98 protein-coding genes, 1 tRNA gene and 10 pseudogenes (1 of these 109 running past the window's edge) are annotated in these 115,343 nt (G+C 68.2%); 35 read left to right on the plus strand and 74 right to left on the minus strand.

What is annotated here, in order from left to right; genetic code table 11:
- Positions 1 to 52: 52 nt before the first annotated feature.
- The 4 genes from PS467_RS09215 to PS467_RS09225 form a co-directional block, all read right to left on the minus strand.
- Positions 53 to 1,279, minus strand: a complete 1,227-nt coding sequence (locus PS467_RS09215; RefSeq protein ID WP_311034851.1) for a tyrosine-type recombinase/integrase — start codon at positions 1,277 to 1,279, stop codon at positions 53 to 55.
- A gap of 110 nt (positions 1,280 to 1,389) precedes the next feature.
- Entirely contained in the window at positions 1,390 to 1,806 is a 417-nt protein-coding gene (locus tag PS467_RS42065; protein WP_432280557.1) for a helix-turn-helix domain-containing protein, read from the minus strand.
- A 111-nt stretch (positions 1,807 to 1,917) separates the two neighbouring features.
- Positions 1,918 to 2,880: a TRM11 family SAM-dependent methyltransferase gene (locus PS467_RS09220; RefSeq protein ID WP_311034852.1), complete on the minus strand. Its 963-nt coding sequence runs from the start codon at positions 2,878 to 2,880 to the stop codon at positions 1,918 to 1,920.
- 16 nt (positions 2,881 to 2,896) lie between these two features.
- Complete coding sequence (locus PS467_RS09225) at positions 2,897 to 3,358, minus strand: hypothetical protein (RefSeq protein WP_311034853.1); 462 nt, start codon at positions 3,356 to 3,358, stop codon at positions 2,897 to 2,899.
- A 668-nt stretch (positions 3,359 to 4,026) separates the two neighbouring features.
- On the opposite strand from PS467_RS09225, the gene PS467_RS09230 reads away from it, so the two are divergent.
- The 11 genes from PS467_RS09230 (at position 4,027) to PS467_RS09280 (ending at position 17,727) form a co-directional block, all read left to right on the plus strand.
- The gene (locus tag PS467_RS09230; RefSeq protein ID WP_311034854.1) at positions 4,027 to 4,785 is read left to right on the plus strand and encodes a hypothetical protein; all 759 of its coding nucleotides are present in this window, start codon (positions 4,027 to 4,029) and stop codon (positions 4,783 to 4,785) included.
- A 326-nt stretch (positions 4,786 to 5,111) separates the two neighbouring features.
- Positions 5,112 to 5,489 (plus strand): pilin, encoded by a 378-nt coding sequence (locus PS467_RS09235; protein ID WP_311034855.1) that lies wholly within the window; start codon positions 5,112 to 5,114, stop codon positions 5,487 to 5,489.
- Positions 5,490 to 5,830: 341 nt separating this feature from the next.
- On the plus strand, positions 5,831 to 7,390 hold the full coding sequence (locus PS467_RS09240; RefSeq protein ID WP_498076480.1) for a TrbL/VirB6 family protein: 1,560 nt from the start codon (positions 5,831 to 5,833) through the stop codon (positions 7,388 to 7,390).
- Between the two features lie 6 nt (positions 7,391 to 7,396).
- Positions 7,397 to 8,341: a PrgI family protein gene (locus PS467_RS09245; RefSeq protein ID WP_311034857.1), complete on the plus strand. Its 945-nt coding sequence runs from the start codon at positions 7,397 to 7,399 to the stop codon at positions 8,339 to 8,341.
- Between the two features lie 8 nt (positions 8,342 to 8,349).
- Positions 8,350 to 10,191 (plus strand): VirB4 family type IV secretion system protein, encoded by a 1,842-nt coding sequence (locus tag PS467_RS09250; protein WP_311034858.1) that lies wholly within the window; start codon positions 8,350 to 8,352, stop codon positions 10,189 to 10,191.
- Entirely contained in the window at positions 10,179 to 12,587 is a 2,409-nt protein-coding gene (locus PS467_RS09255; protein WP_311034859.1) for a DUF8128 domain-containing protein, read from the plus strand. Before PS467_RS09250 ends, PS467_RS09255 begins: the two co-directional genes overlap by 13 nt.
- A gap of 56 nt (positions 12,588 to 12,643) precedes the next feature.
- Positions 12,644 to 13,654, plus strand: coding sequence for a replication-relaxation family protein (locus PS467_RS09260; protein ID WP_311034860.1), 1,011 nt, complete (start codon positions 12,644 to 12,646; stop codon positions 13,652 to 13,654).
- Positions 13,654 to 14,607: a C40 family peptidase gene (locus PS467_RS09265; RefSeq protein WP_311034861.1), complete on the plus strand. Its 954-nt coding sequence runs from the start codon at positions 13,654 to 13,656 to the stop codon at positions 14,605 to 14,607. The genes PS467_RS09260 and PS467_RS09265 overlap by 1 nt, the downstream gene beginning before the upstream one ends.
- Complete coding sequence (locus tag PS467_RS09270) at positions 14,604 to 15,593, plus strand: hypothetical protein (RefSeq protein ID WP_311034862.1); 990 nt, start codon at positions 14,604 to 14,606, stop codon at positions 15,591 to 15,593. The genes PS467_RS09265 and PS467_RS09270 overlap by 4 nt, the downstream gene beginning before the upstream one ends.
- Positions 15,594 to 15,719: 126 nt before the next feature.
- Positions 15,720 to 16,568, plus strand: a complete 849-nt coding sequence (locus tag PS467_RS09275) for a MarR family transcriptional regulator (RefSeq protein ID WP_311034863.1) — start codon at positions 15,720 to 15,722, stop codon at positions 16,566 to 16,568.
- 308 nt (positions 16,569 to 16,876) lie between these two features.
- Positions 16,877 to 17,727 (plus strand): IS5 family transposase gene (locus tag PS467_RS09280; RefSeq protein WP_432280558.1). Its coding sequence is split into 2 segments (ribosomal slippage): positions 16,877 to 17,266 and positions 17,269 to 17,727, totalling 849 coding nucleotides; the frame shifts between segments, so codons are not numbered across the junction.
- Here PS467_RS09280 and PS467_RS09285 read toward each other — a convergent pair.
- The 27 genes and pseudogenes from PS467_RS09285 to PS467_RS42070 form a co-directional block, all read right to left on the minus strand.
- A complete protein-coding gene (locus tag PS467_RS09285; RefSeq protein WP_311039797.1) occupies positions 17,717 to 18,253 on the minus strand; it encodes a GNAT family N-acetyltransferase in 537 nt (178 codons plus the stop codon). The genes PS467_RS09280 and PS467_RS09285 overlap by 11 nt on opposite strands.
- Before the next feature lie 68 nt (positions 18,254 to 18,321).
- Positions 18,322 to 18,831, minus strand: a pseudogene (locus PS467_RS09290) (sugar nucleotide-binding protein); the annotation flags it as partial.
- 167 nt (positions 18,832 to 18,998) lie between these two features.
- Positions 18,999 to 19,136: a hypothetical protein gene (locus PS467_RS09295; RefSeq protein WP_311034864.1), complete on the minus strand. Its 138-nt coding sequence runs from the start codon at positions 19,134 to 19,136 to the stop codon at positions 18,999 to 19,001.
- 220 nt (positions 19,137 to 19,356) lie between these two features.
- Positions 19,357 to 19,941 (minus strand): DUF6262 family protein, encoded by a 585-nt coding sequence (locus PS467_RS09300; RefSeq protein WP_311034865.1) that lies wholly within the window; start codon positions 19,939 to 19,941, stop codon positions 19,357 to 19,359.
- Positions 19,931 to 22,438, minus strand: coding sequence for a tyrosine-type recombinase/integrase (locus PS467_RS09305; RefSeq protein ID WP_311034866.1), 2,508 nt, complete (start codon positions 22,436 to 22,438; stop codon positions 19,931 to 19,933). The genes PS467_RS09300 and PS467_RS09305 overlap by 11 nt, the downstream gene beginning before the upstream one ends.
- Positions 22,435 to 23,580 (minus strand): tyrosine-type recombinase/integrase, encoded by a 1,146-nt coding sequence (locus tag PS467_RS09310; protein WP_311034867.1) that lies wholly within the window; start codon positions 23,578 to 23,580, stop codon positions 22,435 to 22,437. The genes PS467_RS09305 and PS467_RS09310 overlap by 4 nt, the downstream gene beginning before the upstream one ends.
- A gap of 117 nt (positions 23,581 to 23,697) precedes the next feature.
- Positions 23,698 to 24,021: pseudogene (locus tag PS467_RS09315) on the minus strand (sugar nucleotide-binding protein); the annotation flags it as partial.
- Between the two features lie 247 nt (positions 24,022 to 24,268).
- Positions 24,269 to 24,766 carry a hypothetical protein gene (locus PS467_RS09320; protein WP_311034868.1) on the minus strand — a complete coding sequence of 166 codons (498 nt, stop codon included), beginning with the start codon at positions 24,764 to 24,766 and terminating at the stop codon, positions 24,269 to 24,271.
- A 156-nt stretch (positions 24,767 to 24,922) separates the two neighbouring features.
- Positions 24,923 to 25,354: a hypothetical protein gene (locus PS467_RS09325; RefSeq protein ID WP_311034869.1), complete on the minus strand. Its 432-nt coding sequence runs from the start codon at positions 25,352 to 25,354 to the stop codon at positions 24,923 to 24,925.
- A gap of 30 nt (positions 25,355 to 25,384) precedes the next feature.
- Complete coding sequence (locus PS467_RS09330) at positions 25,385 to 25,861, minus strand: hypothetical protein (protein WP_311034870.1); 477 nt, start codon at positions 25,859 to 25,861, stop codon at positions 25,385 to 25,387.
- A 188-nt stretch (positions 25,862 to 26,049) separates the two neighbouring features.
- Positions 26,050 to 26,766: a DUF317 domain-containing protein gene (locus PS467_RS09335; protein ID WP_311034871.1), complete on the minus strand. Its 717-nt coding sequence runs from the start codon at positions 26,764 to 26,766 to the stop codon at positions 26,050 to 26,052.
- A gap of 90 nt (positions 26,767 to 26,856) precedes the next feature.
- Positions 26,857 to 27,567, minus strand: coding sequence for an SPDY domain-containing protein (locus tag PS467_RS09340; protein WP_311034872.1), 711 nt, complete (start codon positions 27,565 to 27,567; stop codon positions 26,857 to 26,859).
- A gap of 547 nt (positions 27,568 to 28,114) precedes the next feature.
- Positions 28,115 to 29,923 (minus strand): VWA domain-containing protein, encoded by a 1,809-nt coding sequence (locus tag PS467_RS09345; protein ID WP_311034873.1) that lies wholly within the window; start codon positions 29,921 to 29,923, stop codon positions 28,115 to 28,117.
- 86 nt (positions 29,924 to 30,009) lie between these two features.
- A complete protein-coding gene (locus PS467_RS09350; protein ID WP_311039798.1) occupies positions 30,010 to 31,074 on the minus strand; it encodes an AAA family ATPase in 1,065 nt (354 codons plus the stop codon).
- Positions 31,075 to 31,526: 452 nt separating this feature from the next.
- Positions 31,527 to 31,697 (minus strand): hypothetical protein, encoded by a 171-nt coding sequence (locus PS467_RS09355; RefSeq protein ID WP_311034874.1) that lies wholly within the window; start codon positions 31,695 to 31,697, stop codon positions 31,527 to 31,529.
- Between the two features lie 309 nt (positions 31,698 to 32,006).
- Positions 32,007 to 34,718, minus strand: a complete 2,712-nt coding sequence (locus PS467_RS09360; protein WP_311034875.1) for an AfsR/SARP family transcriptional regulator — start codon at positions 34,716 to 34,718, stop codon at positions 32,007 to 32,009.
- A 35-nt stretch (positions 34,719 to 34,753) separates the two neighbouring features.
- Positions 34,754 to 35,203: a pilus assembly protein TadG-related protein gene (locus PS467_RS09365; RefSeq protein ID WP_311034876.1), complete on the minus strand. Its 450-nt coding sequence runs from the start codon at positions 35,201 to 35,203 to the stop codon at positions 34,754 to 34,756.
- A complete protein-coding gene (locus tag PS467_RS09370) occupies positions 35,200 to 35,634 on the minus strand; it encodes a TadE/TadG family type IV pilus assembly protein (RefSeq protein ID WP_311034877.1) in 435 nt (144 codons plus the stop codon). Before PS467_RS09370 ends, PS467_RS09365 begins: the two co-directional genes overlap by 4 nt.
- Positions 35,631 to 36,038, minus strand: a complete 408-nt coding sequence (locus tag PS467_RS09375) for a TadE family protein (RefSeq protein WP_311039799.1) — start codon at positions 36,036 to 36,038, stop codon at positions 35,631 to 35,633. Before PS467_RS09375 ends, PS467_RS09370 begins: the two co-directional genes overlap by 4 nt.
- A gap of 12 nt (positions 36,039 to 36,050) precedes the next feature.
- Complete coding sequence (locus PS467_RS09380) at positions 36,051 to 36,248, minus strand: hypothetical protein (RefSeq protein ID WP_311034878.1); 198 nt, start codon at positions 36,246 to 36,248, stop codon at positions 36,051 to 36,053.
- A gap of 50 nt (positions 36,249 to 36,298) precedes the next feature.
- Positions 36,299 to 37,198: a type II secretion system F family protein gene (locus PS467_RS09385; RefSeq protein WP_311034879.1), complete on the minus strand. Its 900-nt coding sequence runs from the start codon at positions 37,196 to 37,198 to the stop codon at positions 36,299 to 36,301.
- Complete coding sequence (locus PS467_RS09390; protein WP_311034880.1) at positions 37,195 to 38,106, minus strand: type II secretion system F family protein; 912 nt, start codon at positions 38,104 to 38,106, stop codon at positions 37,195 to 37,197. Before PS467_RS09390 ends, PS467_RS09385 begins: the two co-directional genes overlap by 4 nt.
- Entirely contained in the window at positions 38,103 to 39,449 is a 1,347-nt protein-coding gene (locus PS467_RS09395; RefSeq protein ID WP_311034881.1) for a TadA family conjugal transfer-associated ATPase, read from the minus strand. The genes PS467_RS09390 and PS467_RS09395 overlap by 4 nt, the downstream gene beginning before the upstream one ends.
- Complete coding sequence (locus PS467_RS09400) at positions 39,446 to 40,291, minus strand: MinD/ParA family ATP-binding protein (protein WP_311034882.1); 846 nt, start codon at positions 40,289 to 40,291, stop codon at positions 39,446 to 39,448. The genes PS467_RS09395 and PS467_RS09400 overlap by 4 nt, the downstream gene beginning before the upstream one ends.
- Positions 40,288 to 40,845: an SAF domain-containing protein gene (locus PS467_RS09405; protein ID WP_311034883.1), complete on the minus strand. Its 558-nt coding sequence runs from the start codon at positions 40,843 to 40,845 to the stop codon at positions 40,288 to 40,290. Before PS467_RS09405 ends, PS467_RS09400 begins: the two co-directional genes overlap by 4 nt.
- A 1,060-nt stretch (positions 40,846 to 41,905) precedes the next feature.
- A complete protein-coding gene (locus PS467_RS09410; protein WP_311034884.1) occupies positions 41,906 to 42,277 on the minus strand; it encodes a hypothetical protein in 372 nt (123 codons plus the stop codon).
- Between the two features lie 484 nt (positions 42,278 to 42,761).
- Complete coding sequence (locus PS467_RS42070) at positions 42,762 to 43,208, minus strand: ATP-binding protein (protein WP_432280727.1); 447 nt, start codon at positions 43,206 to 43,208, stop codon at positions 42,762 to 42,764.
- Between the two features lie 830 nt (positions 43,209 to 44,038).
- On the opposite strand from PS467_RS42070, the gene PS467_RS09415 reads away from it, so the two are divergent.
- The gene (locus tag PS467_RS09415) at positions 44,039 to 44,524 is read left to right on the plus strand and encodes a transposase (RefSeq protein WP_311034885.1); all 486 of its coding nucleotides are present in this window, start codon (positions 44,039 to 44,041) and stop codon (positions 44,522 to 44,524) included.
- A pseudogene (locus tag PS467_RS42075) lies at positions 44,521 to 44,619 on the plus strand (IS5/IS1182 family transposase); the annotation flags it as partial. The gene PS467_RS09415 and the pseudogene PS467_RS42075, both read left to right, overlap by 4 nt.
- Before the next feature lie 63 nt (positions 44,620 to 44,682).
- Here the strand turns inward: PS467_RS42075 and PS467_RS09420 are convergent.
- The 4 genes and pseudogenes from PS467_RS09420 to PS467_RS09430 all read right to left on the minus strand — a co-directional run.
- A pseudogene (locus PS467_RS09420) lies at positions 44,683 to 45,400 on the minus strand (methyltransferase domain-containing protein); the annotation flags it as partial.
- 91 nt (positions 45,401 to 45,491) lie between these two features.
- A pseudogene (locus PS467_RS42080) lies at positions 45,492 to 45,896 on the minus strand (GNAT family N-acetyltransferase); the annotation flags it as partial.
- A 116-nt stretch (positions 45,897 to 46,012) separates the two neighbouring features.
- A pseudogene (locus PS467_RS09425) lies at positions 46,013 to 46,577 on the minus strand (transposase); the annotation flags it as partial.
- Between the two features lie 287 nt (positions 46,578 to 46,864).
- A complete protein-coding gene (locus PS467_RS09430) occupies positions 46,865 to 47,722 on the minus strand; it encodes a hypothetical protein (protein ID WP_311034886.1) in 858 nt (285 codons plus the stop codon).
- Positions 47,723 to 48,257: 535 nt separating this feature from the next.
- Here PS467_RS09430 and PS467_RS09435 point away from each other — a divergent pair.
- The 5 genes and pseudogenes from PS467_RS09435 (at position 48,258) to PS467_RS42085 (ending at position 51,281) form a co-directional block, all read left to right on the plus strand.
- Positions 48,258 to 49,076: pseudogene (locus tag PS467_RS09435) on the plus strand (IS5 family transposase).
- A gap of 91 nt (positions 49,077 to 49,167) precedes the next feature.
- Positions 49,168 to 49,671, plus strand: coding sequence for a hypothetical protein (locus PS467_RS09440; protein ID WP_311034887.1), 504 nt, complete (start codon positions 49,168 to 49,170; stop codon positions 49,669 to 49,671).
- Between the two features lie 120 nt (positions 49,672 to 49,791).
- Positions 49,792 to 50,286, plus strand: coding sequence for a hypothetical protein (locus tag PS467_RS09445; RefSeq protein WP_311034888.1), 495 nt, complete (start codon positions 49,792 to 49,794; stop codon positions 50,284 to 50,286).
- 61 nt (positions 50,287 to 50,347) lie between these two features.
- Complete coding sequence (locus PS467_RS09450) at positions 50,348 to 50,923, plus strand: hypothetical protein (protein ID WP_311034889.1); 576 nt, start codon at positions 50,348 to 50,350, stop codon at positions 50,921 to 50,923.
- Positions 50,814 to 51,281, plus strand: coding sequence for a helix-turn-helix domain-containing protein (locus PS467_RS42085; protein WP_432280728.1), 468 nt, complete (start codon positions 50,814 to 50,816; stop codon positions 51,279 to 51,281). Before PS467_RS09450 ends, PS467_RS42085 begins: the two co-directional genes overlap by 110 nt.
- A 22-nt stretch (positions 51,282 to 51,303) precedes the next feature.
- On the opposite strand, the gene PS467_RS09455 is transcribed toward PS467_RS42085, so the two are convergent.
- The 3 genes and pseudogenes from PS467_RS09455 to PS467_RS09465 all read right to left on the minus strand — a co-directional run.
- Complete coding sequence (locus tag PS467_RS09455) at positions 51,304 to 51,837, minus strand: hypothetical protein (protein WP_311034890.1); 534 nt, start codon at positions 51,835 to 51,837, stop codon at positions 51,304 to 51,306.
- Between the two features lie 645 nt (positions 51,838 to 52,482).
- Positions 52,483 to 52,962 (minus strand): GNAT family N-acetyltransferase, encoded by a 480-nt coding sequence (locus tag PS467_RS09460; RefSeq protein ID WP_311039800.1) that lies wholly within the window; start codon positions 52,960 to 52,962, stop codon positions 52,483 to 52,485.
- 12 nt (positions 52,963 to 52,974) lie between these two features.
- Positions 52,975 to 54,099: pseudogene (locus tag PS467_RS09465) on the minus strand (IS256 family transposase); the annotation flags it as partial.
- Positions 54,100 to 54,764: 665 nt separating this feature from the next.
- On the opposite strand from PS467_RS09465, the gene PS467_RS09475 reads away from it, so the two are divergent.
- The 3 genes and pseudogenes from PS467_RS09475 to PS467_RS09485 form a co-directional block, all read left to right on the plus strand.
- Positions 54,765 to 55,133 carry an IS3 family transposase gene (locus tag PS467_RS09475; RefSeq protein WP_311039801.1) on the plus strand — a complete coding sequence of 123 codons (369 nt, stop codon included), beginning with the start codon at positions 54,765 to 54,767 and terminating at the stop codon, positions 55,131 to 55,133.
- Positions 55,021 to 55,533: an integrase core domain-containing protein gene (locus tag PS467_RS09480; protein WP_311034891.1), complete on the plus strand. Its 513-nt coding sequence runs from the start codon at positions 55,021 to 55,023 to the stop codon at positions 55,531 to 55,533. Before PS467_RS09475 ends, PS467_RS09480 begins: the two co-directional genes overlap by 113 nt.
- Before the next feature lie 27 nt (positions 55,534 to 55,560).
- Positions 55,561 to 55,988 (plus strand): annotated as a pseudogene (locus tag PS467_RS09485) (IS30 family transposase); the annotation flags it as partial.
- A gap of 73 nt (positions 55,989 to 56,061) precedes the next feature.
- Here PS467_RS09485 and ltrA (PS467_RS09490) read toward each other — a convergent pair.
- The 3 genes from ltrA (PS467_RS09490) to PS467_RS09500 form a co-directional block, all read right to left on the minus strand.
- Positions 56,062 to 57,834, minus strand: a complete 1,773-nt coding sequence (gene ltrA / locus PS467_RS09490) for a group II intron reverse transcriptase/maturase (RefSeq protein ID WP_432280559.1) — start codon at positions 57,832 to 57,834, stop codon at positions 56,062 to 56,064.
- 683 nt (positions 57,835 to 58,517) lie between these two features.
- Positions 58,518 to 59,326 (minus strand): IS5 family transposase gene (locus PS467_RS09495; RefSeq protein WP_311034892.1). Its coding sequence is split into 2 segments (ribosomal slippage): positions 58,518 to 58,987 and positions 58,987 to 59,326, totalling 810 coding nucleotides; the frame shifts between segments, so codons are not numbered across the junction.
- Positions 59,327 to 59,411: 85 nt separating this feature from the next.
- The gene (locus tag PS467_RS09500; protein ID WP_311034893.1) at positions 59,412 to 59,759 is read right to left on the minus strand and encodes a hypothetical protein; all 348 of its coding nucleotides are present in this window, start codon (positions 59,757 to 59,759) and stop codon (positions 59,412 to 59,414) included.
- A gap of 858 nt (positions 59,760 to 60,617) precedes the next feature.
- Here PS467_RS09500 and ltrA (PS467_RS09505) point away from each other — a divergent pair.
- Positions 60,618 to 62,390 carry a group II intron reverse transcriptase/maturase gene (ltrA, locus tag PS467_RS09505; protein WP_432280559.1) on the plus strand — a complete coding sequence of 591 codons (1,773 nt, stop codon included), beginning with the start codon at positions 60,618 to 60,620 and terminating at the stop codon, positions 62,388 to 62,390.
- A gap of 415 nt (positions 62,391 to 62,805) precedes the next feature.
- Positions 62,806 to 64,944, plus strand: coding sequence for an ATP-binding protein (locus PS467_RS09510; protein WP_311034894.1), 2,139 nt, complete (start codon positions 62,806 to 62,808; stop codon positions 64,942 to 64,944).
- A gap of 418 nt (positions 64,945 to 65,362) precedes the next feature.
- Here PS467_RS09510 and PS467_RS09515 read toward each other — a convergent pair whose 3' ends face one another.
- Positions 65,363 to 66,616 (minus strand): hypothetical protein, encoded by a 1,254-nt coding sequence (locus PS467_RS09515; RefSeq protein WP_311034895.1) that lies wholly within the window; start codon positions 66,614 to 66,616, stop codon positions 65,363 to 65,365.
- Between the two features lie 282 nt (positions 66,617 to 66,898).
- On the opposite strand from PS467_RS09515, the gene PS467_RS09520 reads away from it, so the two are divergent.
- From PS467_RS09520 to PS467_RS42090, 4 genes and pseudogenes are all read left to right on the plus strand, one after another.
- Entirely contained in the window at positions 66,899 to 70,027 is a 3,129-nt protein-coding gene (locus PS467_RS09520; protein ID WP_311034896.1) for an AfsR/SARP family transcriptional regulator, read from the plus strand.
- Positions 70,028 to 71,106: 1,079 nt separating this feature from the next.
- Positions 71,107 to 71,268 (plus strand): cysteine hydrolase family protein, encoded by a 162-nt coding sequence (locus tag PS467_RS41925; protein WP_349256462.1) that lies wholly within the window; start codon positions 71,107 to 71,109, stop codon positions 71,266 to 71,268.
- A 120-nt stretch (positions 71,269 to 71,388) separates the two neighbouring features.
- A complete protein-coding gene (locus tag PS467_RS09530; RefSeq protein ID WP_311034898.1) occupies positions 71,389 to 72,018 on the plus strand; it encodes an L-threonylcarbamoyladenylate synthase in 630 nt (209 codons plus the stop codon).
- A gap of 410 nt (positions 72,019 to 72,428) precedes the next feature.
- A pseudogene (locus PS467_RS42090) lies at positions 72,429 to 72,608 on the plus strand (DUF6192 family protein); the annotation flags it as partial.
- 49 nt (positions 72,609 to 72,657) lie between these two features.
- On the opposite strand, the gene PS467_RS09540 reads toward PS467_RS42090, so the two are convergent.
- The 8 genes from PS467_RS09540 to PS467_RS09575 all read right to left on the minus strand — a co-directional run bounded on the left by PS467_RS09540 (position 72,658) and on the right by PS467_RS09575 (position 78,061).
- Positions 72,658 to 73,032 carry a hypothetical protein gene (locus PS467_RS09540; protein WP_311034899.1) on the minus strand — a complete coding sequence of 125 codons (375 nt, stop codon included), beginning with the start codon at positions 73,030 to 73,032 and terminating at the stop codon, positions 72,658 to 72,660.
- A gap of 201 nt (positions 73,033 to 73,233) precedes the next feature.
- Entirely contained in the window at positions 73,234 to 73,794 is a 561-nt protein-coding gene (locus PS467_RS09545; RefSeq protein ID WP_311034900.1) for a hypothetical protein, read from the minus strand.
- Between the two features lie 145 nt (positions 73,795 to 73,939).
- A complete protein-coding gene (locus PS467_RS09550) occupies positions 73,940 to 74,266 on the minus strand; it encodes a hypothetical protein (protein WP_311034901.1) in 327 nt (108 codons plus the stop codon).
- On the minus strand, positions 74,263 to 75,189 hold the full coding sequence (locus PS467_RS09555) for a Scr1 family TA system antitoxin-like transcriptional regulator (protein ID WP_311034902.1): 927 nt from the start codon (positions 75,187 to 75,189) through the stop codon (positions 74,263 to 74,265). The genes PS467_RS09550 and PS467_RS09555 overlap by 4 nt, the downstream gene beginning before the upstream one ends.
- Positions 75,186 to 75,962: a helix-turn-helix domain-containing protein gene (locus PS467_RS09560; RefSeq protein ID WP_311034903.1), complete on the minus strand. Its 777-nt coding sequence runs from the start codon at positions 75,960 to 75,962 to the stop codon at positions 75,186 to 75,188. The genes PS467_RS09555 and PS467_RS09560 overlap by 4 nt, the downstream gene beginning before the upstream one ends.
- Before the next feature lie 89 nt (positions 75,963 to 76,051).
- Complete coding sequence (locus tag PS467_RS09565; RefSeq protein WP_311034904.1) at positions 76,052 to 76,480, minus strand: ATP-binding protein; 429 nt, start codon at positions 76,478 to 76,480, stop codon at positions 76,052 to 76,054.
- Entirely contained in the window at positions 76,477 to 76,647 is a 171-nt protein-coding gene (locus PS467_RS09570) for a hypothetical protein (RefSeq protein ID WP_311034905.1), read from the minus strand. Before PS467_RS09570 ends, PS467_RS09565 begins: the two co-directional genes overlap by 4 nt.
- Positions 76,648 to 76,825: 178 nt before the next feature.
- Positions 76,826 to 78,061, minus strand: a complete 1,236-nt coding sequence (locus PS467_RS09575) for a helix-turn-helix domain-containing protein (protein WP_311034906.1) — start codon at positions 78,059 to 78,061, stop codon at positions 76,826 to 76,828.
- Between the two features lie 161 nt (positions 78,062 to 78,222).
- On the opposite strand from PS467_RS09575, the gene PS467_RS09580 reads away from it, so the two are divergent.
- Together PS467_RS09580 and PS467_RS09585 are read left to right on the plus strand one after the other, a co-directional pair.
- Positions 78,223 to 78,453 (plus strand): hypothetical protein, encoded by a 231-nt coding sequence (locus PS467_RS09580; protein ID WP_311034907.1) that lies wholly within the window; start codon positions 78,223 to 78,225, stop codon positions 78,451 to 78,453.
- Positions 78,454 to 78,502: 49 nt separating this feature from the next.
- Positions 78,503 to 78,688, plus strand: coding sequence for a hypothetical protein (locus PS467_RS09585; protein WP_311034908.1), 186 nt, complete (start codon positions 78,503 to 78,505; stop codon positions 78,686 to 78,688).
- A gap of 112 nt (positions 78,689 to 78,800) precedes the next feature.
- On the opposite strand, the gene PS467_RS09590 is transcribed toward PS467_RS09585, so the two are convergent.
- The 8 genes from PS467_RS09590 to PS467_RS09625 all read right to left on the minus strand — a co-directional run bounded on the left by PS467_RS09590 (position 78,801) and on the right by PS467_RS09625 (position 87,676).
- Positions 78,801 to 79,391, minus strand: a complete 591-nt coding sequence (locus PS467_RS09590) for an integrase core domain-containing protein (protein WP_311034909.1) — start codon at positions 79,389 to 79,391, stop codon at positions 78,801 to 78,803.
- The gene (locus PS467_RS09595) at positions 79,391 to 79,741 is read right to left on the minus strand and encodes a hypothetical protein (RefSeq protein ID WP_311034910.1); all 351 of its coding nucleotides are present in this window, start codon (positions 79,739 to 79,741) and stop codon (positions 79,391 to 79,393) included. Before PS467_RS09595 ends, PS467_RS09590 begins: the two co-directional genes overlap by 1 nt.
- Positions 79,742 to 79,745: 4 nt before the next feature.
- On the minus strand, positions 79,746 to 81,638 hold the full coding sequence (locus PS467_RS09600; protein WP_311034911.1) for an ATP-binding protein: 1,893 nt from the start codon (positions 81,636 to 81,638) through the stop codon (positions 79,746 to 79,748).
- Positions 81,639 to 83,424: 1,786 nt separating this feature from the next.
- Entirely contained in the window at positions 83,425 to 83,991 is a 567-nt protein-coding gene (locus PS467_RS09605) for an integrase core domain-containing protein (protein ID WP_311034912.1), read from the minus strand.
- A 26-nt stretch (positions 83,992 to 84,017) separates the two neighbouring features.
- Positions 84,018 to 84,317 (minus strand): hypothetical protein, encoded by a 300-nt coding sequence (locus tag PS467_RS09610; protein ID WP_311034913.1) that lies wholly within the window; start codon positions 84,315 to 84,317, stop codon positions 84,018 to 84,020.
- A gap of 158 nt (positions 84,318 to 84,475) precedes the next feature.
- Complete coding sequence (locus tag PS467_RS09615) at positions 84,476 to 85,003, minus strand: DUF4231 domain-containing protein (protein WP_311034914.1); 528 nt, start codon at positions 85,001 to 85,003, stop codon at positions 84,476 to 84,478.
- A gap of 1,358 nt (positions 85,004 to 86,361) precedes the next feature.
- Positions 86,362 to 86,438: transfer RNA gene (locus PS467_RS09620), tRNA-Pro, on the minus strand.
- Between the two features lie 296 nt (positions 86,439 to 86,734).
- Positions 86,735 to 87,676 (minus strand): alpha/beta hydrolase, encoded by a 942-nt coding sequence (locus PS467_RS09625; RefSeq protein ID WP_311034915.1) that lies wholly within the window; start codon positions 87,674 to 87,676, stop codon positions 86,735 to 86,737.
- A gap of 200 nt (positions 87,677 to 87,876) precedes the next feature.
- On the opposite strand from PS467_RS09625, the gene PS467_RS09630 reads away from it, so the two are divergent.
- Complete coding sequence (locus tag PS467_RS09630) at positions 87,877 to 91,284, plus strand: amidohydrolase family protein (RefSeq protein WP_311034916.1); 3,408 nt, start codon at positions 87,877 to 87,879, stop codon at positions 91,282 to 91,284.
- Between the two features lie 59 nt (positions 91,285 to 91,343).
- Here PS467_RS09630 and PS467_RS09635 read toward each other — a convergent pair whose 3' ends face one another.
- The 3 genes from PS467_RS09635 to PS467_RS09645 all read right to left on the minus strand — a co-directional run bounded on the left by PS467_RS09635 (position 91,344) and on the right by PS467_RS09645 (position 95,958).
- Positions 91,344 to 92,081 (minus strand): helical backbone metal receptor, encoded by a 738-nt coding sequence (locus PS467_RS09635; protein WP_311034917.1) that lies wholly within the window; start codon positions 92,079 to 92,081, stop codon positions 91,344 to 91,346.
- Between the two features lie 117 nt (positions 92,082 to 92,198).
- Complete coding sequence (locus PS467_RS09640; RefSeq protein WP_311034918.1) at positions 92,199 to 94,817, minus strand: ABC transporter permease/substrate binding protein; 2,619 nt, start codon at positions 94,815 to 94,817, stop codon at positions 92,199 to 92,201.
- Positions 94,810 to 95,958 carry a quaternary amine ABC transporter ATP-binding protein gene (locus PS467_RS09645; RefSeq protein WP_311034919.1) on the minus strand — a complete coding sequence of 383 codons (1,149 nt, stop codon included), beginning with the start codon at positions 95,956 to 95,958 and terminating at the stop codon, positions 94,810 to 94,812. Before PS467_RS09645 ends, PS467_RS09640 begins: the two co-directional genes overlap by 8 nt.
- Positions 95,959 to 96,191: 233 nt before the next feature.
- Between PS467_RS09645 and PS467_RS09650 the strand changes: the two genes are divergently transcribed.
- The 4 genes from PS467_RS09650 to PS467_RS09665 all read left to right on the plus strand — a co-directional run bounded on the left by PS467_RS09650 (position 96,192) and on the right by PS467_RS09665 (position 101,226).
- Entirely contained in the window at positions 96,192 to 97,103 is a 912-nt protein-coding gene (locus tag PS467_RS09650) for a 5'-3' exonuclease (RefSeq protein WP_432280729.1), read from the plus strand.
- Between the two features lie 47 nt (positions 97,104 to 97,150).
- Positions 97,151 to 98,038: a siderophore-interacting protein gene (locus PS467_RS09655; RefSeq protein WP_311034921.1), complete on the plus strand. Its 888-nt coding sequence runs from the start codon at positions 97,151 to 97,153 to the stop codon at positions 98,036 to 98,038.
- Positions 98,039 to 98,508: 470 nt separating this feature from the next.
- Positions 98,509 to 99,300, plus strand: coding sequence for a choice-of-anchor Z repeating domain-containing protein (locus tag PS467_RS09660; protein WP_311034922.1), 792 nt, complete (start codon positions 98,509 to 98,511; stop codon positions 99,298 to 99,300).
- Between the two features lie 156 nt (positions 99,301 to 99,456).
- Positions 99,457 to 101,226, plus strand: coding sequence for a beta strand repeat-containing protein (locus PS467_RS09665; RefSeq protein ID WP_311034923.1), 1,770 nt, complete (start codon positions 99,457 to 99,459; stop codon positions 101,224 to 101,226).
- 49 nt (positions 101,227 to 101,275) lie between these two features.
- Here the strand turns inward: PS467_RS09665 and PS467_RS09670 are convergent, their stop codons facing one another.
- The 11 genes from PS467_RS09670 to PS467_RS09720 form a co-directional block, all read right to left on the minus strand.
- A complete protein-coding gene (locus PS467_RS09670; protein ID WP_311034924.1) occupies positions 101,276 to 104,098 on the minus strand; it encodes a DEAD/DEAH box helicase in 2,823 nt (940 codons plus the stop codon).
- A gap of 112 nt (positions 104,099 to 104,210) precedes the next feature.
- Positions 104,211 to 105,173: a twin-arginine translocase subunit TatC gene (gene tatC / locus PS467_RS09675; protein WP_311034925.1), complete on the minus strand. Its 963-nt coding sequence runs from the start codon at positions 105,171 to 105,173 to the stop codon at positions 104,211 to 104,213.
- 61 nt (positions 105,174 to 105,234) lie between these two features.
- On the minus strand, positions 105,235 to 105,522 hold the full coding sequence (gene tatA, locus PS467_RS09680) for a Sec-independent protein translocase subunit TatA (RefSeq protein ID WP_268971032.1): 288 nt from the start codon (positions 105,520 to 105,522) through the stop codon (positions 105,235 to 105,237).
- 273 nt (positions 105,523 to 105,795) lie between these two features.
- The gene (locus tag PS467_RS09685; RefSeq protein ID WP_311034926.1) at positions 105,796 to 105,999 is read right to left on the minus strand and encodes a hypothetical protein; all 204 of its coding nucleotides are present in this window, start codon (positions 105,997 to 105,999) and stop codon (positions 105,796 to 105,798) included.
- 10 nt (positions 106,000 to 106,009) lie between these two features.
- Positions 106,010 to 106,252, minus strand: coding sequence for a hypothetical protein (locus PS467_RS09690; RefSeq protein WP_268971034.1), 243 nt, complete (start codon positions 106,250 to 106,252; stop codon positions 106,010 to 106,012).
- Positions 106,253 to 106,265: 13 nt separating this feature from the next.
- Positions 106,266 to 107,225 carry a helix-turn-helix transcriptional regulator gene (locus PS467_RS09695; RefSeq protein WP_268971035.1) on the minus strand — a complete coding sequence of 320 codons (960 nt, stop codon included), beginning with the start codon at positions 107,223 to 107,225 and terminating at the stop codon, positions 106,266 to 106,268.
- A gap of 20 nt (positions 107,226 to 107,245) precedes the next feature.
- Positions 107,246 to 108,211, minus strand: coding sequence for a helix-turn-helix transcriptional regulator (locus tag PS467_RS09700; RefSeq protein WP_268971036.1), 966 nt, complete (start codon positions 108,209 to 108,211; stop codon positions 107,246 to 107,248).
- A gap of 114 nt (positions 108,212 to 108,325) precedes the next feature.
- Positions 108,326 to 108,700: an FKBP-type peptidyl-prolyl cis-trans isomerase gene (locus tag PS467_RS09705; RefSeq protein WP_268971037.1), complete on the minus strand. Its 375-nt coding sequence runs from the start codon at positions 108,698 to 108,700 to the stop codon at positions 108,326 to 108,328.
- A 39-nt stretch (positions 108,701 to 108,739) separates the two neighbouring features.
- Positions 108,740 to 109,735 carry an FKBP-type peptidyl-prolyl cis-trans isomerase gene (locus PS467_RS09710; RefSeq protein ID WP_311034927.1) on the minus strand — a complete coding sequence of 332 codons (996 nt, stop codon included), beginning with the start codon at positions 109,733 to 109,735 and terminating at the stop codon, positions 108,740 to 108,742.
- 113 nt (positions 109,736 to 109,848) lie between these two features.
- Positions 109,849 to 111,210 carry a Pup--protein ligase gene (gene pafA, locus PS467_RS09715; RefSeq protein WP_311034928.1) on the minus strand — a complete coding sequence of 454 codons (1,362 nt, stop codon included), beginning with the start codon at positions 111,208 to 111,210 and terminating at the stop codon, positions 109,849 to 109,851.
- A gap of 9 nt (positions 111,211 to 111,219) precedes the next feature.
- On the minus strand, positions 111,220 to 112,503 hold the full coding sequence (locus PS467_RS09720; protein WP_311034929.1) for an MFS transporter: 1,284 nt from the start codon (positions 112,501 to 112,503) through the stop codon (positions 111,220 to 111,222).
- Positions 112,504 to 112,857: 354 nt separating this feature from the next.
- Here PS467_RS09720 and PS467_RS09725 point away from each other — a divergent pair, with 354 nt between their 5' ends.
- The gene (locus PS467_RS09725) at positions 112,858 to 113,838 is read left to right on the plus strand and encodes a LacI family DNA-binding transcriptional regulator (protein WP_311034930.1); all 981 of its coding nucleotides are present in this window, start codon (positions 112,858 to 112,860) and stop codon (positions 113,836 to 113,838) included.
- Positions 113,839 to 114,180: 342 nt separating this feature from the next.
- Here PS467_RS09725 and prcA read toward each other — a convergent pair whose 3' ends face one another.
- Together prcA and prcB are read right to left on the minus strand one after the other, a co-directional pair.
- On the minus strand, positions 114,181 to 114,951 hold the full coding sequence (prcA, locus tag PS467_RS09730) for a proteasome subunit alpha (RefSeq protein ID WP_311034931.1): 771 nt from the start codon (positions 114,949 to 114,951) through the stop codon (positions 114,181 to 114,183).
- Between the two features lie 53 nt (positions 114,952 to 115,004).
- Positions 115,005 to 115,343, minus strand: the final stretch of a protein-coding gene (prcB, locus tag PS467_RS09735; protein ID WP_311034932.1) for a proteasome subunit beta. It continues 507 nt past the right edge of the window; 339 of the gene's 846 nt are visible here — the last part of the coding sequence; the start codon falls outside the window, past its right edge; the stop codon is at positions 115,005 to 115,007.

Consider the following 115,343-nt stretch of genomic DNA (forward strand, 5'->3'; position numbering starts at 1 on the left):
GGTGTAGCGCGCGGGAGGGGCTGTGCCGGATGTGAGTTACGGCCGCACGTGGTCAGGACGTAATGGACGGCGGTTCTTGAGGGCCAAGGTTGCGGTGATAGCGTTCCAGGGCACGGTGCCAGCGGGTCTCGAGACCGGCGATGAGCCGGGCGTCGATGCTCGCGGTGACGTGGGAGTAGATGTCGTCGATCTTGCCTTCCATGATGTGGCCGAGTCTGCGTGCCTGGGCGGCTTGAGGAACACCGTCTTCGATCAGCCAGGTTTTGTGGGAGTGTCGCAGGCCATGGAATGTCAGTCCCTGCTGGACGGGGTCCCATGTCTCGCCGCGATAGCGTCCGCCGCATACCGCTGGGGCCCAGAGGCGGCGTTGGAAGCCGGAACGGCGGAGGTGTTTGCCGCGCAGTGTGGTGAAAACGAAGGGCCGGGTGGAGGCGGCGAGGTCTGTGGCGAGAAGTTGGGTGAGGAAGGGTGGGAGGGTGATGGTACGGACGCTGGCGTGGGTCTTGGGGTGACCGAGGGTGAGGTGGCCGTTGACTTCGTGAAGAGCGCCAGCATCGGCGGTGATGTGGATGCGACCGTGTGTGAAGTCGAGGTTGTCGCGGTGGAGGCCGGCGAGTTCCCCCCAGCGCATGCCGGTGTAGGCGGCGGTGATCACCAGTAGGCACTGATTGCGGGAGGCCAAGCGGAGGATGCGGTGGGCGATGGTGAGGACTTGGTATTCGTCGGCCCAGGTGGCTTCGCGGCGTGGTTCGATGCGTCCTCGTCCTCGGCGTCGCGGGCGTACGGGATTGGTGGCCAGAAGTTGGTTGTCGACGGCGTCGGCCATGACCATGGCAAAGAGTTTCCTCAAGCCGGTGATGGTGGCGGTGGCATAGGTGGCGCGTAGTCGGTTGAGCCAGACCTGGACGTCGGCGGGGGTGATCTGGTCGATGGGGGTGGTCCCCCAGCGGGGCAGGATGTGGCGGGTGAGAAGGCTGCGATAGTACGCCTCGGTGTTGTCGCCGACGTCCAGGGTCTGCCACCAGATCTCGGCCCATTCAGCGACCGTCACGGTGTGTGGTGCGGTGGGGTTGGTAGGGGTGGGCGCGGTAGGCCGTGGGGTCGGGGATGTGGGGTGATGCGTCTGCTCGGTGGGTTCGGGCGTGGCGGCGTTTAGCTGGTCAGCATGCGCGCGGGCGTCTGGTTCGGTCTCGAAGCTGCCGGGAATGCTTCCGGCCCTGCCGTCGGGCTTCCAGTACCGTACACGCCACTTGTTACCGCGTCGTTCGACCCATGCCACGGGTTGGCTCCTTGATGTCTGAGGGCGAAGACGACCGGGTGGGTCGCCAGGGCGTCCATGGACGCTCGCTGGAGTGGCAGAGGGGAACCCCCCTGCCGGGTGGTTGTCGGTCAGGTGTGACCATGGTGGTCAGGGCGTCGGGAGCCGCTGCGAACGATGGCGTTCAGGTCCTCTGTAGAGAACCGGAGGTGCCGTCCGACCCTTGTGCAGGGAATGCGGCCGGCGGCTGACTTCTTGCGGAGCCACGACGCCGGTACCTGGAGCAGGGCGGCTGCTTGTTCGGGGGTGTGCAGGAGCCGGTGCGTGGCCTGCTGTGCCTCCTGGGCGACCGGCTCAGCAGGCGGGGTCGGCTGGTCATTGTCTGCTCTTTGCAGGCGTGTGCTGCCAACGCCTGGAGATGCAGTTGACCTTCCTTGAGGGCGGGGAGAGTCGTCAGCGGTTTGGGCCGGCGGGGTGCTACGTGTGCGATCGGCGCACAAGGGCGGTCGGGCTTGCCCAGAGGTGAGGGAACCGAGTGTCTTCTTCAATACGGATCTCTCAGTGCGCGAATTCGTGTTCGTCCGGGTGACAGTCGTCTACGCGGCAATCGCCACTGGTGAGAGTGGCGCCGCTGTGGGACCTGGGGGGGCAGGAGCAGGTCACCTCCTTCTCCGATCGTCTGCTCGGCGAGCACGGCAGCCGCCGGTCGACCGGGGCGGGTGTTGCCCGCGGCTGCTGCAGCGCGGAGGCCGGGACGTCGCGGGGTGGCCGGCGAGGTCCTGTGTGTGTCGGGTGAAGACGAGTACGTCCTCGTGCTGGACCAGGTGGAGGGGGATTCCGGCGCGGCGGGCGTCTCGGACGTTCTTCATTTGGAAGAAGGAGGGGCGGGCGATGAGTCGGCTGTCGCGGATGCCGGCGAGGAGTGCGACGCAGCGTTCGGCGGGGGTGAGTCCGGCGGCCTGGCCGGCGGCGAGGACGGCGGAGGGCAGGTCGATGAGTTCGCCGCGGGTTCGCCAGGGTCGGGTGGTGACGACGGCGGTGCCTCCGGGGCGGAGCATGGTGCGGCATTGGGTGAGGATCTGGGTGAAGGCGTCGAGCAGCTTGTCGGTGGAGACGTGGGCGAGGTTGTGCGGGTCGCGGCTGTAGCGGTAGTGCTGCTTGACGACGCCGCGCTGTCCGGTTTCGCGGGTGGAGCGGACTTGGCCGTGGACGGAGGGCCCGTAGGGGGGTGAGGTGATTACCAGGGCGGCTGTGCCGTGCCGCTCGGGTGGGATGTGGGTGAGGAGATGTCGGGCGTCGGTGCAGGTGACCGTTGCGTGACCGGTGACGCCTTGGCGGGTGGCGAGGGCGAGGTTGGCGCGGGCCAGTTTCGCCCACTTGGACTCGTATTCGGTGCCGATGGCGTGTCGGCCGAGGTGTACGGCTTCTACGAGGGTGGTGCCGATGCCGCACATCGGGTCCAGGACAAGGTCGCCGGGCTGGGTGTAGGTGCGGATGGCGTGGGCGGCGATCGCGGGGAGCATCTTGGCCGGGTGGGCGGCGGAGCCGGTGGTGTAGCGGTTGCCGCGCTGGGCGGGGGCGGAGGTGGGTGCGGTGTTCCACACCGATTTACTGACGGACATGGCGGACTCCTCTTTGTTATGCGCTGGTGATCGCGGACAGGACGATCAGGTCGGAGTGGATGAGCCCGGGCGGGGCGCCTTCGGGCGGTGTGGACGTGATCCGGTCGCCAGCGAGGTGACCGTGGACGATGACGATGTGCTGCAAGTAGCGGAAGCCGGCGGTACGCGCTGTGGCGATGAGGGAGCCGAGGGGTTCGGTGAGGCGTCCGGCGTCGCGGCGTTGGCGGGTGGCGAGCAGGAGGAGTCCGTCACTGGGCAGGAGTCGGTGAGCGCGGTGGAAGAAGCCGGGCCAACCGTTCTCCATCGCCGCAGGCGTGGTGTTATCGGTGGCGAGCAGTGCGCTGCCGTCTGCGGGGAGGGTGTCCGGGTGCAGTTCAGCCAGCAGGACCGGTGCCCTCCTGGCCGCGTTCGGGGTGTCGGGGTAGGTGACGCAGCGAGTGCGGGCGTCCATGCCCGGTTCGGTGTCACGGATGTGCATCTTGATCAGTGGTGAGGGTCGGTGGCCTGGGCGGCGCGTGAACTCGACGCGGATCTTTTCGATCGCCCAGGCGGGAAGCACGTCTCCCGGGGCGGGGGCGTTCTCGGGGCCGCCTGGGGTGGGGAGCCAGATGGTCGTCGGCAACGGGCCGGACGTGTGCCGCGCGTTGGAGCTGTTTCGGCGGTGCTGGGGGTTGGTCATCGGCTGGTGGAGCCCGGGGAAGGGGTCCAGCCGTCTGGTGCTGACGTGATCAATAGGGATCCCGGATGTGGGTCTTTGCCATCCCCTTCAGCCCTGTTCGATCGACCGTGTGCCCGTGCCGTCTGCCGATGGCGGCGCCGCATGGCTGTTGGCGCTCTCTCCTGAAATCGCAGGTCATACGGGGCGGGCCAGTCGCGAGCCATGCGCGAGCCACCAGGGAGCCGCACTGGTCAGGGGCGCTGAAAGGGCCCGCAGGCTTCTTCAAGATTTTTTTCGTTCGATTCACGGGCGCGGGATCCGGGCGCCGGTGCAGCTCATGGCGGCCGCGCCAGAGCAGGGCCATCGCACAGGGCGGGCCAGGAGGCTGTTCGCTGCCCGGCGGCGGCCCGCGGGTGGGACGGCGGTGGCGCGGTGGGGTGAGAGGGCTGACGGCGGAAGTTGTCCGAACCGCTCATGGGAGTCGTGTCATGCACCACCGCGCCCCTCACCGCCCGCACACCTTCGCCGCCTCGCCGCTGGAGGAGCTGGAGCAGTCCTTTCTCGCACTCGCCCGAGCCTCCGCGCCGCTGACCTTGCCCGCCGGCCTGGTCTGCGACGACCCTGCGGAAGGAAACTGGCCCATCGACCGGATCCGTACCCGGCTGGCCCACCCCAGCACCCGGCCCGAACTGCGAGCGCGCACATGGTGCGAGGTCGCGCGCCGCGCCCACGCGCTCGGCGAGCCGTGGACCACGGTGGCCGTGGCCATGACCATTCCGGTGCTGCGCCGGATGCTGGCCCGCCTCTCCCGCCCCGCCCACCTGGAGCGACAGGAGGTCGAGCAGGAAGCCCTCGCCGCCGTGACCGTTGCCCTCGCGGGAGTGCATGCGGCGGATCCGGGGCTGGACCGGGAGCTGTTCGGTGCGGCGGATCGCGCCGTGCACCGGCTCATCTATGCGGCCCGCCGCCGTTGTGAGCGCGAGGCCGGTGAGCCGATGGCCCACCTCGGCCGCCTGCACGCCACCACCGGCATGGAGGGAGACGAGCACGAGGTGCTCCTGCGCGCGGTGCGGGCCCGAGTGGTGGACCTGGCCGAGGCGCAGCTGATCGCCCGTACCCGGCTTCATGGCGAGCCGATGCAGCAGCTCGCGTGCGAGCGTGGGGTGAGCATGCGTCAGCTCTACCGTCACCGAGGCGCCGCAGAGCAGCGCCTGGTCCATCACCTGCGTCGGCATCGCGCCCAGTAGCAGGGGCAAGGGAGGGGCTTTCGGTCCCGGGCTGTCAAAATCCCGGCCCCCGATTCTCTATCAGGAGTGAAAAGGGGGGGCGGCTTCTCCCCCAGGTCGGGAGAAGCCGCCCGGCCTGGAAAGGGCCCGCGCATTGCGGCGTTCTCATGCTTCGGGCCCTGTGCTGGTGGGGGTGGGCACGCCGTCTCGTGCTGACACCCCGAGTCTGTCCGGTTGCTGTGTGCAGGAGGCAGCCCGGGCGAAGAGTTCCGGCTCACCTCCACCAGCCTCCTGTGTCCGCTTCTTGTCTGCCTGGCTGCTCTCGTGCCTGATGGAGGTGCCCTGCCATGCTCTGCCGCTTCCGTCGGCCACACCTCGCCAAGCGTCGGCCTGTGCGCTGTGGGGGCCGGCTGGTGTTCGTCGCCGCTGTGGCCGCTGCTGTGCTGCTGGCGGATCCGCCCGTGGTGTGGGCGGTGGCCACGATCCCGGAGGTCATCTCGAACCTGCGGGCCTGGATCGTCGGTCTGCTCGCGGGACTGGCCACGCTGTTCCTCACTTTCGGCAGCGTGCGCTATCTGACGGCCGGTGGTGACCCGGGGGAGATCGAGGCGGCCAAGCGTGCGCTGAAGAGCGCTGCCATCGGCTACGGGCTGGCGATTCTCGCCCCGGTCTTCGTGGTCGTGCTGCAGCACATCGTGGGCCTCGACGACGGCGGCGGGCAATGACCCGCATCCGCCGCCTCGCGGCGGTTCTTCTCCTGACCCCCGCTGTCCTCTTTATGGGTGGTGGTCCGCTCGTCGCCCAGGCTGCGCAGGCCATGCCCCTGCCCGCGCCAGTCCTTCAGGCGCCCGCCGCGCCTGCTGATCCGAAGCCGCGGCCTGAGCCTGGCCCGGGAGCAAGTCCGCCCGAACCGGGGGCCACGCCCGGGGCGAGCCCGGCGCCCGGCCGCCCGGCCGACAGGAACCCGCGTACGCCAGCTCGGGAGCCGACTCCCGGACCGACGCCTCCGGCCTGCGAGGTCACCGGTGGTGACTGCTCACCGGCCGGCTGGGGTCTGGACGGCCTGTTGGACATCCCGGGGATGATCGTGAACGCGATCACCTCGTTCCTGGGGCTGATCGTCGAGCAGATCATGAAACCGCTGCGGGAGCTGCTCGCCGACACCCTTCTCGCCACACCCAATGTCACCAAGCACGCCGACCTCAAACGCCTGTGGACGGGGGCGATGGGCATCACGGTCGGCATCTACGTGCTGTTCGTAACCGCGGGCGGGGTCACGGTGATGGGGTATGAGACGGTCCAGACCCGGTACGCGCTCAAGCAGATCGCCCCACGCCTCCTCGTCGGGATGATCGCCTCCGCGACGTCTTTGACCGTGACGGGGAAGATTATCGCTCTCGGCAACGCCCTCTCGCACGCGATCATGGGCATCGGCATGGCCGATGCCGGACAGGGCCTGGTGGAGCGCGCCCTCCCTTTCTCTCTTTTCGGCGCCCCGGGGCTGAAGATCTATCTGCTGATCGTCTCGATCGTCATGATCGCGCTGATCCTGGCGGTCCTGATCGGCTTCTTCGTACGGGTTGCCGTCATGGCTCTGCTCGCTGTCTCCGGCCCGCTGGCCCTGGCATGCCACGCCCACCCGCTCACCGAGCCGATGGCCCGGCTGTGGTGGCGCGCCTTGGCCGGCTGCCTGGTGATCCAGGTGGCGCAGTCGATGACGTTCATCGTCGCGCTGAAGCTGTTCTTTGCCCCCGGGGCGACCGCGCTAGGGATTCCGTACGCGGACAAGCTGGGCACGATGCTGGCCGGTCTTGCGCTGTTCTGGGTGCTGTTCAAGATCCCGGGCTGGACGATGCAGGTCGTCTTCCGCGCCACGCCCATTCACAACCCTCACGCCCCCACGGCGGTGCGGATGTTGCGCCATTTGGCCATGTACCGGCTCGTGGACCGCTACCTGCCCGGCATGCCCTTGCTCCGCGGTGGGCGCGGGGGTGGCCGTCCCGGCGGCGGAGGCGGACTGCCTGGCCGCGGAGGCATCCGGCCTCCGAGGCCCGGGCCGGGGCCGGGGGGCGGCTGGTTCCGGACGCTGCCTGGCCGTGGACCGACTCCAGGCTCTGCCAGCGGCTCGGGGACCAGCGCAGCTACCGCCGGTGCAACCGCGCCGCGTGGCCGCCTCTTCACCCCCGTGGCGTCAGGCGGCGCCGGATCGGCGCACGCTCCGGCGGCGATGTGCCTGGCCCAGGGGTCGCCGCCTGGCCGTCCACGAGCCGGCGCGGTTCCTGCCGTATCACGCAATCCGAGTCCGAAAGGTCCGCGCACGGTAATGCACCCCTCCCAGGCACGCCGCAAGCAGCAGCTGAAGCTGCCCGTGGCCGCGCAGCGTGTCCCCGGCCGCCCGTCACGCCCCGTCCAGACCTGGCTGCCCATCCGAGCCGAACGCATCCCTCGGGCCCAGGCCACGCCTCGCAGTCTTCCCTCTCTTTCTTCAGTACGACCGCCGGTGGGTCAGGTTGGCCCGCGGATGCGTTCGCGCCAGCTGGCGCTGCCGGTTCCCGCCGAGCGGGTGCGGTTGCGGCCCGCCCGTCCAGCGCAGCTCCGGCTGCCTCTCGAACCGCCTCGGAGGTGAGTGCGCATGTCCGATGTGAAAGACGAAGGGGCTGCTGCTACCCGTATCCCCGCCGATATTGCCCGGCCCGACCGCGTCCTGGGCCCGCTCACCGCGCGGCAGGCCGCGATCCTGGCCGCCGCCGGGCTGGTGCTGTACGGCGGGTACTGGATTATGCGCCCGGTCATGGCGCCGCTGGCGTATCTGGTCATGACCGTGCCCGTGGCTGGGGTCGTCACCGCGATCGCGCTGGGCTCGCGGGAAGGCATCGGCCTGGACCGGTTCCTGTTCGCCGCCTGCGCCCACGCCCGTGCCCCTAAGCGGCGCGTGCACGCCCCGGAAGGCGTACCGGCGCTGCCCGGCCTCGTGAGTCCGCGCCTGGCTCATGCGGCCGGACCCATGCCGGCAGCTATGCGGATGCCGTACGACGCTGTCAGTCCTATGGGTGTTCTGGGCCTGCGCGGGTGGGGGCAGGCAGCGCTGGCGATGTGCTCAACCGTCAACTTCGATCTGCGCAGCGGCTCCGAGCAGCAGGGTCTGGTCGCGGCGTTCGCTCGCTGGCTCAACTCGTTGACCGGCCCCACCCAGGTCCTGGTCCGCTGCCACCGCACCGACCTTGCGCCCCTGGCCGACCGGCTCCACCACCACGCGCCTGCCCTGCCGCACCCCGCCCTCGAACGTGCGGCCCGGGCTCACGCCGACTACCTTGCCGAACTCGCGGCGGCAGGGGATCTGCTGACGCGCCAGATCGTCCTTGTCGCCCGCGAGCATCCAACGCGGCATCAGTCCCGGCGCACGGCGGGCGGCGGCCGGGCCATCCAGCGCGTCCAGGAAGCGGCCCGCGCGCTCGCCCCTGCCGAGGTCAGCGTCTTCCCGCTCGACGCCGAGGAGACGACGGCTCTGATCACCGCCGCGTGCACTGCCGATTCCCCCTCCACGCCTGGTACCGAAGCTGAAGGAGACGACGCGTGATCCGACGGTTGACGGCCCGCCGCAAAGGGGCCGACACACTCACTTCGGCGAAGGAGCTGCTGGAACCGGTCGGCCCGGAGGCGGTCGAGGTCCACGCGCGCACCCTGGCGGTCGGCGGACATCTGGCCTCCTCGCTGGTGGTGACCGGTTATCCCGCGGAAGTCGCGCCCGGCTGGCTGGCGCCCCTGCTGAACTTCCCCGGGCATCTCGACATCGCGCTGCACATCGACCCGGTCCCCAATCCTGTGGCCGCTGCCAGGCTGAAGAAGCAACGCGCCCGGCTTGAGTCCGGTCGGCGCGGCGGACTCGACAAAGGGCATCTGGACGACCCGGAGGTCGAGGCCGCCGCAGCGGATGCGGCCGAGCTCGCCTATCGGATCGCCCGCGGCGAAGGAAAGCTCTTCCGCGTCGGCCTGTACATGACCGTCCATGCCGCGGATGAGGACACGCTCGCCGAGCAGGTCGCAGCCGTTCGGGCGGTCGCGGAGTCGCTGCTGATGACAGTCGCGCCAACGACCTACCGGGCGCTGCCCGGCTGGCTGGCCACCCTGCCGCTCGGCATCGACACCTTGAAGGTCCGCCGCACCTTCGATACTGCGGCGCTCGCCGCGTGCTTCCCCTTCACCAGTCCCGACCTGCCCATCCAGGGTCGGCAGGCAGAGGCTGGTTCGCGAGTGCTGTACGGGCTGAACGCCGTCTCCGGTGCACCGGTGCTCTGGGATCGCTTCGGGTGCGACAACTACAACTCGATCACGCTGGCCCGTTCCGGAGCCGGCAAGTCCTACCTGGCCAAGCTGGAACTGCTGCGGCTGCTGTTCACTGGTGTGACCGCCTCCGTCATCGATCCGGAGAACGAGTACGTTCGCCTGGCGGACACTGTCGGCGGACAGGTCATCGCGCTCGGCGCCGACGAGGGGCGCCTGAACCCCTTCGACCTCCCGTCCCACGCTGAGACCGGGGGCCGGGAGGATGTGCTGACCCGGCGGGTGCTGTTCCTGCACTCCTTCCTCGCTGTGCTCTTGGGCAGCCCACTGGACGGGCCGGACAAAGCCGTCCTGGACCGGGCCATCCTGCGTACGTACCACCAGGCGGGAATCACCGCCGACCCGCGCACGTGGACGCGTACCCCGCCCGTGCTCGCCGACCTGGCCGCCGTGCTCGCCGAAGATGGGTGCCCGGCAGGTGTGGAGTTGGCGGAGCGGCTCGCGCCCTACGTCACCGGGTCGCATACCTCCGTGTTCAACGGCCCAAGCACCGCAAGCACCGCAGGCCACCTGGTGGTCTTCGCGCTGCGGCAGCTGCCGGAAGAGGTCAAAGCCCCCGCGATGCTGCTCGCGCTGGACGCGGTCTGGCGGCCGGTCACCGCCCCTGGCCGGCAGGGCAAACATCTGGTGGTGGTCGACGAGGCGTGGCTGCTGATGCGTGATGCGGCAGGCGCGCGCTTTTTGTTCCGGATGGCCAAGGCAGCACGCAAGTACTGGACCGGGCTCGCCGTGGTCACCCAGGATGCCGACGACGTTCTCGCCTCGCCGCTGGGCCGGGCGGTGGTCGCCAATGCGGCGACGCAGATTCTGCTCCGGCAGGCCCCGCAGGCCATCGACACGATCAGCGAGTCCTTCCGGCTCTCTCACGGCGAGCGGGAGTTCCTGCTGTCCGCCGCGCGGGGCGAGGCGCTGCTGCTGGCCGGGGAGAGGCACAAGGTCGCGCTGGTGTCCGTGGCCGCACCCGGCGAGCACGAGATCATCACCACTGACCCGGGAGAACTGGCAGCTCAGCGGATGGCCGAGGACACCGATTCCGATGCCCCATGCATCGATGCAGCTCTCGGCGATGAGGAGTGGGATTTGTGACGGGGAACGCGCTCCTGTCCGCCGCCGAACCGTACGGCCCTGTAGTCGACTTCCTCACCGATCCCACCGGCTTCTGGGCCGCCACCGGTCACGGCGTGCTCGGCTGGATGGCTCCGTACACGCCGGTGCTCGCCCCGGTGACCACGGCGGTGGCTGTCTGCGCCGCTGCTGCACGAAGCGGTGTGCGGCGCAAGCGTCAGCGGTGTTTCAGCGAGGGCGCGCGCTGCGTGGAGATCCTGGCTCCACCGCAGGTCGCGGCCAAAGGCGGCGAAGTGCTCTGGGCACAGCTCGCGGGCCTGATGCGGCCATGGTGGCGCCGCCTTGTGAGTGGGCAGCCGCATCTGGGCTTTGAATACGTCTGGACGCACGCGGGGCTTTCCATCCGGCTGTGGGTGCCGGGCACGGTACCGGTGGGGTTGGTACGACGGGCGGTCGAGGCGGCCTGGCCCGGAGCCCACAGCCGCGTGCTGGAACCACCAGGGCTCATCCCGCCCGGTCATCAGGTCAGCGCGGGCCGACTGCGGCCGGCGCGCCCGGAGGTGCTGCCGCTGCGCACCGAACACGCCGCCGATCCGCTCCGGGCTCTGCTGCAGGCGGCAACCGGGATGGGCGAGGGCGAGACCGCGTGTGTGCAGATCCTGGTCCGGCCGGCCACGGGAGCAGTGGTGCGGCGGGCGCGCCGGGCGGCGCGGCGGCTGAAGGCCGGGCAATCCGCCCGGCGGCTTCCCGCACTCTCAGCCCTCTTGCTGCACCGACCGCAACCCACCAGCACCGGCCGGCAGGATGTCGAGTACAGCGTGGCGGTGCGCCAGTCCGCAGCCAAGCTCGCCGGCCCCCAGTGGCAGACGACGATCACCTACGCTGCCACCTGCACTGGCGAGGAAGACCGCGCACGGGACCTGGTGCGCGGCCGCGCCCACGCGCTCGCCTCGGCGTTCGGCCTGTACGCGGAACGCAACTGGCTCGCCCGCGCCCGCCTGCCCAAGCCACATCGGCTACTGGAGGGGCGGCTCTTCCCCACGCATGCCGCGCTCCTGTCCGTCCCTGAGCTCGCGGCCCTGGCTCATCTCCCCGTTGACGCGGACGCCCCGGGTCTGCGGCGGGCCGGTGCCCGTTCCGTTCTGCCGCCGCCCACCGTGCCCCAGCCCGCGCCCGGGCAAGGGGTCAAGCCGCTCGGCCGCTCGGACACCGGTGCCCGGCGCCCGGTGGGGCTCGCGGTCCCCGACGCCCGCCACCACGTGCACCTCATGGGCGCCACCGGCTCCGGGAAGTCCACGCTCGTCGCTCACCTCGTCCTTGATGACGTGCGCAACCACCGGGGTGCGATCGTCATCGATCCCAAGGGAGATCTGGTCACTGACCTCCTCGCCCGGCTCCCTGACACCTGCGCCGACCGCCTGGTCCTGATCGACCCCGATGATGTGCACGCCCCGCCGTGCCTGAATGTTCTGGACGGTGCGGACATCGACGTCGTGGTCGACAACATCACCGGCATCTTCCGCCGCATCTTCACCGCCTTCTGGGGACCGAGGACCGATGACGTGATGCGCGCCGCCTGCCTCACCCTCCTCAAACACCGCACCCTCAGCGGCCAGCTGGTCACCCTCGCCGACGTCCCCCGCCTGCTCGGCGAGCCCGCCTTCCGCCTGCGCCTGATCCCCACCATCAAAGACCCGGTGCTGCGCGGCTTCTGGGCCTGGTACGAATCGATGTCCGAGCCCTCCCGCGCCGCGGTGGTCGGCCCGGTGATGAACAAACTGCGCGCTTTCCTGCTGCGCGACTTCGCCCGCCGCACCATCTCCGCCGGCCCCTCCACCTTCGATCTCGCCCAGGTCCTCGATGGCGGCATCCTGCTCGCCCGTCTCCCCAAAGGCGCCCTCGGCGAAGAGACCGCGCGGCTGCTCGGCTCATTCATCGTCGCCGGAACCTGGCAGGCCGCCTCTGCCCGCGCCCGCACCCCTGAATACCAGCGCATCGACGCCGCCCTCTACGTCGACGAAGCCCACAACTTCCTCACCCTCCCCTACCCGCTGGAAGACATGCTCGCCGAGGCCCGCGGCTACCGACTGTCCATGACGCTCGCCCACCAGCACCTGGCCCAGCTACCACGCGACCTGCGGGAAGGCATCTCCGCCAACGCCCGCAACAAGATCTTCTTCAACGCCTCCCCGGAAGACGCGAGCGCCTTGGAACGCCACACCCTCCCCACCCTCACCGCACACGATCTCGCCCACCTCGGCCCCTACCAGGCCGCAGCCCACCTGCTGACCAGCGGAGCCGAATCCGCAGCCTTCACCCTGACCACCCGGCCGCTGCCGCCACCCGTCCCCGGCCGCGCCGCCGACCTACGCGCAGCAGCAGCCCGTACCGGACCCCGAACGGCCACACGCCCCTGACAACGTTTCACGCCCTCCCATCCCGTCTGTCCTGAACGCCTTGGTGGTGAACTGTCATGCCCGCTCTGCCTCGCCCCGCCTCCGGCCCCGGCTCCCGCTACACCGCACGCGCCGCTACCACCCGCCCCCGCCCCACCCCACCAGCACGTCGCCACACCGACATCGTCGCGCTCACCCACCGGCTCACCGAACGCGACCTGTGGCTGACCGCCATGGTCCACGAACACCGCGTCCTGACCGCGCCCCAGATCACCCGCCTGGCCTTCACCGGTCCGCGCTCCGCCCAGCGCCGCCTGCGCGCCCTCCACCAGTACGCCGTCCTGGACTCCTTCCGCCCTCTGGTCCATACCGGCTCCGCCCCCGAGCACTACACCCTCGGCCCCCTCGGCGCCACGCTTCTCGCCGCCCACACCGGATGCGAACTCCCAGCCCTGGGCTGGCGCCCCTCCACCACCGGCCGCATCGCCTACTCCCCTTCCCTGGGCCACGACGTCGGCGTCAACGAACTCCTCACCCTCCTCACCGCCTACGCCCGCCACTCCCCCGGCCGAGGTCTGACCCTGTGGCTGTCGGAACGCTCCTGTGCCCGCCGCTGGGACGACATGATCCGCCCAGACGCCTACGCCCACTGGCAAGACCCATCCAGCGCGACCGAGGACCCCTGCCTGCTGCCGTTCTTCCTCGAATACGACACCGGCACCCAGTCCCTGTCCCGGGTGGAGGCCAAACTCGCCGGATACGCCGCCTTCACCACCTCCACCGGCACCCGCCCCGCCCTGCTCATCCACACCCGCACCGCCTCCCGCGACCGCGCCATCCGCCACCGCCTCACCCAACCCGCCCGCGACCTGAACCTCCACGTCGCCACCTCCTCCCTGGACTTCACCACCACGACGCCCTGGGGCCCCTGGTGGACCCCGCTCGAACCCGCAGCCCGCCGCACCACACTGACCGCCCTCGCCGCCCACTGGACCGACCTGACCCCAGCCGCCGGACTCGACCCCACCGACGCCGACACGGCCCTGACCCTCCCCGTCCCCCCACTGCCGCCCGCAACACCGGTCTGATGAGCATGCTCCTCAAGGCCACCACGGGTATCGGCTGCACGATCGTGGCACTACCGCTCCTGGCCACCGTCCTGGTAGCCGCGCTGCTCGACTCGGTCGTCCCTGGCTCCGGCACCTTCACAGCCACCCCGGGCAAGAACGCTCTGGCCGACGTTCCGCCGGCCATGCTGGACCTCTACCAGCGGGCCGCCCCTGAATGCCCGGGCCTGTCCTGGACCATCCTTGCCGCGATCGGCAAGGCCGAGACCGACCACGGCCGCCACCCCACCATGAAATCCCCGGCAGGGGCGGTCGGGCCCATGCAATTCCTGCCATCCACCTTCCGGGCCTACGCCCACCCCGTACCCCCGGGCGGGAAGAGGCCGCCCACCCCATGGGACCCGGTCGACGCCGTATTCGCCGCAGCACGGCTGCTCTGCGCACACGGCGCCAGACACAGCCAGAACCTCAAACGCGCGATCTACGCCTACAACCACTCCCACGCCTACGTCGCCAGCATCCTGCGGATCGCACGACGCTATGCCGCCGCCTCACCAGCAACCAGCCGCGAACCCGCCACCGGCTCCGCGCGCGCAACAGCCGCGGTCGCCTTCGCACGCCGCCAGATCGGCACACCGTATGTGTGGGGCGGCGACGGCCCCTCCGAGGGCGGCTTCGACTGCTCCGGCCTGACCAAAGCCGCCTACGCCAGCATCGGGATCACCCTCCCGCGCGTGGCACAAGACCAGTACGACGCCGGACCCCGCCTGGCCGCCCCAGAGCGTCTCCTTCCCGGAGATCTGCTGTTTTTCGGCACCAGTCCCCAGGCCATCACCCACGTCGGAATCTACGCAGGCCACCACCGCATGATCGACGCTCCCCGCCCCGGAGCCGTGGTCCGCGAGGCCCGAGTCCGGCTGACCGGTGCCGCATATCAGGGCGCGGCCCGCCCGCATCTGCGCGGTGCCCGGTGAGCCAACAGCCCACCCAGGCCGAAGTCGATACCCTGCTGCGCGCCCTCGTCCGCATCCTGGCCGGCGTCGCCGTCCTCGCGCTCGTCTTCACCGCCGTCAACGTCACTCTCTTCGCCACCGACCACCACATCCCCTGGCCCATCGCCCTCCTTCTGGACCCGATGGTCGCCCTCACCCTCACCACCGTCCTGTACGCCGACGCCCGCCTCGCCGCCTGGGGTATCCCACCACCACGCTGGTCAACCGCCCTACGCTGGTCCGCCGGGCTCGCCGCAACCGTCATGAACACCTGGACCTCACTGTGGCCCGACGAACACATCGGCTGGCCCCGCCGCGCAGACCCCGCCGGAGTGCTGCTGCACTCCGTACCCCCACTGCTCCTCATCGGCCTGACCGAAACCGTCGCCGCCTACCGCCGTTGCACCACCCACCTGCACCCGCACACCGCCACCGCACCCCGGCAGGTGCATCCGCACCCCACCCCCGCGCCCCTCCGGGAGCAGCACTGGAACGCTCCGGGAGCACCCGCACCCGCCAGGCAGCCGCACCCCACCCCGCACCCGCGCCCGCGCCCCATCCCAAACCCGGACCCGGACCCGGGCGCGCTCCCGGAACTGCAGCCGCACCCGCACCCGACGGGCGATGGCCCGCAGGAAACGCCCGCGCGCCCCGACCGGCCGCACCCTGCCGCCAACGCGCCCGCACCCCGGTCCGGCACGGATAGCCGCGCAGACGCGGAGCTGTACGCGCAAGCCCTCGCCCTGGATGCCGCCGCACGGCAGAGCACCGGGCAGCCGGTCAGCATCCGGCAGCTCCGCCACCACCTGCACCTGGGCCAACGACGCGCCCGGGAACTACGCACCCGGCTCGATACCCACCGCGCCCCAGGAGCACCCGCATCCCACACCGCACCCGGCACCATGCCCGGGACTGCACCTCACCAGCCGACCGCAGATCCACCCGTGGGAGTGAGCGGCGCGGCTTGACTTGTCGACCGCTGCAGAGCGTCCATGGTGGTCGCCCGCGGATCTACCGCGTAGGCCACGCGCCGCGAGCACCCCGGCCGGGGCTCTCTCCAAAACCACCAACCACCCACGGCGGGAGACCCCATCATGTCAACCACCCCCAACCGCCCTCGCCCGGCAGCCACAGACCGTTCCCACCCTCAACAGCTCACCGGCGCTGCGGCCGCCGTATGGGCCGCGCTCAACGCCCAGCCCGGCGCCACTAGCGCCGACCTCGCCCAAGCTGCCGGAGCCGGCCGCTCCACCACGACCAAAGCCCTGCGTCTCCTGGAACAGATGGGCCTCGCCCGCTCCGAGACCAGCGCCGCCGAAGGCCGCGGGCGTCCTGTCAATTACTGGTACGCGGCTCCCGCGCCGGGCAACGACGCCAGCCCCTCAGCGGACACTCCGCAGGAGCCGTCGGCCGATACCACGGCGGACCCCGAGCCTGCAACACCGCACGCCGACGATGACCTCGCCCACGCGGCACAGCCGCCCACGAGCGGGGACGACGCGCCGGGCCACGGCCAGGCCCACGCCGATGAACCCGACACTGACGCTCAGCAGATGGGGCACAAGGCTCAGCCCGATGCCCCCGGGGAGGCGGACCGGGAGATGGGGGCCGACGGCTCGCCGACTCCGACGCCCGCTCCTACGCCCCCGGTGGGGGGAACCATGCCCCTCGGAGCATCGGAAGCCATCCAGTCGGCCCCCTTGTCCGGCGGAGCCAAGGTCCGTCTCGCTCCCGGCGCCCTGCGCCAGATGGTCATCGACCACCTGACCGGGCATCCCAACGAGGCGTTCACGGCCACGCGTATCAGCCGGGTGATCGAAAAGAGCTCCGGCGCGATCGCCAACGCCCTGGCCACCCTGGCCAGGCAAGGCATCGCCGAACAGGTCACCGAACGTCCCCGCACCTACCGCCTCGCCACCGAGCCCGTCAGCAGCGACGCATAGACGCGCCGACGGCTCATCAAGGGCCGGGGGCCGTCCGCAATCAGCAGGGCGGCACCCGGCCCTCGTTCTGGGTCTGCCGGTCGTCCCCGTCGCCGGTCACCCCTGCCGGGTAAGGGGTGGCTCGCCACTGGCTCCCTGGTGGCGAGCCGGTGGCTCGGTTGGCTGGCTTCATTCACGAGTGGTGGTTCTGACCCAAGTTTTGTGGTGGTGCGGGATCAAGTGCCTGATCTGCAAAAAGCGAGCCGCCGGGCTGTAGGCGTTAGGTCGTGTATCGAAAGTGGATCTTGAGCCGTCAATGATCATGGTTCATGGGTCGGGGAGATCTCACGGACGAGCAGTGGGCGGTGCTGGAGCCGCTGTTGCCAAAGGGGGCCAGGGAGGGGCGGCCGCCTGTCTGGCCTCGGCGGCAGCTGATCGACGGCATACGGTTCAGGGTCCGGACCGGCGTTCCGTGGCGGGATGTACCTGTCGAGTACGGGCCGTGGGGCCGGATCTACGACCTGTTCCGCCGATGGCAGCGGAACGGCACCTGGCACCGGATCCTCACCCACCTCCAGTCCCTAGCCGACGCGAAAGGCACGATCGTCTGGGACCTGAGCGTGGACTCCACCGTCTGCCGCGCCCACCAGCACGCGGCCGGAACCCGCAAGCAGGGCGACCTACAGAAGGAACCACCGGGTGGCCTCTTCGCTGAGCCCGTGATCACGGGCTGGGAAGGTCGCGCGGCGGGTTCACCACCAAGCTCCACCTGGCCGTCGAGCAAGGAGTGGTGACAGCAGGACAGCGTGGAGACTCGCCGCAGTTCGAGCCCGTGCTGGCAAAGGTTCGCGTGCCTCGCATCGGGCCGGGCCGGCCACGCATCCGCCCCGACCGCGTGCGGGCGGATAAGGCGTACGCCTCCCGCAAGAACCGCGCCTACCTGCGCCGCCGAGGCATCCGCTGCACCATTCCCGACAAGGCCGACCAGGCCCGCAACCGGCAGAAGCTCGGCTCCCGCGGCGGCCGACCACCACACTTCGACCCAGACGACTACCGCGAGCGCCACGCGGTCGAGTGCGGGATCAACCGCCTCAAGAGACACCGCGCCGTCGCCACGCGCTACGACAAGCTGGCGGTTCGCTATGAGGCGACAGTCCTCGTTGCCGCCATCAACGAGTAGTTGTGACGTATTGGTCCGACGACAGCTCGAACACCCGAACCCGACGACCACAGCTGGGATCGACGGCCTCACCGACCGGATGCATCCCCAGTTTCGTCATGATTCGTTCAGAGGCGCCGTTGTCCAGCTGGACAATGCTAACAATCCGGCCCAGTCCACAGTCCTCGAACCCGAATCGCACTGCAGCCACAGCGGCCTCCGTAGCCAGGCCCTGCCCCCAGTAGGCACGCCCCAGCCGCCAGCCAACCTCAACCGCAGGCAGGAGCTCCGGCATGAACTCGGGGACCGAAAGACCGGTGAACCCGGCCAGTTCGCCAGTCGAGCGAATCTCCACGGCGAACAGGCCGAAGCCCTGCCTGCCCCACTCGCGCTCCGCTGCCTCGATGCCGCGGCGAGTCTGCTGTACGTCACGGACACTGCCGTCACCGATCCACCGCATCACCTCGGGATCTGCATTGACAGCAGCCATGGGCACAACGTCATCCGCGCGCCAACGACGCAGGACTAATCGGGGAGTCTCAAGCATGACCATCCGAGCATTCTGGCTGACAGAGGAACCCCGAGCCCTCCTAACTGGGACTTCCGATACACGGCCTAAGCCGCCGGGGTAAGGAACTCGTGGCCGCCGCGCAGCGTGGTACGTAGTTTGCGCTGGGTCGCGCGGCTGTCGAGGCGCACGTCGAGGGCCCCGGGAAGCGCGCTATCTGCCCGTAGACCCGTGGGCAGTCGGGAGTCGTCGAGTCCGTCGCGCCTGGCGATGAGGATGCCGAGCTCGTGACGGCTCAGGGCCTCGTTTCCACCGAGATGGTGGATGCCGCTCGCATCTCCCGACGCGAGTTCCATGAGTGCTGCGGCCAGGTCGGCCACATGCACCGGGCAGCGGATGTCGTCTGTGAACAGGACGCCGGCGCGGGTCCCGGCGGCAAGTTCGTGCACCGCACGTTCGTGTACGGACTTCCCGTCGCCAATGATCAGCGAGGTACGGGCCACTACGGCGTTCGGATGTACGAGAAGAACCCCTGTCTCCGCTGCGGCCTTCGCTGCCCCGTACGGGGTGACGGGATCAGGCAGGCAGGACTCGTCGTAGTGGACATGGGCGCCGGTTATCTGGGGTTCGCGGGGTATTGTTGCAGGTCAAGCTCATGTGGCTGTGTGAGGGACGTTAGGCACGGTTCTGTCGTCTGGCCAGCGGCAAGTTGTGCCGCCAGCCGAGTTCACGACCGGGAGCGACCCTGCCGACGCCGTTGCGCCCGGCAGGGCCAACCTCCTCGTCAGGCGCCGATCAGGTGCTTGATTGTCAGATCGATCACCAACGCTGTCACCAGCGCAATGAACTGTCCGACAGGACCAAGCACGCGGCAGGGCTCTTGGTCGGCCTGGTGCCGATCGTCAGCATTCGAGCTGGGCATTCCCTCCGCCTCCTTCCTTCTTCCGTCTGTCATCGGGTATTCGTGGCAGCGGAACGTCCCACAACGGAGTCATGGATTTCGGGAGTATTCAGGCGTCGGTAGGGGGAAGCCGCAGGTCATCGTCATCTGGGAAGGCCGCCTTGGGGGCAGTTCCGCGGTCCCCAGCGGCCCCAGCTCTTGGCGAATTCGTCGATGGCCAGCACGCAGTGAAGCCGACACCTTAGGCGAGGTTCTCGTTGCGGATCATGCGGCGGAGGCTGGTGCGGGCTGCGGCGAGGTCGTCCTCGAGCTCGGTGACTCGTTGCCGGAGCTGTGTGTTCTCCGTGGTCGCCTGTCGTTCCGCCGTGGAGAGTCGCAGGTTCTCCTCGGTGAGCTCGTTGATGCGGTCGACCAGGTCGTGGTTGCCGAGCTGTTCGACCTGCTGCCCGAGATGAATGCGGGCTTGTTGCCGCAGCTGGCCGTTCTCGGTTCGGAGATGTTTGATCTCCTGTCGGGCGAGAAGCAGGTCGGTCTGCTCGCTGGCGGTGGAGACCTTCCGCCCGCTTTGCTGGTCCTGGTGGCCTTGGGCGGCCTGGCGGGCCCGTGCCTGGTCGATGCGTTCGCGCAGGCCAGGGGCATAGACGAGCCAGCTGGAGACGTCCGCTTCGCGGGCGACCGCGGCGAAGGTGATGCGCCGGTTGTCGCGGAGCATGTCCTGGACGGCCTTGAGGACGCGTCCGCGTTTGTCGGCACTGTCCCGTTGACGTGCGGCTTTGAGGATCTCTGCGGGTGTCCTGGAGGGCTTCTCGGACGTCTCAGCAGGCATCCGAGGCGTCCTTGCGGATCACGGTCAGCGGCAGCAGCTTGTGGTCCCGGGTCGCGCGGACCTTCCGCAGGACCGCGCTGGCCTCCTCGATCTCCTCGCGCTCGTCCGTGGGGAGCTTGCTGAGCCGGTTGCGCATGGTGTCGGCGACTGTCGTGAAGGCGGTGATCTGGTCGGTGAGGTTGCGGACGACGAAGTCGTCGGCGTCCATGGCCTTGGCGGTCTCGCGGTCGGCCCGCAGGTCGTTGACGTGCTCCTCGATCGCGGGCAGGTAGGACGGGTCGGGGCGATAGAAGCCGCAGCCGGCGCACTGGAAGCGGATCGCGCAGGCTTTGCCGCCGGCCTTGACGTTGCTGGGCTCGCGGCAGTTGCCGAACGGGACGGCGACCGATTGCGCTTCGTAGTCGGTGGTGCTGGTGAACGGTGCTGGCCGTCCGGAACGGTCGATGGTGTGCTGCCGCATGGTCGTGATCGCTTCTCGTTTCCGCTTCAGGGACACCTGGTAGTACGACATCGTGGTGACGATCGACCGGTGGTCCATGAGCTCTTTGAGCACGTCAACGGGGACACCGGCGTCGGCGTAACGCTGGGCATAGGCGTGCCGGAACGCGTAGAGGAAGATCAGCGAGCGGTCGAACGGCAGCCTGTTGCCGTGCTCGTCCAGTTCGTCGCTCAGCAGCACCGGGATGGCTGCGACCCAGTCCCGCATCGCGTTGGCCAGGTTGGACCCCATGTGCGCGATCCCGCTGCGGCCGGTGATCGACGGGAACAGGTACTTCTGGCTGCGGGAGGCAACCTCCAGCTCCCGTCGACGGGCCTGCCAGGTCCTGATCACCGCGGCGGTTTCGCGGGTGATCGGCAGCTTGCGGCCGAAGCGGCGCTTCTTGACGTTGTCCCAGATCAGGGTGTCTTCGTCCCCGCGGGTCTCCAGGCACTTCAGCCGCAGGCTGGCGACCTCGACGGGACGGCGACCGGTATCACGCAGGACCAAGTAGGCCGTCTGCATCATCAGCTCGACGTCGGCCGGCTCCATCTCGCCGTAGGGGAAGCCGGCTCCCATCAGGGCGAGGTGGGCATCGAGCTGGGCGATGACGGGCTCAGGGACGGCCCGGCCGGCAGCGTCCTCGCTCGTCTCCTCGGGCGGCAGGACCAGTGTCTTGTCCCGGTCGAAGCTGCCGGGCATGCCGGTCAGCATGTCCGTCTTGCGGCCGAAGTCGACGATCTCCATGAAGTAGCCGAACGACTGCTGGCGATGGTTCCGGCTGGCGAGTTCGTCATCGGTGGTGCGTCGGATGCGGCTCATCGCGGTGAAGACCGCCTGCATGTCGGCGAACCGCAGCTTCGTGTAGTCCTGGCCCCCGCCGGGCCGGGCATGCAGTGCATCGGAAGCGACGACGCAAGCAGCGAACACCTGCTTGAACTTGCCGCTGTCCAAGCTAACCGTGGTGGCCCATGTCTTGATCACTTCCCGGAGCCACGGCTGTCGGATGGCGGAAGCGTCGACCTGTCCCGGGCGGCTGCGGCGCCCGCCCAGCGCCGGGGACCGCAGATTCATCCAGCCCAGATCCCAGGTGTCGGCATCGGTGGGCGTCAGGCCGCGGAACGACAGGGAGGCTCGGCGCAGACTTCGGACGGTCTCGCGGATCAAGGCCGCGAGGTTGTGGTGCTGGTAGATCCCTTCGATGAAGGACGCGACATCCACCGTCAGCAGGCTCGGGACGCCCTCCAGCCGACGGGTCAGATGGCGGGTGGCCATCGGCTCGATGATGCCGCCGCGGGCATCCCGTTGCTGCAGTGCGTAGAGAAGCTCCCAGCGGACAGGCTCCTCCAGGTCCCGCAGGGTGAACTGGTGGGTGAGCAGACGGGTGGCCGCTTGCCGGGCCCATTGCTCGGGGTCACGGGTCGCACCCGCCCTCTTGTCACGGTCCCACCGCTGGACGTGCGTGCCGCAGAGTCCCGCGACCACTCGCTGGTTGAAGCAGCCCCGGACAATGCAGGTCGGCCTTGCTTCCAGCGGCTCCGCAGTGGTGACAGCCAGCCATTCCTCGACTGTGGTTTCTGGATCCGGGCGCCGGCGCCAACGCGAGTAGTGGGTGCGGCAAATCTTGCCGCTGTAGGCCGGCCGTTCGCATCTGCCGGAGGGCCCTTCCAGAGCGCATGGCTCGCGCTCGGATCCCCATTTCGTGCGGATCCGTCGGGGCCGCTGGTAGGTGGCGACGAACTCTTCCCGGCTCAGCGGGCTGATCCTGTGAGCATCCAGGCAGTGCCGGCAGAGCAGGTTGCGGGAGGGCATCACGGTCCAGCACGAGGTAGTGGCGCACTTCGAGGCCGAGGTGCGCGGGTTGTCCACGTCGCCGTCGAAGAACCATGCCTGCTGGGACCACTCGCCCGGCCGCCAGAGAGGATCGACCTGCTCCTGCAGCCAGCTCGTCCAGGCCGCCAGGTCGAGGGGAACGACGTCGGAGTGCGGCTCCGCTGTGATCGGGGCGGGACTGGTCACGAGCGCCTCCCTGCTGCCACCAGCTCGACTGCCGCCCGCTTGTCCGCGTCACTGGCGTGCAGGTAGGGCGTCAGCGAGGACCGGGAGACGTGCCCCATCAGGTCCTGGACCACGTCCTCGTCGACGCCAGCGCGGACCCAGGCCGTGGCCGCCCCGTGCCGCAGCATGTGCGGACGTGCGGTGAGCTGGGTCTTCTTCGCCAGCCGGTCGAAGAGCTCCTTCGCCGTGCCGTAGCGCATCGGTCGCCCGAGCGGGGCGTGGAAGAGGTTCACGAAGACCATGTCACAGCCGGCCGCTTCGGGGACCTCGTCCCGTTCGAGCTGGTAGTCCGCATAGAGCCCGGCGAGGTCCTCGGTGACCGGGATGACCCTGGCGAAGCGGGACTTGGCCAAGGCTCCGTTGGCGTTGCTCGCCCGCCGCCGGACGTGAATGTGCGGGCCTTCGACCCGGCAGCCGAGCATCCGTGAGTCGCTGAGCAGGTGCATGTCCTGACGGCGTAGTCCCAGGGCCTCGCTGATCCGCTCTCCCGTGCAGCCCAGCAGGGCGATCAGGAACCGGTCGCGGGCCCGCGTGGCGACCTGGAACAGCTGGTCAGCCTCCTCCGGGGGCAGATACTCCACGGCCTCTTCGGACGGCTCCGGCAGCTTGAGGATCTTCGTCCTCACTGTGCGGAACTGGCCGTCCTCGCCCGCATCCTTGCCCGGCGGAAGCCAGCTCAGGTACTTCGTTTCCGACAGCCGGCCAACAAGCTCCGCGTCCACCCACTCGTTGCGCGAGCAGAACCGCAAGAACTCGCAGACCCCGGTCATCACCGCGTTCGCGGACTTCTCCATCCGGAAGCGCGGCGGGGACGATAGCCGCGGGCTGCGTGGCGGTAGCGGCTCGTCCACCAGCCAGCGCAGGAACCGGGCCAGGTCGAGCAGTGTGATCGACTTCCAGTCGAGGCCGCGTTCGGAGCACCAGGTCAGCAGCAGTGCGGAACGGATGCCGTACGCCTTCTCGGTGTTGAACGACCGACCCATGTCCCGCAACGAAGCCAGGAACAGGCAGGACTCATGGTGAAGCCGGTACGACTCATCGACCACGACCCACAGCGGGCGCCCATCGACCGGGGACTCGGCGCATGCAGCACGGAACTTCATGACACCGATGACTGACCGTCAAGACGTGGCTCACAACCAGCAGATATCTCACAGTCACACGGACTGATGAGCCCATGTGCCTCACACAACAAGGGCCAGATCAGGACCGCAGATAACGCCGGAGAACACGGCGTCGCTGGAGACATGGATCAGACGGCTGCCGGACTTCGCCGCCGCCATCGCCAGACGGACAGGCCCCTCGGCTGTGACTGCCCAGTCCGCCCCGCCGCTTGAAACGTTGACGACGACACGAGGGTTGACCTCGGTCATGACCGCTTCCACACTTCCAGGATCCCGCAGGTCGAGGGCGTGCCACGGGACCTCTCGAGTGCTCCCAGGCCTGGTCGCGTAGGTCGCGGCCGTCGTGTGCCCGGCCACTGTCGCTTGCCGGACCAGTTCGGCACCTAAGAATCCGGAACCACCAACGATCAGAACTGTCACGACCCGACACCCTAGACCGGCCGTGCCGAGAGGACGCACCACAAAAGTTGAGCCAGAGCCGCGTCAAATGAACAAAGCCCGTTGGCTACACCGGAACTTTGGGCGTTCGTGACGGGGTAGCGACGGTCAGGGTGAGGGACAAGCGAAGCACCACAGCGTCCTGCGAACAGTACGACGTCGCAGCGCAATGGCCTTGCCCGCGACCGGTGTCCGGTCGCGGGCAAGGCCATTGGGCTTGCTGACTAGGCTACCGGCGTCCGCCGCATCCGGCGTGTCCGCAGCCGCCGCAGGATCCGCCGTTGTTGCATGCGCAGGGGCACGGCGCCACTCGTCTGGGGCGCGGTGTGCCCTCTGCTGTGCGTTGGCGGGGCATGGAAGGCGTGGCGGGGGTGGGGGTGGTGGGGCGGTCGGGGTTGGTGCGGTAGGCGGCGGTCTCCAGCAGGCGCAGCCGGGCGAGGTGGGGGCGTTGGTCGAGGCGGGTGAGGTAGTGCGGGAGGGCGGGGTCGGTCAGGCCGGCGGTGTGCCATCCGGCGGCTGTGATGATGTGTGAGGCGGCTTCGGCTTCGAGCCACGCCGCGTGGTGGGGTGAGACGTGGCAGGCGTGTTGGTTGCAGATCTTTTCTGTTGCGGTGTGCAGGATGTCGGCGAACGGGGCTGGAGTGCTGGTGCGCTGGAGCAGGTGGTGGCTGCGGGTGAGGATCTGGTGGACGAGGGGGCGGTGGTCCTGTAGGCCGGGGGTCGACATCAGGGTTTTGCCTTTCGCGGAATTCTGGGGTTGCCGGGCGCTTTCGCGGGGCGCGCCGGGTGAGGGCCATGGGGGTGGCGGGGCCATGGGCAGGCGTGGGGGCCAATGTCGTGTGCCGTCGGGGCGGAGGGCGCCGGGTGGGGCCGTGAGGGGTGTTTAGACGGCCAGGAGGGCGGTCTGGTAGGCGTCGAGGACCAGGTCGAGTTGGTGCATCTGCTGCGCGTAGCGGGCTGCGTGGAGTTCGGTGGCGCGGCTGGAGTAGAGGACGGCTGTTGCGTCGGCGTGGGGCGGGCCTTGGTGGGTCAGGGCGTCGTTGAGGTGATCGCGGGCGCTGGTGGCGTAGCGGCGGAGTGTGGTGTGGATGTGGTCGGCTTCGCGGGCGGTGTCGCTCAGGAGCTGGGCAAGTGTTCCCAAGGCGGTGTGGGTGGCCTGGCGGTTGCGGCGCAGGGCGATGTAGCCGTCGTCGCCGAGGGTGGTGAGCAAGGTGGCTTCGCCGGGCCCTGCGAGGTTGGAGGGCGGTGGGCTGGTGTGAGGGGCGGAGGTTTTCGTGTTGCCGCGAAGGCGGCTGGTGGGGTTGTTCATCGCCACGCGGGGGCCTTTCGGTGGTGCGGGGTGGGGTTATGGGGTCGGGCCGTAGGGACAGGTGGGGGTGTGGGCGTCGTCGTCGGCGAAGGTGTCGGGGTAGGTGGGCGGGATAGCGCCTCCGTCGACAGGCGCGGGGCCGGTGGTCAGGAAGGTGCCGAGGTCGGCGAGGTGGCGGATGTCGGCCAGGGGCACCTGGGCCTTGCAGATCAAACAGGGGCCGAGGAGTTCGAAGGGGTCGTCTTCGTGGAGGGGGTGGCGGGCGAGGAATTCGTAGCGGGTGCCGGTGGCCGGGCAGGTGGCGGTGGCCAGGAGGGGTTCGCCGGGGGTGGTGCGGCGCCGCAGCCAGTCCGGGGTGACGGTGATGTGGTGCGGGCTGAGGCTGAGTGTGCTGGCCAGGCGTACGGCGGTGCGGGCGAGGTCGGCACCCCGGTACGGGCCGAACTCGCTGGTAGCGGCGCTGTGCTGAATGAATACGGCGGCGGCCTGAGCGGCTTCGGCGATGGACGTCATGACCTGTGCCTGCGGGTGTCCAGGTGCGTCTGGGGCTGGTTGTGCTGCATCGCGATGTGCTCCTTGTCTGCGGTGGTAGGGGCCCGGTACCGGTGCCGTCCCTGGGGTTGTGAGGCGGCACGGCACCGGCCGGGGAGTAGTACGGCGCCGTCGGGGGCGTGAGTGCGGGCGTTGGGGCCCTTGGGCGGTCAGGCGGGGTGGGGGATGGTGAGTGCGCCGGTGTCGGGGGCGGGTGGGGTGCGGCGTGGGACGGGGGTGGGGTCGGTGATGGCCCGGCAGAGGGCGGCGATCAGGTGGGTGGGGGTGTGGGGGCAGGCGAGGGCGAGCCACAGCGCGGTGGCGTCGGTTGCGCGGCGGGCAGCGCACAGCCAGTTCGCCGCGCCTCGGTGGCTTGTGTCCGGGAAGCGTGGGGTGACGACGACTGCCTGCTGGTGGGGCCCGTACCAGGCGGTTTCGCCGTTCCCGGGTCGGCGTGTCCATCCGGCTGCCGCCAGCGGGGCCGTCGCGGGTTCGGGTGAGGTGGCTGGCTGGAGGTAATGCGGGCCGGTGCCCGGGGCGGGGGTGTTGTCGGCGAGGGCGGCGGCAAAGGCGGCGATGAACTCGGGCGGGGTGTCCCGGCAGAACCACGCCGTCCAGGCCGTGCGTCCACCGTGCACCTGGCTGGCGGTGAACTCCCAGGTCATCAGCGGTTGCCCTGGGTGCCGTGGGTCGGCGTCTTCGGCGAGGTGGCGCGCCTGGCGCAGGCCGCCGGGGTCTGTGTAGTCGGTGTGGTCGGGTGTGTGTTCGGTATGCCATCCGGCGGCTTGCAGGACGTGAGCGGCGGCGGTGGTGGCGTCGGGGTCTGGGCCCGCGAGGTAGCGGGGCACGATCAGATACGGCTGCCTGCTTCGGGGGTGGTGTGTCACGGTTGGCTCCGCGTGTTCGGGGTTTGGCCGGGTGGGTGGGGTGCTGCCCCGGCCCGGGGTGTGCGGGGCGGCACCCTGTCTGCGGGGCGCTCAGCCGCGGTCGAGCAGGCGGTGGGTCTGGGGCGGGAGGGTGTGCTCGGTGTGCCACAGCAGCTGCGGGTATGCCAGGGCTGTGGCGAAGGCGGTGACTAGATGGGCCGGGGTGTCGGTGTGGAATTCGGCCCACCACAGCGCCTCGCCGCCGTCGCTGGTCCGGACTTCGACCTGCCATGCCTCCTCGCGGGCCTGGTCCCGGGCGGGGCCCGGGCGCGGCGGGGTGTGGGTGACCTCGGCGAGTAGATCCGGTGCCAGGGCACGGGCCCCGAATTCGCTGATGCTGTGCTGCCATCCGGCTTCGGTCAGGGGGCGCCAGACGGTGTCCGGGGGGCCGCTGTAGCGGAGGAAGGGCGGGCGGTCACCGCCCGTTTCGACGTCGGTGGCCAGCGCGGTGGTGAGGGCGGCGATGATCTCGGATGGGGTGCAATCGCTCATCGCCGCCCGCCACAGGGCCGGGGCGTCGCGGTGGGGGCGGGCCTCGATGTGCCACAGGCCGATGGGTTCGACCAGCTCGCAGTATTTCGGAATGAACCCGATGTGCAGGCGGCCCTGGTCGCCGAAGGCGTGGTAATTGCCCCACTCGTCCGTCCGCTTGTGCCACTTAGGGCCGGTCAGCGGGGCGAAGACGGCGTCGGCGCACCCGTCGCTGGCGGCCAGATAGCGGGGGTGTACCGGAATACGGGCACCGGGGGTGGGGTGAGTCATGATGCGGGCTCCTTCCTGTAGGAATAGAGAATTCGGGTGTGGTTCTTTGACACAGCACTGGCGCGGGCCGTGGCCGTGGCGGGCGCAGTCTGGGTGAACGCCTCGTGTGCCGCGTCTCGACGGGGTAGGTGTGTGCCCGGGGGTGCCGGATCGGCGGGCCGGAATTCGACTGCAAGTTGCACTTCGTTTTAGACAAAGGCGCCCTACGGTCGGATTCAATGGAGTGATTCGGCAATTGGCTTCCCGGGTTTTCTGGGGAATGCGACCACCATAGCTCGACCTATGGAACTAGCAAGTCCGAAATGGGGGCTCTGAATTGCTGGAATTCCGGGGGTTTCGCGACGGGAATGAAGGCTTATGGGTGGGCGTGCGACGCAATGCGTCGAGCATCGCCTGGTGTACGACGCTTCCCCCGGTCGATGGGAACCGGCTGTGCGTGTTTCGGGTATGCGACCGAATCGTGGTTCCCGGGCCCCGGCCCGGTGCTGGGCCGGGGCGGCGGTGTGGGTGGGTTGCCTTGTGGCGCGTTGGCGTCGGCTGGTTGAGGTTATCGGGCGGTGGTGAGGGCTGCGGTTGCGGCTTTGGCGATCGCGGCAGTTGCGTGGGCCGGGTCGGTCAGCTCCAGCAGGGTGGTGCCGGGCAGTGGGCGGGGATCGGGGGCGAACGCGAGCCACAGCACCCCGCACCCGGCCTTGTTCAGGGCGTTGACGCGCGCGCTGGCCTGGGCGGCTTCGGTACGTGCGTAGTAGCCATCGGAGGCGATCACCAGCAGGCGGCCCGCACCCGGTTGTGTCAGGGCCAGCCCGGCGGACAGGGCGTCGATGGCCTCGGCGAGGCAGTGGCCACCACCGCGTGCCGTGAACCGGGTGACCTGTGTGGGGGTGCGGCCGGGGGCGATGATGGCGGTCAGGGACCGGTTGTAGGCCACGGTCGCGGTGCGCGAGTCGGGGTCGGTCAGTGCGGTGGCCTTGGCGAGGATCCAGGCGGCCGAGGAAATCGGACCGGCAGCATCCCCCATCGACGCGGATACGTCCACAGCAATGCCCACCCGCAGCGGTGGAGTTGGGCTGGGCCGGTGTTCGGTACGCACCCAGGGTGTGGCGGTCGGGGTGGCGCCTGCGGCCCTTTGAGCGTCCCGGGCCAGCGCCTGGCGCATGTTGAGGCGACCGGGCGGGGCGGCCGAGGCGGTCACGGTGGTGACGCGTTCCCGGTAGGCGGCGGCCCGCAGCGCCCTGGCCAGTTGCCCTGCGGCCGATTTCTCTGGCCCGGTGGGTAGCCGGGTGCCGGTCACCGGCGACCGACCGGGGCCTCCTTCGGACTCAGCGGGGGTGAACGGACGTGCTGCCCGTGCGAATACGCGGTCCGCCGTCTGGGCGGCTTGGCGTGCGTGGGCCGCGTCGGTGGCCTTCGCCCGGGCCCGGGCGGCTCGCGCGGCTGCGGCTTGGGCCTGGACTGCGGCCTGGGCAGCTTCGTTTGCCTGAACCCGTTCCACAACCTTGCCGATCGCCTCGGCCAGGTCGCCTGGCCGTCCGCTGCCTGCGGGTTCCGCCCCTGCGGGTTCGGTGCCGAGCGCCTGGCACCAGGCCCGTGCGTGCTCGAGCATTCCGGGCCCGTCGTCGTCACCGGTGGTGTGTGCGGCCGTCCAGATGGCCGTGAGTGTGTTCAGGAGGTCAGGGCCGACGATGCCGGTCACGGTCTGTTCCAGCGGTTCGGTCTCGTCGGGGTCGAGGATGCCCGCGTCGCGGCGGGCGAGGATGAGACCGGCCGCGTAGGCGGCCTGCCACCGGTCGCTAGGGGTGTGGGCGTTGATGTCCGCCATGATCAGGGTGCGGGCACAGGCTCTCAGGAACCGGCGGTCGGCGGGACGCCGGACAAGGTGTGCCCCTTCAATGCGCGACTCTTCCAAGAGTGCCGCTGCGGAGTCCAGGGCCGTACCGCGCAGTTGGGGCGGGGTGGCCCACAGGCTGTGGGCGGCGTGTGCGGCTTCGTGGACCAGCGCGCCCCAGGCCACCGGATAGCGTTCCTCGTCTCCGGGCCGTCTCGGGTTGATGGTGGCCGCCTTCAGGGGGGTGAAGAGCCCGGCGTCGATTTCCAGGGTCGCCGTGGCGGGGTAGAAGGCGGCCGGGGCGCCGGAGCGGGTGCCATGCTCGCAGGTGACGAGCACGTCCTCCCGCCCGGCAAGTTCCGGCAACCGGTGCGTCAGGGCGGCGGAGATCCGCAGCCACTGACTGGCCTGGTGCGCGGGACTCGGCTCGAAGAGCGGCCCGCCGTCGTCCTCCCACCGCGCCTGGGCCCATGCAGACTCGGACACGGCGGGCGGCTGGTGCTGTACATGGGCCTGGGTCTGGGCAGGCATGGCGGATCGGTCCCTTCCTCAAGATGTCGTGGGTGTCGGCCGATGGCCGGAGGCGGCGTGCTCGGGCAGCCGGGCGGGAAGTGGCGTCAGAGTTGGCGGCCGAGGGCCAGGGCGGTGACGGGCCTGCCCAGGGCCTTGGTGACGATCTCAGCGACTGTGTCGCGGTCTTCCAGAGGCGCGATGCCGACCAGGTTGGCGAATGCGGCATCGACACCCAGGACATCGGCGATCTTTTGGAAGGCGATCAGCTCCCGCAGTTGCGGGGCCCAGCCCACCTCCCCCGCCTGCTGGCTGGTGGCCAGGTGACGGGCGATCCGCACCGCCGTCCTGTTGATCTTCAAGGCGGCGGCGAGGTCGTAGTCCGAGCCCACCTGGATTTGTACCGAGAACCTGCTCGCCAGGGCTTCGGTCAGGACCGCCCCATGGACTCCAGGGTTGTGACCGGCGATCACATAGAACCCGTCGGCGGCGGTGATTGTCTCGCCTTTGTGTGCTTTGACCTGGATCTGGCGCCGCCCGTCCATCGCCGGATACAACGCTGCCAGCACCTTTGGGGAAATCAGCGTCGCGTCATCCAGCAACAGGGCCCGCCCCTCCAACATCGCCGTCACCAGCGGGCCGTAGATGAACTGGTAGCCGCCACTTGCGTCCTGGGTGTACTCGCCGACCAGGTCGCCGACCGTCGTATCGCCGTCCCCGGCAACCGTGATCAGGTCCGGGAAGGCCGCCTCGATCAGTGACGTCTTCCCAGTACCTGGCGGTCCGTAGAGCAGCACTGGCACGCTCGCCTCGCGCAGCCGCCGCAGCGCCTCGACATCGGGCAGTTTGGCCAGTGCCCTGGGGTGATAGCGCTGCCCGTTAGGCCGAGTGACCGGCTCGGGCTTCCCGCCGGGCGGCGGGGTGGCCGGTCGTGGCGCCGGAGGCGTGCCGCCTGGGCTGGGTGCCGTGGCCGCCGTGTGTTGTGCGGCCTGGGCGGTAAGGCCCGTCGCCCGGTACATACGGGGTTTCGAGCCGACCCTCTCCGCCTCGCCCCGGGCCACCAGGGTCTCGCAGGCGTTGCCGACCGCACCGCCTGAATGCCCGAGCGTGTGTGCCAGCTCCGTGACGCTGAATTGCTTGCTTGAGGGGCTTGTGGCCAGGATTTTGGCGATCCAGGCGCGCAACTCACCCGGGCGGGCCCTGCCGCTCGCCGTGGCCGCCGAAGGCGCTGGTCCTGCCGGTGCGTTCGGCACAGGCGTGGCGGGCGGGGCGGGCGAGGTCGTGGGCGGGGTGGGCGGTTGGGTGGTGCTGGTCATCACATGGCCTCTCGTTCGTTTGCGGCGCGGAACCGGGTCGGGCCGTGAAAGGTGGGCGGTGCCAACCTGGCCGACTCAAGGCCAGGCGGAATGCGCATGTCGGCATTCATGTCCACTCCTTTCCATTCACGGCCCGCCGTCTTTCGGGCGCACTCCACCCGTCATCCGTATTCGGGCGGATCCCTTTACCCGGGCATTTGTTTCCCGGGATTTCCCGGGAACACGACTAATATAGCTCGACTCGCGGGATGTTTCGGCATTAATTCAGGCTCGGAATTGCTGGAATTCTCGTGAATTCACGACGCTAGTTAATGGAAAATTGCTGGTGTACGACGCAATGCGTCGTAGGGGTAGGGATAGACGACGCTTCCCCAGGCGGCACGGCGGCGGCACAGCGGCAGCGGCGGCAGCGCGGCGGCGGCAAGCCTCTGTTGCTGCACTGGCTGAAAGCCGGCAAAGAAATGAAAAGTACGGTTCATGGGGCAGCCCGTCACGGGCCGGAGAGAGCAAGAGCCGTGCTCATGAGGCCGGGAGGCCGGGGCGGCCGGCAGGTAGATCGGGGTGCGTTGCTGTACCGATATACAGTCGCCCTCACTGGCTCCCGGCAGGCGCGCCCCGTGACCTGCGGCGATCCGGCGCGCGGGGGTGTCGCATCCAAGCCCGAGCCCCGAATCGGCCCCCGGAACGAACCCCGGATCGACGGGGGGTATACCAGCGAGCCACTCGGCGGATACCGGTGGCCACGGGCATCGGCCGAAGGTCCCGCCGCCCGGCGCAAGAGGAGTTGGTTATCCCAGGTGGGCGGTGCGGGTGCGGATGGTGAGCAGTGCGCGGGTGGCGGGATCTGGCGCGAGGCCGAGTACTTTGAGGTTGCGTTCCAGGAGGGTGAAGGTGTTGCGGGCTGTGTCGTGTCGGCCGGCAACTTGGTGCAGGCGGATGGCGTGCTGGTAGAGCAGTTCGTGGGTGGGGCTGAGGGTGATGGCCTTCTCCAGCAGGGCGAGTGCGGCATCGGCGTCCTGCCTGGTGCCGGCGTGCTCGGCGTGGTGGGCGATGTGGGCGACAGCGTCGGCGGCCTTGCTCGCCAGGGATTCGCGGATGCTGTCGCACCAGGGGTAGTCGCCACCGTGGGCGAAGGGCCCGCGGTACAGGTCGACGGCGTGGTGGAGGGCGGTGAGGCGCGGGGGCCCGTCGGGGGCGGTTGCGGCGTGGTGGAGGGCTTCGGTGAAGGCGGCGAGGTCGGTTTCGATCAGTCCGGTGTGGAGTTTGTGCAATTCTCCGTGGAGCTGGATAAATTCCGCTTTGCTGTGTCCGGTGGCTGAGCGGAGTGCGCGTCTTACGGCGCGGCGAAGGTTTTTCAGTTCTTTGGCTGATTGGTCGGGGTCTTCGCTGAGCCGGAGATGGCGGGCGATGTCGTCGGTGATCAGTCCGGTGGGGTGGGCGGCCAGAAGGGCAAGGAATTCTCGTACTTCGCCTCGGAGTCCGAGTCCAACGGGTTCAGGGTTTCCGTGGGCGTAGAGCGTCACTGGTCCCAGGACGTTCAGGCGAACCGGCTTGTCCTGGTTTGCCTCTCGCGCTTTTACCGGCTTTACGGGCTCTGGTGGGGCAGGGGGTGGGTCGTCTTCCGGGTCGTGGTCGGCGTCCTCGGCTGGGTGCTGCGTAGGGTCTGCTGCTGCTCGGGCTCCTGGAAGCACGGGCGTCCGCGGGCGTTTGTCGTGCGCGGTCAGGAGCATGTCCAGGACGTCCTGGCCGGCCTGGGGGGTGAGGTGGAACAGTTGGAGGGTGCTGGCACAGTCGCCGGCGCCTGTCTGCTGGTTGACGGTGCCGTCTGCTTCGATGCGCCAGGCGGCGGTGCCGGGCAGGTCGCCGAGGGCCAGGACGATGAGGGCGCCGTGCGGTTCTCGGCTGGCCAGTGTCGCGAGATAGCTGCTCTGCGCGGTGTTCGGCTCACTGAGGAGGACGAGGGTGCCTGGGCCGGAGGGCTCGCCCGAGCCGTCGGTTGTCGCTGGAAGCGGGCCGTGCTCCGCCTCCTGCGTGTCTTGGTGATGGCGGGCGTGTGCGAGGAGGTGTGCTTCCGCGCGGCGGATTGCTTCGTTCAGGTCCTCGGCCGAGGCGAGGGCGCTGAAGTGCGGTGGCGTCCCTGGCAGGAGCCGGTCGGTGAGGTTTTGGGTGAGAAGTCCCCGGACGCGTGGTGTTCGGGGCCGGAGGCGTTCAGCGGCGGTGAGGATGCCGATCATCAGTGCGCGGGCGGCTGCCTCGGCTCCGGGTCCGGTCCATGCGCATCCTCCTGCCAAGGCGTCCAGGGAGATCTCGGATGCGTTGGCGGTGCCGATGGTCACCGTGGAGGCGGGCTGGGGAGGTTGGGGTGGTGTGCGGCGTGTGATGAGCCTGTCCGGGTCGGCGGCGGTAGATCTGGGCAGCGCGGCCTCGCGGGCGGCCATGACGGCTTTTTCGATCACTGGGCTGAGTGGCGGGGGCTGTGCGTCGAGGCTATGGCGGCGGGATCGGTGCTGGTAGAAGCGGAAGAAGCGCAGGGCCGCCAGGAGGCCGGCCGCAGTGGTGATGCCGATCATGCTCGCGGGGCCGACGCTGATCGCGGCGGGTCCTGGCCGCGTGTGGTTCGTGGTGTGGTCGCGAGTGGCTCGGCTGGCGGTGTCATGCTCCGCGCGGTGTCCAGGTGTCGGATCTGCGGGCAGCGGGGCGGTCGGTGTGGGCGGGCTGGAGGGCTGCGCTGGTGTGGGGTGGGGTGTGGGTAGGAGTGGGTTTGGTGATGGGGTGGTGGGGATGGTGAGTTGCCAGCCAGGGGTGAGCTGGTCTGGGTCAGTCAGCCGCTGGCCGTCGGCCTGGATGCGTGTCTTGTTCAGGGCGTAGATGCGCGGCCACTTCAGGGGATCGTCCAGGTGGGTCTCGGCGATGTCCCACAGGGTGTCGCCGTGCGCCACGGTGTACTCCACGCCGCGCGCCTGAGTGCTTCGTGCTGTTCTTGTGGTGTGGGGTTCGTCTTTCGTCGACCCTGCGTGGGCGGGAGCTGTCGCGGTGATATGGGCGTGCCCTCCGTCTGCGGGTGTGTGCTGATGCGCGTTCGCGGCAGGGGGGCGCCAGAGACTGATGACGGCGAGGGCGAGTGTGCCGATGCACAAGGCCGCCAGAGCGCGCTGTACCGGCAGTGTCTCCAGATGGGCCTTGTGCGCGGTGCGGTCACGCAGCAGGTGCGGAAGGTGCAGCGCGTACCAGGCGGCTTCCGTGAGCAGGGACCATGCGAAGGCAGTCCAGCACACCCAGCCCACCATCGCCAGTAAGTCGACCATCAGGGGGTCGGTGACCGGCTGCATGAGCCATGCGCTGAGGTCGTGCCAGGAGCCGACGCGGTCGGGCCAAGGCACGCCGGTCGCGTGCCAGAGGACGTAGGGCATGCCGGCCAGCAGGGCAAGGGTGACGACGCCGGTGGCGGTGGCTACGAGGAGGGCCTCCAGCCTCGCTTTCGGTGAGGATCGGTAGGCCATACGCGGGTTCGCCCCTCTTTGCTGTGGCGGGTGCGCTACGGGTTGGCGCGTTCGGCGCGCACGGTGGCATGGGCTGTGACGGTCAGAGCGCGAATGCCGACCAGCTGCAGGATGTGAGCGGGCTGGCGGTGAGTGACCTTCACGGTGACCTCATCGCCACGCACCTTCGCCTGGCCAACGTCGCCGGTGGCGGTGACGTATGCGGTAGCGGTCCGGGCCGCCTTGCCGGTCAGGAGCCGGACGTCCTGGGTGCTGCGGAGTCGGCCGATGTCCAGTTGCTGGGCGCCGGCGCGGGCCGCCTCCTGCGCCACGTCCAGGGCTCGTGCCTTGCCGGCCAAGGCCAATCCACCGTCGACGACGATTCCCGTGAACAGCCACAGTGCTGCCGCCACGCCGACGACGAATGCGGTGACCTGTCCGCGGTCTCCCTTCTTGGTCGCCTCCGCGCACAAGAGTGTCAGGTGCGGGTGCGTGGGAGATTTCACGGTGCGCTCCGGTGAACGTCGACTGGCGAATAGGCGGTGTCCTGGAGGGTCATCCGGCCGGGCATGCCGGTATGGGTGAGGTCCCCCAGGGCGACGGTGCAAGTGACTTTCACGGTGGCAGTGGTGCCTGGCTTAAGTCCGCTCGTGGTGAGGGCGACCGCGGGGCGTGAGCATGTGGCGCCTGCTTGGTGGAGTGCGGCGTGGACGGTGCTGCGGGCGCTGGTGCGGGCTTCGGTTTCGGTGCGGGCGATGGAGGCTGCGCGGGCGGCCTGGTGAGCGGCGTCCGCAACGACGAGCCGGGCGTCTGCCAGCCGTCCCAACGCGACGACGGTCATCAAGATGAGCACGAGGAGTGGGGTGAGCAGGACGAGCTCCACGGCGGCCGAGCCGCCATCCGTCGGGGTCGGGGCGGTGCCTGTTCCCTTGCTCACGAGTGTTCTCCGGCCGGGAGCGTGATCCGTTCGACGGCTCCGGAGGCTGTCCCGCTCGCGGTCAGACGCAGGCCCGGCAGAACGGGCATCACCTTTCCCTGGACGCGCACGGTGGCCTGGGTGGAGGTACGGCGGACCGTGACGGAGGGGGAGGTGAGGACGTGGGTGCCGAGCTGGGACAGGCTGCGTAGGGCTTGCGTTTGGCCGGCCGCGGCGCTGCCGTGCTGGACCCGGGCGGCGGCCAGGGCCCGTTCGGCTGTGTATTGAGCGATGTGGCGGGCGTGCCAGGCCAGCGCGAACTGAACGACCAGTATCGCGAGGACCAGGAGCGTGGGGACGACGATGACCAGTTGTGTGGTGGCTGCGCCGCGGTCGGCGTGGACTTCTCGTAGTCGGTGCGGCAAGTGGTTCACCGGTTACCCCAGGTCGATGGAGTTGGCCTTCCCGAGGACCTTGGCGGCGATGATGCCGACCGTGGTGAGGGCGAGGATGGCCAGCAGCGCGGTGACGATGACGGTTTCGGTGGAGTAGCCTGCGTCGTCGCGAGCGCGGCGGCGTACGAGGTCGGCGTGGTCGCGCAGGACGGCGAGTGCCTGCAGGATCGGGTGCGGCATAGAGATCGTGCTCCGGTTTGGTGGCGATAGCGGCCATGGGGGCATGGTGGTCAGGTCATGGCGAGGACGTGCGCGAGGGCTGGGTAGCCGATGAGGAGCAGGAAAGCAGCGAAGAGGAGCACCACGGGCAGGGACATCTGTTCGGTGGCCGCTTGAGCTGCTCCGTCGGCTTCTGACAGGCGGCGGCGCCGCATGGCGCGGGCCTTCGCGGCGAGTGAGGCGCGTACTTTGGCGCCTTCGGTGCCGGCCAGGTTGAGCGTGGCGGCGAGTTCCGTCAGGTCGCTGACGCCCAGGTGCTGTCCGAGGTCTCCCAGGTGCTGCCAGGGGCTGGTCCGGGTGAGCTGGGCGACGTGCAGGGCGTGGCGGAGTTTGGATGCGGCCCAGCCGCGGGGGCCCTGGACGGCGTCGGCCAGGGCCTGCTGGATACCGGCCCCGCTGGCCAAAGCAATCACAGTCAGGTCGAGGATCAAGGTGAGCGTGTGCCGCATCTGGTCTCGACGTTCGGCTGCCTGCTTACGGACGGTGAGGTCCGGGAGGAAGAACAGCACGACAGCAAGGACGAGGGAGCCGGACAGCGGCATCCACCAGCCAGTGTCGATGCCCGCGCCGAAGCGGACCAGGGCCAGCGCGATCCAGGGTGTCAGCAGTCCCGCAGCGGCACAGGTTGCTTTGCCAGCCAGGTGTTTTTCCACATCCGTCCCGCAGACGACGAGGTCTGCGCGGAGGGTCGCGGTAGGGAAGCCGAGGGCCCGCACCAGGGGCACGGCTCTGCGGCCCAGGCGCGTTGCCCATTCCGTGTCCTCGTGCGGTGCGCCCGTCTCGGCCGGGGTTCCGGGCGTGCCGTCGAGGGAGGCAATCACGTCGGCGAGCGCGGGCCGAGGTGGGCGCAGTCCGTAAGCGAGGGCGACCAGTCCGGCGCCGAATGCGGCACCCAGCACGATGGTAATCACCGTGTCCTCCCCGCAGAGGTTGGCGCCTCGGCGAGGCTGTGGCCGATGAGGCGTACCGGTTCGTGGAGACGCCCGATGGCGGTTAGCCAGGCGAAGGAGGCGGCGAACAGAGCGCCGACCACTGCCAGGACCAGCTGGCCTGTGAGGGTATCGAAGGGGTCCAGATAGGGCCGGTTGAAGACGGTCAGGCCGACGGCCATGCCGAGGGTGACGGTCACAGTGACCCTGACGCCGGTGCGGATGCTGACGCGGCCGGCGTCGATGCGCTGGCGCATGGCTACCTGTTCGCGGACCGAATCGGCCAGTTCCCCCAGGAGCGCGGCGAGTTGGCTGGCCTGGCGTTCGGCGGCCGTCACCAAGGCGGCGACCACGATGTCGGCGAGCGGGTCATCCACCTCATCGGCGAAGGTCCGCAAGGCGACGGGCAGCGGCTGGGGGGATCGGATCGATGCGGCCAAGCAGTGCAGTTCTCGTTGCAGCGGTGCGGGAGCGATGGCGGCGGTGGTCAGGACAGCCTGTTCCAGTCCGGCAGCGGCGGAGAGAGTGTCGCGCAGCATCTCCGTCCACAGCGCGAGGGCTCCCATCCGCTCGGTCCGCGCAGCGGTGGCCCGGTCCAGTCCGAGGAGACCGGGAAGGGTGAGCAGTGCCGCGGTGGTCAGCACGGCAGCCACAGGCCATCTGGTCAACGCCCCCGTCGCCACTCCGGCTGTCAGGGCGATGGTGAGGCGGCGCCGGTTCCACCCGGACGGGAGGCGGCTGGCCATACGTTGCCGCCACCCATCGGTTCTGGCGTCGTGGGGAACGGGTCGGCGTAGCGCACCGGTAATGATCAGCAGGAGACCGGTACCGAAGAGGACACCGAGGATCGCGGCGACGACGCCCATTGCCTCACCCAGCCGCACGGTCATCGATCTGCTCCCCACCAGGTGAAGCCCGCCGCTTCGGCATCCAGCCCAGCCCCGATCAGGTCATGGAGTGTCTCGGCACGCAGGGGCGTGGCCGGGATGGCCCGGCCGTCCGGCCCGGGACGGTAGATCTCGTTCGAGACCAGCTGCGACCCGTCGGCGTCGACGACCTCGCGCACCGAGTCGATCACCCGCTTCCCCTCAGCGTCCCACCCCAGATGCACCACGAAGTGGACGGCGGACGCCACCAGCAGGTTGGTCGCCTCCAACGACAGGCGCTCCGGGGCTTGGGCGGCGTAGGCCGCGAGCTTGGTGAACACCCCGCGAGAGGTGGAAGCATGGATGGTGGACAGCGAGCCGTCGTTGCCCTGGCTCATCGCGTTGCACATCGGGATGACCTCGCTGCCGCGGATCTCGCCGACGATGACACGGTCAGGTGACATGCGCAGTCCCCAGCGCACCAGCTCCGCCTGGTCGATGGCGCCCTGTCCTTCGATATTGGGCTCCCGGGCCTGCATCGCCACCACATTGGGATGGGCCGCCGCATCAGCGTCAAGGCCGAGTTCGAAGGTGTCCTCGATGGTGATCAGCCGCTCGGTCGCCGGGATCTGGGAAGCGAAGGCACGCAGAACCGTGGTTTTCCCGACATTGGTGCCGCCGCCGATGATGATGTTCTTCCGGGCTCGTACCAGCGCCGCCAAGAAGGCCGCCATAGCCTGGTCGCACACTCCCAGGCGCACCAGGTCCTCCATGGATACGGCGGGGTACCGGTGCCGGCGTACGGACAGGGAAACGCGTCCGGTGACGGCCATCACAGCGAACAGCCGGGAGCCGTCGGGGAGCTGGAGATTCAGCCGGGGCATGCCGCGGTCGAAGCGGCGTTCCTCCCCGTCCACACTGGCGGCCAGGGTACGCACCAGCTCGATCAGTTCGGCATCCGACGCAGCGACCGGAGTCCCTCGGCGCCAGGCACCGTCTGCGGAGCGGATCCACACCACATCGCACCCGTTGACGCAGATGTTCTCGATCGATTCATCTCCCAGCAGACGCTCCAGCCTGCCGGTACCGAACAAGGCGTCCGTGACGGCCTGCGCAATGCGTTCTTCCACCGACCCATCCACGGTGCCACCGCCATGGGCCAAGGCGGCGCGGGCCCGTGCCGCCAGTTCCTCTTCCAGCAACCGTCCAACCGTGGCCCGCCGCTGGGATTCGCTCTCCGGTGGCAGTCCTGCGGCTTCTCGTTCGTCGGCGTAGTGCGCCAGGCGGCTGACCACACTCTGGCGCACCTCCGCGGCCAGCTGCCGTTCGCTCTCATCGCGCAGACCGTAGTCCGTCATCGTGCTCATGGCTGGCTCTCCTTCGTCGCACGCCCTGCCAGCCCACGCCGAAGGTTGCCGCCCGGGGCCGGCACGGCTCCCAGCCCCGCGAGGGCGCCGCTGAGCCCCTTCACCGCCACCTCGTTAGTACCACTCAACTGCCGTGCACCATCACCAGCTGCCGCCATCAACCGCAGCGCTCGCCAACCAGAGGTCCGCAACACCGAACGAACCTTCCCGCCCAACACGTCAGCCGCCTTGGTGTCCCAGGGCAGGAAGACGACCCGGCTGACGCCGAGCGTTGCGGTGATCTCCTCAGCCGCATACGGGCACGGCCCTACCACGGCCAGCACGTACCGATCCGCTCGCGGCCCGGCCCCCGTCAGATGCGCATACGCGTGTGCCAGCGCATCCGCCCCACCTCGAGCCACCAGCACCACAGCCTCTGCCGCCTCGAGCAGGTCCTCGGCTTCCTCACTGATACGGCCTACGTCCAGCACGACCGTGCCCCGGTCTCCCTCATCGCCTAGCAGTACCCGCTGCACGGACTCGGTCACTAACCGGACCGCCTCCGCGCAGGCTCTGCCGCTGGCTGGCGAAGCCACCGCGCGGACGCCAAAAGGCAGTTCCGTTGTCGCCGCGAGGAGTGACCCGGGCCGTTCCTTTCGGGCCGAGGTAGCCACATCCAGCAGACCCGGGGTATGCGGAACGCCGAACCGGACCGCCAGATCACCACCCGAGCCATCGGCCTCGACCACCACCGGCCGCACTCCCCCATCCGCCCGCACCGGCCACGCAGCCGCCAGAGCCAGCACTGTCGTGGTTACCCCGGGGGCGCCCTTGATCGACCCGACCGCGATCAACCGCCTCACGGTGCCTCCCGCCCTTCAGCAGGAAGCACCACCACACGCGGGTGCTCAATCCCTGCAGCGCGCCGCACCGCCCCTGTCTCCACGAGCATGGTCAACACTCGCACCCCACCTGGAGACTCAGCAGCCTTCGCGCCGGTCACCGTCCCCACTACCGGAGCTGCGGCCTCCCCCTCTTCACTCTCTCCAGTGACAGTCCCATCTGGACCCTCCAACACAGCCACCCGGTCACCACGCACCACCCCAGGCGATGCGCTACCCGCCTCGATAGCGAAAGCCACCTCCGACTGCCCCTTGGGGGGAAAGGCCCGCGCGCCTCCAAACTGCCCCGGTGCCAACAGTGCCCCTGCCACCAGCGGTACCTTCGCCCGCCGTCCCAGCACCCTCGCCCGATCTGCTGCCGAGACGATGCCGGTCTCAGATGCCACTTCCACCTGCCGCAGATCACCCGCATCAAGGACGTGTCCGGCCGGCACATCCCTCGCGAGCACCAGCGCCTTCTCCCGCTCCCCCACCACCGACATGAGCAACACGAAGCCGACCGCGGAGACGACCACCGTCCCCGAGCCGGCCCAGATCCATCCCGGCCTCCGCCGCACTCCGCCCGTCGCAGTCGGCGGCCGCTGCTGCGGATCAGACGATCGCGCCCCTGGCAGACCAATGCCCGCACCCCTCGAGCGCGAAGGAGACATGGAGGTACCCACAATTCACTCCAGGGAAGGAAAACTCGCTGATTGCCACAGGCCCGCTCCGCGGACCGCATCTCGTCGCGGTGTCGTCACCGCACGACGACAGCCTGAACCTCGTCGACCGCAAGCGGCCTCTCGGCGGTTATCACCAGCCCTGGCACCCGACCACTCTGTCCACCACCGTGCCACTCAACATCCCACGTCACCTGCACCGACACCGTGAACGCCCGGCCTGGCTCGCCGACAGACGACTTCCGATAGGTGTAACCACAATCAGGCGACGGCTGGTCCGGCCGCAACTTTCCCGAGTACTCGCTACCAGGTCCGGTGCACGTGACCGTGCCACCCTCGCCCATCGACCACGTCGTCTGACGCGGCCGAGCCGTTGCTGTGACCCTCAAGCCTGGCACCACCGCGGTCTCCGTCACCGGCCCCCACGTACTGTGCTCCACCCACATCCACGTGGGCACGCTCACCACTTGTATGAAATCTTCATCCGGACTCGTCCGGATCACAGGCTTCGGCAGCTGCAAACTCTCCACAGCTCGTTGGGCGACGACCGCTACCGGCACCTTCTGGTGATGCTTCCGCTTGGGTCTTTTCGGCCTTCCCTCGCCAAAATGCGGCAAGATCCCCAAACCATCGCCGAGCCCGTACTCCCATCCGTTCGATGTGACCGTCGGCGACTCACCGGAAGCACCCCGCCGATGATGCAAGGGGCCTCTTCGGGAATGGGCCGTTCCCTTTCTGCTCACGCCAGCCATACGCCTGCCACGGGTCTCGGCGCGTACTTGGCATCCGCCAGCTGCGCAACTTACCCCACCAAAGATGCCTCGTCCGTCATCAGCTTGCGCAAACGGTCCGGTCACCATGAGATCCAACACTCCAAGCAGTGAAGCGATGGTCCAAACGCCAACGCGTCGCGCAGTCAACATGTTCCGGCATCATGCATGTAGAGATACGAGACCTTCCATACAGAGCCCTTACGCAGCACTGTAGCGTCAGTCCTGAAGTGGCTGCCCGGAACATCGTTCTTCAGCTTTCCATCAAGCCTGTACTGAAGCCAATCGGTACCATCCACGCAATCTCGCAGTCTTACCTTATGAGCGGCCACCATGACGACCTCAGGATTAATGCGCGGCGTTCCCTTGACGACTACCTTCTCTTTCTTGGCGTTTTTCAAGCCGTGCTTTATCAATTCTAGGGCTCCGTCTGTCGCGTGGTCGTCCAACAGCGGAGAGCCCGCGTCGGATGTGGCCGATGCGGCGACCAGGTCCCGCCACATGGCCCGGTAAGCCACTCGGGCATCACTCTCGGACTCATGAGCGATGTGCGATGAGCTGTTCGAGGTTGAGACTGAAGGCTCGCGTTTGACAGGTGACGCGCCGTCTGAGTCCGCTCCCGAACAACCGATCGCACATAAGTTGGCAACCAAGGTGACTACGGGAGCAATCCAGCACCTTGTCATATGTTCAAGAGTCCACACAGGCCCCCACCTTCTGCTCAACAACAAAGAAGAGAGTAGCAGGCCCCTTGGCCTAGGCTGCACAGATTCTCGCGCCGGCAGGACATCAATCCTCGCATGAATAGATCCCACCACCGCTGCGCAACTATGAAAATCGCATTTCATACCTGAGGCGGCATCACCAATGCAGGTCAATCAGACTTCCAGCGCATGCCTACCATTTTATGGTGCACACTCAGGGAACGCGTTGGCGCAGCCGCACGCCAAATTTGAGCCTCCGCAATACTTTTCGTTGAATTTAGATTGCGAGAAGTCACTTTCATCGTTTAGCCACTCCAGCCCCCCCCGATGCGGTAAGGATTTCCATCCAGGCGACTTTCGCACCGCCCCCTGACGGGCGGAACCCCCATCGGCCGCGCGCAAACGCCTCTACGATCTGCAATCCGCGCCCCCGTTCCGGCAACTCCATGAGAGTCTTCGCCCCACCGTTATGCGATGAGGGCATAGCCGGTAGAAACGAATTACTGTCTTGGATCTCAAAGATGAACGAGCTGCGTTTGCGAATGAGGCGCATCTCGTACGGACCGTGTGCGTGTTCCAAAGCATTGGCCGTGAGTTCCCACGCCGCCATTACCGCCTCTCCGATGGTCTCATCGGGGATCCGTAGCTCGTGCAGTGCGCACCGCAACGCAACGCGACATTGTGAAGCGTCATGGTGGGTTCTGCCCGTCCAACGCCAAATCAATACCTGGCCGCCGTCTCTCATCTGTGTCACAGCCGCATCCTTCGCGCAGTTTGGGCTGCCCACAGAGATAGGCCGCCGAGGGCGTTTCTGGACGCAAACTGTATGGTGCTCGTACCGCTCGACAGGAGTGATGCGGCGACGAAACAAATTTCGACCATGTGGACTCCTGCGAATGGTCCGCGAATGGAACGCAACCACGACACCACAGATCAGTTCTAGAGCGGAATAACCACGTGGAGTGAACTCTGCCTGTCGCCGAATCACGACACAAAGCTTTTCGCTGACACAGAGATCGACGCCTTCACTCGTCGATTACGAAATCACTCGCTTCTCTGATGGATCGTTTACAACGACAGGGACGACCCATAACCAGATATTATTCGGCTACGCTTCGGAGACCCGTGAAGAAAGGCGCAATCTGCGAGCGAGTCGCGGGCACCATACACGCGAAGGCCTCGACCGGACCCTGACAAAGAGACGGCACGCCACAACCGACACCTCTGGGCATTGCCCGCGCATGGGAGCAGCCCCTGGCCGGGCTGGCTCGTGGCAGCTGTAATAGAAAAGCAGGGCGTCGTCTGCCTCGGCGCCACAACTCATGTCGAGGACATCCAGCGAGTCGGCTTCCGGCGGTAAAGTGGGCTGTCAGGCAAGGCTGATCAGATGCTGCCCCCCCTGCGGGCCGCTTGCGGGCAAGAAGGTACTCCGTCGTCGAGGCCCCGGATTCTGCTGCCTGCACCAGCTCCCGTTCCAAGGGCGTGGGTATATCTCCCTGGTCGAGTCCTGCCGAGTACACGGCCCGCGTTCAGGATTCCCTCAGCGGGGACCTCCAGGCGTTCTTGGCAGGATGGATGAGCGAGCACCTCTCGGGCGACGTACCCATTGCGGCAACGGGTCCGTCTTCAAAGATCATCCGGGTGGTAGATCATGGGGTCGTGGTACGTCGTCATGAACTCACTGATCAGGAGTGGGAGTTACTCGCTGCTGATACCCCGGGCCGCGACGGGGCGGCCCCGCGTGGAGGACCGGCAGGTCGTCAACGGGATGGTCTACAAGATCGCACCGGGATCTCCTGGCGTGACTTGCCGGAACGCTACGGGCCGTGGAAGACCGTGTACACCCGCTTCCGCTGCTACGCCCTCGACGGCGTCTTCACACGGGCCCTGCAGCAGATCCAAGCCCACGCCGACGCGGCCGGCGACATCGACTGGCTGGTCCAGATCGACTCCACCATCGTCCGCGCCCACCAGCACGCCGCCGCCACCGGCCGAAATGGGGGCGACATCGGCAGGACGAACCGGACGATCACGCCCTCGGCCGATCCCGAGGCGGGCTGACGACCCAGATTCACCTCGCCTGCGACGGCAAGGGCCGCCCGCTCGCGATCCTGGTGACGCCCGGCCAACGCCACGACAGTGTCTGCGCACGCCCTCTGCTGGAACGGATCCGTGTTCCCCGCACCGGCCTGGGCCGGCCTCGGTGCAAGCCCGGCCACCCGCGGATCGTCGGCGATGCCCCTGCGCAGCGGCATGAAGGTGTTCACTCCGGAGCCGATGCTGCGCCAACGGCCTTCGACTTCGCGCTCGAAGGCGATCGAGCGGGAGACGCTGCCGCGCAGCCGCAGCGGTGAGAGCAGTCGGCCACCGGGAGCAAGCTGGTCGAGCCAGGCGTGGGCACCGCGTGGGCGCCGACGGTCGCCACGATCCGGTCGTAGGGGGCGTTGGCGGACCCTGGGCGCCGTCGCCGAGGACGGCGGTGACGTTGTCCAGGCCAGCGGCCTTCAGGCTGGTGCAGGTGCCTTCCACGATGTCGTCGTCCACGTCGATGGTGGTGACGTGCCCCTGCTCGCCCACAAGGTGTCCGAGCAATCCGGCGTTGAAGCCGGTTCCGGCCCCCAGCTCCAGTACCTTCATGCCAGGCTCGACGTGGAGCTGTTCCAGCATCAGGGCGACGATGTCGGGCTCGGAAGCACAGCTGATCGACCGACCGGCGCTGTCGTACTTGGTGTCCACCGTGGTGTTGGAGTACGTTTTCTCCAGAGGCGCCTGGGGGACGAAGAGGTGACGGGGCACGGCCCGCATCGCCTGCTCCACCCGCGCGGTGCGGATGCTGCCGCCCTGGACCAATTGGTCTACGAGGCGGGCACGCAGGGCATCGGGGTTGGTCTCGATGGTGTCGCTGTTCACCCCGGTGACAGTAGTGGCCGCCTCGCCCGCGCCGAGCGGAGTCATTATCAAGATCTGTGGATCGGGTCGGGCGAGGCGACTTGGTGGACATCCTGGCCTTGATGTCGTTCTCGCCGTGACGAGTGACTTCGTGCAGGCCCAGTCGCCGGTAGAGGGTCTGGGCTCGCTGGCTGACGACGAGGACGTCCAAGGTGAGGTCCCGGCCATGCTGGTGAGCCTGATGCAGGAGGCTGCGGATGAGCTGGCTGCCGATACCGCGTCCCTGGTGGTCGGGGTGGAACTCGATCCGCGCCAGGTAGATCTCCGTCGGCCGGTGCTCGACGTGGAGCATGCCGGCGTCCGCGCCGTCGGCGGTGATGATCCGCCATCGGACCGGGATGAGCGTGCGGGCGTGGAAGTCGCGTTGGATCTGTTCGTCCCAGCCCCAGATGGCCGCGACGTAGGCGCCCATGACGGCTTTGTGCAGCTGGAAGCAGTACTCGCTGTCCGCGGATGTGGCCGACCGCAGGCCGATGGCGGTCATGCGGTCTGCTCCTGGAGCCGCTCGACGAGTAGGCCGCGTTCGAAGCGGGCTCCGGCGCGGACGAGGGCGACGAGGTGGGGTGCGTTAACCGCCCGCCATCGCTGCTGGGCCGAGGCCTCCTCCAGGCAAACGTTGAGGTGGATGCCCTCGGCCCACACGTACACAGAGTCGTCCTCGGACAGGTCGCGGTCCATGAAGGCGGCGTGATCAGCCTGCCACTGCTGAGTGAGGCGGGTGACGGTCGCCGGCGAGAGCCCGGCCGCCGAGCCGAGGAACTGCTCCAGAGCCGGGACGAAGTCGCTGGAGGACAGGCCGTGCAGGTAGAGCAGTGGCAGCACCTCGCTGATCTTCGGGGACTTGCGGCACCACGGCGGCAGAATCGCGGAGGAGAACCGCTTGCGCTCACCCGTGGCCTCGTCAACGCCCTTGTCGTTCACCCACGGGGGCCTTCACCTCGACCACGCCGGCCGCGATGGTGGCCTTCCGGGGCTGGTGGTAGCCGTTGCGGACCACGAGCCGCCGGCCGGTCTCGTCGCGCTGGTCAGCCAACTCGCTCATGTAGGCGTTGAATTCGACCTCCAGGGCCGCCACGAGCATCCGCCTCGCACCCTCCCGGACGATCTCGTCGATCGAAGAGGAGCCGTTGGCGGTGGTGCCGTCGTCGTTGACTACGCTGAGCACGGGCGTGCCTTCCCGACCGGTGCTGCGAACACCGGCCCACTCGATGACCATCAATCGATCACTCGGGAAGGTACGCCCTTCGCGTGCTCCCCGAGCTCCGATCCACAGGTCTCGAGCATGGATCACGTGGAGAACTGACCACGTACTGCGCGGCTGAGGGTGCGGCGCGGCGGCGGTCACTGAGGAGTTGATGGAGGCACGTGTACGCCAGTATCTAGATGGCTCCCACCAAAACCGTGTCTTACGTGGTGAGGCAGGTAGGACTCTCCAGCCTCACCGAGGAATGATCAAACAGATGAGCCGCCCCGCAGTCGGCATTCGTCCGCGGTTGAAGACGACCGCAACCAACAGCGCCACCACCGGCAGCAATGGGACGAGTGCAGCGTCGGGCAATCCGAGGACGGCCGCACCGGCCATGACCAGCACGACCACGGCCCCCACCACGACCACCCGCAATTGCTCCTCGGCGCAGCCGGCGCCACACCGGCGAGTTGATCTGCGTCGAGAAGGTCGCCGATACGGCCCTCGGCGTAGCGTTCGGCGATTGTCAGCAGCATCACGATGAGGTCTTCAAGGGCGCGGCGCGGCTCGGAATCCTGCCGCGCTTCGGCCTTTCGTAGCGCGCCCACCACCAGTGTGGCATGTGCCTTGAACTGGCGCTCGTTGTGCCGTCTGGCTCTAGCGCGGCGGGTGCGATGGGCCCTCCAGATGGCGCGCTCAACCGGTTCCATGGAAACTCGCGGGACCTGACAGTCCGGCTGGGTTTCCTCCCAGCGACGAAGAACTGTGGTGCACTGGGCTGCGACCGTCAACAGCGCAACGACAGGCCAGCAGCGCCGGTACTCCATTCGCGCACTTTCCTTGCCCGAGTACCCGGCGAGGGCCTCCAGATCGAAGGATGCATACGTGACTCTGCTGCCAGAGCTGGTCAGGTTTATTCGTTTGAGGAGCCGCGCTTCAGCGGTCAAGAGCAAGGCAAAGAAGAGAAGTACCGTTACTCTGTCGATCGCGTATAAGTCCCAGTGACGCACCGACATCGGCACAGCTACGATGCTGCTGAGCAGTGACTGCGCCACGCCAGGCTGCGGTCCAGGATCCGCGCTCAACCGCAGATGCTCCCAGTCGGCCATGTCATCGACGTGCACCAAGGCGAATAGCAACAAGACAAACCGCAGTGTCTTGATTGGCGTGGCCAGAGGCAGAGCGCGCCACCAACGCACGACATACTGAGGGGCCAACCCGTGGCCGCCGACCCGATCTTGTATTCGAGGCGGCAGCAGCAGTATCTGCGCGAGAAACGGGCCAGCTCGACGCCCCCCGAGGCGGCGCGTAGTCGCTCGAAGCGGTCCAGCGACGCCGACCACCAGCGCTCAATCGGTCCAGGAATATGGATTAGAACTATCCCGACCACGAGCACAAGCTCGACAGCCACAACGAAGTAACCGATCAACACATCGACAGTCTCACGTATCACAGCGGCAGCGACGGTCGAAACGCGATGAACCGGCAACGAGGACGGCACATTCGGCATGAGTCTGATGCAGAGGCAGCACCCCTGACCGGATGTGACCGGAGGCGCCTGGGCCACTCCTGCAGCTACTGCGGTCGACTCATCCGCCTCACCACGCAGGACACGGTCTAAGACCGTGTCCTGCGTGGTGAGGCGTCGTTGACCTCGGTATGGGACGGGGTACGTGGAGTCGGATTGTTCCGGACGGGTTGTGGGAGATCGCGAAGCCGCTGATCCCGCCGTCGAGGGTGCGGCCGCAGGGCGGTGGAACGCAGGACACGCCTGATGAGACGTTGTTCGCGGCCATCATCTATGTGCTGGTCAGTGTTGCGCCTGGCGGGCTCTGCCGCCCTGCTTCGGCATATCGAAGTCGACCGCTCACCGCCGTTTCCTGATCTGGTCCAAAGCCGGCGTCTGGGGTCGCCTGCACGAAGCCGTACTGCACCGGCTCGACGATGCCGGCCTGATCGATGTCACCCGCGTCGTCCTCGACACCGCCCACGTGCGGGCGAAAAAAAGGGGGCGGACACACAGGTCCGAGCCCCGTGGACCGGGGCAAACCGGGTTCCAAAATGCACATCCTGTCGGACGCGAACGGGCTGCCCCTCCTCGTCGGTGTCTCGGCCGCCAACACCCACGACAGCGAAGGGCTGAAGCCCATGGTGGAGGGTCACCAAACGAGACACGACCCCCACCGCGGCCGGTACTTCAAGCCCCAGCGCCTGCATGCAGACAACGCCTACGACCGGGCTGATCTGCGCAGATGGCTCCGATGGAAGCACATCGGAGTACGCATCGCCCGCAAAGGCATCGAGTCCAGCGAACGCTTAGGGCGACGCCGGTGGGTCATCGAGCGCACCATGTCGTGGCTGTCCGGATACCGCCGACTTAGCCCCCGCTACGAACGCGATCCCCGCAACTACCTGGCCTTTCTCGGACTCGCCGCCACCCTGTGCTGCTACAAGAGGCTCGTCCGCCTCACCACATAGGACACGATCTAAGCCCGAGAACGCCGGTGCAACTGGCCGACCGTGGGCTCGATCAGCCCCGGTGATGCTCAGCTCCCGGCAGGATGAGGCCATGGAAGCGGAGACGTTGGCGGGGCTTTTTGGTTTCGTAGGAACCCTCGTTGGCGCCGGGGTGTCCTTATGGGCCACGGTGATCACTCAGCGGCAGCAGGCCGAGGCGACGGCGGATCGACGGGAGGAGGCCAGGGCCACGCTGATCGCGGAACGCAGCAGAGCCGCAGGCGAGAAGGCCCTGTCCGAGTTGTACGACCTTCGTCGACATATCTCCCAGCGCCAGCGTGACCTCGCGTCAGAAGACCGAAAGCTCTGGATCCGAGCCGGTGAAGCCCTCGCCGATCAAGCCGAGCTTGAAGCGGGGCTCATGCCGCAGGCGGAAGAGGTGCGGACGCGCTTCCGGGAGGCGCTAGAAGTGACCCGAGTCTCGATGCACGTCGAGATCCAAGAGTCGTCGGACCAGCCGGGCGAGAGCAAGACCAATACGGACCACGCCATCGACTCGACCTCCTCTCGGCGTACCTGCGAGAAGAGCCGCTGCCCGAGCCCACACATGCGGTAGAGCACCATCGGTTCCAACGGGCTCGGTACGACTTGGAGAACCCTCCGGATGAGCCTGCGACCCTTTCCTGGGACCTGTGAACTACCGTCCCGGTTGAGTCGCCCCGAGAGGATGATAGCCATGCAGGCAGAGACGTTGGCGGGATTGTTCGGCCTCGGAGGTGCCCTCGTAGGTGCGGCGGTCTCCACGGGAGCGGTCGTCTGGCAGCAGCGGAAGATAACCCGCGAGGCCGAACGCGCGCACCTGCTGGGCCTTGCGGAGAGCGCCGCGAACGAGTGCATCCGCATGAGTTATGAACTTGTGGATCACTTCCACCCTGAGACCAGAGTGCATCCGCGAGCCAGCGAAGAGGACCGGCGGCAGTGGCGTGAGGAGTTGAAACGAAAGTTCAGGGTGCTCGAAGAGCAATCTCTGAGATTTTACGATGATCAAGTCCGCAGGTTCTTGGTTCGGGTCAACTACGCGCTCATGTGGGAGATTCCCTATCACGATCGCGAGCACAGCCACGCCGTATGCGAGCAGATCTGCAGGGACATCTGCGAAGTCATGGGGACGGTGCTGCGCCGTCAACCATTCCCCAGGGAGGTCTGGGGGCGCTATCCGGAGCGGTCATGACGGCCGTCACGACTAGTCGGCCTTGGTTTCGCCGAGGGAGCCGACCTGAGAGGGGGACGACGTGGAAGCAGAGGTGTCAGCGGGGTGGATCGGCCTGATCGGGGCCTCGGTCGGTGCTGGGGGCGCCCTCCTGGGCGGGTGGTTCCAGCAGCGGCACCTGGCGAAGATGGCCCGGGAGCAGCGGGAGGATGCCCGGAACGATCTCATGGAAGAGCGTGGTAGAGCCGCAGCCGACAAGGCCCTCGCCGTGCTGTACACCCTGCGCAGCCACATCCTCACATGGAAGACGGGCTGGTCCGCAGTGGAGCGGGTCCACTGGGTCCAAGAGGGTCACACCTATACAGATGACGCGGAGCTGAACACTGCCCTCATCCCGAAGGCCACCGAGCTGAGGAAGCGTTTCAGGGACGCGCTGGGTGCCATCCGCAGGTCCATGTTCGTTGATGCCCATGAGGCAAGGAACGAGCCGTACCTGAGCGAGTTCGACACGGAACATGCGATCGAGCTGCTCTCGGCCTACATGCGTGGTGACGACCTGCCTCAACCCACCCTCCGGGAGGAGCGGGCGGGCGTGGACCGCGACATGCGGCAAAGGCTCCACGAAGACGAGGAGCGCCGTCGCTCGGACCCGTCATGACACCCGCCAGCAGCGGTACTTGCTTTCCCTAACGAACGACCGCATAATCGAACACAGTAGGACATGTACGTCCTCGTGCGGGCCCCGCCCTCTGGAGGTTCCGGGCCTTTCACATGCTCGGGAGGGCTTCAGTGGGGACGAGATCTGTCTGACGGCCCGTGAGGCCGCCGAGCTGACGGGCGTCAGCACGGTGACGGTCTATTCGTGGGTGCGCCGAGGTCACCTGAAAGTCGAGGACCTCGATCACCGAGACCAGAAGCTCTTCCGTCATTTCGACGTCGCCCGGGCCGAGATGGCCACTCGGGGCAAGGCGAAGCGCGTGTTGGCGCCTGCGGCCGGATTTCAGAAGCCGACCTAGGGCCGATCACCCTCCGCCCTTCTTATCTACGATTCACACCCGTCAAACAGCACATCCAACTGACTAGCCACCCCCGCTTCCAGGGGTCGTCCTCTGGGTTAGCTGCCGTGAACGCCAGCAGCCGCGGATACTGATCAGCAGCTTGCCCTTCAGCTTGGATATCATCCCAAACCCGCGCGAAGGGCCAGCGACGCATGTGTGACTGGATCCCCTCCTTCCAGACGCCCCACGTCCGGTGAGTGATCGAACCTGCGGCCCGCGCATTCAGCTCCGCCTCACAGTGTCGAAAATATGACCGGGCAACCGCCTCGTCCATAGGAGAGACACGTCTCCGGCGCTGCCCGTCCCTCGCTCCTTTCGGACTCAGCCGCTCCATGAGTTCCCAGTAGCGCTGCTCAAAGCGGTCCTCGAAACTCATGATCCGGAGCTTGCGGTTCTTCCGTAGCCCGCAGAGTCCGACGAGCACGCCGAAAGCAATGATCATCTGGGCGACAGGCACGACGACATCGACAAGGATTGCGTCAGACGCGGCCAAGGCGTCTGCAAGCTGATGCATGTCTCCCATAACACGGCACCTGCGAAAACCTGGCTATACGGAACCGGCCAATCGGGTGACGCCCTCGTGACGGCCGTCAGCTCCTGACCGGTCACCCGTCACCACACGCGTGTGAGGGGGTGAGCCGGCTGTGGCCCGGACCTTCTCCGCAGAGAATGAGGAGCGCCTCCGTCAGCTCCATGCTGACGGCGTCAGCAGGAACGAGATCGCCCGTCAAGATGGAGTGGTCCGTCGGGACCATCACCAACCACGCCCAGCGCCTCGGGCTCTCCTTCGACAGGGAGGCCGTCAGGGCCGCCACTGACGCCCGTCAGGTCGATCTGAAGGACAGGCGTCAGCGGATCCAGGAACGGCTCTGGATCTCGCGGAGCGGGCCATCGACCGGGCCCAGGGCCGATACCTCCTGACGGGCTTCAGCCACACCGGTGGCCGACACGCTCACCGTCATCGACGATCTTCTTCTGAATGGGAGCTGACTCATGGCGCGTACCGATGTGCCTCTGTCCAGCCTGGTGGGCAACGGCTCTCTGGCCGACCCCGCCGGGACCAACCTGGACGTCACCAACGACCACTCGATCAACGTCGCGGTCTGACCCACCCGGAGGAGTTCGTCGAGTAATAGTCAAGATTCGTGGATCGGCGAAGTTATCGTCTGATGCTCCGGTGCCATCGGATCTCGCCGTCGGGCCATTCGTCGGTGGGTGTGAGCCCGGCGGCAGTGGCGACGGCGGCGGATGCCCGATGTTCGGGGTGGATGTGGGCGATGACGGTGTGCACCAGCTGCTGGCTGAGCCAGTCGACGAGTCCTCGGGCTGCTTCGGTGGCGATGCCTCTTCCCTGCCACGGGGTTCCCACCACCCAGGCGATCTCGGCGATGGGGCCGTGGCCGGAGGGGCTGACTGTCGCCTGGACGGTGCCCGTCAGGCCGGCCTTGCCACGGAGCCGGATCACCCAGTTCAGCCAGGAAATGGCCGGATCGGGAGAGCCTGCGGTCATGCGCTGGTAGCGCGAGCGCAGGGCTTGCGGGGTGTCCGGAGTGCCGCCGATGAAGGTGTGCAGGGCCGGGTCGGACAGTACGGCGGCCATCTCCTCGGCGTGCTCGACCTGCAGCGGCAGCAGGTCCAGCCGCTTGGGGCCTTCGACGAGCTGGCCGCGTTCGAAGCGGGCTCCGGCACGGACGAGGGCGACGAGGTGGGGCGCGTTCATGGCCCGCCACCGCTGCTGGGCGGACTCGACGAGCTTGAACCCCATGGCCAGGCGGCGGTGCGGGAGCCGGCCCCGCGGGTGACCTTGGTCCGCAGCCGGACGGTGGAGAAAGTCGACTCGATGGGGTTCGTGTGCGTAGGTGGATCCAGTGCTCGGCCGGGAAGTCGTAGAACGCCAGCAGCTGGTCCTGGTCGTCGGTGATCTTCTTGACCGCCTTGGGGAATTTCGAGCATGGCGTCCAGAACATTGGCCGATTTGTGAACCCAGCACCTTTGCCCGCGGGTTTCGGGAAACACCTCCGCCAGAGCCTTCCAGAAGCCCAGGGCGCCGTCCCCGACCGCGAGCACCAGGGCTCGCATTCCCCGGCGGGCGCAGTCCCGCAGCAGGTCGACCCACGACTCACCCGACTCGCGGTAGCCGTCCGTGAGCGCGACCAGCTCTTTGGAACCATCGGCCCGGACTCCGATGAGTACCAGGACGCATGCCTTGGCCTCCTACAAGCGGACGTTGAGGTGGATGCCGTCGGCCCACATGTACACGTAGTCGACCTCCGCGAGGTCGCGGTCCATGAAAGCGGCATGATCGGCCTGTCACTGCGTCGTCAGCCGGATGACCGTCGTCGCCGAGAGCCCAGCGGGCGAACCGAGGAACTGCTCCAGAGCGGGCACGAATTCGCCGGAGGACAGACCGTGCAGGTAGAGCAGCGGCAGCACCTCGCTGATCTTCGGCGACTTGCGACACCACGGCGGCAGGATCGCCGAGCTGGACCGCTTGCGCTCGCCCGTGGCCTCGTCGACGCGCCTGTCGTTCACGCGCGGTGCCTTCACCTCCACCACGCCAGCCCCGGTGACGACCTGCCGGGGCTGGTGATAGCCGTTGCGCACCACCAGACGGTGCCCCCCTGCCGTCGCGCTCATCGACCAACTCAGGTATGTACGCGTTGACTTCCGCCTCCAGTGCGGCGGCGAGCATCCGCCGTGCGCCTTCCCGAACGATCTCATCCAGCAGCGAGCTGCCGCTTGGCGTGATGCTGTCCTCGTTGACTACCGTAAGCACGGGCGTGCCTTCCCGACCGACGCTGCAACGTCGGCCTTGCTCGATGACCTAGCGATCGATCCATCGGGAAGGTACGCTTCCTTCCGCCAGGAGTGATCCACAGGTATTGAGCATTACTCCCGAGCGTGGACGAGGCGTTGTCGCTCGTTCCCATGACTACCTCTTTCGCCAGTGTTGACAAGGCGCTTTGGTCCTCACGCGGGAGGCCCAAGCGGTTCCAGTGGAAGATCAGATGATGGGCGAGCACGGCGCGCAGACCCCTGAAAGGTGTCTTTATTGCGGTACGGTGGTTGATCTGGATCTTTTCGATCGCCCAAGTATGGGCGTGATCTCTGATCGTGGCTCTGCGACTTCTCTACCTGATCTTCTGCCGACTCCTTGACTGCCTCTTTGTGCTGGGTCGATCGACCGCGGCGAACAACGCTGAGATCCTTGCTCTCCGCCATGAGGTCGCTGTGCTTCGCCGGCAGGTGGAGCGGCCGCGGCTCTCGTGGGCTGATCGTGCCGTGCTCTCTGCTCTCGCCCGGTATCTGCCACCCGTCTTACGTCGCTATCGGCTGGTCACTCCAGGCACCCTGCTGACCTGGCACCGTCGTCTGGTGCGCTGGAAATGGCGACAGGCACCAGCGAGGCCCGGTCGGCCACCGTTACCGGAAGAGATACTCGTGCTCATCCAGCGCCTGGCGAGAGAAAACCCGACCTGGGGGTACGTCAGGGTCCAGGGCGAACTGCGACGGCTCGGTCATCGGGTCGCCGCAGCCACCATCCGGCGCGTCCTACGCCGCTCCGGCCTGCCGCCCGCACCGCAGCGAGCATTTCAGCAGACCTGGCGTACTTTCCTCCGCTCCCAGGCCCACACGCTGCTCGCCTGCGACTTCATGCACGTGGAGACCGTCTTCCTCAAGCGCTGTCTTCTTCGTCATGGAAATTGCCACTCGGCGCGTCCGTGTCCTGGACGTCACAGCCCGTCCCACCGACGCATGGGTCACTCAGCTCGCACTCAACCTGCTCATGGACCTCGGCGACAGCACTGAGTGCTTCCGCTTCCTCATCCGGCACAGGGACAACAAGTTCACCGCCGCCTTCGCCGACAACGGCACAGCCGTCATCCCGACACCGCCGCAGAGCCCACGGTCCAACGCGTTCGCCGAACGATGGATACGCACAGCCCGCGCGGAATGCACCGACCGACTCCTCATCACCGGCGAACGACACCTGTGTACGGTCCTCACCACGTACGCCGAGCACTACAACGCGGGACGGGCCCACCGCAGCCTCGACCTACGTGCTCCAGACGACGACCCGAACATCATCCCCCTGCCCGCCGCCACGGTCAGGCGCACGCAGATACTCGGCGGACTGCTCAACGAGTACCACACCACGCCACCTCGACCGCCACACCATCCACAGGAAACGCCCAGCTCAGCAGCCTGATCGGAATATTGACACCCTTCAGGCAGGTCAACCATCGGCTCCCTCGTCGAACGCTCCCCGCTACCTGATGCTCGTCCACCTGCCCACCGGACACAGCACCATGGCTACGCGGACCGGCCTGATCAAGACCGTGAAGACCCTCCCCTCACACCTGATGCGGTCCATCACCTGGGACCAGGTCTCGGAGATGGCCGCCCACCGCGCCTTCACCATCGCCGTCGACATCCCGGTCTACTTCTGCGCCCCGGCCAGCCCCTGGCAGCGCGGCTCAAATGAGAACACCAACGGCCTGCTGGGACAGTACTTTCCCAAGGGCACCCGACCTGTCCGTTCACACCCGCGATGACCTGGACACCGTGGCCGCAGAACTCAACAGCCGCCCACGCAAAACGCTCGGCTGGGAAACCCCAGCCGAGCGATTGGCTAAGTCGGGTAGCCGGATCACGTTGCCGTGACCCGGCCCCCTCAGAACCGGACGTGCCAGTTATCCCGGCATCCGGCTCAAGCAAGCCACGTGGGCTTCGCAGGTCAGCAGGTTGTTGTGGTCCGTTTGCCGTCGCCCGCATGGTGCTGGCGGTGGCATTCGGAGTGCACGAGGCGAAGGTTGTTCCGTTCGTCCGAGCCGCCGTGTCGCCGGTAGGTGAAGTGATGCTTGTGGAGCATCTTCTTCGAAGCCGCGAACCAGTTGATCCACTCGCGTGGGCTGTCCGGTTCGTACTCGGCTCCGGCGATCAGCGCCTGCTTGCAGAGGGGGCAAAGCCCCTGCTGCCGGACCGCCAGGACAAGACTCGTCTTGTCCATCGGCGGTGGCGCCTTTCTGCGGCGACGGTCCTGCCAGTACTCGGCGAGTGCAGGGTCGTCCGGGGACGATCCGCCCTTGACGAGCTGGTGGCGGACGATACCAGTCCAGGAGAACTTGGGCAGGAAGGCGCCGCTGTCGCGGTCGCCGAAGACCCAACGGTCCTGCCTGGACGGGTGGAACCTGCCGAAGTACCGGTCCACAACCCAGTACCTCGACTTCTTGGGATGGCCTCGCCTGGCCCAGTTCCAGGTCAGGCGCCACATGTAGTGGTCCAGCGACGCAAACGTCGTCGTGGAGGACATCGCCCGGTAGTAGGCTGCCCAACCGCGAACGATTGGGACGAGCCTGCGCAGTACGGCCTCGACGTTGTTCCCGTGAAGGGCTTTCACCTCGGTCCGCAACCGCTCCCGGAGCCTCTTGCAGGCCGCCGTGCTCGGTTTGATGATCAGCTTGCCGCCCATCCGGCGGGCGGTGAAACCGAGGAAGTCGAACCCCTCGTCGAGGTGGACGACCTTGGTCTTCTCCTCGTTGAAGCGAAGACCTCTCGGCTTCAGCCAGTCCTCCAGCCGGGTCCTGACCTGGTGCACCTGGGCTTCGTCGTGGCAGAGCACCACGAAGTCGTCGGCGTACCTCACCAGCACGGGAGTGCCGGGGGACGCGCCAGGTTCTCGCCCGGCTTGCGCCACCCTGTATTGGCACCCTGCGGCCTGTTCCAACCCGTGCAGAGCGACATTCATCAGCAGCGGACTGATCACACCGCCTTGAGGAGTTCCCTCTTCCGTCGGTGCGAATCGACCCCGGTCGACCACTCCCGCCTTGAGCCAGCCCCGGATCAGGTCCCTGGCGGGGAACTGGCCGATGGAGGACATCAGGTGGTCGTGGTCGATGCGGTCGAACGCCGCCGACAGGTCCGCGTCCAGCACCCACTGACGTTTCGAGGCCTTGCCCTTCACCGTCAGGAAGATCGCCATGATCGCGTCCTGGCAGCCGCGGCCGGGCCGGAAGCCGTAGGACCTCGGCTCGAACCGCGCTTCCCACTCGGGCTCCAGCGCGTTCTTCACGCGGGCCTGGAGCACCCGGTCACGGATGACCGGGATGCCGAGCGGTCGCTGTTTCCCGTTGCTCTTGGGAATGAATACTCGCTTGACTGGCCTGGCCTTCCAGGGCTGGGACGACCGATGGATCTCGGCTGCCAGCTTGCCCCTCGCCGCAGGGGTGAGGGCTCGCTCCCCGTCGATGCCGGCGGTCTTGCGACCACTGCTCTGCTGCGTCACCCGCCTCACGCTGACCAGCGTGTTGCTCCGGCTCCGCAGCATGAGCTTCTGCAAGTTGCGGACCTTCTTCAGGTCCCCGTCCTGCGTCGCCTTGAAGATCCTCTGCCTCAGTCGCCGTACGTTCTCCTCGCACTCGGCCCAGTCGATGCCGTGCCAGTCGAGGGTGTCGTCCTCCGGTCCGTTCACCGCAGCCGCCGAAGGCTCAGCCAAGACCGTGCCCCCCAATTCGCGCCTCCAGTACCTAACTTGTCCTTCGGTTCAGACGTCCTTGCAGCGGTGACTTCAAAGGCTCACCAGATCCACGTGGGCTCCCTTTCGGGCCGGGCCACCAGGGCCCGTATCCGGCGAGTTATACGGGAAGCGGGTGAAGGTCCCGTTCTCCCGGTTTCCTCTGGCCTTTCAGCCCACCGGCCTTCGCTTCTTGGATCATCCTTCTCCCGCCGGGGAGTTCAGCTCTCCTTGCGGTCGGCCTACCAGACTCTCCGCCTGGACCTCGACGGGGTTTCCACGTTCCGCACCAGTAAGACGCGGCTGGGGTGGGCGCCCCCTTTGCCCCGGGACCAACGGTGTCCTTCCCTTCAGGTATCAGCCTCCTGAGGGGCGCTCGATGCCTCACAGCATCGGGTCCTGTGACCGCCGCTTGCATGCCATCGCGCGGTCTTGAAATCACGGGGCGTCGTCAGGGGTTCACTCACGTTCGCCCGTCCAGCCTTCCCCTCGCCTGTGACTCCTCGATGGCCGAGGCGTCCTTGGGCTTGAACGCTCAGCTTCACACCCCGCCGTTGCCAGCGACGCATGTGAGCGGGGGGACGGGCCTTGGACACTGGCCCGAAGTTCAGCCGATCGATACCCCCTTCACTTGGCTGTCCTTACTTACTTGGAGCGACCTCGTGTCGCACCTGATCGTTTCAGAATGAGATCCGTAGGCGGCGGAGGCATATGAGGCTGCAAGCCAATTCGAGCAGTCCCTGATGGAGATCAGCGCGTCGCTCGTAGCGGATGCGGAGCCGTTTGAACTGGTGCAGCCAGGCGAACGCGCGCTCGACTACCCAACGAACCTTGCCCAGTCCGGAGCCGTGGGCGACGCCGCGTCGGGCAATCACTGGTTTGATGCCGCGTCTCCACAGCAGGCGTCGGTACTTGTCGAAGTCGTAGCCCCGGTCCGCGTACAGGCGCCGAGGCTTGCGACGGGGGCGTCCCCGCACGCCCCGGATCGGCGGGACCGCGTCCAGCAGGGGTAGGAGCTGGGTGACATCGTGCCGGTTGCCGCCGGTGAGGGTGTCAACGAGCGGGGTTCCATGTAGGTCGACGATCAGGTGGTGTTTGGAGCCAGGGCGGGCGCGGTCGACGGGCGACGGGCCGACGTGATCCCCCCTTTGAGAGCCCGGACATGCGAGCCGTCCACGGCGCAGTCCTCCAGATCCAACAGGTCGGCGCGGCGCAGCTCGCTCAGCAAGGCAGCGTGCAGACGTGGCCAGACGCCGGCCTCGGTCCAGTCCCGCAGCCGACGCCAGGCCGTCACCCCGGAACAGCCCACCGCCTCCGCCGGGACATCACGCCAGGCGACACCCGTCCGCAGCACGAACAGGACGCCGGCGAGCGCCGTTCGGTCAGGAACACGCAACCGCCCCGGATGGCGACGCCGCCGCTCGGGAGTAGGCGGCAGCAGCGGAGCCACCCGCTCCCACAGATCGTCAGGGACAAGATCAGCACGCACTCCGGACACCCTGCCGACCAAGATCGCCGAGCACAAGACCTGCGGCTCACCTCGCGCTGAAGCGATCAACAGACGTACGGCAAGCTCAGCAGGACGGCGCGCAGTGCCGTGTCGTCGGTGGACCGGCCAGGACATCGAAGCCGTATCCAATGGCTGCGAGCCCCGCGACGGCCGCCACCAGTGCGATCGCGGTACGCCATCGGCCCCGTACAACGACGAAAACAGCCAGGGCAGCAGCGGTCCCGCTGAGCACCAGGACCGGCAGGCCCAGCCAGAGCACGTCCGGATTGGTCTCGCCCTCGAAACCGCCGAAGAGGGCCCTCCGGCCGTACGGAAGCCAGGCCGCGAAGCCCGCCAGGCAACCGAATACTGCTGTCAGGCACCCCGCGGCGCCTATGGCGGCTTCACGCCGGGTCGTCTGTTCAGCTTCCATATGATGAGAGACGCCTCGCAGTCACTGGAAAGTTCCGCTGACCCGGACGAGTCCGGCCCTGCGTCCGCGGCAGCAGGGCCACGCGCCCCCACAAGTCGGAAACGAAAGCAGCTCGCGCCCGGACGCCCTATCGACCAGACTGTCGAGCCCAGCCCTACGGCTCACCGCATTCTGAAACGATCAGGTGCGTCACGAGGTCGCTCCAAGTAAGTAAGGACAGCCAAGTGAAGGGGGTATCGATCGGCTGAACTTCGGGCCAGTGTCCAAGGCCCGTCCCCCCGCTCACATGCGTCGCTGGCAACGGCGGGGTGTGAAGCTGAGCGTTCAAGCCCAAGGACGCCTCGGCCATCGAGGAGTCACAGGCGAGGGGAAGGCTGGACGGGCGAACGTGAGTGAACCCCTGACGACGCCCCGTGATTTCAAGACCGCGCGATGGCATGCAAGCGGCGGTCACAGGACCCGATGCTGTGAGGCATCGAGCGCCCCTCAGGAGGCTGATACCTGAAGGGAAGGACACCGTTGGTCCCGGGGCAAAGGGGGCGCCCACCCCAGCCGCGTCTTACTGGTGCGGAACGTGGAAACCCCGTCGAGGTCCAGGCGGAGAGTCTGGTAGGCCGACCGCAAGGAGAGCTGAACTCCCCGGCGGGAGAAGGATGATCCAAGAAGCGAAGGCCGGTGGGCTGAAAGGCCAGAGGAAACCGGGAGAACGGGACCTTCACCCGCTTCCCGTATAACTCGCCGGATACGGGCCCTGGTGGCCCGGCCCGAAAGGGAGCCCACGTGGATCTGGTGAGCCTTTGAAGTCACCGCTGCAAGGACGTCTGAACCGAAGGACAAGTTAGGTACTGGAGGCGCGAATTGGGGGGCACGGTCTTGGCTGAGCCTTCGGCGGCTGCGGTGAACGGACCGGAGGACGACACCCTCGACTGGCACGGCATCGACTGGGCCGAGTGCGAGGAGAACGTACGGCGACTGAGGCAGAGGATCTTCAAGGCGACGCAGGACGGGGACCTGAAGAAGGTCCGCAACTTGCAGAAGCTCATGCTGCGGAGCCGGAGCAACACGCTGGTCAGCGTGAGGCGGGTGACGCAGCAGAGCAGTGGTCGCAAGACCGCCGGCATCGACGGGGAGCGAGCCCTCACCCCTGCGGCGAGGGGCAAGCTGGCAGCCGAGATCCATCGGTCGTCCCAGCCCTGGAAGGCCAGGCCAGTCAAGCGAGTATTCATTCCCAAGAGCAACGGGAAACAGCGACCGCTCGGCATCCCGGTCATCCGTGACCGGGTGCTCCAGGCCCGCGTGAAGAACGCGCTGGAGCCCGAGTGGGAAGCGCGGTTCGAGCCGAGGTCCTACGGCTTCCGGCCCGGCCGCGGCTGCCAGGACGCGATCATGGCGATCTTCCTGACGGTGAAGGGCAAGGCCTCGAAACGTCAGTGGGTGCTGGACGCGGACCTGTCGGCGGCGTTCGACCGCATCGACCACGACCACCTGATGTCCTCCATCGGCCAGTTCCCCGCCAGGGACCTGATCCGGGGCTGGCTCAAGGCGGGAGTGGTCGACCGGGGTCGATTCGCACCGACGGAAGAGGGAACTCCTCAAGGCGGTGTGATCAGTCCGCTGCTGATGAATGTCGCTCTGCACGGGTTGGAACAGGCCGCAGGGTGCCAATACAGGGTGGCGCAAGCCGGGCGAGAACCTGGCGCGTCCCCCGGCACTCCCGTGCTGGTGAGGTACGCCGACGACTTCGTGGTGCTCTGCCACGACGAAGCCCAGGTGCACCAGGTCAGGACCCGGCTGGAGGACTGGCTGAAGCCGAGAGGTCTTCGCTTCAACGAGGAGAAGACCAAGGTCGTCCACCTCGACGAGGGGTTCGACTTCCTCGGTTTCACCGCCCGCCGGATGGGCGGCAAGCTGATCATCAAACCGAGCACGGCGGCCTGCAAGAGGCTCCGGGAGCGGTTGCGGACCGAGGTGAAAGCCCTTCACGGGAACAACGTCGAGGCCGTACTGCGCAGGCTCGTCCCAATCGTTCGCGGTTGGGCAGCCTACTACCGGGCGATGTCCTCCACGACGACGTTTGCGTCGCTGGACCACTACATGTGGCGCCTGACCTGGAACTGGGCCAGGCGAGGCCATCCCAAGAAGTCGAGGTACTGGGTTGTGGACCGGTACTTCGGCAGGTTCCACCCGTCCAGGCAGGACCGTTGGGTCTTCGGCGACCGCGACAGCGGCGCCTTCCTGCCCAAGTTCTCCTGGACTGGTATCGTCCGCCACCAGCTCGTCAAGGGCGGATCGTCCCCGGACGACCCTGCACTCGCCGAGTACTGGCAGGACCGTCGCCGCAGAAAGGCGCCACCGCCGATGGACAAGACGAGTCTTGTCCTGGCGGTCCGGCAGCAGGGGCTTTGCCCCCTCTGCAAGCAGGCGCTGATCGCCGGAGCCGAGTACGAACCGGACAGCCCACGCGAGTGGATCAACTGGTTCGCGGCTTCGAAGAAGATGCTCCACAAGCATCACTTCACCTACCGGCGACACGGCGGCTCGGACGAACGGAACAACCTTCGCCTCGTGCACTCCGAATGCCACCGCCAGCACCATGCGGGCGACGGCAAACGGACCACAACAACCTGCTGACCTGCGAAGCCCACGTGGCTTGCTTGAGCCGGATGCCGGGATAACTGGCACGTCCGGTTCTGAGGGGGCCGGGTCACGGCAACGTGATCCGGCTACCCGACTAAGCTCCTGGCAACAGCCAGTTGATCAGCGGTGTTGCGACGACCCCTCGAATCTGCCCGTCCCAGCCTCCAGGTGTCCACGATCAAGGGGAGGCTTCACTGCCGCTTTCAAGGTGACCATGCGGGACCACGACACCAAGCGTCGCAAGCCTTAGCGCTGCCGAGTGAGCGCTTCAACCGTACTTTGACGCACGTTGCCTGGGGCCACGGATCGATCCGCAAGGGGCAGATCATCGTCCAGCGACGCATATCGGTTGTACACAAGGAGAGGATGTCCTACGGGAGCCGTCACGGACGCCTTCGGAGGAGAACTGATGCGGGGGGAAGACCACGGTCACAACGAGTTGAGCGGCACGGTACACGGATCTGCTGTACAGGCCGGAACGGTGTATGGCGGCATCCACATGCGCATCGGCACTGAGGCTGCGGGGCAGATACAGCAGACGCCGTGGCAGTTGCCGCCGTTAGTGCGCATTACTGACCGTACAGAGGAGTTGTTCGCGCTGGAGCAGCATCGGGCCCGCACCGCTCGCGAGGGCTATCCTGCACTGGCTGCAGTCAGCGGTCTGGGTGGGGTGGGCAAGACGGCAGTCGCGCTAACCTGGTTGCACGCTCTGCGCCCTCAGTTTCCGGGTGGTCAACTCTATGCAGACCTGGGCGCGCAGTCTCCAAACGGACCAGCAGATCCTGACGAGGTGGTTGCCGGCTTTTTACGCACTTTGGGCGTAGCAGCCAAGCAGATGCCTTCGGCCCTTGCTGACCGGGCGGCAATGTACCGTTCGTTGGTGGCAGACAGACAACTTGTAGTGCTGCTCGATGACGCTGCCACTGCAGCCCAGGTTCGGCCGCTACTGCCAGGCGGTCAGAACGTGACTGCCGTGACCAGCCGTCGGCGGATGCCGGGTCTGATCGTGGACGGCTGCTACGCGCTGCACCTCGAACCTCTCGCGACGGAGGCCGCAGTCGAGCTGTTGGAGATCACCCTCGCCGACGGCCGCGTGGCCGCCCAGCCCGACGAAGCTCGCGCCTTGGTCAAGCTATGCGCAGGACTGCCGCTGGCGGTACGTGTCGCCGGCGCTCGGCTTGCAGCGCGCCCACGGCGTGAGATCACTACAATGGTGCGTGCGCTGACGGAGGAACGTGGCCGTTTGGAGGCATTGGCCATCGAAGGGGACCACAATGTACGGGCGACATTAGACCTATCATATCGGGGGCTGACGCCCGAGGCGGCTCGCCTTTATCGTCTCATGGGTCTCCATCCGGGGTCGGAATTCGGGACTCCAGTGGCTAGGGCAGCGCTGGCAAGTGATGCGGCAGAGTTACTCGACATGCTCCACGATGCGAATCTGCTCGTTGATGCTGGAGAGGAACGATATCGGTTCCATGATCTCGTACGGCTGCATGCCGCCTCGAAGGCCGAGGAGGAAGAATCGTCCCAGGAACGCGTCGCGGCATTGCGTCGCATGTTCGACCACTATCTCGCCACTGCCACTCGGGCCGAGGAGATCGTCGACCCTCAGCATCGGACGATGCCGCGCAGCTATGGTGCGGGCTCGGTGATCACGGCTGACCTCGGTGACGACGCCGAGGGTGCCCTGGACTGGCTGGAGCTTGAACTGCCCAACCTGATGACCGTGATACAGCGCGCCCGCCCTGCGGGCTTCCCGGCCGTCGCCTGGCAGCTCGCAGACGCGCTGTGGCCCCTCTTTCTCCGGCGTAAGTTCTACGACCAGTGGCGCGCCGCGCACAGTGAAGGACTCGCGGCAGCGGAGCAGTTAGGAGACACAGCTGCCCAGTGCCGGATGCTCACCTCCGGTGGGGTGGGTGAGCTTGGTTTGGGAAGCCACGAACGAGCCCTGGAGATGTTCGAAAGCGCGGCACGGATGTTTCGCATGTGCGGAAACACCCTTGGCTACGCCCGCGCGCTTAACTACCAGGGACTGGCACATCAAAGGCTTGGTCGACTGGATAAGGCATCCGAGCTTTTCGCTCGCGCCGCAGTGGAGTTACCCGCGTGCGGCGATCGACGGGCTGGCGGGCTGGCTCGGCTGAATCTCGCCGAGGTCGCCCTCGCGAGGGGTCTCCCCGAGAAGGCGACCGCCGATGCTGATGCCGCCTACGTCACGCTACGGGAAGTGGGTGACATGTACAACGCCGCGCGCGCGGCCACTTTACTTGGCCGCGTGTACCTTGCGCGGGACCTCCTCGATCCGGTAGAGGACCTCCTCTTCACGGCACTCAGCACCTTGCGTGGCGTTGCCGCTGACTATGAAACGGCCCGCACCTTGGAGTCCCTAGCCCAACTGGCCGAGCGGCGCGGACAGCAGGACGTCGCGCGGGATTATTATCGAGAAGCACTCGACCTGTATTCCTCGGTGGGTGGTTCTGAATCGGCTGGTGCCCAGACGGTGCGGACCCAGCTCGCACAGCTGGAAAGTCGTTCTGGGGACTGAAGCTGCACTACTCGTACCGTCGCCGATTCCAGGGTTGCTACTGGTAGCCCGGCCACCAGCCACGTGTGGGCCAGCGAGGCACAGATGCCCCACGGCGGTATCGCCGATAACGGCCGTGCCCGGAAGCTCAGTGTGAGGCCGTCGCATCCAGTCCACATCCAACACCTGGGGCCTCGATGCACGGCGATCACCAACGCGCCGGGATTGCGTGTACGCAGTTTGGCAATATCCTGCTGCCCCGTACCCGTGGCCAGCAGTACATCGGCGAGCAGCGACCACGTGCCCGCAGTGGGAAGCTCGAGGCGCAGATGCTCGTCCACGACCATGGCGCCTGAGGCCGGGTGTTTCAGCACGACCCGAGTACGGTGGGCTGGACCTTTCCCCCGGGTCGCCTCGGACAGGACAACGGTCAGCGCCGTCATGACACGACGCTGCCAGGTTCGTCGTAGCGAACAGTGAACGGCAATCGCGCAGGCTCAGTGACCGGCCGGGCGGCGGGTGGGCGCAGGCGCAACTTCCGATACATCAGCGCACGCATTTTGCGGGCGAACTGTCCCGGCTCTGAAGTGATCCGACCAGCGACCCGCTCGTAGCGATGCGACTGGTATGCCGCGGAACTGCGGTTGAGCTGCCGGCGAAGGGGGCGGTCGTCGAGCAGTCGAGGCGCGATAGAGCTCAACTCAGCCATGGGCGAAGCGGAGTCCACATCAGCTTCGGGTAGACAAGCCAGTAGCACAGGAACACCGGTCATTGCCCCATAGAGCGTGACGGATCCGTGGTCACCCACTATGTAATCTGCAGCGACAAGCGCCCCGACCCAGTCGGTGTCCTGGCTAACCACCGTGAGTCCCAAGCGGGCGAGGTCAGCCAGCCAGCTACGAATCTGCCATTCGCTGTGGGCGTTCCATACGTGCGGATGCAGGAGCACGGCAACGCGAAACTTTTCCCGAGGCAACTCGCTTACCAGCCGTTGCAGTAACTCCCACCGCTGTCCGAGCAGAGAGTGAGGCCCCCAGGTGGAGCAGGCCAGAATCAGCCGCTGGTGCGCCCTGGTGCGCAGGGCCTCGCGGTATAGCGCTCGGCAGGCCAAACTGACGGTGATGCGGTCGAAGCAGGGGTCCCCCACCACCTCCGCAGCAGGCAGAGCCTCGGGGCATTCGCGACCGAGCCGGGTGAGCTCCTCGTGGTGTGCCAGAACGATCGTCTCGGGTACCAGCACACCGTCCCGAATGAGCCGCTGCCTGCTAAGGCCGTAGACACCTCGGTTAGCCACCAGATGTCCTCGGCGCGCGCCGGGCACAATCTTGTTATGCCCGGCCCCGTGCGGGAGCACGATCACGGGAGCGTGCAGTTCATGGAGGCTCCCGTAGCCCGCCGCGAGGGCAAGGTCGAACTGTATTTGCACGGCCTGGCTCCACGGCAACACCAGCCCCTTGAGCCCCTCCAGAAAGGCAGCGACGCCGTTACTGAACACGTCGGGGGCCGAGGTGAAGAACAGTTGTATCCGGCAGTCACCCTCCAGGAGACGGATCGCCTCCAGCAGTCTCTGCCCGGCGGTCACAGTGTGCACCACAGCCAGGACCTTTCTACGGATCCGGCATGTGGCCCAGCGCTCAACATCCAGACGCACCGGCACGTGAGGCCCATGCACGTCGTGCGTTACTACGCTCATCGAAGTCAGTCCCCCGGTTCCTTCCTCCGGACCGATCACTCGGTCCAGCCGTCAGTGACGGTTTGCTGCCACTGACATGTAGGTGCCCCCAGAGGGTGGATGGATAGCTTGCAGGAATCCTGCACTCCATTTTCCGAAAATGACCATGGCGAGATGTGCGCCCGTCACGCTCCCATGCGCCTCTACCCGCTACCCCCGGATAGGAAGCGACGATAAATTGATGGCGGGCGTAAGCGCCGGCGCTGCCGGAGGCGGCAGGAAGTAGAACATCCATCGGGGGCGATGGTGGAACTTCTTGCTCTGGGATCCCTTGAGCTATGGCATCATGATCAGCAATGCAAGCTCGGCTCGGTGAAAGAACGCTGTGTGCTGGCCGTTCTGATTCATGCCGGGGGCGATCCCGTCAGCGTTGAAACCCTAATCGACCGAATCTGGGGCGACGAGCCACCCAGGACGGCCTTGGACACACTGCACAGCTACCTCTCCCGGCTACGCAGACGGCTACGAAGGGCAGTCGGGGACCTGGTGCAGGTTGAACGCCCCTCCCCCGGGCTGTATCAGCTCCGCGTTGACCCGGAGGCTACCGACCTGCTGCGCTTCCAGCGGCTCCGCACGGACGCAGCCGCAGCAGTTGAGCGCGGTCAGACGCATTTGGCTGTTGGCCTGCTGCGTAGTGCTGAATCTCTCTGGCGAGGCGAGCCGTTAGCGGAGTTTACGACCACCTGGGCTATGTCGACGCGCACCCGGCTGAATGAGGAATACCGTCGTGTGCGGGAAGAACGGATCCGGATGGAACTCGAATTGGGGCATCACGCGGATCTTATCGGTGAACTGCATGAACTCACCTCACAAAATCCACTCGCGCAAAAACTGATCCATTTTTTCATGCTGGCGCTGTATCGCTCAGGACGACCCGATGAAGCCCTTGACCTCTACCGAACCACACGTCGACGCCTCCGGACCAGACAAGGAATCGACCCTGGACCCGATCTTCAGAAACTTCACCAGCGCATTCTCGAACAAGACCGTACACTGTTGCAGATCAAACCAATTACCGCGTTACCTCCTAACAACCTTCCTCGCACAACTCGAGACTTCACCGGACGCACCAGCGAACTGAATATCTTGCTCGCAGAGCCGACGTCAGGCGATAAAATGTCAACGTCCCTGTCGCTGACCGTCATCCACGGCATGCCGGGTGTGGGCAAAACCGCGCTGGCTATTCGTGCCGCGCACAGCTTACTTGAATTCTATCCTGATGGACAATTCTACGTCAATTTACACGCGTACAGCAATCAGACTCCCTATGACCCCGTTGAAGCGCTCGGAGTCCTACTCCAGGCAACGGGGTTTACGGAGGACCTACCAGATTCGCTCGACGAGCGCTCGGCCAGATGGCGGCAGTGGACGGCCCGACGGCGTGTTCTGGTGATTCTGGACAACGCCCGTAATGCCGCTCAAGTCATCCCTCTACTGCCTGGTGCAGCCGCCTGCCGTGTGATCGTAACCAGTCGGAACCGACTCGCGGGGCTGGATGGTGCCTCGTCCCTCTTCCTAGATGTGCTATCCGAGACTGAGGCAGCCGCTCTCTTCACCCGCATCGCAAGTCCTGCTCGGATATCCGTCGACGCCGCAGCCTTGGGTCGTGTCGTAGCTGCATGCGCATGCCACCCCCTCGCCCTCCAACTACTCGCTAGCCGTTTTCGGCATCGCGACTCGTGGGACCTGCATCACCTACTCGATCGACTCACCCAAGCGGCCGACCCCCTGGACGAATTCGACGATGCCGTCGCAACGGCCTTCCGCTTCTCCTACGCAGAGCTCAGCGGTCCAGCGCAACAACTGTTCCGCTTCCTTGCACTGCACCCAGGCCCTGACATCACCCTTCATGCGGCCGTTGCACTAACAGAAGTGAAGGCCACTCAATTGCGCAACAACTTGGAAGAGCTCCTGGACAGCCATATGCTCGACGAGCCCGTGCGAGACCGCTACCGGTTCCATGACCTTACACGAGCCTTTGCCTACCAAATATGTTCCCAGACGGAACCAGAGTCCGATCGCCGGCGAGCGGTCAATCGACTCCTCCGTTACCATCTCACCGCCGCCCACCGTGCCGATAAACTGGCTTACTCACACCATCGCACGCTGCCTTTAGGACCAGGGCTTGAATCCTCATACGCAACCCATTTTAGGAACGCAGACGAGGCGAGAGTATGGCTAGCCTTGGAACGTGCCAATCTTCTAGCAGCCGCCCGCGCCTCCGCTGCTGAGGCTCCGAAATTTGCAGCGCGCTTCCCTCACGTGCTTGCCAAATCCCTCAAGCTGTGGGGCACCTGGAGCATCGCCGCCGAACTCTACGACGCGGCGATCCCCACTCTCCGCAAAGAGGGGAGCAGGGAAGCCCTAGCCCAAACCCTGGTGGAATACGCGGAGGTCCTCGCTCAAAGAAATCACCAAGAGGCCCAGCGCTGTACAACGGAGGCTTTGGCTCTCTTTCAGGAACTCAAAGACGCACGCGGCTGCGCGGACGCACTCCTGCAGTCAGGACGCGCCCATCTGGCGGGGGGCCATGGCGATATAGCCTTAAGCGTGCTCGACCAGGCACTAAATGTGTACCAGAAGGTCGGTGACCGGTTCGGAGCCGGGGAATGCCTTAATGTTCAAGGTGCAGCACTACATTACGCTGGTCGATACAAGGAAGCAACCCGGAAAGTCCAGGCCATGTTGCTCATCCACAAAGAGCTCCAAGATGAATCCGGGCAGATGCGGGCTTTAAACAACATGGGGGAGCTCTGCTATCGACAAGGGCGCTACGAAGACGCCCGTGACTACTACGAACAGTCTTTATTGCTCGCTCAACAATATGGCGGACGACAGGAACTGGCTATTTTGGACACCAATCTCGGCGCCATCTACCAAGCCACGGGGCAGACCGTCAGAGCACTCTCCTGCTTCCAACGCGCACTCGAGAGCCATCGGGCTGCCAGTGACGCTTTAGGAGAAGCGAATGCACTGATCAACATGGGCACAGCTTACGCAGAGGGCGGCCAAAAGCAGGAGGCCTTACTGCATTTCCAAATGGCAGAAGAAGTTGCCCGCAGGATCGACAATTCCTATGAAAGGCAGCGAGCACTAATTGGCGCAGCTAATGTTCGACGCGAGTCAGGACAGATTGACAGCGCGCTGAGAATCTTCAAGCAAGCACTGGATATAGCCCAGAATGCAAACTTCCCTCTCGGCTCTGCACAAGCGTTCACAGGACTCGCACAAACCGCTCTTTCCCTTAACAACCTCGAACTGGCACGCAGCTATGGTGCGCAAGCAATCGCGCTTTACAGAAGCCTTGAAGCCAACGCAGAGGCCGATAGGATTGAATCTCTCCTTGCAAACCAAGGGGGTATCAACTCCTGAACCACCCAGGAGCCGATACCCCCATACCGAAAAGAAGGCAAACCCTCAAGCAGATGCCCACGTTGTCAGCATCACCACATCCACTGCGACTCACTTGCCTGCACAGTCGTCGACTGACTGGACGAGCTCACGCCATCCACACTCAACACCGCAACGCCTACAACAATCACGGCGGCAACAATAGCGGCGGACTTGCTCAGCACGCGGAGCACAAAAACCTCAAATCTGGCGATAATGTACAATTTCGGGCACGTTTAAAATCTGCACAACGGTACCCGTTGGCAGATGATGCCCAAGATCATACTGGCCGCACAGCGGTCCGGTTCTCGCGGGTCGACCCTGCGGGGCTCGAATAATCATCGCTCCTGGCCAAAAGGCATATCTGTGCTCGTTGATCACACCGCCGAGGACGCGAGTGCGCAGAACTTTGCGGCCGGCCGGCTTCAGGACTGGATGTGGTTGTCCGTGAGTTGGGGGGTAGTTGGCATCGGGCCCGGTGGGAGCGGTCCGCGTTGTAGTGCCTCTGATCCACGGCCAGGACCTGCCGCGCGTGACCTTCGCCAAAGATGAGTATGTGGTCCAAGACTTCGGCGAAGAGTGCCGATCACTCGCTCGCAGTGGACGTTGGTCTTCGGCGCACGGGTCGGCGTCTTCATGATGTCCTCGGCCTGAAACAGGGCGTCGTCGGCGTCGGTGTACTTGCTGTCGCGGTCCCGGATGAGGAAGCGCCAGGGTGTGGGCCTGAGCGCGGAGGAATGAGCGCCACGTCTGCTGGGATGCTCGCTGCGGCGCGGGCGGTAGACCGGAGCGGCGCAGAACGCGCCGGACCGTAGCGGCGGTCCACTTCCAGCGCACCAGCCGGCGATGCCAAGTGAGCAGCGTGCCCAGGGTGACCAGCCGGTGGCGGCGCACGGCGGATGCCAGGTGCCGGGCGAGAGCGGAGAGCACGGCACGATCAGCCCACGAGAGCCGCGGGCGCTCGATCTGCCGACGAAGCACGAGGACCTCAGCGTTGTTCGCAGGGCATCGACACCCTGGTCCTGGGCGGGGTCCACACCAGCGGCGTCGTTCTGTCCACGGTGCGGGAGGCCACTGGTCGCGACTACCGGCTGCTCGTTCTCGGCGATGTCTGCGCCGATCCCGACCCGCAGCTGCACCGCACCCTGATGGACGCCGTCCTGCCCATGCAGGCCGACATCGTCGACACCGCAGCGTTCGAAGCAGCCGTAGGGGCTCCGTAGCCGAGTACCGGCCCGTCGGGTTACGGGCACAAACCACACGGCATCCCGGATGCTCGGAGGAAGGCGTCCGGGATGCCGTGAGAGCCGTCGCACAGCACGAACACGCACAGGAGCCGAACCATGCACGTCTACGACTGCCGGACCGAGGTGGCCATGCGGACCGGAGTCAGCCACGCCACCGACGCCTTGCGCGCCGGGCATCTGGTCGTCTTCCCCACCGACACCGTCTACGGCATCGGCGCCAACGCCTTCGGCCCCCAGGCCGTCGGCACCCTGTTGGCCGCCAAGCAGCGCGGTGCCGACAAGCCCGCCTCGGTTCTGGTGGCCGACCTGGCCACAGCCGAAGCCCTCGTTCGGTCCCTCCGGCCAGAGGCGCGGAGACTGGCTGAGGAGTTCTGGCCAGGTGCTCTCTCCCTGGTCCTGCCCGCAGCTCCCTCCCTCGCCTGGAACCTGGGCAACACATGCGGCACCGTCATGGTCCGTATGCCCAACAACCCCATCGCCCTCGCCCTGCTGCGCAGCGCCGGCCCTCTGGCCCAGTCCAGCGCCAACCCCACCGGCCGGCCGCCCGCCACCACCCTTGAACAAGCCACGATCCAACTCGGCGAAAGCGTCCACACCTACCTCGACGGCGGCTCCACCGGAAACACACCCTCCACGATCGTCGACCTCACCGCTGCTGCTCCCGCCGTCCTGCGCGAGGGTGCGGTCCCGCACGCCGCCGTCAACGAGGTCCTGCACTCGGACTGACCGAGCACTCCGCCCTTGGCGGCCGGGGAGGCTGGAGGAACGTTCGACGATCCGGCGTCCCTCACGCCCTGACCGCAACGAGCGCCCGGAGGATCCATCACCCTGCTCGCCCTACCACATGCAGCGGTAGAGCAGCAGGTTGCCCTGATGGGCAACTTGAGACAGGTGGTGGCTCCGACGCGGTTCCCAGACGCCCAAGGGCATACGGTCCGCGTTCCCTGCGACCCCACGGGTCAGTTCCGCAGGGCCCGCTGCCGACGAAGGCGGCGTCTTCTTAGCGCAGGCCAGGAACGACGGTGAGTGACCTCGACGCATCGCATTCGCCGTCGCTCAACCGCGACACATGAACCTGTCGCAGATCACCGTCATGCCCACCGGTCAAGCCTGAACGCTGACGCCGGTCCGGTCGGTCCTGCCGGACGGTCGATGACACCAACCGGAAGGTCGGGCGCCAGGCCGAGGATCCCGCCTCGCCGAAGGAGAAGATCACCGCGATCCACTCACTCGCCCAGGACGAAGAAGGGGTCGCCGCAGCCGTGACCTCGGACTTCCTGAAACAGCCGATGGTCACGGCGAAGGTACCGGAGCAGGACCCTGGCCGGGCGACGCAGGTCAGCGCGGCCGGGGGCGGGAGTCTCATCAGGCGGGGACGTAGGGCAGGGCGGCGCGCACCTTGTCCTCCAGGCGCTGTATGCACGGGTCGCAGCTGTAGAGCGGCACCTGATGATCCGCGTTCTCGACCGTGCCGAGCAGCAGCGTCGGCAGGTCGGTGCGCCGGCACCACAGCCAGCACTCGCCCGGGGCCCACCATCGCCCCTGCCGCTCGGTGGGCGTCGGGTCCGCGCCGCGGGTGAGGGCGTCCTGGGTCTTGCGTTCCAGGTGCCGGATGCACCGCTCGCAGGCGAGCAGGGGTGCGTTGCCTCCCACCCAGATGACCGGCCCGAGCCACAGCACCGGGACTGCGGTGCGCTCGCACCACAGCCAGCACTCGCCCAGAGCCCATCGCCGCCGCACGGGCGGTCTCCTTTCTGTCGTGATGGCTCCGGCCGCCCTCCCCTCGGGGGTAGGAAGCGGCGGCCGGAGCCTCGGCCACCCCGCCGGGGCTCGTAGGCGCGCCCGGTCGGGGTGGGGGTCATGGGTGGGTGATGCCGTAGCTGAGCACGCCCAGGAGTGCGGCCACGGCCAGGACGTAGAGCAGCTGCTGGGTATAGGGGCTCACTGCGGGTCCTGCTGCTGGGTGAGGAGGTGGACGCGGCCGCCACCGGTCGCGCTCAGACAGGGGTGGCAGGCGTAGCGGACGTGGGCGCCGGTACTGAACGACTCCCATGCGTCGATCACCTGAGCGTCACGCGTGGGGATGGCGCAGAAGTGGCACACCACCACGGGGCTCCGTCCCGCTGCCTGTTCCAGCGGCCCGACCAGTCTTTCCATAGCCGAGCGCAGCGTGTTGGGGTCGGTGAACAGCCCGTTCGCCTTCGGGGTGCGGAGCCACACGTTGACTCCCCGGTAGCCATTCAGCCGGGGCACGAGGAGGCTGTCTCCAGCCCGGTAAAGAGTCAGACGCAGTGGTTCGGGCGTGGGCCAGCCGTCGACTCCTCCCGGAGGCACGAACCACACCAGGTGGCGTAACGCCGTGTCTTCGAGGACCGCGCCGGTGTGGTCGCCCAGGGCGTCGAGCACGCAGCGGCCCCAATCGTTCGCGGTGGAGATCGCGTGCCAGGTGTCGTCGGCGTACTTCATGCCGATCGGGGTGTCCGGTCGGAGGCTGGCGGGCACGGCCCCGCTCATAGCTGTCCTCTCATTGGTGGTGCATGTCGGTGATGTCCGCCCCGGCATGACGCTGGCGCGGGATGGAAGAGAGGAGCGGGCTGCTGACCTGGGGTGTGTCCGGGTGGGGCCGGACGGTCAGCGGCCCGCCCGGTCAGGGCGTGGGCACGGGTCCGCAGCACCGCCTGCCGCCACGGATGGCGGTCAGGCTCAACCTCCGCGGAGTGCCGCATCCGATGCAGACGAGTCGCCACGGGCGGTCCGTCGTGCCGGGGTAGTCCTCATCCGGGTCGAATCCGGCCTGCCGCACCTCCCACAGCGCCGAGTCCAATTGCGCGGCCGGGTCCCAGTTCAGGGGTGTCTCCTGGCCTGGGCGGAAGGCGCTGAGCGGGCCGGGGATGTGACATGAGTGGCCGCCGAACAGCAGGCCGAGGCTGATCCACCGGCGGCCGGCCGGGGCACGGTCAACGTGGTTGCTCACAGGACTCCCTCCCCTCCCGGGGCGAGGTACAGGCGGCTCTCAGTGCGCACCGGGCGCGCCGGAGGGCTGGGTGCGGCGGCCTGCTCCTCAACGGGGGCGCGCCCCTCGTTCACGCACACTGCTGCGTCATCGAGGGGCACGGCGGCGTCCATGGCGACTCGCAGCCTGTGCTGCCAGGGCTCCAGGGCCTCACCGGTGTGGTAGATGACGAAGTTGGCCCATTCCTCCGCGACGAGTTCGTGTCCGTGGAGTGTCATCTGGTACAGCAGGAGGCCGCGGGGCGGTAAGACCCGCTGAGGCACCACCAGAATCCGCGGTCCCTGTGGCGAGCTGGTGAGCTGCTTCAGATGCGCGATCTGGGCCGGCATCACGTCCGGGTCGCCGAGGGGCCTGTGCAATCCCATCTCGTCCAGCAGCAGAGTCACATCCCCGCCGGTGCCGGCGGTCAGTGGCGCGCGTGGCGGGACATGGAGTTGCAGCTCGGCGCGGAAGTGCTGGGCCATCAGACCCACCGGGTAGTCCGGGATGCGCAGGAAGTCCGGAAGGGCATGTCCGGTGTGGATGACCGTGCTGTCCGCCTGGCGCTGGCAGGCGTGGAGCCGGTCCAGCCAGCCCGGCACCGCGTCGTACAGCACGTGCCGGTGCGGCTTCTGGAACAGGTGGTCGACGGCGCGCAGGTGGGCCTTGCTATCGATGCCGTAGTACTCCAGGAGTCTGATGGCATCCGCAACGCGGTGCAGGCGGCCGGTCTCCAGCCGCGACACCTTAGCTGCCGAACCACCGATCCCCCACGCGGCCTCACTGCCGCTCATGCCACGCGAGAGCCGTACGGCCCGCAGGTACGCCCCGACGACCAGCGCAGCGGAAGCGGGCGCCTCGCCCTCACGCGGAGGCCGGATCTTGCCTTGGAACGCTGTTTTCATCCGGTCCTCCGCGTGGTGGTCAGCAGGTGCAGGCTGCTCACCCTTTGTGCCGGCGCGCCGGGCACTGCCGCACCTTTGCGGTAGAGGCATTCACTGATCACGTCGCTCTCCGATGCAACGGCGATCAGCGACTCACCATGCGTCCGCCCCGGAGTATCGGTGAGGACCGCGACCGGACCGGAGAGCTCCAAGACGGCCACAACTCGCTTGCGCCGGTCCAGGACGGGAGCAGCGACGATGGCGACACAGTTGTCACGGCCGCCGAAGCCCTGCACCCAACCCCGGCGCCGAGTCCGGGCCAGCGTGTCGGCCCTGTAAGGAACGGCGGCGGAAACTCCTGCACCACCGGACCGGCTCGACTGCCAGGTGAGGAACGTCAAGGTGACAGGGTCAGCCCTCAGAGGTGCGAGCCGGCCGAGCAGTGAGCGCTGCGGTGCGTGAAGGTCCAGGACCTCAGCGATACAGACCCGTGTGGCAGGACTGTGGAGCTGGTGAAGGCGGACGGCGAATGCGCCGGTCTCATCACGCAAGGCGACGAGCCTGTCGGCCCATGCGTTCGCCGCAGGAACGCCGTCACCCGCAGCCGCCAGCTGGGCGATGCGCGGTCCGAGAGTGACCCGGCCTCCCTCATGGGCAACCAGTCCCAGCCGGGCCATGGCTGCGACCAGCCGGAACACAGTACCGCGTGAGATTCCGGTAGCTTCGGCGATCTCGGCCGGGGAGGCTGCGCCCCGTTCGATGACGTCGAATATGGCGGCCGCCTTCTCGAGCACACCAACGCTATGGCCCGCCGTCTCAGGGGCGGCCCAACGGGGAGTGGCCAGGGAGCTGGAGGTCCGCTGCGGGGGTACGGTCGGACGAGTCACTGGTCACCCTCCGCCGCTCCGCTCTCCAGCTCGGCCCAGACCCTTTTTCCAACGTCCAGGATCTCGACGCCCCAGGTCCGCGAGAACGCGTCGACGACAGCGAGGCCGCGCCCGTGCTCCTCACTGGGCTCGGAAATCCTGGGCGCTGGCTTGTCGTGGCTCTTGTCGATGACGTCAAGGCGCACGCGCCCTTCGCCGACACGGGTAACGGTCAGGCGCATGTATCGCCCACAGGCGTGGTCAACGGCGTTAGCGACCAGCTCAGACGCCACGTGCTCCGCCTCGCCAACGAGCTGGGACAGGTGCCAGGTGTCCAGCACAGTCCGCACCATCTGTCGGGCGACGGCAGCGGACTGCGGCTTACGGCAGAGCATCTGGCTGTAGGCCGGCCGTCCGACGGCGGAGGGCCGGGCGGTGGCGGTCATGACGCTCCACCCAGCTCGACGTACGTCTCCTGCTCCACCGAGCCGAGGAGGAGGGGGGTGCTGTGCCGGGCGAAGAAGGCGAAACCCCGCAGCGCCCAATTGTGGACCTCGTGGGCCACGTCGGGCAGTTGGAGGGCACGGTCTCCAACTGCGGCTGACGTGGACACCGCACCCCACCATTTACCGACGAGTAATGCCTCGACGTCTCCGGTGCGCGGCGGTGTCCACGGTGAGAGTTCGAGATGCGATGGCACGTTGGCCCCCGGGCGTCATCGGTGATCAGGTGATGACCGACCGTAGGGTCTTCGCGATTGGGGTAGTGACACAAAGTGTGTCACTCGGCTGTCACACCACGCCGAGCCGCATTCCGAACTCGAACAGGGCCGTCCGCCGATTCCCATTCAGCATGGTGTGTGTGGTCTCTCGCACGCTCGCGTTCATGCGTGTTGCCTGCGGCGCCAGCTTCTCGGCCTTGACGAACGCTTCCAGGGCTTGCTCATGCTGCCCGTTGTAGTAGTACGCCCGGCCGACGTCGATGTAGTGATGACTACGCCGTTCGGAGGCGTACTGCTTGGGCAGCGAGCGGGTGATGAGCTCCGCACGGCGTACCGCTTCCTGGCCTTTGCCCATCTCTACCGGCAGAGAGACCGACCAAATCGCGGCGTTGGTAGGGCCGAACTGCAATTGGAAGTCGTTGCGGTCCTTGCCCAGCAAGTTCGCCTGCTCTTGAGCTTTCTGGAGGTGCTGCTCTGCCGCTTTGTTGTCGGTGGCCCTGGCGTGGTTGAGGCTCGCTTTCAGGTGGAAGGCGCCGGTCAGCGAGACTTTCTCGGGGCTGTCAGTGCCCATGGCGCCGAGGGACGTCAACGCCTCGTCGATGAGACGGCCGGCCTCGTCGTGCTCCCCTATGGCCAGGAACTCCCCTGCGTCGTACCAGCGTGCGGCAAGAACGCGAAGTGGGTCGTCGGTCTTCTCTGCGGACCACAACACACGTTCCGTCGCGAGGGTCGCGTCGGAGCTACGGCCCAGCTTGTACAGGTACTGCATGGCGCACTCGTACGTCGAGGCCAGCAGGTCGTACGTTTTTCGCTGTCGTTCTCCGGTGCTGACCTCTACCGCGACTTGGAGGTCTCGGAGGAGTGCGGGGAGGACTTCAGCGAGCTTGGTCAGGGAGGCGCGCTGCCGATGTCCGTTCGCCTTCGCAACGCGCTCACGCAGCGTGATCAGGTCCACCTCGGCCACCTCTTGGTCGGTGGGCCGAGCCGGGCGCCCGTGACGCAGCAGAGCACGACGTACGGCACCGATAGAGGCGATGGCGGCCTGGCCGTCAAGGTCGGAGTCGGGCGGCGTATAGGGCTGCCCAGTGATCTCGGTGGGGTGGCAGTCCAACGCCTTGGAGAAGGCGAGGATCACATCGGCGCGGTCTAGGCTGCGTCGGCCCTGTTCGAATTTCCTCACGGCTGAAAGAGAGTACCCACTTACTTCGCTGAGTTTGCGCTGATCCCAGCGACGGCGCATACGTAGACGCTTGAGCCTCTGCCCGTTCGTCTGTGCGCCCTCCGGCATGTCGGTCTGATGGGGCATACTGTGTGCTCCGTTCTGACGTAGACACTCAGACGGTACTCCCGGCCCCGCCGGGAGCGCGACGATCGGCCCTCGCAGAAGCGAGGGCCGACGTGTTTTCGGGGTTTCAGGGGCACAGTGTTCACGCGAGGGCCTGAGGCACCGCACTTATGATCCAACGTGTGGAAATCCCCGGCAGACTCATCGAACTTCAGCAAGCGACCGACGACACTCACGCCCAGCTCCGCGGCCTCGACGGCGACGAGTACGCCGCCCAGTGGAAGCGCTGGCGCGACGCTGCCACAGCGAGCCAGGCAGCGGTCACCGAGCACGCCAAGGACGCCGAGCTCAACCGGGCCGCGCTGGAGGCCGCGGTGAAGGAGGCCGTGCGGCACGCACCGGCCACCGAATAGGCCAGCACGGGCCACGGTCAGTGTCGGTGTCTCCCCGCACGGTAGACGCATGCCCACCCTCTTCCGGCCCCACGGCCGTGCGATGTCCCCTGCTCTGGACGAGATCAACCGCCGTATCCGGCTCCTCATGGACGAGCCCGCCGACAAGCGGCGGACCGAGGAGTACACGCGGCTGCTCGTGCTGTGGGCCGAGGCCACCGCAGCAAACGGGTCAGGCTGGTGCAAGGCCGCCTGACCGCCCCTCCGATATGAAGGACGACGCACCGCCCTGCGTTCCACGCCAGGCGGGGCGTTCACGCATCCCAGCACCAGCAGCCAGCAGTGAGTTGATAGGGACGTCCGTCACGCTACCCGCGGGATCGGACACGCCCCGGGACACGGGACCTGATGGGTGTCAATATTCCGATCAGCCTGCTGAGCTGGGCGTTTCCTGTGGACGGTGAGGCAGCCGTGGTGACGTGGTGTGGTACTCGTTGAGCAGTCCGCCAAGTACTGGCGGCGCCTGACCGCGGCAGCGGGCAGGAGGATGAGTTTGGGTCGTCGTCAGGTGGTCGTGGGCCGAGGCCACGGTGGGCCCGTCCCGCGTTGTAGTGCTCCGCGTACGTGGTGAGGACCGCGCAGAGGTGTCGTTCACCGGTGATGAGGAGGCGATTGGTACATTCGGCGCGGGCTGTGCGTATCCATCGCTCGGCAAACGCGTTTGACTGCGGGCTTTGCGGCGGGTTCGGGATGACGGCTGTGCCGTTGTCGGCAAAGACGGCGTCGAACGCGTCGGTGAACTTGCTGTCCCGGTCGCGGATGAGGAACCCGGAGCACCCAGCCCTCTCCTTGAGATTCATAAGCAGATTGCGGGCGAGTTGGGTGGGCCCATGCCCCGGTGGGACGTGCGGTGACACCCAGGACATGGACGCGCCCACGGCGCAGTTCCCACGCCGCATCAAAGCTGGTCGTAGCCTGTGTTCGCGCGGCCGCCGTTCTCGGCCCGTGCCTCTGCGGTCCCGTGGACTTCCACGCCCCCGTTTACGCTCCCATGAACACTCAGACCGGTGTTGGCTTGCGAGCCCACCCCGACCGCAGTGGCCGGACCGGTGTTCGCGACCCGCACCGCCCCGTCACGGCCCGATATCAGAGCCAGGACCCCGGTTCCCAGGGCCACGACGCCCACCAGCGCCGAGACGATCCCGGCGACTTGGTTGGCCCGGTCCCAGCTCAGAAAGCAGAAGACCCCGGCCAGCACCGCCACCGCCAGTCCCGTCAGGCCGGCCACCAGTCGCTGCCGTGCGCTCATCGGCCTATCTCCTCCTCGTCGTCGTATCCAAGCCGGTGTCCTGCCGCTGTCCCGCCTTGGCCGTGTGCCCAGGGTCGGCCCCCGGACGTTCTGGGGTCATCAGTCGCGCCAGAAGTTCCACGGTCTCCGGCGCGATGTCGGGCAGGCAAGCGACCACCTCCTGCAAGGGGCCGATGTCGAGTGCCTCGGCCAGGAGCACACGCCCGTCGAGGATGTCCCAACACTTTCTCACCGTGGACGTCAACGCCTTGACCCGCTGTCCGGGGTCCTTGAGCGTGCGGGCCGCGTTGACGGCTTCTCGCCCGACACCTTCGGCCTGATCCCGGCACCCCGCGCGGCGCAGGGCACGGGCGACACCCGTTAGTGCCGTCACACGTCGGCCAGGGTCCTTGAGCGTACGGGCGAGCTCGGCGGCCGCCTGGGCGAAACCGACGGCCTGCTCGTGGTGCCCGTCGTGGGTCAGCACCTCGGCAGTGGTCGCCAGCGTTCGGGCGAGCCAGATCGGATCCCCCGCCTCGCGGGCGAGGTCGACGGCTGTCCGGGAGAGTTCAACAGCCTCCTGCCAGTACCCTGCTCGGGCCATGGTCCTGATTATGAGGATCAGAGCCCTGCCCCGGCTGGTCGACCGGGCGATGCCCAGGGCGAGGTCGACTGCTTGCCGGTGATGTCCCGCGTGGGCCAGGGCCGTAGCGACGGCTGCCTGTGCCTTGGCCTTCCGGTCGGGAGCGTCCACTCTTCCTATGAGTTCTATCGCTTCCCTGGGGTGCCCCGCGTGGGCAATCACAACGGCCACGGCCCCATACGCTCCATCCAGCAAGTCGGGTTCGGTGACCATTCGTGCGATGCCAATCGCTTCCCGATAGCGTCCGGTGCGCGCCATGGCCCTCGCGGCGAGTGTGAGGGCCGCCGCAGATGGACCGGACCCTTTGGATTCGTGGGCGAGCTTGGCTGCTGTGTGGGCAAGTTCAGCTGCCTGCTTGTGACGTCCCGTGAGTGTCATGGCCTCGGCGACGACCCCCAGCAGTGCGGCCTTCGGCCCGAGGGCGGTGCCGCCACGGGCAAGTTCTGCCGCTTCGTCGGCGAGTTCGACTGCCTGCTGACCAACACCCGCGCGGGCCATGAGCGCGACGACAGCCGCCAGGGTGCCCGCGCGCCGGTCGGTGTCGGCCATGGCGCGGGCGAGTTCCGCGGCCAAAGCATGGTGCCCCTTGCGGGCCACGGCCCGGGCAGCGACCGTGAGCGCCCCGTCCCGTTTGTCATGGTTAACGATGCCGCGAGCTAGGCGAGCTGCTTCGTCGGCAAGTTTGAGGGCCTGCCGGTGGAATCCACTCAGGGCCAACTTCTTGGCTATGGCGCCCAGAACCTTGGCCTGTCGGTCCGGGTCAGAGATGCTGCGGGCGCGTTCGGCTGCTCGCTCTTGGTCCTTCGCCAAATGGTCGCCCTCGACGGCCTCGGCCGGGATCCGGGCTTGCCAGCCGAGCGTGTGAAGAGTGGGGGCGTACACATTGGCCGGCTCATCGTCCGCGGCTTCGGCAGCAGCGGCGGACAGCGAACTCAGGACTCCGTTCCGCCGCTCGGGGGCGGCGATGCCTCGGGCAAGCTCCACGGCTTGCTCGGGGCGCCCCGACTGGGCCAGCGCCCTGGCCGCGGAAGCGAGAACTCCGACCTGCCGGTCGGAGTCGGCGATGCCGCGGGCGAGCTCGGCGGCCTGTCGGGGGGCTCCACTCCTGGCCACCGCGCTGACGACGGCCACGAGGGCGTCGTCGCGCCGGTCGGGCCTGGCAATGGTGCGGGCGACATCTGCGGCTTGTTGAGGGTGTCCGGCGCCGCAGAGGGCATCGGCGACGTCCCGTAGTTCCCTGGCGTCCTGGACGGGGCTCAGGAGCTGTCGGGCCACCGACCCTACGAGTGACGCGGTGTTGTGGTCTGCTCTCCCCCCCGAAGAGGAGCACTCTGACGAGGTCGGGAATCCGTCGCGAACCATGGGCCACTTGGGTCAGCGTGAGGGCACGTCGTACATGCCCTACGATCGCCCAGGTCTCGATGACGTCGTCGGGGATACTGGCGACATACCCGCGGATCTCGTCGCGGCGGTGAGCCAGCCGCACACACGCCTGCAGGTCGGGGTCGGTAGCGGCCCGGTGGAGTCGGATGGCGTCGGCGATCTCGGCTAGCGCCTCGGTGTCGGAGCCCGTGGTCTCCCACAGTCTCTCGTGTCGCACCGCATCGGTCGCCAGTGCGGTGAGACGAGTGGTGTCCGCCAGATTACGCAACATCTGTGGGTAGCCGACGAGGGCGTACTCCGGCGTGTCAGGTGGCCAGCAGGCCTCATGCCAGGCATCGATAAAGGCGTGCACCCGCGCGCGGTACCTCTCCAGCGCTGCCCGGGAGATGCGCCTCACAGCGCCCTGTTGCAGCTCTTCGTGGGCGAAGAAGAACAGATGCGCCGGTTGATCGCCGGGAGCCGGCCATAGGGCCGGCCGATGCTGGAAGGACCGGCCCAATGACCCACCGAGGACCTCTTCGACCTCCCAGGCGCTCACCTCACCCATGAGGTCGGCCAGGTCCTGGGCGCTCAGACCACCGTTGGCGGCGGCGATCAGGCACGCCACCTCCCGCCCGGGCCCACCACCAGTCAGCAGGGCATGAAGGTCGCGCTCCGCAGCCTTCCGAAGCGCCTGGGCCTCAGGTGAAGGTGCCAGCAGGTGATTGATGCGCGCGCTGTGGAGCGGGTGGTTCTCCAGTACGTCACTGGGGACAGGCGGATTCGGACGGCCGGCCACGACGATCCGCAGTCCCGGAGGCGGCACACGCGGCAGCAGCGCCGCGATGCTGTAACCGCTGCTGGCCGACTCGACGCCGGTGTCCTCGTCGAGTCCGTCGACCACTAGGACCAGCTGTCTGCCTTCGGCCGTGGCTCTGTCTGCGGCACGTTCGAGGGCGTCGAGGAACTGGCCCTGGGAGGCGCAGTCCACGTCAGCGTCGCACAGGTACTCCCGCAACTGCCCCTGCAGAGCCGCAAGGAAAGCGGTCCTGTCCGAGCGGCCGGCGGCACGCGCAGTGATGAAGAAGGCCAGCACATCCACGCCCTGCGGAGGGTGCAGCGCGAACTGCGCCATGAGCGCGGTCTTCCCAGACCACGCCGGCGCCAGCCATCGCCAGTAGGCCGGGCACGCATCGCCTCCCTGGTCCCTCTGGACACCGGCGGGTGCGGTGGAGAACGCGGCCATGGCCGCCAGCTCGGCGGCTCGGCCCTCGAACTGGGCGGCCGCGAGCTGAGCGACCTCGTGCAGATAGCCCGAGCGCGGGGCCGCTGAGCGGCGCTGCCCCATGACCAGATCCCCGGCGACCTTCAGGACACCGCTGTTTGCGAGTGCCCCGTCCACGGCATGCGCCTCGCCCGTGTCCTCGGCCAGCTTCTGTTGCCTGCCCGGCCTCACTCGCAACGCTCCCTCGCCCGCGCCCTTGTGAACTCCTATTCTGCCCTCCCCCAACCGTCTCTGCACCGTGTCGACCAGCGCACCCAGTACGTGACACCCGGGACTGCCCTTGGCCGCCATCGACCGAGGTAGAGCACACATTCCACCGCCGCCCGGCTCACTCAACTCGCCCGGAACATGGCCATGTACCTCCAAGTCGCAGGCGAAGTTCTTAATCCGGGACCGGGACGTCAAAGCCACTGACTACCCGGATCTCCTCCCCTGAAGGGTGTCAATATTCCGATCAGGCGGCTGAGCTGGGTGCTTCTTGTGGATGGAAACGTCGTGAGGTGGCGTGGTGTGGTACTCGTCGAACAGGCCGCCGAGTAGCTGTCGCCGTCGGACTACCGAAGCGGGCAGGGGGATGACGCCCGGGCGATCGCCTGGGGCCCGTAGGTCGAGGCTGCGGTGGGCCCGTCCGGTGGTGTAGTGCTCGGCGTACGTGGTGAGGACGGCACGGAGGTGTCGTTCGCCGGTGATGAGGATTCGGTCGGTGCATTCGGCGCGGGCTGTGCGTATCCATCGCCCGGCGAACACGTTGGACCGGGAGCTTTGCGGTGGGGTCGGGATGACGGCCGTGCCGTTGCCGACGAAGATGGCGCCGAACGTGGCGGTGAACTTGCTGTCCCGGTCACGGATCAGGAACCGGGAGCGGCCAGCGCTGTCCCAAAGTCCATGAGCAGGTTGCGGACGAGCTGAGTGGCCCATGCACCGGTCAGGTGGTCGGCGACACCGAGGACGTCCGCGCCGGGTGGCAATCTCGCGGAGCATGCCCAGCAGGGCTCACTGGCGCCCTGTCAGTCCGCACCGCCCGGCCGGGGCCTTTGCTGCACGACCAGTGATATCGATGACACGTCCGGGGGCAGTGACCACTCAGTGACGCGCAGGCCAGCCAGCTCGATGAGTTCCTCAGGGACCCCCAGCAGGTGCGGCGGTGTCCGGCGGTGCCGGATAAGCCAGGCCCGACGCCGTTCTTGTTCCGCCAAGCCGATCTGCGTCCACACATCGACCACCACCCCCGGCAGCACGCCAAGCGCGGGGTGGATACGCCGACGCACATAGGGCAGGTTGGCCGGGTCGTCGGCGAGCGCGACCAAGCACCAGGCAACCTCATAGGACAGGGAAGGCCCGTGAGCAACCAGCAGCCGTCGGGTACGCCACTGCCGACCCGGCGCCAGCGCCCACCGCACCACCGTGAGCGATACGGCCCGCTCACAGCGACGCCGGTGTGCGGCACCTTTACCATTGCTGCCCATCAGGCCGAGCGCTCGTCACGTGAGGTGCTCTGCTCAAGTTGAAGTTCACGTTTACGCTGTTCCTCCTTCAGCCGTTCGACGGTTCCGGCATACCGGATGAGTCGCTGGCGCTCATCCATCCCGTTGTACTCGTCAAGCTGGAACTGGCTGGCGTTGTAATTCTTTTCGATCTCATCTGCCGTCGCCTGTGAGGTGGTGCCACGCTCTCGGAACTTGAAATAGCCGGTGACTCCGGCAGAGACGCCTACCAGTGCACTCAGTGTTGATGTGGCGATCGAAAAGGCACTGTTGGATCCCTCGTTCATCGCTGTGAGGGTGGAGACCACGATCGACCCGCTAATGATGATCAGCTGGAATAAGTTGTGCACGCGCCTGTTGCGGCTCGCTCGCGTACGGTAGGAGTCGATGACATCGAGCGATGCTTCCCGGTAGACACGCAAGCCCGATGCGACATCGAGAGGAAGTTCAGCCGCTGCCGACTGGCGGTCCTGCAGCGCGTCGCGGAATGCCGTCGTCTTAGCGACCACCTTTTTGCGATTTACGAACAGCTCATACCTGCAAGCAATTCATACGATGTTGAAGATGACCACGGAAATCTATCGAGTGATCCCGCCATCCGCCTTCCAAAGGCCAACGAAAGCGGTGTAGACGAGTATCACCGTCAGGGCGAACGAACCCAAGAGGACTAAGAAGAGGATCCTCTGTATCGTCCGAGCCTCCTTTAGGCCAGCCTCTTTTATGCTAAACTCGGCAACTGCAATCCTGTACGTCGAGTGTAACCCATCCGCATCCTCCGACCCGAGCATCAAGGCCCCCTCCCTTAGATAAACTATTCTCGAAGGTACGGGGAGCGACGAATGGATAGCAACGGCGCATTGTGATTCATGAGTTTCATGGGACATAAGTAGCATGGAGAATCACAAGAGATTCCAGGTAATCCGATCGTCCAGCCGCTGAGCCGATCAGACAGAGATCATCCCGGCAGCGCCGACACCGACATCAGGCACGACGCCCAGCTACTCTTGCGGCCCGTCGGTCAACTGCCCAAAACGGATCGACCGCCACCCCCGAACCGACCAGTCCTTGCGCGGCCGCACCCTCCCCGGAGCCCAAACTCCCCCTGCCCGCCTTCCTGAAACAATGAGCCCCACCGTGCCGCAGCACCGACTCGGCAAGACGGTCTTCAGCCGCCAACGACCGCGCCAACCACACCGACCTGCTCGGTGGACCTCAAGGACACGGCCACCACGGCAATTTCCTCATTCTCGACCACGCTGCGGATCGCATAGAGCAACACGGACTTCCGGCACCACAGGAGCGACAACAAGGTCTTTGGGCGGGATGTCGAGCTACGGTTTTGCCATCGATGATGCCTCTGCGGACTGCTCGCTACCGCGCACCACAGCCGGATACGGCGCTCACGCCCTGGGAGTGCCCTATCTACCGGCGGACGCCAAGGGGCTTTGCCTCGCCTTGACGCTGCGGGCACCCCGCGACCGGGACTCCCAAGCGCCGACTGCCCGCGGAGACGGGCCGTCCGAGGTGGTCAGCCCGCGGCCTCTCCCCTGTCGCATGGGGAGCACGACATCACGCTCCCACCTCGAAAGGGGGTCGAAAGCCGACAAGGGGTCCTTATGCCTCTCGATGCAGAGAGCACCTGAATCGATGGGGTGACCGCATGGGCCCACGGTTGACGACGGCAGGCAGGGTTGCGGTACGGCGCTGTACATCTACCGGATCGGGTGAAGGACGAATCGGGCACCGTTGACACGTCTGCGAGTTGGGAGCACGAGGGCTCCCAGAGGGCTCCCCATCGCTCCCAGCCCGGAAACGGTTAAGGCCGCCTCCACTACCCGCGGAAACGGCCTTCGACCCGCGAAAACGCTGGTCGGGACGACAGGATTTGAACCTGCGACCCCTTGACCCCCAGTCAAGTGCGCTACCAAGCTGCGCCACGTCCCGGTGCTCGTTCGGTTTGGGCTTTCCCCTCGCCGACCGCGCATGAAGAACAATACCGCACTTCAGGGGGTGGTTGCTGCCACCGGGGGTGAAGATCGGGAGGCCGACGGGATCACCTGCGGGTTTCACTTACTGTACGTTGGTGATTACCCAATGTCATCTGCGGTGCCGCCGGCCGCCGTGGCCGGCCCGGCGCCGCTACGGCATGATCGCCGAGCGTCTCGCGGGGCGGGGGCTGGGCCCGGCGGCGGCGCGCGGGGGCATCTGCGTTTTTCTGCGCTGAGGCGCGATGTGGTGGTTCAGAGGTGTTTTTCCAGCCAGGTCAGCAGGTCCTGCTGGACCTCGTCCCGGTTGGTCTCGTTGAGGATCTCGTGCCGGGCCCCCTGGTACCCCTTCCAGCTCAGCTGCCGCGTGCCGCCGTAGCGGAAGTCCTCGAGGAGTTCGTAGACGAGCGTCATCCCCTGGTTGCACGGGTCCTCGGTGCCCACTGCCAGATGCACCGGCAGCGCGGTGGGGATACGGGACTGGTGGCGTGGGTCGTTGATCTTACGGACGCCACGGACCCAGTCCAGGGACAGACCAGCGCTGAACGCGAAGCCGCACCGCTCGTCCGCCGCGTACGCGGCCACCTCCGCCGCGTCGCGCGAGAGCCACTCGAAGCCCGTCGTGAACTCGTACGGATCGTTGAACGAGGCGAAGAGCGTCGGGGTGAAGGTGGACGGGGCGGTCCGGCCCCGTTCCGCGATCTCCTGGCCGATGCGCTCCAGCGCCTCCTCGGTTTCGCTCCCCGGCAGTGAGCGGAAGGTTCCGGAGAGGATCAGCCCGGCCAGCTCCTGGCCGTACTCCTGGGCGCAGTCGCGGGCCAGCATCGAGCCCATGCTGTGGCCGAGCAGGAACAACGGGACGCGGGGGTGCGCGGTCCGGGTGCGGTCGCCGACGGTGCGCAGGTCCGAGACGATCGCCCGCCAGCCGTCGCCCTCCTCGCCCACGACACCGAAGCCGCCCGTCGACTCGGCGGTGGCCCCATGGCCGCGGTGGTCCGAGGCGACCACCGCATAGCCGTGCGCGGCGAGGAAGCGGGCGAACCGGTCGTAGCGCCGGGCGTGTTCGGCGGCGCCGTGGGCGATCTGGACGATCGCGCGCGGGGTGCCGCTCTCCGGCAGCCAGGTGTAGGTCGCGACCTGCACCCCGTCGGGCATGGGCAGGTGGTCGGTGCGGTGGGTGATACCGCCGTCGGGCATGCCTTTTCATCTCCTGGTGCGGCTTGGAGTCCGTGTGAATCGTTGCGGTCGGGAAGCCCACTCTCCCTTCGCTGGAGCCGCACGCCAAGGGCATCGACGCGGTTCTGTCCTCCGGGGCGCGGGGTGTGTAACGCTCAAACGCTTGGCGTACCACCTGGCAACTCCTGATCCCTGCACATCCCTTGCTCCAGGAGGACCGTTTGGACACGCACAACGCTCCGCTCTCCGCCCATTCCGCTTCCGCCCTGTCGCGGCGGCGTTTTCTCCAGGCCGCCGCCGTGGGCACCGCCGCCGCCACCACGGCCGCACTGCCCTTGGAGACGGCCACCGCCGCGTCGGGCCGGCCGGTCTCGCTCTCCTTCACCGCCGCCACCAACGGCGCCGCGACCCTCTCTCCCTCCGGCGACCGTCTGATCGCCGAGGTGCAGAACGTCCTGTGGTCGGTCCCCCGTAAGGGCGGCGAGGCCGTCCCGCTCACCCCGCCCGAGCTCGAGCCCACCCGGCCGGTCCACTCCCCCGACGGCGAGCTGCTGGCCGTCTGCGCCTACCGGGGCGGCGGATTCCATATCTGGACCCTGCGCCCCGACGGCTCCGGTCTGCGGCAGCGGACGGACGGTCCGTGGGACGACCGAGGTCCGGCCTGGTCGCCGGACGGCACCCGGATCGCCTTCGCCTCCGAGCGCGGCGGCGACCCTGTGGCGGGCAGCCCGTACCGGATCTGGGTGCTGGAGTTGGCCACCGGCGAGCTCACCCGGCTCACGGGGGTGGGCGGCCAGGACGGGCCGCTCCAGGACGGCGCCTGGGAGGACTTCGACCCGGCCTGGTCCCCGGACGGCGAACGGGTGCTGTTCGTGCGCGGTGCGCTCGCCGGGACGGCGCTGGACGCCCGTACGGTCGCCTCCGTACGGGCCGACGGCGCCGGTCCGGTCACGGTCGAGCACACCGACCCCACCACCGGCGGCCAGGTGATGACGCCGTCCCTGTCGGCCGACGGCCACCTCGCCTATCTGCGGACCACGGCCGCTCCCGCCGCCTCCTGCGCGCTGGTCGTGGCCGGGGAGCCGGTGGCGGTCACGGGGGATGTGCAGCCCGTGCCGCCCCGGTGGGTGTCGCGGGAGGAGCTGCTGCTCACCGTCGACGGGCGGTTCCGGGTGTTCCGGGTGTTCCGGGGGGACTCGGTGATGCGGGTGGACTCGGTGATACGGGCGGGAGCGGAACGGTCAGCCGGGGAACGGTCAGCCAGGGAGGAACCCACCGGTGAGCGGCCCAACGGTGAGCAGTCCGTCGCTGGTAGTCCCGTCCGTAAGGGCCTCGCGTATGAGGAGATCCCCTTCTCCGCCTCCCTCCCGGTCGACCGGCCCCGGTACCGGGTCAAGCGGTACGACTTCGACGGGGGCGGTGTGCGGCCGGTGCGCGGGCTGCATCTGCCCGCGCTCTCCCCCGACGGCCGTAAGGTGGCCTTCGCCGCCCTCAACTCCCTCTGGGTCGCCGATGTCGCCGGCGGCCGCGCCCCGCGCCGGGCCGTCCGGGCCGCCCCCACCCGGTATCTGCTGGCCCCCACCTGGACGCCCGACGGACGTGCCCTGGTGTACGCCGACGACCGCGACGGGCTGCTGGCCGTGCGGCGCCGGGACCTCGCCTCGGGCGAGGAGACCCTGCTGGCCTCCGGCGGCAGGGTGCACCCGGCGCTCGCCCCCGACGGCAAGCGGCTCGCCAGTGTCGACATGTCGGGAAACCTGGTCCTGCGCGATCTCGACGCCGGTACGGAACGGGTGCTCGCCGCGCCGATGGGCGCCGGCGGGCTGCCCGGCCGGCCGAGTTGGTCGCCCGACGGCCGCTATGTCGCCCTGTGCGACCGAAACCGGCTGAACCAGCGGTTCCGCGAGGGCTACAACCTGATCCGGGTGATCGACACCAGCAGCGGTACGGCCAGGCAGTACGCCGTCGCACCGCACACCTCCCTCTCCGACCGCTATGACTCCGGACCGGTCTGGTCCCCCGATGGCCGCCATATGGCGCTCATCGTCGAGTCCGCCCTGTGGCTGCTGCCGGTCAGCGCCGACGGCACCCCCGACGGGGCGCCGCGCCGGGTGACCGACGAGGCCGCCGACCACCCCTCCTGGTCCGGGGACTCCCGCCACGTCCTGTATCTGTCGGCTGGGCGGCTGCGGCTGCTGGACGTCGCGAGCGGCACCGCCCGGACGGTCCGCGTCCCGCTGGACCACCGACGGCCGAGCCCCGCGGACACCGTCGTCCACGCCGGACGGTTCTGGGACGGCACGGGAGGCGACGGCACCGGAGGTGACGGCCGCGGCGGTCGTGACGGCGGCGGCGGTCGTGACGGCCGTAAGGGCGGCACGGTCCGCGAGGACGTGGACATCGTGGTACGCGGCGGACGCATCGCGGCCGTGACGGCGCACCGGGCCGGGCGGCCCGCGAAGCGGCGCGTGGACGCCTCCGGCCACACCGTCGTCCCGGGGCTGTGGGACGCCCATACGCATCCCTGGCAGTACACCTACGGCGGCCGTCAGACCGCCCTCCAGCTCGCCTACGGCATCACCACCGCGGTCTCCCTCGGCGGCTTCGCCTATGAGCAGGCGCGGCTCAGGGAGGCCGTCGCGGCGGGGGCCCTGGCCGGGCCTCGGCTGCTGACCACCGGCGAGCTGCTGGACGGACCGCGCGTCGCGTACAGCATGGGCCGGGCGCATCGCACCCGGGACGGTCTGCGGCGCTCCCTGGAGCGCGGTGCCGCGCTCGACTGGGACTTCGTCAAGACGTACGTCCGCGCACCGGGGTGGATCATGGAGGAGGCGGCCCGGTTCGCGCACGAGCGGCTCGGTGTGCGTACCGGCAGCCATCTGTGTTCACCGGGCATACAGCTCGGACAGGACCTGACGACCCATCTTCAGGCCACCCAGCGGCTGGAGTACGGCCACGCCACGACGGCCACCGGGCACTCCCGCCAGGATGTGACGGAGATCTACACCGCGACCTCCGACTTCCGGCTCATCGCCACGCCGTTCACGGCCGCACCCCTGGTCGGGGCGGACCCCTCGCTGGCCGAGGACGACCGGGTCACCCGGCTGATGCCGCCCTGGGACACCGCGCTCGTGCGGCAGCTCGCCGGGACGCCCCCGACCGAGGCGCAGCTGACCACGCTGCGCACCGAGGTCGGGTTCTACCGGAGCGTGCTCGCCGGGGGCGGGGTGGTCGCCCTGGGGACGGACCAGCCGCTGGTGCCGGTGGGCCTCCATCTGCATCTGGCCCTGCGCGCCCTGCACCGGTTCGGACTGTCGCCGCAGGAGGCGCTGCGCACGGCGACCGTCCTGCCGGCGCGGGCCTTCGGCGCCGACCGCGACCTGGGGACCCTGGAGGTCGGGAAGCTGGCCGATCTGACGGTGGTGGACGGCGATCCCTTCACGGACTTCGACACGCTGGTACGGACGGTGTCGGTGCTGCGGGGCGGGGTGCCGTACGAGCGGCGCGAGCTGGTCGGGTCCTTCCCGGGGGCCGGTGCCACGGCGGCACCGCACGGGAGGCCGGCGGAGGAGTGGCTGGAGGTGGGGCGGCGGCTGCGGCGCGATTCGTGCTGCGCGGTGGAGGGCTGATGAAGCGTTGATGGAGCACCCCGCCGGGGCCGCTGGTGACGGCGTGCGGCCGTCGCACCTCACCGCGCCGCCGACAGCGCGGCCGTCAGGACGGCGGGGGCCTCGGCCAGCGAAGGGCCGTACCAGGTGAGGTGGCGGCCGCTGACCAGGGCCGCCGGGAGGCCGGGGAACGCCTCGGGGCCGTCGTCGGCGGTGAAGCGGTACGGCTCGTCGGGCAGCACCACCAGATCCGCGTCCCGCGCCGTCAGCTCCTGGATCGGGACGCGGGGGTAACGCTCGGGATGCGCGCTGTAGAGGTGCCGGACACCCAGCCGGGCCAGGACGTCACCGGCGAAGGTGTCCCGGCCCAGCACCATCCACGGCCGCCGCCACACCGGTACGACCGCGTGTCGCGCCGGGCCCGGGGCCCGTACGTCCGCCCAGGCGGCCTCGGCCGCGTCCAGCCAGCCGGGCCGGTCCAGTCCGCAGCCGCGCACCAGGACCCGGGCCAGCTCGGAGAACGCCTGCTCCAGCGTGCGCACTTCGGTCACCAGGACCTCGAGACCCGCGGCGCGCAGCGCGGCCAGGTCGGACGGGCGGTTCTCCTCCTCGTTGGCGATCACGAGGTCCGGTGCGAGGGCGGCGATCCGGGCGGTGTCGGGGTTCTTGGTGCCGCCGATCCGCTCCGCGGCCAGGTCGGGCGGATGGGTGCACCAGTCGGTCACCCCGGTCAGCAGCTCGGGTGCGGTGGCGGCGACGGCCTCGGTGAGCGAGGGCACGAGGGACACCACGCGCCGTACGGGGGTGCGGGGGCTCATCGCTCCACCGTACGGCGCCGCGGCCCGGAGCGGGTGCTCCGGGCCGCGGCGCCGTACGTACGTGGTGGTGCGGTGGGTCAGGACACCACCGGGTGGATCAGGACACCACCGGGTGGGTCAGGACGCCACCGGCGCCATCTTGTCGACGATGCCGGGGTGGGCGTCCATCCACTTCTGGACACCCTTCTCCTCATTGCCCTTACCGGCCTCCTGGACGGCCTGTTCCAGACTCGCCAGCTCCTGGTTGGTCATGTGCCACTTCTTCAGCCACCCGTAGAACTCCGGGTACTTCTTCGGGAAGGACTTGTGGCCGAGCGAACGGATCTCGTTGTTGGCCCCGAACGCCTTCTTCGGGTCGGCGAGCCTGGTGATCTGGTACTTGCTGTACGCCCAGTGCGGGGTCCACAGGACAACCGCGACCGGCTCGTGCTTGGCGTACGAGCGCTCCAGCTGCGCGAGCATGGCCGGCGAGGAGCCGTCGCTGACCTTGTACTCCTTGTCCAGGCCGTACGCCGGCAGCACCTTGTTCTTGAGCATCTTCATCTGACCGGTGCCCGGTTCGATGCCGATGATCCTCCCCTTGAAGGTGGACCCCTTGCCCTTCAGATCCGCCAGGGATTTCACGTCCTTGACATAGGACGGCACGGCGATATCGAGAGAGGTTTTGTCGTACCAGGGACCGATATCGACCAGATTCTCCTTGTACTTGTCCCAGTACTGTTTCTGGCCGACCGGCAGCCAGGCGTCGAATTCCACGTCGACCTGCCCGCTGCTCATCCCGGTGAACATGGAGCCGACGTCGTACTGCTTGATCGACGGCTTGTAGCCGCGCCGCTCCAGGACGTTCTTCCACAGGTAGGTGGTGGCGACGTCCTCGTCCCAGGGGAAGTAGCCGATCTGGGGCGCGGCTCCGGCGTCCTTGCCCTTCTGCTCGGCGCCGGGCACCGGGGCGAGCTTGTTGAGCATGCCGGGGTTCTTCTTGAGCCAGGCGCGCACGCCCTCCTGCTCCTTGCCCTTACCGGCGTCCTGGATCGCGGACTCCAGGCTGGTGAGCTGCTCCTCGGTCAGCTTGAAGTTCTTCATCCACTGGGCGACCTGCGGGTTCTCCTTGGAGAAGCCCTTGCGCGCGATGGTGTCGATGTGGTCGCCCTTGCCGAAGGCGCCCTTGGTGTCCTCCAGCTTGGTGAGCTTGTACTTGTCGTACGCCCAGTGCGGGGACCACAGGGTGACCGCGATCGGCTCCTGCTTGGCGTAGGAGCGGTCCAGCTGGGAGAGCATGGCCGCGGTGGAGCCCTTGACCAGGGTGAAGTTCTTGTCCAGGCCGTAGGCCGGCATGACCTTGTCCTGCATCAGCTTCATCTCACCGGCGCCGGGCTCGATGCCGATGATCTTCCCCTTGAAGGTGGACGACTTCTTCTCGAGGTCGTCCAGGGTCTTCACGCCCTTGACGTACGAGGGCACCGCGACCTCCAGGGAGGTGGGGCCGTACCAGGAGCCGAGGTTCTCCAGCTTGCTCTTGTACTTGGACCAGTACGCGGCGTGGGTGGCCGGCAGCCAGCCGTCGGTCTGCAGGTCGATGTTGCCGGCGGCCATACCGGTCCACAGCGCGCCGACGTCGTAGGACTGCACCTTCGGCTTGAAGCCGCGCTGCTCCAGGAGCTCCTTCCACAGGAAGGTGGAGGCGACGCCCTCGTCCCAGTTGATGTAGCCGAGGTTGACCGACTGGCCCTTGCCGACGTTGGCGGAGACCTTGGCGCCGTCCTCGTCGCCGGAGAAGATCTGCATCCCGCCGGCGACCAGCGCCAGGACGACGACGCCGACCATGGCGACGGAGGTCGCGGGGCGCCAGCGCAGCACCTTGAGGCCGCTGACCGCCCTGGCCTGCTCCTTGGCCAGCGCACGGCGGGCCAGCGGGGAGACGCGCTGATTGAGCGCGCTGGTCATCCGGTCCAGGTACATGGCCAGGATGACCACCGCGATACCGCCCTCGAAGCCCATGGCGACGTCGACGGAGCTGATCGCCTGGAAGACGGTGGAGCCCAGGCCCTCGGCGCCGACCATGCCGGCGATGACGACCATGGACAGCGCCAGCATGATCACCTGGTTGACGCCCGCCATGATGGTGGGCAGGGCCAGCGGCAGCTGGACGCGCAGCAGGGTGCGGCGCGGATGGGTGCCGAAGGCGTCGGCCGCCTCGACCAGCTCCGCATCCACCTGGCGGATGCCCAGTTCCGTCATGCGGACGCCCGGGGGCATCGAGAAGATGACGGTGGCGACGACGCCGGGGACCACCCCGAGGCCGAAGAAGAAGATGCCGGGGATCAGGTAGACGAAGGCGGGCATCGTCTGCATGAAGTCCAGCACCGGGCGGATCACGGCGCTCACCGCGCGGTTGCGCGAGGCCCAGATGCCCAGCGGCACCGCGAGCACGATGGTGATCACACCGGCGACCAGCACCAGTGCGAGCGTGTTCATCGCCTCGCCCCACAACTCGATCGAGTCGATGACCGCGAATCCCACGAAGGCGAGCACGGCGGGCAGCAGCCCGCGCAGCCACCAGGCGAGCAGCGCGAGGATGCCCGCGAGCAGCAGCGGCTCGGGGGCGCTGAGCACGCTGTTCACCGCGTCGTACATGCCCTGGACGACGGTGGAGATGAAGTCGAAGAGCCAGCTCAGATTGTCTCGGAGCCAGTTGACGCCGGAGTTGATCCAGTCGCCGAGCTGAAGCCTAGGCACCGGTGATCACCTTCTTCGCGGCCTGGGGCACGTCCGGCCCGCCGCCACCCGGTGGCATCACCCCGTCGGGTCCGGGGTCCGGATCGCCGAGGACGGCGAGCAGCCGGGCGCGGGTGACCACGCCCACGAGCCCGCCGTCGTCGCCCGTGACGGCGACCGCGACGCCACTGCGCGAGCAGGGCCCGAACAGCTCGATGATCGGGGTGTCCGTGGTGACGGTGGCGGGGGCGGCCGCCAGCACGTCCTGCTCGGTACGGAGCGCGGTGCCGTCGTCGGTCTCGGTGCCCAGCGCCTCACTCGGCTCGGCCATGATCGCGCCGGCGGTGAGCACCCGGCTGCGGTCGACGTCCTGGGTGAAGGAGGCGACGTAGTCGTTGGCCGGGGTGACCAGGATGTCCTCGGCGGTGCCTATCTGGACGATCCGGCCGTCGCGCATCACGGCGATGTGGTCGCCGAGCCGCATGGCCTCGTTCAGATCGTGGGTGATGAAGACGATGGTTTTCTTGAGCCGCTTCTGCAGCTGGAGCAGCTGGTCCTGCATATCGCGGCGGATCAGCGGGTCGAGGGCGCTGAAGGACTCGTCCATCAGCAGCAGATCGGCGTCGGTGGCCAGCGCGCGGGCGAGGCCGACGCGCTGCTGCATACCGCCGGAGAGCTCATCGGGCCAGGACTTCTCCCAGCCCGCCAGGCCCACCAGCTCCAGCGCCTCGGTGGCGCGCCGGACGCGCTCCTCGCGGGGCACGCCCTGCACCTCGAGGCCGTACGCGGCGTTCTCCAGCACGCTGCGGTGCGGGAAGAGGGCGAAGTGCTGGAAGACCATGCTGATCTTGTGGGAGCGCACCTGGCGCAGATCCCTGGGGCTGAGTGCGGTCAGGTCGTCGTCGTCGAAGAGGACGCGTCCCGCGGTCGGCTCCAGCAGCCCGTTCAGCATGCGCAGCAGGGTGGACTTACCGGATCCGGACAGGCCCATGACGACGAAGATCTGCCCCTCGTCAACGGCGAAGGAGGCATCGATGACCGCTGCTGTCGTACCGTTCGCGCGAAGCTCGTCGCGGTCCGCGCCGCCCTCGAGCTTCGACACCGCCTCGTCAGATCTTCTGCCGAATACCTTGTACAGGCCCTCGGCTCGCAGTTTGGCCACGTGTACCTCTCAAATCGCACCAAAAAACGACCCGCCACCCCCGCCGGCGGGTCGTGGAGCGGTGCGGTATCCGACCGCGGGCCGCCGCAATAGTTGAATTACTGAACGGGTCCGCTCCGGACGCGCGCCTGCCCCGATCGTTGTGGCGCAAACTAAAGAGTGACCCAGTTCACATTATCGCTTTATTGCCGTCAGTGGGGTAAGGCATGATCGGGGACGTGACGCGACGCCTGATGCTCCTCGACACCGCCTCCCTCTACTTCCGGGCCTACTTCGGTGTGCCGGATTCGGTCCGGGCCCCCGACGGCACCCCGGTGAACGCCGTGCGCGGGCTGCTCGACTTCATCGCCCGGCTGGTCCAGGACCACCGCCCGGACGACCTGGTGGCCTGCATGGACTTCGACTGGCGCCCGGCCTGGCGGGTCGAGCTGATCCCCACGTACAAGGCCCACCGGGTCGCCGAGGAGGCCCCGGCGGGGGCGGGGGTGGACGTGGAGGAGGTGCCGGATACGCTCTCCCCGCAGGTCCCGGTGATCGACGAGGTGCTCGACGCGGTCGGCATCGCCCGGGTGGGCGCCGCGGGCTACGAGGCCGACGATGTGATCGGCACGCTCACCGGACGGGCGGCCGGTCCGGTCGACATCGTCACCGGCGACCGCGACCTGTTCCAGCTGGTGGACGACGAGCGCGGGGCGCGGGTGCTCTACCCCGTCAAGGGCGTGGGCACCCTGCTCCTGGTCGACGAGTCCTACGTGCGCGAGAAGTACGGGGTGGCCGGCTCGGGGTACGCGGATCTGGCGCTGCTGCGCGGCGACCCCAGCGACGGACTGCCGGGCGTGCCCGGGATCGGCGAGAAGACCGCCGCCAAGCTGCTGGCCGCCCATGGCGATCTGGCCGGGATCATGGCCGCCGTCGACGATCCCACCGCCAAGCTGACCCCCACCCAGCGCAAGCGGCTGGCCGAGGCGCGGGCGTATGTCGAGGTCGCCCCGAGGGTGGTGCGGGTCGCCCCGGACGTGGCCCTGCCGGCCTTCGACCCGGCGCTCCCGCGGTCCCCGCGCGACCCCGCGGCCGTGGCGGCGCTGGCGGAGCGCTGGGGCTTGGGCGGATCTTTGCGCAGGCTTCTTTCCACTCTCGAGGGATGAGCTGTTAGGTTAGGTAACCCTAACTCTTTTTGATCAGGGAGGCCGCCATGGCAGACCGTCCGGCCCGCAGGACGCGCACGCCGCACCGCGCACAGGTGGTGCGCACCGACCGGCTCACCCCGCATATGGTGCGGGTCGTCCTGGGCGGCGACGGCCTCGCCGAGTTCCACGCGGGCGAGTGGACCGACCACTACATCAAGCTGCTCTTCCCGTCCGGGGGCGCCACCTACCCCGAGCCGTTCGACCTGGAGAAGATCCGCGCCGACTTCCCCCGCGACCAGTGGCCGGTCACCCGTACGTACACGGTACGGGCCTGGGATCCGGCGGCCCGCGAGCTGACCGTGGACTTCGTGACCCACGGCGACCAGGGGCTCGCCGGACCGTGGGCCGCCCGGGTCCAGCCGGGCGAGGAGATCTACTTCATGGGGCCGGGCGGCGCCTACGCCCCCAGCGCCGAGGCCGACTGGCATCTGCTCGCGGGCGACGAGAGCGCACTGCCCGCCATCGCCACCGCGCTGGAGCGGCTCACCGCCACCGCGCCCGGTACGGACGGCGCGGCCCAGCCGCCGGTGCACGTCTTCATCGAGGTCGCGGACGAGAAGGACGAGCTGAAGCTCACCGTGCCGGACGGAGCCGAGGTGAGCTGGCTGCACCGGGGCGGCGCACCGGTCGGCGAGGCGCTGGTGGCGGCCGTCCAGGGGCTGGAGTTCCCGGCCGGCCAGGTGCACGCCTTCGTCCACGGCGAGGCGGGCTTCGTGAAGGAGATCCGCCGCCATCTGCGCGTCGAGCGGCAGATCCCGCGCGAGTGGCTGTCCATCTCCGGCTACTGGCGGCGCGGCCATGACGAGGACGGCTGGCAGGCGTCGAAGCGGGAGTGGAACCGGCAGGTCGAGGCCGAGCAGGAGGGGGCGGGCTCCGACGAGGCCGCGGCGTAGCACACCGCACCGGCGCTGACGCGTACGACGGGCGGGTGGACGGCTGATGCCGTCCACCCGCCCTTTTGCGTCCCCACGCACCCACGCACCCACTGGGCCGCGCACCCACCCGCGCACTCGCACGCTCGCGCGTTCGCGGTCCCGAGGAGCGCACAACGGTAGGTATTACGGCGCCCAGAGTTTTTAACCCTACTTACACATAAACGCCTCGATGCACCAATTGCACCTGTCGCATCCTTCACCCGATCGCTTAAATCGGTGACAGCGAGATTGACGGCGCCCCGTGCTCTGGCGCCGAGTCGCTTCCCATCGAACGACCCGCCCCCAGGTGCCGGCCCCGAGGCAACGGGTCTTTCACGCGCCCTTCCCCGCCCCGCCGGGGCCTCCCACGCGGTCGCGGGCCGCCTCAGCCATTGGCTCGCCGCCCGTGCGCATCCCCGGCGGACCGGTACGACCGAAGGAGAACGATCATGGCAACCATCACTTCGCTGGTGGATACGACGACCACCACCAACCAGGGCAAGCCCGGGGACACCGTCCAGATCAACGGCACCGCCATGGCCACCACGACGAGGGTCAACTTCGGTTCGGCGGCGGTCACCCCGGCGTCCGTCACCGCCACCCAGGTCACCTTCGTCGTGCCCAATTCGGCGCCGTGCTCCGGCCAGGTCTCGGTCAGCGTCACCAGCAGCGCCGGCGCCACCAGCAACGCCCTGCCGTTCTTCGTCATCGCCTCGCCGACGACCACGGCGCTGAGCGTCAGCTGCGTCCCGGCCGCCACCGGTGGCGCGGTGACACTGTTCGGCACCAACTTCCTGACCGGAACACAAGTCGGGGTCGGCACCGTCGGCAATGTGGCGGTCACCCCCACCCAGTCCACCCAGGTCGCCTTCACCGCACCGGCCAACCCGGGCCAGGTCGGCACGGTGTCGACCCAACCGGTGACCATCACCACCGCCGGCGGGACCAGCCCATCGGGCACCACTCTGATCGACTACTACCTCGCCCCCGCCATCACCACGGTGGCGCCCACGACCGGCTCGGCGGGAGACCCCATCACCATCACCGGAACCGGCTTCGTGAACGTCGCGAACGTCACCTTCACCGACAGCGCGGCCGCCACCGCCACCGCGGTCTTCACGCCCATCAGTGACACCCAGCTCGTCGCCACCGTGCCCGCCGGACTCGCCCTCGGCGCCGGGACCATCACGGTCGCCACCTGCGGCGGCACCTCCAACGCCGTGGCCTTCACCGTGACCTGACCGTCCGGGACGACCGGGCACCGACGGTACGCACGACCACCGAGTCGCCGCCGTCCGCGTCGCGTGGCGCGGACGGCGGCGGCGCCCCGCGCCCTGGCCGACGATCGCCGGCCGGGGCGCGGCCGTCCCAGGCGGTACGAGAAGGAGAAGAGCATCATGGCCCCCGTAGTGACCAGCATCAGTCCCACCCAAGGTGCTCCAGCAGGGGGCACCTTCGTCACCCTCACCGGCTCCGGTTTCACCGGCGCCACCGCGGTCAGGTTCGGTCCCAATCTGGCCACCGACGTGGTGGTCGTGAGCGCCGCGCAGATCACGGCCAGGACGCCCGCGGGGACCGGCACGGTGAAGGTCACGGTCACCGGGCCGACGGGGACCAGCACCCAGAACGTGTTCTTCACCTATACGACAGTGGCGGCACCGGTCCTCACCTCGCTCAGCCCGACCTCGGGCCCCACCGCGGGGGGCAACACGGTCACCCTCACCGGCACCAACCTGGCCGGGGCGACCCAAGTCCTCTTCGGCCCCAACCCCGCCACCATCCTCACCAACACCGCCACCACCATCACCGCCACCGCACCCGCCGGGCCACCATCCTCAGTCAACGTCACCGTCACCACCCCCAGCGGCACCAGCAACCCCCTCCCCTACACCTACACCCCCACCCCCACACCCACCCTCACCACCCTCAACCCCACCTCAGGCCCCACCACCGGCGGAAACACCGTCACCCTCACCGGCACCAACCTCACCGCCGCCACCCAAGTCCTCTTCGGCCCCAACCCCGCCACCATCCTCACCAACACCGCCACCACCATCACCGCCACCGCACCCGCCGGGCCACCATCCTCAGTCAACGTCACCGTCACCACCCCCAGCGGCACCAGCAACCCCCTCCCCTACACCTACACCCCCACCCCCACACCCACCCTCACCACCCTCAACCCCACCTCAGGCCCCACCACCGGCGGAAACACCGTCACCCTCACCGGCACCAACCTCACCGCCGCCACTCAAGTCCTCTTCGGCCCCAACCCCGCCACCATCCTCACCAACACCGCCACCACCATCACCGCCACCGCACCCGCCGGGCCACCATCCTCAGTCAACGTCACCGTCACCACCCCCAGCGGCACCAGCAACCCCCTCCCCTACACCTACACCCCCACCCCCACACCCACCCTCACCACCCTCAACCCCACCTCAGGCCCCACCACCGGCGGAAACACCGTCACCCTCACCGGCACCAACCTGGCCGGTGCCACCTCGGTGACGTTCGGGCTGAACCCGGCGACGATCCTCACCAACACCGCCACCCAAATCACCGTCACCGCGCCCGCCGGGCCACCGTCCTCGGTCAATGTCACGGTCACCACGGCCGGCGGCACCAGCAATCCGCTGCCGTACTTCTACATCACCGCCCCAACCGTCAGCGATCTGTCGCCCCATTTCGGCCCGGCCGCCGGGGCCAACACCGTCACCGTCTTCGGCAGCAATCTGACCCTCACCAGCGCGGTGAGCTTCGGGGCGAATCAGGCCACCGCCATCACCGTGGTCTCCGACAGCCAGCTGACCGCGACCGCGCCGGCCGGGTCCGGCACGGTCGTCGTCACCGTCACCACCCCGGGCGGCACCAGCACGGCGGCCACCGGGAATCCGTACTACACCTATCTCGGGGCACCCATCCTGACCAGCCTCAATCCCGCCCATGGCTCGGAGGTCGGGGGCGACTCCATCGTGCTGGTCGGCAGCAATCTCACCTACACCGACGCGGTGACCTTCGGCGGAGTCCCGGCCTCGTTCTCGGCGATCTCCGACACCCAGGTCGTCGCGACCTCCCCGCCCGGGGCGCCCGGCACGGTGAACGTGGTGGCCCACACCCCGGCCGGGAACAGCAACGCCCTGCCCTACGTCTACGACCCCGCCTGATGGGCGGGACCGCCCGTCAGCCGGTCCCGCCCGTCAGCCCGTCAGCCCGTCAGCCGACCGAGGAGTACGCCACGACCCCGCGCAGCAGCCCGTCCACCGCACGGCGGGCGTTGCGTGCCACCGTGCCCTCCGGGGCCGCCGCGGCGATCTGGCCGAGCACATCGATCAGTTGCTTGGTCCAGCGCACGAAGTCACCGGCGGGCATGTCGATTTCCCGCAGCACCTCATCGAGCCCGTGTCCGGAAGCCCAGCGGTAGGCGGCCCAGGCGAACCCCAGATCCGGCTCACGCTGGCCGACGCCCTCCGTCTGGTTGATCCGGTGATCCTCCTCCAGGGCGTCCAGCCGCCCCCAGATGCGGACCATCTCGCCGAGCGCGTCCTTGGCCCGGCCGGCGGGCAGCTTGGGCGGCAGCGCGTCATCGGCCGACCGCGCCTCGTAGACGAGCGCGGAGGCACAGGCCGCGAGCTCCGCGGGGGCCAGCCCCTCCCAGACGCTCTCCCGCAGGCACTCGCTGGCCAGCAGGTCCAGCTCGCCGTACAGCCGCGCCAGCCGCTTGCCCTCGTCCGTGACCTCGTCGCCGCGCAGATAGTCCAGCTCGGTCAGCAGGGAGCAGATCCGGTCGAAGGTGCGGGCGATGGTGTTCGTACGGCCCTCGATGCGCCGCTCCAGCTGCCGGGTGTCGCGCAGCAGCCGGTGGTAGCGCTCGCCCCAGCGGGCGTGGTCCTCGCGGTCGGCACAGCCGTGGCAGGGGTGGGCGCGGATGGCCCGGCGCAGCCGGCTGATCTCGGCGTCGTCGGCCGCGGGCGAGCGCTCCTTGCGGTGGCGCCGCACCTCGTGGTGACCGGCCTTGGTGCGCAGCGCGGAGGCCAGGTCGCGGCGGGACTGCGGGCTGCGCGGATTGAACGACTTGGGGATGCGCATCCGGTCCAGCGGCTCGACCGGGACCGGGAAGTCGATCGCCGCCAGCCGCTTGACCTGCCGCTCGGCGGTGAGCACCAGGGGCCGCGGCCCGTCGTGGTACTCCATGCCGCGGTGGCCGCCCACCCGCCCGGCGGACAGCCCGGGGTCCAGCACCAGCGCGAGGCCGGCGAACTTGCCGGTGGGCACATGGATGACATCGCCGGGGCGGAGCTTCTCCAGGGCGACCGCGGCGGCCGCGCGCCGCTGGGCCGCGCCCTGCCGGGCCAGCTCGGTCTCGCGGTCCTTGAGCTCGCGGCGCAGCCGCGCGTACTCGTCGAAGTCGCCGAGATGGCAGGTCATGGATTCGCGGTAGCCGGCCAGCCCCTCCTCGTTGCGCTGCACCTGCCGGGAGATCCCGACGACCGCCTTGTCGGCCTGGAACTGCGCGAAGGAGGTTTCCAGCAGCTCGCGCGAGCGGTGCCGGCCGAACTGGGAGACGAGGTTGACCGCCATGTTGTACGACGGTTTGAAGGAGGAGCGCAGCGGATACGTCCGGGTGCCGGCCAGCCCGGCGAGCGCGGCGGGGTCCATGGCGCGCTGCCACAACACCACCGCATGGCCCTCGACATCGATACCGCGCCGCCCGGCCCGGCCGGTCAACTGGGTGTACTCACCGGGGGTGATGTCGACGTGCTGCTCGCCGTTCCACTTGACGAGCTTCTCCAACACCACCGAGCGGGCGGGCATGTTGATGCCGAGCGCGAGGGTCTCGGTGGCGAACACCGCCTTGACCAGGCCGCGGACGAAGAGCTCCTCGACGACTTCCTTGAAGGTGGGGAGCATTCCGGCGTGGTGGGCCGCGATGCCCCGCTCCAGGCCCTCCAGGAATTCGAAGTACCCCAGCACATGGAGGTCTTCGTCGGGGATGCCGGCCGTGCGCTCCTCGACGAGGGCCCGCACCTGGCGGCGCGCCGCCTCGTCGTTGAGCCGCAGCCCCGCGTGGAGACACTGCTGGACGGCGGCTTCGCAGCCGGCCCGGCTGAAGATGAAGGTGATGGCCGGAAGCAGCCCCTCGGCGTCGAGCCGGTCGATGACCTCGGGCCGGCCGGGGGTCCAGATCCGGCTGCGCTGACGGCGCTCGCGCTCCCGGTCGGCCTCCCGCATGGTGCGGCCGCGGCGCTTGTCGCGGCCGAAGCTGGGGCGGCTGTTCTCCATCCGGGCCAGCCGGACCAGATCGGGGTTGACCTCGCGGCGTCCGCCCTGGTCGCCGTCGCGGCCGCTCTTCTCCTCGAACAGGTCGTACATCCGGCGCCCGGCGAGGACGTGCTGCCACAGCGGCACCGGGCGGTGCTCGGAGACGATGACCTCGGTGTCGCCGCGGACGGTGTCGAGCCAGTCGCCGAACTCCTCGGCATTGGAGACGGTCGCGGAGAGTGACACCAGCGTCACCGACTCGGGGAGGTGGATGATGACCTCCTCCCAGACGGCGCCGCGGAACCGGTCGGAGAGGTAGTGGACCTCGTCCATCACGACATGGCCGAGGCCGAGCAGTGACTGGGAGCCGGCATAGAGCATGTTCCGCAGCACCTCGGTGGTCATGACGACCACCGGGGCATCGGAATTGACGCTGTTGTCCCCGGTGAGCAGGCCGACCCGGTCGGCGCCGTAGCGCTTCACCAGGTCGGTGTACTTCTGGTTGGACAGCGCCTTGATGGGCGTGGTGTAGAAGCACTTGCGGCCCTGGGTCAGCGCCAGGTGGACGGCGAACTCGCCCACGATGGTCTTGCCGGAGCCGGTGGGAGCGGCCACCAGCACGCCCTTGCCGGCCTCCAGGGCCTTGCACGCCTCGATCTGGAAGGGATCCAGCTCGAAGTCGTACATCTCGCGGAAGGGGGCCAGCGCGGTGGCCTGCTCGGCGGCCCGGACGCGGGACGCCGCATAGCGCTCGGCGGGAGATAGCTCGTCGGTCATCGTATCTACGAGCCTACCGGCCACCTCCGACAGCGCACGCGATCTTTATCGGGGCTTTGTTCGGGCCACCGGGCCGCCCACCGGGTGGGCGGCCGGGCACGGCCAGGTTCGGCTAGGTGATGTCGTCGTAGCCGTTACGCCGGGCGTTACCCGAGTCGTCCCCATCGGTGAGCTCCGGCGCGGCGCCGGGCGCGCCGATGGCCTCGGGCGTGAGGTCCAGCTCGGACGCCTCGTCGTCGCTCAGGCCGAAGTCGGGGTCGGCGGCCCTGCGGCGTGCCTTGCGCCGGTCGTTGACCAGGGCGACGGCGACGGCCCCGAAGTAGAGCACGACGACCGGTCCGGCCAGGGCGAACATGCCGATCGGGTCGGTGCTGGGGGTGGCGACGGCACCGAAGACCGTGATGCCCATGATCATGGCGCGCCACCAGCCGAGCATCCGGCGTCCGGTGAGGATGCCGGTGAAGTTCAGCAGGATCAGCAGCAGGGGGAGCTCGAAGGCGAGCCCGAAGACGACGACCATGCGGGCGAGCAGGTCGAGGAAGTCGTCCAGCGGGAGGAGGTTGTTGGCCCCCTCCGGGGTGAAGCCGATGAGGACCTTGGCGCTGGTCGGGAGGATCATGTACGCGAAGTAGGCGCCACCGACGAACAGCGGTACGCCCAGGCCCACGAAGAACAGGCCGTACTTCTTCTCGTTGCGGTGCAGTCCGGGGGCGAGGAAGGCCCACAGCTGGTACAGCCAGACCGGGGTGGCCACCACCAGACCGGTCGTGAAGGAGACCTTCAGCATGATCGTGAACGGCGACAGCAGACCGTTCACGGTGAAGTAGGCGCAGTCGTGGCCGTCGCCGCCCTTTTGCGAGAGGTCGGAGAGCGAGACCCCACCACAGCCGACGGAGTCCAGCACCGGCTGCATCAGGAACTTCGCGATGTCCATGTAGTAGAACATCGCGACGATCGTGACCACGCAGATCGCCAGGACCGATTTGAGCAACCGGTTGCGCAGCTCACGCAGGTGCTCGGACAGGGGCATCCGCCCCTCGGGGTCCTTCTCCTTCTTGCGGGCAGACTTGAGCACCCACGTCCTCATCTCGTGCGTCCAGTGGCGGCCGTCCGTGCCGCCTTCACGTGGCCCTGGGTCAGCGCTTGGTGGTGTCGCTCGGCTCCGACACCGGGCGCGAGCTGGTCACGTCGCCGGGCGCGGCCTGGATCGTGCGGTGGGTGGCGTCGTCCTGACCGGGGTTGGGCGGGTCGGCCGGCGCGCTCTGCTGCTGGCTGTCCGACTTCATCGCCTTCGCCTCGCTCTTGAGGATACGGGCCGACTTGCCCAGTGAGCGGGCCATGTCCGGAAGCTTCTTCGCACCGAACAGCAGCACGACGACGACAAGGATGAGGATGATCTCGGGAGCGCCGAGCCTTCCGAACATAAGCGTCTACCTTCTCACCGAGGCGGCTGGGGGTGGGGCTGCCCGACCGGTCGGACAGGTGTCCGGCAGCCGTGCTGTCAGCGATCGTAGCGCGCGGGGGTGAACCGGAGGCAATCCCCGTGCGGACTCCGGGTTGCGGCCCTCCGCCTCGCTGCCAGGGCCACGAACTGTCAGCGTACCCCCCTTGGCTGTGACTCAGCAGAGTGCCCGTCGGCCGCCGTCCGACCGGAGAATCGGCCACGGACCGTGACCGCCGCCGACGCGGAGTGGCCCCTACCGCCGGCGCAGACCGTCGACGTGGGCCCCCAGCGGAGCCGAGGCCCGCTCCAGGTCCTCGGCGGCCCGGGTGATCCGCTGCGAGCTGTCCGAGACCTGTCGGGCCAGCCTGCGGACCTCGGCGTAGACCCGCACCGAGAGCACGGCGAGAACGGCGATTCCGCAGAAGGCGAGGGCGAGGGCGAGCATCGGCCAGAGCATGCGCCAGAGCCTAGACCGTGGAGTGCAGGCGCAGCGTACGCACCCCGCCGCCGGTGAGCAGCTCCACGATCCGCTCCCCCGCCGGCTTGCGCACCGCGGTTCCGCAGTCGGGGCAGGTGAAGGAGTAGAAGGTGGTGCGGTCGCTGGCCCCGATCGCCAGCCGCAGCGCGCCCGCGGCCAGCTCGAACCGGCCACGGCACTCCGGACAGGCTGCCTTGAACACCACCGAAGCGGCGCTCCCCCGTGCGGTCACTGCGTGTGTCCTTTCACTCACCGTACGCCGCGAGCGCCTGTCGCGCCGCGTCCCGGGCACTGTCCGCGAGCCCCTGCGGCGAGACGATCCGGCCGTCCCGGCCCAGCCGCAGGGCCAGCCGCCGCAGCGAGCCGGGGTCGGGCGCGCGCAGCGTGATCCTCAGACCGCCGTCGGGCAGCTCCTCCGCGCTGTCGTGCGGGTAGTACTCGGCGACCCAGCGCCCGCCGGGGCCGACCTCGACGACCACCTCGGGGTCCTCGGCACCGGTCTGCACCAGCCCGGTGGCCAGGTCCGACAGATCGCGCAGCTCGATCGGCGGCGGATCGGACGCCTCGTCGAGCAGCTTGATCTCGGCCACCCGGTCGAGCCGGAAGGTCCGCCGCGCCTCCGAGAGGCGGCACCAGGCCTCCATATAGGTGCGGCCGACGGCGAACAGCCGGATCGGGTCGACCTCGCGCTCGGTGATCTCGTCACGCGCGGGCGAGTAGTAGCGCAGCCACAGCCTGCGACGCTCGGAGATGGCGCGGTCGACCTCGGCGAAGACACCGCCCTCCGACTCGAAGATCACCGAGAGCCGGGAGCTGGCGCCCGCCGCCTCGCCCGCCGCGGCCTCCAGCTTGGCGGTGGCCCGCAGCAGCGCGTCCCGGTCGCTCTCACGCAGCCCGGGGAGGGTCGCGACGGCGCGGGCGGCGACCAGCAGCGCGGTGGCCTCGTCGGCGGCCAGCCGCAGCGGTTCCGCGACGTCATCGGGGTTGTGCCACCAGATCCGGTCACCGTCGGTGTCGATGTCCAGCAGATCGCCGCCGCGGAAGCTGGTGCCGCACAGCGGCAGCACATCGAGGTCGGCGATCAGCTCGTCCTCGCTGATGCCGAAGGCCCGTGCGACATCGGCGACGCGGGCGCCGGGGCGCTCGCGCAGATAGGTGACCAGGGAGAGCATCCGGCGGGTCTGGTCAATCGCGTTTCCGGCCATGGTGAAGTCGCTCCGTCCCCTCAGTCCTTGGCGACCGCGCGCAGCCGGTCCACGACATCCGCCCGCAGCTCGTCGGGCGCCAGTACGACCACGTCCGGGCCGAACTCCACGAGCCAGGCGTCCAGACCGTGCCCGTAGGGGATCTCCAGCTCGTCCCAGCCGTCGCCGGCCGCCCGGGTGGACAGCGCCTTCGCCCGCAGCGGATAGCCGTGGCCGGAACGCAGCCTGATCCGGGCGGTGCCGGTGGCGGTCTCGCCCGCCCAGGTCTCCACGGTCTCCCGGACGGTGACGTGATCGGGCACCTCGGCGGTGAACGAGCCGGACCGCAGCCGGACCCGGCTGGTGATCCGGGAGAGCCGGAAGACCCGCTCGGCGGCGCGCTCACGGTCCCATCCGGCGAGGTACCAGTGACCGCGCCAGCACTCCAGGGTCCAGGGCTCGACCTGCCGCTGCTCGGGGCGCGCGGCGTTGGCCTTGCGGTAGTCGAAGACGACGGGGCGGCGGTCGCGGCAGGCGAGCATCAGCGGCTCGAAGGCGCTCTCATGGACCGGGATGCGCGGCTCCAGCGCGCCGTGTCCGGGTGTGTCGTACGGGTCCTCGGCGACCGGCATCCCGGCGGCGCGCAGCTTCTGGAGCGCGCCGCTGGCGGCGCCCGCGAGCCGGGCCTGCTGCCAGACCTTGGCGGCGAGGCCGAGCGCGGCGGCCTCCTCGGCGTCGAGGGTGATCGGCGGGAGGCGGTTGCTGTCCCGGCGGGCGAGATAGCCGATCTCGCCGTCGATGCCCTCCACTGTCTCGATGACCAGGCCGAGTTCGCGCAGATCGTCCTTGTCGCGCTCGAACATGCGATTGAACGCCTCGTCGTTGGCCGCGTCGGCCTGGAGGTACGCCTCTATGGAGCCCCGCAACTCCCGTTTGGTCAGCGGACGCCGCGTTCCCAGCAGGCACAGGGCCAGATTCATCAGCCGCTCGGCCTTGGCAATCGCCATCGACGCCCTTTCTACGTGACCTTACGCACGTGACCGTACCGCTACCGGGACGCACGGCAAAAGCCGAGGGCCCCTGCCCGGCGGCAGGAGCCCTCGGCGCGGCGAGCGCCGGTCTCAGACGGAGACCAGGTCGCAGACGAAGATCAGGGTCTCGCCCGGCTTGATCCGGCCGCCACCGGCGCCCTGGTCCCCGTAGGCGAGGTGCGGGGGAATGATCAGCTGCCGGCGGCCGCCGACCTTCATGCCCTGGAGGCCCTGGTCCCAGCCGCTGATGACCTGGCCCACACCGAGCTGGATCCGCAGCGGGGTGCCACGGTTGTAGCTCGCGTCGAACTCCTCACCGGTGCTGAAGGCGACGCCCACATAGTGGACGGCGATGTTGTCGCCGGCCTTCGCCGCGGGGCCGTCGCCCTCCCAGATGTCCTTGATCTCCAGCTCGGCCGGCGGCTCGCCGCCCGGGAAGTCGACCTCGGGCTTCTCGATGCTCACGAAATAGCTCCTTGTGATGTTGTGGGCAACCCGCACAGGCTACAGAACCGCCAGGATGTCCACGGAGAAGACCAGCGTGGAGTTGGCGGGGATGCCCTTCTGGGCCGCCTTGCCGTAGCCCAGGTCCGGGGGTACGACGATCATGACCCGGCTGCCCACCTTCTTGCCGGTCAGCCCCTGCGACCAGCCCTTGACCACCTGCTGTAGCGAGAACTGGGCGAGCTCACCGCGCTTGTAGGTGGAGTCGAACTCCTTGCCGCCGTCCCACAGCACGCCCCTGTACTGGACGAGCAGGGCGTCGGTCTTCTTGACCTCCTTGCCGTCGCCCTCGATGACGTACTCGGAGACGAGCTTCTTGGGCGCGGACTTCTTGGGGACGGTGATGGTGGGCGCCTTGCCGTCGGTGTTGGTCGACACCTTGGGCAGGTCGGGGTCGGTCTGCTCCACCTTGCTGCCCTTGGCCGAGCTCTTGGCGTCGTAGGCGTTCACGATGTCGATGACGAAGACCAGCGTGTCGGTGCCCTTGATACCGGCCTGCGGCTGGCCCTGCTTGCCGTAGGCGTACGCGGGCGGGACGGCCAGCTCCAGCCGGCTGCCCACGTTCCGGCCCAGCAGTCCCTGGTCCCAGCCCGGGAGGACCTGGCCCTGGCCTACGGGGAAGGCGGCGGTCTTCTTCTTGTCGAAGGTGTTGTCGATGGCCTTCCCGGTGTCCCAGATCTGCGCCAGATAGTTGATCTGGAGCCAGTCGCCCTTGACCGTCTTCCGGCCGTCTCCCTGGCTGATCGTCTTGACCGCCAGATGGCTCGACGGCTCACCCGTGCCCTTGGCGACCTTCGGCTTCTCACCGAACTTCTTACCGGCGGTAATGGGCGGCACCGGTCCGGAGACGATCTTGCCGCTGGGGGCCGGTGAGGGACTCTGGCTGGTCGGCTCCTGGGACGGGCTGCTCTTGTCGGACCCTGATTTTTCGTCACCGCAGCCCGCGAGCGTGAGCAGGCCCGCGGGTACGGCAAGGAGTACGGAGCGTCGGCGCACGGAGTCCTCGTTAGGTAGATCGTGTGATGGCCAATGCGCGCCACTCTACGACGTAGTACGGGCCCCGTCCGGAGAACGCACGGGGCCCGTGGCCAAGGTAAGCCGTACGCCGGTCACATACCGGCGATGAGTTTCTCCACCCGGTCGTCGACCGAACGGAACGGGTCCTTGCACAGCACGGTGCGCTGTGCCTGGTCATTGAGCTTCAGATGCACCCAGTCGACCGTGAAATCGCGGCGCTGCTCCTGGGCCCGGCGGATGAAGTCGCCGCGCAGCCGGGCGCGGGTGGTCTGCGGTGGCACCGACTTGCCCTCGAAGATTTTCACGTCGTTGCAGACCCGGGCCGCCTGGCCGCGCTTCTCCAGCAGGTAGTAGAGGCCGCGGCGGCGGTGGATGTCGTGGTAGGCGAGGTCTATCTGGGCGATGCGCGGATGCGACATGGTGATGTTGTTCTTGGCCCGGTACCGCTCGATGAGCTTGTACTTCATCACCCAGTCGATTTCGGTCTCGATCCGGTCGAGCTCCTCGGTGCGGATCGCGTCCAGGGTGCGGCCCCACAGCTCGAGGACGCGCTCGACCATGCCGGTGCGGATGCCACGGCGCTCGCAGAAGTCGACGGCCTTCTCGTAGTACTCCTGCTGCACCTCCAGGGCGGACGCCTCGCGGCCGCTGGCGAGCCGCACCTTGCGCTGCCCGGTGATGTCATGGCTGACCTCGCGGATGGCCCGGATCGGGTTCTCCAAGGTCAGGTCGCGCATCACCGTGCCCGCCTCGATCATGCGGAGCACCAGGTCGGTGGCGCCGACCTTGAGCAGCATGGTGGTCTCGGACATGTTGGAGTCGCCCACGATGACATGCAGCCGGCGGTAGCGCTCGGCGTCGGCGTGCGGTTCATCGCGGGTGTTGATGATCGGCCGGGAGCGGGTCGTCGCGGAGCTGACGCCCTCCCAGATGTGCTCGGCGCGCTGGCTGACGCAGTAGACCGCGCCGCGCGGGGTCTGCAGGACCTTGCCCGCACCGCACAGCAGCTGCCGCGTCACCAGGAACGGAATGAGAATGTCGGCGAGCCGGGAGAACTCCCCGTGCCGCGCCACCAGATAGTTCTCGTGGCAACCGTAGGAGTTGCCCGCGGAGTCGGTGTTGTTCTTGAACAGATAGACGTCGCCCGCAATTCCCTCCTCGTGCAGGCGGCGCTCCGCGTCCACGAGCAGACCCTCGAGAATGCGCTCGCCTGCCTTGTCGTGGGTGACCAGCTCGGTCACGTTGTCGCACTCGGGAGTTGCGTATTCCGGGTGCGAGCCCACGTCGAGATAGAGGCGGGCACCGTTGCGCAGGAAGACATTGCTGCTGCGGCCCCAGGAGACGACACGGCGGAAGAGGTACCGCGCCACTTCGTCAGGAGACAACCGGCGCTGTCCCCTGAATGTGCACGTGACGCCGTACTCGTTCTCCAGCCCGAAAATGCGGCGGTCCATGCCTGAACATTACGCCTGATGGCGTGCTCTGAAACCGGGTTCGACGGCATGGTTGCGATCATTTTCCTCCCCAGGTTCACCCGGGGTTCGGTGTGTGGTCGGCCGCACGACCGGACGCGGGCCCTCCAGGAGGAACCGCTGGGCGGCCAACAGCACCGCCAGCGCGGCCGCTCCACCGGCCGCCGGCACCGCGAAACCGGCGACCACTCCGCCGAACTGGACCACGGGCCCCGCCACCGCGGAGCCGAGCGCGTTGCCCACCACGAAGGTGGTCACCAGCCAGGAGAACGCCTCGGTGACCGTGCCCGACGGCGCGTGGCGGTCCACGACGACGAACGCGCAGGCCAGCGCCGGGGCCAGAAACAGGCCCGCCACCGCGGCCAGGGCGGTCATCCAGGCGACGCCCGGCACCACCATGAGCGGCAGATAGCCGAGCGCCAGCGCGGCCACGAGCAGCCGCAGCCGCCGTTCGGGCGCGCCGGGCCAGGTGCGGGCGCCGTAGCCGATGCCGCCGACCAGCGCGCCCGCGCCGAGGGCGGACAGCAGCGCGCTGGAGACCAGGCCGCCGCCGTGCTCGTCGGCGTACGCCACCGCGGCCACCGCGATCGCGCCGAGGGCGAGCCCGATGAAGAAGAACGAGCCGAGCAGCACCAGCAGCCCGGACGAGCGCAGCGCGCCCAGCCAGTGCGCCTCGCGCGGCGCGGAGCGCCACTGCCGGGACGGCCGCGAGACCACGACGGACAGCGCGCCGGCGACCCCGATGACATTGATGACCAGCAGCGCGGCCGCCTCGGACCACACGGCCACCACGAGGGTGACCAGCAGTGGACCGACGGCGAACATCACCTCCTGGGCCACCGCGTCCAGCGCGTACGCCGCGTGCACCTGGTCCTCGCGGCGCAGCACCGACGGCCACAGCGCCCGCAGCCCGCCTTCCAGCGGCGGGGTGAACAGACCGGCGACGAGCATCGCGGCGTACGCCACGGGCAGTGGTTCGAGCCCGGTGACGGCGAACAGGACCATGCCGAGCGCGGAGGCCACGGCGGCGGGGAGCATCACCCGGGGCTGGCCGAAGCGGTCCACGGCCCGGCCCAGCAGCGGCTGGCCCACCGCGTTGGCCGCGCCGTAGACGGCCGACAGCGCTCCGGCGAGGGCGTAGCTGCCGCCCTCGGCGCGGGCGAAGAGCAGCACGGCGAGGGCGGCGGTGGCGTTCGGCAGCCGCCCCAGGAGTGTGCCGATGAGCAGCCGTGCCGCGTGCGGGGTGCGCAGCAGTTCCCCGTAGCCAGCCGCCATTGCCTGCCCCTTCCTGCGGATTCCCGCGATGCGTCTCGGTTCATCGCGGGTCGTATGTGACGTTGTACGTATAACTTCCGGGGTCATACGTACCATGGCCGCCACCGCGGGTCCACTCGCGGGCCGGATCGAGCAGCCGGTGGCGACAGCACGGCGCGAAGGGGAGCGGAGGCGATGGTGGCGAGCGCGGACCGCGCCCGCCCGGCGGGCGGGGCCGCCGGGAAGGGGTCCCCGGGGAACGGCCGGACGGGCGAGCCCACGCGGCGCGGGGGCCCGGCCGGCGGGGCGGCTCCGGGGCGCCCGGCGCCGGGCCGGGCGACGAACCGGGCGACGAGCCGGGCGACGAGCCGGGACGTGGCGCGGGCGGCGGGCGTGTCGCAGGCGACCGTGTCCCTGGTGCTCGGGGAGAAGTGGTCCGGACGGGTCTCCGAGCGCACCGCCGAGGCCGTACGCGCCGCCGCCCGCGAACTGGGCTACCGCCCCAACCTCGCGGCCCGCAGCCTCCGCCTGGGCCGCACCAGAACCGCGCTCCTGGTGGTCCCCGCCCTGACCACCGAGTTCTTCGCCCGCGTCTACACGGGCGCCGAGCGGGTCGCCGCCGGCCACGGCTTCGGGGTGGTGCTCTACCCCTCGCCCGAGGGCGTGGGCCCCGCCCGGGACCCGTTCGACCCGGCGCGCGCCTCGCTCGACGGGGTGATCGCCTCCTCCATGGCGGCCGACGCGCTGGCCGCCGTGCGCGGCGGCGGACTGCCGCTGGTGATGCTCGACAGCGACCCGGACGACGCGGCCGCGGCGGCCACGGTCAACCTGGACATCGCGGACGGGGCGCGGCAGGCGGCGGCCCATCTGCTGGCCCTCGGACACCGCCGGGTGGCCCATCTCGCGGCGGCGGTGGACTCCTGGACGTTCCGGGTCCGCGCCCGCGCCCTGGCCGAGGCGGTGGGCGAGGTCCCGGGCGCCACCGTGTGCGCCGAACCCGCCGGGCTGAGCGTCGAGGAGGGCCGCCAGGCCGCCGAACGCGTCCTGGGCCGCCCCGGCCCCCGGCCGACCGCGCTCGTCTGCGACGACGACATCCTGGCCGCCGGCGCCTGCAAGGCGGCCCGGCGGCTGGGGCTGCGGGTCCCGGACGACATCTCGGTGACCGGCTTCGACGACCTGGCCCTGGCCACGGCGGTGGACCCGGAACTGACCACGGTCCGACTCCCCGCGGAGGCGGTGGGCGCGGCCGGTATGCGGGCCCTGCTGACCCTCCTGGACGGCGAGACCCCCCAGGACACCACGCTCCCCGTCGAACTGATCCCCAGAGCCTCCACGGCCCCACCACCAGCGAACTGACCCGCGCGGGGACCGCCGCAGCGGTCTCACGGCTCCGCCGCCACGGAACTGACCGGCGCCAGGACAGACCGCCACGGCTGACCGGCCGGGAACCACCGCCAGGGTCGACTGGCCCGAGGCCACCGCAGCGGCCCACCGGCCCACAAGCCGCCGCTACGGGCCCACGGCCCCACCACCACGCAACTGACCGACGCGGGGACGACCGCTACGGCTGGCCGGCGCAACACCACCCCTGCGGCCGACCGGTCCAGGAACCACGGCCCCATAACGCCCGCCGCCGCCCCGGTGGCCCGGGGCGGCGGCGGTGGTGGTAGCGGTGGTGGACGGTCCGCGGTGCGTGGCTCAGTCCTCGGATTCCTCGGTCCCGGAGGACTCGGACGCGGCGTCCGATGCCTCCGAGCCCGCCGCGCTCTCCGCGGACTCCAGGAGCCGGGAGAGCTGGCCGCCCAGGACGCGCTTGAACTTGCGCTTCTGGGGGCGGGTGCGGTCCAGGACCGCCACCTCGAGCTGCTCGGCGGTGAGGCTGCGCTCGCCGCCGTTGTTGTCGCGGGAGAGCGAGTCGACGGCCAGCTTGAGGGCTTCGGCGAGGGTCATGCCGTCCCGGTGCCGCTGGTCGAGATAGCTGCTGATCTGGTCGGCGTTGCCACCGACGGCGACCGAGCCGTGCTCGTCCACGATGGAGCCGTCGTGCGGGAGGCGGTAGATCTGGTCGTCCTCGGGGCCCTCCCCGACCTCGGCGACGATCAGCTCGACCTCGTACGGCTTCTCGGCGGCGCTGGAGAAGATCGTGCCCAGGGTCTGGGCGTAGACATTCGCCAGCCCACGGGCCGTGACATCCTCACGGTCATAGGTATAACCACGCAGGTCGGCGTAACGGACACCGCCGATCCGCAGATTCTCGAATTCGTTGTACTTACCGACCGCCGCGAAGGCGATCCGGTCATAGATCTCGCTGACCTTGTGCAGCGCGCGGGACGGGTTCTCCGCAACGAAGACGATGCCGTCGGCGTACTGCAGCACGACCACGCTGCGGCCGCGCGCGATGCCCTTACGGGCGTATTCCGCGCGGTCGGCCATGGCCTGCTGAGGAGAAACATAGAACGGCGTCGTCACCGGCTGTCCGTCCCTTCTGTCATTGGCGAATGCATTCCGGTTGGACCGTCCTCTCAGAGCAGGCCGGCGCGGGGGCCGTCCGGCTCTTCGAGGCGCCGTTCATGGATGGCGCGGGCGAGATCGGCCACCTCTGCCTCGCTGAACCTCTTGAAACCGTCTTCGGTGATGGATGTGACGATCGGAAAAATACGGCGGGCGAGATCCGGCCCACCGGTCGCCGAATCGTCGTCGGCGGCGTCGTAGAGCGCCTGGAGCACGGCGGTCGCGGCCTGCTCCTCGGTCAGGTCCTCGCGGTAGAGCTTCTTGAGCGCGCCCCGGGCGAACATCGAACCCGAGCCGGTGACGGCGTAGCCGCGCTCCTCCGAACGCCCCCCGGTGACGTCGTAGGAGAA

Source organism: Streptomyces luomodiensis, assembly GCF_031679605.1.
GTDB lineage: Bacteria > Actinomycetota > Actinomycetes > Streptomycetales > Streptomycetaceae > Streptomyces > Streptomyces luomodiensis.

Excerpts from the sequence above, each read along its gene's own strand:
- PS467_RS09230 (WP_311034854.1), top strand. The coding sequence starts at position 4,027 with ATGCACCACCGCGCCCCTCACCGCCCGCACACCTTCGCCGCCTCGCCG.
- PS467_RS09245 (WP_311034857.1), top strand. The coding sequence starts at position 7,397 with ATGTCCGATGTGAAAGACGAAGGGGCTGCTGCTACCCGTATCCCCGCC.
- PS467_RS09295 (WP_311034864.1), bottom strand. The coding sequence starts at position 19,136 with ATGCCCAGCTCGAATGCTGACGATCGGCACCAGGCCGACCAAGAGCCC.
- PS467_RS09685 (WP_311034926.1), bottom strand. The coding sequence starts at position 105,999 with ATGCTCTGGCCGATGCTCGCCCTCGCCCTCGCCTTCTGCGGAATCGCC.
- pafA (WP_311034928.1), bottom strand. The coding sequence starts at position 111,210 with ATGGACCGCCGCATTTTCGGGCTGGAGAACGAGTACGGCGTCACGTGC.
- PS467_RS09360 (WP_311034875.1), bottom strand. The coding sequence starts at position 34,718 with ATGGCCTACCGATCCTCACCGAAAGCGAGGCTGGAGGCCCTCCTCGTA.
- PS467_RS09285 (WP_311039797.1), bottom strand. The coding sequence starts at position 18,253 with ATGCTTGAGACTCCCCGATTAGTCCTGCGTCGTTGGCGCGCGGATGAC.
- PS467_RS42070 (WP_432280727.1), bottom strand. The coding sequence starts at position 43,208 with ATGAGAGACGGCGGCCAGGTATTGATTTGGCGTTGGACGGGCAGAACC.
- PS467_RS09565 (WP_311034904.1), bottom strand. The coding sequence starts at position 76,480 with ATGACCGCCACCGCCCGGCCCTCCGCCGTCGGACGGCCGGCCTACAGC.
- PS467_RS09515 (WP_311034895.1), bottom strand. The coding sequence starts at position 66,616 with ATGAGCGTAGTAACGCACGACGTGCATGGGCCTCACGTGCCGGTGCGT.
- PS467_RS09225 (WP_311034853.1), bottom strand. The coding sequence starts at position 3,358 with ATGCACATCCGTGACACCGAACCGGGCATGGACGCCCGCACTCGCTGC.
- PS467_RS09265 (WP_311034861.1), top strand. The coding sequence starts at position 13,654 with ATGAGCATGCTCCTCAAGGCCACCACGGGTATCGGCTGCACGATCGTG.
- PS467_RS09220 (WP_311034852.1), bottom strand. The coding sequence starts at position 2,880 with ATGTCCGTCAGTAAATCGGTGTGGAACACCGCACCCACCTCCGCCCCC.
- PS467_RS09575 (WP_311034906.1), bottom strand. The coding sequence starts at position 78,061 with ATGCCCCATCAGACCGACATGCCGGAGGGCGCACAGACGAACGGGCAG.
- PS467_RS09275 (WP_311034863.1), top strand. The coding sequence starts at position 15,720 with ATGTCAACCACCCCCAACCGCCCTCGCCCGGCAGCCACAGACCGTTCC.
- PS467_RS09590 (WP_311034909.1), bottom strand. The coding sequence starts at position 79,391 with ATGCGGCGTGGGAACTGCGCCGTGGGCGCGTCCATGTCCTGGGTGTCA.
- tatA (WP_268971032.1), bottom strand. The coding sequence starts at position 105,522 with ATGTTCGGAAGGCTCGGCGCTCCCGAGATCATCCTCATCCTTGTCGTC.
- PS467_RS09300 (WP_311034865.1), bottom strand. The coding sequence starts at position 19,941 with ATGCCTGCTGAGACGTCCGAGAAGCCCTCCAGGACACCCGCAGAGATC.
- PS467_RS09595 (WP_311034910.1), bottom strand. The coding sequence starts at position 79,741 with ATGAGCGCACGGCAGCGACTGGTGGCCGGCCTGACGGGACTGGCGGTG.
- PS467_RS09260 (WP_311034860.1), top strand. The coding sequence starts at position 12,644 with ATGCCCGCTCTGCCTCGCCCCGCCTCCGGCCCCGGCTCCCGCTACACC.
- PS467_RS09355 (WP_311034874.1), bottom strand. The coding sequence starts at position 31,697 with ATGAACCGTACTTTTCATTTCTTTGCCGGCTTTCAGCCAGTGCAGCAA.
- PS467_RS09500 (WP_311034893.1), bottom strand. The coding sequence starts at position 59,759 with ATGGAAGCTGAACAGACGACCCGGCGTGAAGCCGCCATAGGCGCCGCG.
- PS467_RS09720 (WP_311034929.1), bottom strand. The coding sequence starts at position 112,503 with ATGGCGGCTGGCTACGGGGAACTGCTGCGCACCCCGCACGCGGCACGG.
- PS467_RS09455 (WP_311034890.1), bottom strand. The coding sequence starts at position 51,837 with ATGCATCAGCTTGCAGACGCCTTGGCCGCGTCTGACGCAATCCTTGTC.
- PS467_RS09670 (WP_311034924.1), bottom strand. The coding sequence starts at position 104,098 with ATGACCGACGAGCTATCTCCCGCCGAGCGCTATGCGGCGTCCCGCGTC.
- PS467_RS09650 (WP_432280729.1), top strand. The coding sequence starts at position 96,192 with ATGCTCCTCGACACCGCCTCCCTCTACTTCCGGGCCTACTTCGGTGTG.
- PS467_RS09695 (WP_268971035.1), bottom strand. The coding sequence starts at position 107,225 with ATGGCCGGAAACGCGATTGACCAGACCCGCCGGATGCTCTCCCTGGTC.
- PS467_RS09320 (WP_311034868.1), bottom strand. The coding sequence starts at position 24,766 with ATGTCGACCCCCGGCCTACAGGACCACCGCCCCCTCGTCCACCAGATC.
- PS467_RS09390 (WP_311034880.1), bottom strand. The coding sequence starts at position 38,106 with ATGACCGTGCGGCTGGGTGAGGCAATGGGCGTCGTCGCCGCGATCCTC.
- PS467_RS09330 (WP_311034870.1), bottom strand. The coding sequence starts at position 25,861 with ATGACGTCCATCGCCGAAGCCGCTCAGGCCGCCGCCGTATTCATTCAG.
- PS467_RS09625 (WP_311034915.1), bottom strand. The coding sequence starts at position 87,676 with ATGCCCGACGGCGGTATCACCCACCGCACCGACCACCTGCCCATGCCC.
- PS467_RS09555 (WP_311034902.1), bottom strand. The coding sequence starts at position 75,189 with ATGAAAACAGCGTTCCAAGGCAAGATCCGGCCTCCGCGTGAGGGCGAG.
- PS467_RS09235 (WP_311034855.1), top strand. The coding sequence starts at position 5,112 with ATGCTCTGCCGCTTCCGTCGGCCACACCTCGCCAAGCGTCGGCCTGTG.
- PS467_RS09665 (WP_311034923.1), top strand. The coding sequence starts at position 99,457 with ATGGCCCCCGTAGTGACCAGCATCAGTCCCACCCAAGGTGCTCCAGCA.
- PS467_RS09660 (WP_311034922.1), top strand. The coding sequence starts at position 98,509 with ATGGCAACCATCACTTCGCTGGTGGATACGACGACCACCACCAACCAG.
- PS467_RS09635 (WP_311034917.1), bottom strand. The coding sequence starts at position 92,081 with ATGAGCCCCCGCACCCCCGTACGGCGCGTGGTGTCCCTCGTGCCCTCG.
- PS467_RS09445 (WP_311034888.1), top strand. The coding sequence starts at position 49,792 with ATGCAGGCAGAGACGTTGGCGGGATTGTTCGGCCTCGGAGGTGCCCTC.
- PS467_RS09520 (WP_311034896.1), top strand. The coding sequence starts at position 66,899 with ATGGTGGAACTTCTTGCTCTGGGATCCCTTGAGCTATGGCATCATGAT.
- PS467_RS09480 (WP_311034891.1), top strand. The coding sequence starts at position 55,021 with ATGGAAATTGCCACTCGGCGCGTCCGTGTCCTGGACGTCACAGCCCGT.
- PS467_RS09700 (WP_268971036.1), bottom strand. The coding sequence starts at position 108,211 with ATGGCGATTGCCAAGGCCGAGCGGCTGATGAATCTGGCCCTGTGCCTG.
- PS467_RS09585 (WP_311034908.1), top strand. The coding sequence starts at position 78,503 with ATGCCCACCCTCTTCCGGCCCCACGGCCGTGCGATGTCCCCTGCTCTG.
- PS467_RS09655 (WP_311034921.1), top strand. The coding sequence starts at position 97,151 with ATGGCAGACCGTCCGGCCCGCAGGACGCGCACGCCGCACCGCGCACAG.
- PS467_RS09345 (WP_311034873.1), bottom strand. The coding sequence starts at position 29,923 with ATGCCTGCCCAGACCCAGGCCCATGTACAGCACCAGCCGCCCGCCGTG.
- PS467_RS09440 (WP_311034887.1), top strand. The coding sequence starts at position 49,168 with ATGGAAGCGGAGACGTTGGCGGGGCTTTTTGGTTTCGTAGGAACCCTC.
- PS467_RS09605 (WP_311034912.1), bottom strand. The coding sequence starts at position 83,991 with ATGCTCCGCGAGATTGCCACCCGGCGCGGACGTCCTCGGTGTCGCCGA.
- PS467_RS09530 (WP_311034898.1), top strand. The coding sequence starts at position 71,389 with ATGCACGTCTACGACTGCCGGACCGAGGTGGCCATGCGGACCGGAGTC.
- PS467_RS09340 (WP_311034872.1), bottom strand. The coding sequence starts at position 27,567 with ATGACTCACCCCACCCCCGGTGCCCGTATTCCGGTACACCCCCGCTAT.
- PS467_RS09395 (WP_311034881.1), bottom strand. The coding sequence starts at position 39,449 with ATGAGCACGATGACGGACTACGGTCTGCGCGATGAGAGCGAACGGCAG.
- PS467_RS09510 (WP_311034894.1), top strand. The coding sequence starts at position 62,806 with ATGCGGGGGGAAGACCACGGTCACAACGAGTTGAGCGGCACGGTACAC.
- PS467_RS09415 (WP_311034885.1), top strand. The coding sequence starts at position 44,039 with ATGAGCGAGCACCTCTCGGGCGACGTACCCATTGCGGCAACGGGTCCG.
- PS467_RS09380 (WP_311034878.1), bottom strand. The coding sequence starts at position 36,248 with ATGCCGCACCCGATCCTGCAGGCACTCGCCGTCCTGCGCGACCACGCC.
- PS467_RS09310 (WP_311034867.1), bottom strand. The coding sequence starts at position 23,580 with ATGAAGTTCCGTGCTGCATGCGCCGAGTCCCCGGTCGATGGGCGCCCG.